The following is a 115,343-nucleotide window of genomic DNA, read 5'->3' on the forward strand; positions in this document are numbered from 1 at the left end:
CGCTTCGAGGTTCTCGGTGATTTCCTTGTACCGCTTGAGGTCGTTGCGGTCGAGCGCGACCTGTCGAATCTCGTCCGGCGCGGCCTGGATCACGGCGAGGAGGTCCGCGAGGACAGGGATGCCCTCGTGGTGCTCGTCCAGGTACTTGAGCGCCCGGTCGATGATCGTCTCCTCCCGGTCCGTGGGTGGCTGAGAGCGGAGGATCGTCAGGAGCGCTGCGATCATCGTGTGCCGGCGGCCGTGCGCGTCCGCGAGGACCTGAGCGGCGAGGCGCTGCGCCTTCACCGCACGCAGGTGCAGCTCCGTGGGGTCGCCGCCGCGAGCGTCGAGCTCCGCGGCTTGCTCGAGCACCTGGTCGGCGTCGTCGCGCAGGCGCTTCGCCGCGCTGGTCGCCTCGCCGGGGTCGAGGATGTTCAGGTAGCCGCGGTCGCGGCCGAGGGTGATGACCTGTCCCTCCATCGCCCGGATCAGGTCCACGTAGTCGGGCTTCAGATCCCCGAGGACCAGCGGAATGGTGCCGTACCCGGCGAGCCCGGTCGCCATGCGGCGGGTCAGCGAGGACTTCCCCAGGCCCGGCTTGCCGAGGACGAACATCGACGGGTTCGAGATGAGCTGCGCCCGCTGGAACCACGAAATCGGGTCCCACAGCACGGAGGCCCCGGTGGTGAGGTTCTTCCCCAGCGGCACACCGATCATGGGCGTGCCCGTTCCAACCGAGAACGGGTACAGCCCGCGCACCTGCACGGTCGTCGCGCGGAACTCATCGGCGGGCTGGATCGAGACGGCCTGTCCGCCGCCGCGGCCGAGCCATCCCGTCGACGTCGGCCGCATCGGCCGCTTCGGCGCCGATCCCTTCTCGGTCTTCTGCCTGCCGCCCTGGTGCGGGATCGCCCGCTTCTTCCGCGACCGCTTGGACGGCTTCTCTCGGGCGAGCGGCGAGGCCGCGGCGCGGGCCGCGGCACTCTCCTCCTGCGCCTTCCGGGTCCGGCGAGACACGCCCCGGCTGTCCGCCGTTGCTGACGCGGCAGCGTCCGCCGACGGGGAGCCGACCGCGCCTGTGGGAACGGCCGAGTCGAGCGCTTCGACGTCGCCGGCTTCCTCGCTCTGGTCGACGGCGCCGGTGGGCAGCTCGTCTCCGTCGACGGCAGCGATCGCGTCGGCGGGCTCGGTGTCGCGGTGGCGGGAGAAGAACTTGGTGGTGATGCTCACTGGGGGCCTCCAAGAAGGGTCGGAACGACGACAAAGTCGGGTGAGGGCTGAGGGTTAACCCGGGACGGCACCGGACGTGTGTCCAGTGCCGTCCTGGTGGTGGCGGGGTGTGTCACAGGATTTCCCGCAGTTCGTTGGGGATGCGCAGGTTCCGGGGCAGGACCAGCCCCAGCGGGAGGGCGGCGGCGAAGGCGGAGTCCTGCGAGCCGAACGCGGGCCGCATCCGCAGGCGGGCGGCTTTGGTGGAGGCCGAGGAGTTGAACTGGGCGGCGTTCAGGCCCGCCTCCACGAGCGCTGCGGCGCGGGCGGGGTCGATGGGCCGGTAGAGCAGGGTGACGCGCTTGCAGGCGATGTCACGGTGCGGTGCCAGAAGGCGAGCGAGGATGTTCGACTGGACCACGCCGCGCGGCGGCGCCGTCATCGTCCACGACGTCGACACCGCACCGTCGTGCCGGTACGAGTCCCACTGCGCTTCGGCGCCCGCCGGGCCGACGTCGGTCCAGGAGAGGTCCGCCATTTCGCCCTCTGCACGCGCCTGATCGATCAAGAGCGCCGCGTCCGGGTCGTACGCGGTACGGACCACCTCGCATAGCTCCTGCGCGCTCAGAGGGCGCGCTGCGCCCGCCCCCGTCGCCGCGAGAGAAGACGTCAAGCCGGGGCTGCGGGCGGAGAGGTCCGCGGCGACCTCCTTGGCGTTGCGGCGCTTCCCGTTGATCCGCGCGGTCGCCGTGAACGTCAGGGCGATGTAGGCGTGGATCGTGGCCGATCCGACCGGGTACGTCTCTACGACCTCTTGGAGCATTGCTCGCGCGAACAGCGGCGCGTCCGGATCCATCGACCCCTCGACCTCACCGCGCAGGCGCGTGCCCGTGTCGGGAGCCGTCTCGACCGTGACCGAGGCGGCCTCGATGCCGGGCTCGTCTCCGAGGTTGGCGAGCCAGATGCCGTATTCCGCGACCTGGTTGTTGATCTGCTCCTGATCCACCAGCGCGGCACCGTCCGGCTCCGTCGCCAGGACGACGGTGAAGTGCTTCGTCATCGGGGCGCTCGATGATGGAGCAGCGGATGATGCGCGTGTCCGAGCGGATGCCTGCCATTCCCGACGCCGCAAAGACCACGCCGGCACCGCAGCGGGGGAGTGCGGCGACGCCCAACCTGTCGGCGGAGGGTCGCCTGCTGATGCAGCGGCGCAACTCGAACCGCGGCTACGGGGAAGGGTCCCCGGTCCCGTCGAAGGTCGAGCGGACGGAGCGTATTCCGGTGGACGATCTGCCGCCGCTGATGCCGGGACGGGGACGCGACGATGACCGCGACCGATGACAGAGCCGATCACAACGAAGGGGAGCAATCATGAGTGACGCAGACGATGGCGGCGTGGAGGAAGACCTCAACGCAACCGCACGCACAGCACTGACCGTAGCGATGCAGATGGGCGAGAAGTTCGCGCGACTGCGCGAGGAGATGGCCCGAGACGCGCAGCGTCGAGACACGGACGCCGCGCGTGAGTTGTCGACACGGTTCGAGGCAGAGCGCTCCGTCGCACGCGCGCAGCTCGACGTCGTGAACCAGCTCGAGTGGTGGAACAACGCCACCATCCCCGACATCGCCCGGGTGGCCGAAACGGCGACCGCGTGGAAGGAATTCGAGCCCGCCGCAGCCGCGGCGTCTGATGTCATCGCGCGGGAGGTCCAGGAGCGGCACGGGGTGGACGTCACCACCCTTGTAGCCGACGAGCGCGCCAGTGCCGGTGAGGAGCGCACAGAAGCCGTGCAGCTCATTGCGGAAGCCGACCGACTCGACCGTGCAGCCACCCCGAACGAAGACCGCGATCGTCCCATGGATGTCGTCGATCAACTCGATCGCGAAGCCCGGACACAAGATCAGGACGCTCAGCGCGGCGGCGACGGAGGAGACGTCCCGAACGAGCTACGCGCCCAGTCGGTCAACGATGGTCAGCCGGTACGCCAGGGTTCCACGGAGTCGACGGCGCTGCGCGCCGACGCCGGTAACGCCTACGACAGCGCCGAGCGCCGCGAGGCGTACGCGGCGAGCCTGGCAGGCCCGGGCATCAGTGCCGAGGACATCACCGTGCGCATGCGCGCCTCCACCAACCAGGGCCGGCCCCCGCAGGACGCCGTGACCTCACTTAGCCGCACCGGCAACCGCACCTCGGCATCACCCCACACACCCACCCGCACACGGGAACGAGGTGACAGGAGCCGCTAAGCGGGCGTTGCGCCATCTAGCTTTGCATCTAGCGACATCGACGCCACCGCCATATTCAATGATCAAACTCGCCGCCGATCAGCTTTGGCTTCCGCCAGGGCCAGTGAAGGGCGACGGTTAGCGTTGAGTTAGCGAGCCGCCTCAGATTAGGCCGAGAGTCGTATCGCCGTAGTGCATCATCACGGTAGACGGTTCCTCGTCAAGTCTCTCGATGAAACCGGACGGGAGCTGCCACGCGCCATCAACGACGAGATTTCGCGTCACGCAAAGAAGCCGCCCATGGTAGGTGGCAAGCCAGAGGGTGTCGCTGACATCGGACAACTGTAGGAAGTAGAGCCACTCGACGCCCTCGATTGAATCAGTCGCGTCGTATGCGGGCTCCAAAGCTTGACCGGGCGAAAGGGCAACCGCGAACTCACCCTTGTTCACAATTCCTTCATCACCATCACCAAGACGAGCGCAGCACACCAGCTCCTCTTGAGCGGTGAACCACCAGAATGTATCCACAAAGCAAAAGGCGACTGACGAGTCGCGCAATGAAACGTCAATACCGCGAATAGCGCTATAAAGTTTATCGGTTGAGCGCAGGCGCCTTGACGCAGCCACAATGTCTGGATTGTTCTTTAGCGCGAAAGACAGTCGCTCCTCCCCGTTCGAATCCAGAACGTGTACTGTCAATTGGCGGTCCATTAGAACAATGTAGTCACGGCGAGCGGTGCTAATCGCACGGATCACGGCATAAGGAAGGTCTTGGTGAACAGGGGCAACCATGCCTGCAATTCGTACATACTCCGTCAGTTCCCCACCCCCTGGAGCCTGCCGAGGTTTACCAAATGCCCATCGAGCTCCTTCTTGATCGACCGTTTGCATCACTGTCCGCCCACTCTTCAGGTGAGCGGCGGGGCGCTGTCTAAAACGATCATGAGCGCCCGTTGCTGGAGCTCGAACTTGGTCTTCTGCGAAGGTTCCAACGGGTACAGCTACGGGGGATACATCTCGACGGAAGGTTCGGCCAGAAACTACAGGCTTCAAAGGCGCTGGACCCCAGCGGACAATTACCGGATTTGCTTCTTTGTGCACACTCAGTTCATTGTTCTTTTCCATCCAGTCGATCATGCGTGCCACGCGGCTACGATCTGGCTGGCTAACCTCGCGTTTAAGCGAATTTTAGTCGCAAATGGGCGATTTTTCTAGGATGTTTCTAAGTGTGGCAACTAGGCGTGCATCAGCTTTGTAGCGAGCAACATCTGGGACCTTCCAGCCGGGCTCCAATAACTGGATCCATTCGACCAATTCAGCCATTTTCTCTATCGCGTCTATTGCGCCAAATAGCGCGACCACGGCTCCGGCCTTTGAATCTATGACCGGAATGCTCGGCGGAAGGCCTACGGAAGGATGGCGCTCTTTGAAATAGACGAGCGCATCAGGGGCGCACTCTAAGCCATCCCGGATTCGGGCGAGTGCGGCGGCGTAACGCCGCTGAGCCATTTGCTCATTCATCTCGCACATCATCGAAAAGTAGCGATCTGACACTTCACGCCCAGCAGGCATCTCGCTCCGCTTCCGCTCGTTGCTTCGTGCGCATCAGCCTAACCCACACCAAACTGACGTTATCTCTATTAACGGAGAAGCTGGCAGGGCTGGGGAGGGGCTGAACCCCTGGCTAGCGACCTTCCAAGCAGGGCAGATCTAGATGCTGTAGTCCGCTCTGTTTCCAACTGTCTGAGCGACGGAGGACCTGAAGGCCGCTGCGAATCATCGATCAATCGCGCCGTCGCCCCCGAAGGAGAAGGATCTGGGCCAGCCAGAAAATGACGATGGCGCCACAGACTGGCCAGAACGAAATCGGTGCCAGGTGCACGAGAACGATCGCGGCAGACATCACCAGCAGCGCGACACTCACACGCAGTGCATGGGCACGACGCTCAGCAACACCCTTCGACGGCCGCCTACCGGTCTGCACCGGGTCAGGCGTTCCGGTGATCGACAAGGGCGGCACAGCCAACGAAAGCGGCTTCGGACTGGGCGGCGGGTCTTCGAACAGGGCAGGGTCAGTGGCGGGCGGCTGCTGTATGCGCACGGACGAACTCGGTTCACGTGAACTGCGCGTACCCATCGCGGGGGGAGAACCTGCTGTCACTCGGGGGGCGAGATGTCGGAGCCTGTCGATCGGACCCGTGCGCGGATCGATTACCACTCTGCTACGGAGGGCCTGAACGGAATCGTCAAAGCCGGACCGGGCGGCGATGCGAGACCAGAACCGTGCTGTCAACTGGTCGGAGTCAGCTCGTCCCGCCTTGAGTAGGCTCTCAATCATCGACGCGGACACGGCCTCAACATCGAGAGCTACGTCCACGACTGCGATCGCCGTTGCGCCATCGAGGCTGTGCAATACATTCGAGAATAGCTGAGCGCCGTCATCTCGACTGAGACAGGTCTGAAGCGCACGAATGGCACGGCCGCGATCAAGACCAATCAAATGGCCAGCGGTAGACCCCAGCGACGCGGCGAAGCCGGGACCGAGGAAGATTTGATCGAGAGCCCAGTCCTGGTATGCCGGGTTGACGTTCGCGAAAACGAGAACAAGTCCTGGAACTGCCGACCAAACTGGAAAATCTGACTGCGTCCCTCGCGACGCGAGGCGATCGAGATACCCCGGAAATACGCTTACGTGTGACGAGTCCAGTCCGCCATTACGCATAAGTACGTTAAGCCGATCCTCCAGCATTGAATCGAATGCTCCAGAATCGGCCGATCGCGCCAGCCCACGAAGCTCATAGTTCCACTGCGCAGGATCCATGAATGCTCGCGAGAGCTCCGAAGTTATCGCAGCAGCCAGCCGGCTACGCTGGTGGGAGGCAAGGCGATCCAAACGCACCCGAGTCGATAGCGCAGGTAGTTTGATCATGGCGCGTGCAAGCGCCAATCCTGCTGATGAGTCGGACATCAGCCAGTCACCAAATTCTGGCGAGTCAAGAATCGAAGCCATATCCTCGGAGCTTGCTTCCATAGGATGTAAAAGCAAAACTTCTCGAGCCCGAATCCAATGCACAAGGGCGTCAAAATCTGCATCCTCCGGCGGCTGCAACTTTAGTCGCCGGAGAGCAATGAGGCGATCGATGGTCTCCCCTTCGTTCAGATCCAGCGGTACCGTCAGGTCAGTCACGATCCATGTACGCCCGGCGGGAATCGTGCCGTACTCGGGATCCACGAATGCAACGTCCCAATTGGTCCGTCCGGGATCCACAGACGCGGTATCTATGTTTAGTTTGCGCGTCAAGCCCGTGGGTAGCAGACTGGCTGCCGCCTGCAGGAGAGGGATCGGATCTTCTCCGGGGACGACGATGCATAACGGCAATTTGCGGCGTGACCGGGTCAGCAATGCGCCTGCGAGGCTGCGTGCTAAGGGGGACGGCTCGACAAACTCGGGGGCGTGTAACGGAGCCGCGAGAACCGACATCGCAGGCTCGGCGGGCGCGTCAAAAGCCCATGTCGTAATCATCTGCGGTGAATTCGCAACAGTTATGGCCCCGGTTAAGTCGATCTGCTTCGAAGCGTCGCAGAGCAGGTGCACAACGTAGCGTCCACCTGGCCCCGAGGCGTCGCGAATGTACGACTTTCGGGCAATGATGCGCCCCCACTCAACTGTTACGATCTGAACAATTGTCGGCGGGTTCATAACACCCGATTCGAGATCGGCCAGATACTGTTGTGGGAGAAATTCTACGAATGGCTCCACGCCGCGAAGTGTCGTTGTTGTTGGTCCGGGCCAAGTAGGTGAAATGCCGACGATACTGAAACCCAGCCCCCCGGTTATGCCGGCGGCGGAGGACGAGTAGACCGCCTGGTCAAGTTGGATCATGGTTGTTATCGAGGCCATCAGGCTATCTCAGATGTCGAGCGCTGGCCGACGGTCGTCAGGTAACCGAGATTGAGCAGACCGATCAGCAGCGGATCACCGCTGTGGTCCGCACTCTCCGAACCTACGGCGGCACGACCCGAAGGCATGGCTCGAGATTCACTTGCCGGCGCGCCAACTCCGTCCTCATCGTGACCAATTCCGCCGATCGCAACAATGTGATACGGGAAACTGTAAACAGAAGCGGCATTGGTGGTTCCGACTGCCTCGATGTTCACCAGATAATCATTCAATTGGTCGTCCTGGTCGCGAATGCCAATTGCGTACTCCGAGAGAGTCGACCTTCGTAACGAACGTGGTTCGAGCACCTCGTTCGGAAAGTCCTTTGCACCACGCAGCCGGTCCGCCTTAGCTAGGGCAAAAATGACAGTCGGATCTTTATCCATCTGCGCCTCTCGCACGTCGGAGAGAGCTTTGGCGACAATATTCTGCGTCTTTACAGGCGTTTGTCCTTCTCGCATCATCCCCGAGCGGAGCGCGGACGGATCCACTTTCTCGCCCAGCGCAGGCGGTGGCACGAAGAACACCAAGATGTTCGCCCCGATGCTGAACTCGGTCGCCTGGTAGTAAGCCTTGTCGTCGCGGCCGTCGAGTTCCTCGCCCGCCGGATCGAAGATGACAAGCTGCAGTTCTCGCTGAACGCCGTCTTCGCTCGTGGTCTTGAGGCGAATGACTACACCCTGACGTCTGTCATCCGTATTCCGTTCGGGATTGCGTTCCGCGGTGCCGTCCGCCGAGACGAATGTTGTGTTAGTCGTAGTCCGCCCCAGACTCAAGGTCGGGGTGATTTTGCCGCCATACACCCGCTCGTAAAGGGCAAGTGAATGTGGATGCACGGAGCCAATAGCATACTCGCCGAACATTTGTGCCGCCAAACCCTGCACCAGGGCACGTACGAAGTGACTCTTGGAGGAGCCGCTTTGCCCCCATAAGGTGATGATGACTTGATCGTAATCGAACATGTCCTCCGGAATTGGGTCTCCGTTCGGGCAAAATGTTCCAATTCCCTTTCCTCGCCATACTGCGAGGGCTCGATTGTAAGCTGACTCGACGTAATCGTACCGCCGGGGTCGTTCTTCTGCGGGTTCACCGTCCATCAGATAGATGGGTTTGGGGAATCGTTCCTGGCATGCCGGACACATCTTATCAACGGGAGCGGACTGCGGTTCCTCGGCGGCCCGAGGCCGGAGCTTGAAAGGGTTGAACATCGAAGTCTCCTGAGGTCTAAATTAGACGGCACCTACGGCCGTAGGAGCCGGGCTAATCACGAGGCTGGATTGGATTTTGTCGATCAGCGCATTGTTTCTGGGGGCGAAGACGCCATCAGGACCAGGGTTAACGCGAACGTCGAGGACGATTCGGTGAGGGCCGACATCCGCGATGGCGAGGCGTTCGACTGATCCATCTTCGCGGTCGAACTCTTGCCAGTCTCTGACGGATCGGAGCACGACACCGGGCGGCACGAAATCTGGGACGTAGGTCAGAAAGCGCACTTCTATCGAGTCGTCCCCTTTGAGGCCTAGACGGGCAGCGGCGATCACCCCGGCGGTGAGCGGAGGTGCGGGCTCGACCGTCGCGCCGTCGGGCTGCGCGATGATGACGTCTTCTACTGTCGCCTGTTCGATGCTAGTCAGCCCCGCTACATCGACTGCGATCAGTGGTGGATCAATCCGTTTGTCGCTCGTGATCTGAATCGTACCGATCAGGATGCGGGCCTTATTTTCGATTGCCTCACTCTGCGCTGCCGGACAATCTCGCTGCTCGGACCAGGCAACGACGTCCGTGCCACCTATCTGCTCGATGAGTAGCCCGCGCGCGACGCTGGCGCGATAGATGGAGATTCTACTCACGCCTGACCCCGTAGATTCGGACGCACTGGCCACTGCGAAGGGTCGTCCTCCCAGGACGAGTCGGCCGGCATTACCGACCGGTGTCGCAGGCTGGAGCGCTGCGCGCATTACGAGAGCGCCGGAGCCGTCATACAGCGGTACGTTCGGGGCCGAAGGCCCAATCTCGCTGTGTGAGCCGTCCGTCGCGGCAACCACGTAGACGGTCGAGCAGGGTGCGGACGTCGAGCGTGCAGCCGCGACGAACATGCCGGTCGACGTAGTTGAGACATCAGTGGGCCAACCGGCCTCGGTCCAGAGAGAACCGCCGACGGTGGCGCCTTCGTCGTTCTCGACCAGGTCTAGCCAAGGGTCGATCGCTGGAATGCAGACTCGCGTGGTTGGTGCAGTGAACCTCAGCACCGTCGCCCCGCACGCCGCCGAGACGTCAGCGGCGCCGGGTTGTGCTTGTCCCATAATGAACTGAACTGCCCAGGTGATGAGCAAGATAAAAATACCGAAGACAGCGAGGCCGCGTGCCCATGAAACTGCGCTTCCACGCTGCGCGGGGTCCGTCGCGATCACGATGAGGACAACGACGAGGAATCCGACTGCAGAAAGGCCGAGCCAAGCGAACCATTGGGGCCAGTCCCAAAGCGGAAACGCAGGGTTTGCAGTCGGAAGGAGACTGAAAGCAGCGACAACGAGCGCCATCGCGAGTACGGGTGCGAGAACGGCCAATCCGGCCAACCCGGTTAGTCGCGCCACACCCGTCCATATCTGTGAGTGACTTGGCTCCTCATAATCACCGGTTGTGCGCGTGCTCACTATGCATACTGTTACGAGGGCGATGGCGACCGCCACGTAGTACAGCGGAAACCACTGCACCAACCATGCTGGCTCAAGCCCGACAATCGAGCCGAACCAGGCCGAGATGCCTGCAGCGATTACTACACCCAGTGTGGGTGCAACAACGCGACTGAGCCACCACTCTGTTCGCGCGCTGATCGGGGGTAGTGGTGCGGGTGGCGTCGGTTCGTTCATAGTCGTCGCACCCGGAACACTGAACTTCGTACTAGTGCGAGTCGGCTTAGGAGCGGCCTCTTGACCCCGCGGAGCTCGTCGTGCGCGTGGCGCCGGCACTGCCGACCATGATTTGAGCACGCCGTAGCGCGGGTCTCCCTCCGCATAGCGGGCTGGGAAGAGAATGTCGTGCAGATCGTGCTTTGCCATGAACTGGACAATCTGAGTTCGCAACTCGTCGACCAAGACGCCCACGTTGTTATCCACTTGGGCGTTCGGCCCCGGCTCGATTAATAGCAGGTCCACGATTTGCCGCAGCGCCGGCACGTCGGGAGTGGCGCGCTGTTCCGGTTCGAGACGGACCTCTCTTGGGTCAATGGTCGGCTGCTCCTTATAGTGCAGGCGCTCCCCTCGAAGAGTGAACGGCGTGCCGAAGTCGTCCGAGAGGAGAATATGGGCCGTCGCGCCGAGCGAGAAGAGATCGTCTGGAAGCCCGTTATGGCTTCGCCACTTTGAGCTGTCCGGTGACCACCGGTCGAGCGGCTGGACGAGAGGATAGCCCGTGCGAATACCGTCGGTTGTTGGGTCCCCGTACTCTTCGCCGTCTACGAAGGCGTGACTGAAGTCACCCATCAGCACAGAATGCGGTAGAACGCTGCCGCGCTCTTTGTCAGCGAACGGTACGAACAAATTGCTCGGGGTGAGGTCCCTGTGGCTGATATCGATGCTGTCGAGGTCTATGAGCGCGCGGTAAGCGGAGACGACGACGATCGCGACGTAGACGTCAACGTACTCATCCGGAACCCGGTCGAGGTAGGTTTTGACCGAAACTCCGGCGCGCTCGAGTACGAAACCGCAGGTCTTATCCTGTTCAATAGCATCCGGGTCACCGATCACATCGAAGCAGTGCATTAGCGTATGGCCTCGTCCGCTTCCATGCAGGCTGCGAGCAATTCGGTAGTAGGCTGCCCGCTCCGCTTTACGCGCTTTTGGGATGTCGGTAGTCCCCATGTAAGCCTCACCGGGGGTCGGAACAAACTTCACCGCAAGTGGTCGCGCGTCGCCCAACCATGCGGCCCCGTCCTCGCTCGTGAGCCGGTATTCGGCCGGGAAGGCTCTGGACGAGCCGCCTACGCCCAGCGGGTTCGAGCGGTTTACCAGGATCTGGGCGCCGGACGAACTCAGATAAAATTCGTCCGCTGACGACGCGCCTCCAGGCGGAATGGGTGCCTCATCGGTCGGGGGGATGATTTCGGTCATCGGCTTGCTCCGTGGGCCTCGATGGTGAGCAACAGAATGGTGGCGTTGTCGTCGATACCGATTTCACCCGCGGCGCGGAGAATTTCGTCGACGCGAGCGAGTTCGGATATTTCGGAGCGCGACGCGATATCCACCAACTTTTGCAAGCCGAGCGGGCCGTAAACACCGTCCGAGACCGCGAGGACGATGTCGCCGTCGCATGGAACGACAACTGAGACGTCCGGGGCAAATACGGCGCGGGCGCTCAACATTCGCGTGAGCGAAGTTGAGGCCGCGGACTCCGGCCGCGCACTCGAATCCAGCGCATACTGCTCATTGGCTCGATTGTGCGGGCGAGAGAGGTGGAGGATGCTGCCACCTCGAAGCAGGGCGATGAGGCTGTCGCCCACCGAGGTGAGCCAGAGTAGTTCGCCCGGGCCGAGAATTGCAGCGACGGCTGTAGTGCCAATGGGATTGCCCTTATTCAGAAGTCGGTCTCGTATCTTTCGCGGGGCATCTAGGAACGCGGCCGGGAATGCTTGCGCCTCGTAGTCGTGAAGGTCTGTGTAGTAGTCGACCGCCGTGTCGGCGGCCGGCCGGGCGCGCTCGTCTTCCCCTGCCCCGTCGGCAACGACCGCCCAGCGTGGTCCCCAGCTGTAAGAGTCGTTCTGCCGGGCGCGGCGGCCAACAACCTGTGCGCCGATGCCGACAAAAACCATCTCGGATTGTTCCGCCGGTTCCTGATCTGTGGCACGCAAACCTTCAAAAGCCATTCTTCATCGCCACCTCTCGACGTTTCACTGCTCGAGCAAATGCATTGACCTCGAAATCTGTGAATACCCCTACCTCATGTAGCTGGTTCGCGAGCCGACGACATCCTGCGAGCCCAGAACCGAGATCACGAGAGGTAAGGATTTCGTCGATCGGCACGAGTGGATCCGCGCCGTCCGACTCAGCGACGACCGCTATAAAGAGCGAGCGCATGTGTGAGCGCAGTCTTTGCGGCGAGTTCAACGAGCTCTTGTCCCGACTGTGGTCGTCCGCTACGACACCCAGGTCGTCCAAAAGATTCGGCACCGAAGCCCCAGTCGGGTCCGCCCCCATTGCGAAGAGGTAGTAGTGAGCGACAGCGGCGGCGCGCCAAGCGTCCCAATGCAGCGGGTTAGTCAGGAACAGTTCAGCACGCAATAATGCTCCGAGCTGTTCGACACGCTCACGCCACGGCTGCGGCTCAGTGCCGGGACTCGAAGCCATCGTCGCATCGGCACCTGCTCCAATCCGTACGGTAAAAGCGTGCTTGAGGGACGACGGCCTCAGACCTTGGCGCTGAAAGCCCTCGAGTTGCTCGCCCTCTCTCAACTCGCGCCAGATGCCTGAGGTCAGCGCCGTTGTAGGTCCCTGGCCAACGTGAACCGGCCAGTCAGCCGGAACTCCGGCTCGAGTCGTCGCTCTGACCGACCGGGCGTGATCCCATTCGGGGGAGGCCTCCAGAACGACCCAGTCCCGCGGTACGTGCATAGCGTGTACGCCCATCCCGTACGGAGCGTCTATCCGGAGTGCCCGCGGCGCTGTCGACCGCCGGTCGTCAGACGGAGCACCGATCACGGCGCATTGGCCCGCTTCGAGCGAGAATGTCACCGGTTCAGGTTCTGCGCCACTCGAGTCAGGACGCACGTTGTCTGCCGCAGGTATGAGCTCGACGGAGATCCGAGGAAAGGACTCCCGTTGCCACGCCGTCCTGTTCAGCATGTGAACTTCTCCTCAGTCTTCGGCAACGCGGAAATGATCTCCGCTGCGGGCTGCACCGCTTGGTTGCTCTCCTCTAGCCCAACGTCATGCACCAACACAGTAACGATCCACCGGTCATCCAGCACGGCGGTGGTCCACGAATCTATCGAGGAGATCACGCCGTCAACCGGGATTTCAGCGCTCCCAGTCTTCGCGACGACGGTTCCCATGTCCCCGACGCTGGCGCCGAGGTATCTGGCAGTGCCGTCCTCAGCGGCCGCCTGCATACCGGCAAGCACCTGCTCCGCGGTTTCTTGCGGGATCAAACCGCCGTAGGTCTTCTCAGCCGGGATGTCGCGAGGACCGGTGCTGTCGCAGATGCCAGCATTGATGTGCGGCGCGGGTGCCACTTTGCCCGCGGCTGATGCGACCAAGACCGACACCATCGCAGTGATTGACAGGGGGTTCGCCCGGACGGATTCCTGTCCGATCGCGGAGAGCGACGCTTCTTGCGTCGTAGGATTCGTCCTAAAGCCGAGAGCCGCGTTCACGACTGATCCTCCGTCGTACCAGGTATCGTCGCCATCCACCCCGAAATACGTCTCCGCAACTTCCTGCAATCGGGCGGCTCCGATCTGCTGAGCGATATACATAGCGGTCGTATTGCACGATTGCCGAAGCATTGTCAAGATCGTGGGGTCGTCGCAGATGAAGCCGCCGCTATTGATGAAGGTCGCGCCATCGATCGTCATTACTTCTAAAGGCGCGCCGCTGGTATCCACGTTGTCCAATAGTGCCGCAGTCGCCGTGACGATTTTGAAGATGGAGCCTGGCGGCGTACCGCCGAGACGCGAAGGACTATCCGGCACCGTTCCGTCGGCCGCCATCTGTTCGAGTGTCGGCTGTTCGCTCGAGTAGAGGGCGACGATGGACCCCGTCGTGGCGTCCTCGACAACTGCCGAACCGCGAACCCCATCGAGCGCCGTTTGCGCCGCCAACTGCACGTCATGGTCGAGCGTCAGTACGATGTCCGCTGGTCGCACTGGCTCCTGGAAAAAGGAATTGATCACGTCCAGCGGCTGCAATCGATCTCCCTCCGTAAGGATGAGAGAGTCCACGTCTTCGACACCATGATCGAAGGATCTAGGGAGGAAGATGCCGATGTCAGAGTAGAGTGCTCCATCCGGATAAACGCGTGCTAAAGCACCGTCGACGTAGGCGTTCTCTGCGAGCACGTGCTTGTCAATAGTGCTGATGGTCCCGCGTTCGGACACCAAAGCGTAGTCCTCTGCCGCGGGGCGAATGGCTCCAGTGCCGACGAGCAAAGAGCCGAGCACGATCAGCGCGCCCGCCAGGTTGGCCCAGCGGCCGACCAGCGGCCCGGGCCAACGCTCCTCGGCCGAGCCGGCCGGAGCCACAAGAGCTGGCGACGCAGCCCCGATCGCGATCCCAATCGCAAGGGCTGACGGAACGACCGCTGAGAATGAAACCACCAAGAAGGGCATACTCAATCCCGTCAGCGGAAGCAGCCCGATGTTGCCCAGCAGCAGATAAGTGGTCTGAAAGACCAACATGGCGCACAGAGCGGTTGCTAGAACCGCGGGAACTCCGTCGGCTCGGGCGGCCCTCCGGGAAATCATCCCGATCGCGAGCACGATAGAGGTCGCGATCATAGCCAGCGTTAGTATGCCGAGGTCGGAACCGACAATGGCAGGGAGATAGTCGGATGCGCCAGCCGGAACCGAACGCGCGTTGGAAACGGACGAGGAGCCAATTCCTTGGCCAACGATCCCACCCGACTGCAGCGCGCTCAGAGCGGTCCCGAGCTGATTGTCAGGGTCGATTAGATTGAGAAACCGATTCCTCGTGTTGGAGCTGAGAAACCCGGCTATAACGACTGCCGCGAGCAGGACCGTACCCGTCACAATCAGCGACATGCGCGCGGATGCCTGTAAATCCCGCCAACGCCACCTGCGCCGACGCGCGAACGCGATCGTCGCTACAAGAACGGCGACGCTCATCACGAGGAAGCCGCCCTTATCGACTCCGAGCAGGAGCAACATGTTGAGCGCGATTACCGTGAACGGGGCAAGTCGGCTCCGAAGCGAACGAGGAACATGGCCACTTCGCGGTGTGACGAACGCCGCAAGCAGGAGCGCAAACGAAATAACAACAGCGATACGAGTGAACTCGCCGACCTGTATTGAGCGCCCGCCAGGCAACCCGAGGGTACCCGCCAAGAGGTCCGAAGCACTTAGCGAAAGCGCTGGGAGACTCCGAAGCACGAGAGCAGCACTAGCTAGTAGCACCCCTGCTCGCCGCAGCCCCACCGAGTCCAGCGCAACTCTTCCCATCGCCGCTCGAGTACACCATGCGCCGAGTGGAATTAGGAGAACGGCGACGACCAGGATGGTCGAGATCTCGGCGTTGTCGGCTCCCAGCCGTACCTGGGCGGCGACGCCAATCGAACCGACTGACGAAAGTGCAACGACGCTGACTAGAGCCAGACCGCGCAGAGCGACCACCGCGATCAGAACAGCGGCGGCGAGCGCGACTGCCGCCGTAAGGTAGTCGCCGGGTAGTTCGATAGTGACCACGAGCAACATGATTGCGGGAACGAGTGCCGAAGCCAGGAAGCTACCGAACTTACGCACCAGCGCCGGCGCCTCTGCTGCTGCTGCGCGACCGAGCGAAGTTGTCGCGCTCGTAACTCGACCGCCGGTCATCGGCCAACAGCCGAATTAATGGCGAGCGTGATCCGTGATTTTGCATTCGCACCCAGCACGATTTCGTCGCCCGGCAGCAAGACGAGAAAATCAGGCGAGTGATCGATCTCTTTTCCCTGGCGCAGTACGCGAGTCACCTGAGTGCTCAAGGTCTCCATGATTGCCTCTGTGCGACCGAAGCGAATCGTTGCGTGCTTTCGAGAGACGTCCGTTCTGTGGGGCGCAATGCGGGCCCAAGATTCGGCATCGCGGCCAATCAGTTTCGAGGATCCGTCACCCCACGCACGCAACATAGCAAAGGAATCGGGGCTCGCTAAGAATGCAATCCACTCGGTAATTGGGTCGCCTTCGGCCTCATTCGCAGCAACACGCCTGAACTGGTCGGGGTCCGGGGTTGGAATCACTTCTGTGGGCGGCTCGACCACGAGCTCTGTCATGACGTCGTCGGCGGACGCTGCTCTTAGGTGCTCCAGCGCTGTAACAGGTGCCGCTAGCTGGGCGCTTCGAGGTTCCTTCACGAAACGCCATGGGCTACCCTCATCATTTGTAATGATGCAAGCCGTAAAACCCGTAGAGGGTCTGATTCTTAAGGATGACACCGGCGCAGCGTCGATGCCGAGCCGTTCTGCGCGATCCTTTATCGCGAAACCGAGCGCGCGAGCTGCATGCGCCTCGTACATCTCGAGATTCGCGTCCAGCTGCGCCCGCTTCGCGACGCTGAGACGTAGATGCACCCAGGTCCGCGCGACCACGCGATTACCGATCACGTCCGTTCCTGAACGCGCAGCGCCCTCGATCACACGGGCGATCCCGTCGGCTGACCGGTTCAGGCGGCGAGCGATGGCGTCAGGCAGACGCGCACTGAGCGTGGACCCTTGAGACTCAACCAGAACCGCGAGGCAGAACGCGGTGAATGCGATCAAAAGCACCCAGGCCGTCACGTGCTGCCACATGAGCTGCCCCCTTCAGTCGACTGCGTGTAGAGTCTGGCCGAGTAAGCGCCTCCGTAGGTTGCGGAGTTCCGCACCGCCTCGGCCTGCTCGCTGGTGGATGGATACAACGGTCTACGAAGGGCCGGTCGAAGTCGCAGGCGCGACATCGACCAGCGGGGCACGGGGAGGGACGATCCGGTTTGAACTCCTCGAACAGGGCCACGACACGAGGTGGACGCGTTCGGTCTGTGATCTGGGCGGCCACGCTCCTAACGCTCGTCGCCGCGGTTGTCAGCTCCTGGGTCTGGGCCTCGGCCGATCCGCGAGGCGTCTCAAACTGGTTAGTACCTGAGGAGGAAGCTGCGGTGCCGACGACGGTACCCACGCTAGGTTCGGCCCGTTTCGCCGTCGGAGACTGCGTGTCAACTGCGGGCGTGTACGAAACGACGATCATCGCTCGCGCTGACTGCGCAGCTACGAACGCGGGCTTCCGGGTGGTTTCTGCTACGCCGTCCGCCGATCCGATGGCGGATTGCAGTCCATACGGATCTGAATCCGTTGTGGAGACAGCAGTGCTGTTCTCGCTTCGCTACTGCCTACAGCGGAACTACGTTGTCGGTCAGTGCGTCTATATCAACGACGATGGCAGTAAATTCTGGCCGAGATCTAACCCGCCCTGCGACGTAGTTCCCTCCGTCCCCTACTCGGGTGTGGCGACGGTAACGGGCGCTCAACCCAACTCAGCCGCGCCTTGCCCTGATGATTCATGGACCTGGAATGATTTTGAGAATCCTGCCGTCGGCTTGTGCGTGGACCCCGGTGAGGATGACTAGCCTCATTTCCGATGAGCGGACCCTGCTCTCTCGCACGCCAGCTGATCGCGGGGGATCCGGCGATTATGGCGATGCACGGTGAGTCGGTGCTTGACTGCGAGGCTGCGCGGGCGATCGCGAAGATGCTGACCCGTAACCGGGACATGTTCGACGTCGATGTGACCCGTCAGGTGAAGGTGTTCGATCCGGAGACGGGCGAGCAGACCGGCACCGAGCGGGTGAAGTCCGATGTGTGGCATTGCTCGCTCTCGCTGCGCGCCGAGGAGGGCCAGCTCACGGACGAGCAGTGGGGTCGGATCGCGACGGATTTCGTTGACCGGATGGGGTTCGCGGGGGACTCGTCGGGCAGGGCTGACTGCCAGTGGATCGCGGTGCGTCACGGGGTCTCGGGGTGGAGGTGACCACGCTCGTAGCCGACGAGCGGGCCAGTGCCGGCGAGGAGCGTACAGAGGCCCTGCAGCTCATCGCGGAACCCGACCGACTCGATGTGCAGCCACCCCGACCGAGGACCGCGATCGTCGCACGGATGTTATCGACCAGCTCGACCGTGCGGCGCGGTCGCCGGATCAGGACGCGCAACGCGGCGACGACGGAGGGGACGACCCGAGCGAGCGGCGTGCCCAGTTGGCCAACGGTGATCAGTGCTGCGATCGCTTTGAACTGACATAATGTGCATTATCGGATGACGGTGGAAGGGCCGGACGGACCGGGACTGAGGCCGCCCGACGGTCCGGAACGTCATCAGCGGATCGGCGAATGCTCCACCCACGCCTCGACGTCCTCGTACCAGCACGTCTCGGTCGGAGTGTCGAAGCGCGTGACCAGCCGCAGCCGCGGATCGACGGTCATCGTGCCGCGGACGCCGTCGTCGGCCTGGTGTCGAAGACGGATCACGGTGAGCGCGCCGTCGATCGACGCGCCGGTCATCCGGTACCCGTCGCTCGGCCGTCCCCAGACCGGCAGGTTCAGCGGGAAGGCCAGGCGGGCCGCCAGCGGCTCCGGCAGCAGCTGCCATCGGTCCAGCGGACGCTCCTCGCCCCCGGAGACGTACCGGCCGGTCGGGGCGTCGTACGCGTCGACCGTCCCGGTGCGCTCGTCGACGCAGGAGAACGACGCCTCGACGGGCCGCACCTCCAGTCGGTAGGTCTCGGTCCTCTCGGGCGTCCGCCGGAAGGCGCGGCACCGGAAGGGCGAGCGCCTCCTCCAGTTCGCCATCACCGCGAAGGCGTCGAGGAGGATGCTCGTCTCGCCGTCCCTGTCGAAGTCGCCACGCCGCCCGGAGGCTGCCGATGTGCGAAACCCGTCGGCGCGGACGGACTCCCCCGATGCCGGTCCGCTGCCGTCCATCGGAGTCATCCGTCGAGGATCGCAGACCCGCGCGCCGGGGTCATTCCGCGAAGGCGATCAGGCGAAGTCGGAGATGTCGCCGACGAGGCGGGTGTTGTCCGCGGGGATCGGCTCGACGGCCGCCAGAGCGACCTCGGCCGCGAACTCCTGCACGTTGTAGAGCTTGCCGGCCGACTCGCGACGCGAGCTGATCGCGCCCGGGTTCGCGCGCTCCAGCAGCGTCGCGGTGATGGTGCCCTCGATCATGTCGCCCGAGACGACGACGAACTCGATCCCGCGCTCGGCGAGCTCACCGATCCGCTCGCGCAGGGCGTCCTCGCCGGCGCGCTTGGAGAGCGCGACGGGCTCGTACTCGGGCATCGTGGGCGTGGTCCGGATGAAGTGCGCCTGGTGGCTCGTGACGAACACGACACGGGAGCCCTCGGAGAGCAGCGGCAGCGCCGCGTCGAGCACGGCGACCTGCGAGTCGCGGTTGAGGACCATCGCGTAGTCCTCCCCCATGTTGCTCTCCATGCCGCCGGAGGCGTTCAGGACGAGCACGTCCAGTCCTCCGTACTCCTTCTCGATGCGGGAGAAGAGCTCGGCGCGCGAGTCGGCGTCGGTGAGATCGGCGCCGACGGCGATGGCGGTGCCGCCGGCCTCGACGATCTGCGCGACGAGCTTGTCGGCGCGCGGCGCCTTCGAGCGGTAGTTGACGACGACGCGGGCTCCGGCCTCGGCCAGGTAGCGGACCGTGTCGGCGCCGATGCCGCGGGACGACCCGGTGACGAGAGCGCGCTTGCCGTCGAAGGAGCCGGGGGCGAGGGGATTGGACACGGGTATTCCTCCAGAACGCCGGCTCGGAGACCGGATCGGGCACGATGACGGGCCACAGCCCGACGGAGGAGTCTACCAAGGGCCTCGAGACCGTCGGCGCACCCCCTCTCCCAGCCCTCGTCCGGGGGGCGTTGATAGCCTGGGAATGCTCGTCGAGGGGAAGGAGCACACAGCATGGACGCTGTCACCCAGTACGCGTGGATCCTCTGGCTCGCGCTGATCCTCATCTTCGTGATCGTCGAGATGATCACTCTCGAGTTCACGTTCCTGATGCTCGCCGTCGGCAGCATCGGCGGACTGCTGACCGGGCTGGTCGGGGCTCCCTTCTGGGTCCAGGTCCCCGTCGCGGCCGTCCTCGCCGCCCTCCTGCTGTTCACCGTCCGTCCGCCGCTGCTGCGGCTGCTGAAGCGGGGCGGCGATCCCACCCCCAGCGGAGCGGACGCTCTCCTCGGGCTCTCCGGCAGCGTCGTCCTCGCCGGCCCCGGAGCCGGCCAGGTCAAGCTCGCCAACGGCGAGACCTGGACCGTCCGCCTGTCCCCGCTCGTCGAGGACCGCACACTCGGAGTCGGCGAGAGAGTCGTCGTCACCGCCATCGAGGGCGCGACCGCGGTCGTCGTCCCCGCCGAAAGGAGCACACCGTGACACCGTCCTCCGTCGTGACGATCGTCGTCGTCGCCGCCGTCGTCCTCTTCGCCCTGGTCGTCCTCTTCCGAGCGGTCCGCATCATCCCCCAGGCCACCGCCGGGGTCGTGGAGCGCCTCGGCAAGTACCACAAGACCCTGCTGCCGGGCCTCAATCTCGTCGTGCCGTTCATCGACCGGGTCCGCCCGCTGATCGACCTGCGCGAGCAGGTCGTCTCGTTCCCGCCCCAGCCCGTGATCACGGAGGACAACCTCGTCGTCTCGATCGACACGGTCGTCTACTTCCAGGTGACGGACGCCCGGGCGGCGACCTACGAGATCGCCAACTACCTCGGCGCGGTCGAGCAGCTGACCACCACCACGCTCCGCAACGTCGTCGGCGGCCTGAACCTCGAGGAGGCGCTGACCTCCCGCGACAACATCAACGGGCAGCTGCGCATCGTCCTCGACGAGGCCACCGGCAAGTGGGGCATCCGCGTCGGACGCGTGGAGCTCAAGGCCATCGACCCGCCCCTCTCCATCCAGGACTCGATGGAGAAGCAGATGCGCGCCGAGCGCGACCGTCGAGCCGTGATCCTCACCGCCGAGGGCACCAAGCAGTCCCAGATCCTGAACGCCGAGGGTCAGCGCCAGGCCGCGATCCTCGCTGCGGAGGGCCAGGCGAAGGCGGCGGTCCTGCGGGCCGAGGGTGAGGCCAAGGCGATCACCACCGTCTTCCACGCCATCCACGAGGGCCGCCCCGACAGCGAGCTCCTCGCGTACCAGTACCTCCAGACACTCCCCAAGATCGCCGAGGGCAGCGCGAACAAGCTCTGGGTCATCCCGAGCGAGCTCACCGAGGCGCTGAAGGGCATCGGAGGCGCGCTCGGCCACCGCGGTCAGGCGGCCCCGGCGGTCCGCCCGCAGGACGCGGCACCCCCGTCGGCGCCTGCGGCTTCCGCGCCTGCCGCATCCGGTTCCGTCGGCTCCGCGCCTGTCGTGCCCGGATCCGACACGTCCGCCCCCGTGGCGCCCGCCACGACCGATGGAACCCTGGACTCCGCGCCCACTCCCCCGCCGCCGGCCGTCTGAGCCGCGGACCCGGTCCGCGATGCGCACCCCTGAGCGACCCCTCGCCCTGAGCGGGCCGACCCCCCGGGTGATCGCGCATCGCGGGTTCGGCCCGCAGGCCGAGGGCAACACGCTCGCCGCCTTCGAATGCGCCCTCGCCGCGGGTGCGGACCTCCTCGAGACGGACGCGCGCGCCTCCCTCGACGGGGTCGCCGTGCTCGTCCACGACGCCGAGGTGATCGACCGCTCCGGCCGCCGCCACGTCGTCGCCGCCACCCGGTGGGAGGAGCTCGCCGACCTCCGACTGGCGGGCGGCGCCCGGCTCGCCTCTCTCGAGCAGGCCCTCGCCGCACTCCCCCGCGCGCGCTTCAACATCGATGTGAAGTCGCGGGACGCGATCGGTCCGGTCGTCGCGGCGGTGTCCGGCGCCGCCGCCGCGGAGCGCGTCCTGATCACTTCGTTCTCCGAGATCCGTCGAGCAGCGGCCCTCCGCCGTCTTCCCGGCGCCGCGACCTCGGCGTCGGCGGTCCGCTTCGTCGTCGCCCTGGTCGCCGCCCACCTCGGCGCCGCCCTCCCCGTGCGTCTCGCTCTCCGCGGCATCGACGCGCTCCAGGTGCCCGAGCGCGCGCTCGGCCTCCGCGTCGCCGAGCCGCGGATCCTCGCCCGGCTGCGGGTGACCGGCTGCGAGATCCACCTCTGGACCATCGACGATCCGGAGCGGATGGAGCAGCTCCTCGCGCTCGGGATCGACGGGCTCGTGACCGACCGCACCGACCTCGCCCGAGCGGCCGGCGACGCCTTCCTCAGCGCCCGTCAGCCACGCCCTCAGGAACCGCGGAATACGCCTCCGACCTGAGGATTCTCTGGCAATGGCAGGGACGGGAAGACCACCTCCAGGTACGACGTTGACACTGGGGAAGCACAGCGAGAGGAGACCACACAATGGCAGATCGAAGCTTGCGAGGAATGCGGCTCGGATCCCAGAGCCTGCAGAGCGAAGAAGGCGTCGTCTTCTCCCCGCGATCGACGTACGAGTACCACTGCGCGAACTGCGGCCACGACACCGACATGGTGTTCTCGGCCGATGCGGAAGCACCGGAGACCTGGGAGTGCCGCTCCTGCGGTCACGAGGCCACTCTGATGGTGGACTCGAAGCCGGTCGTCGTGGACAAGGGCGAGCAGAAGGCTCCGCGCACCCACTGGGACATGCTGCTCGAGCGTCGGACCCGTGCGGAGCTGGAGGAGCTGCTCGAGGAGCGGCTCGCCTATCTGCGCGCCAGGCGCGGCGAGCACAAGATCGGCGCGTAGCGCCGGTCAGCGGGAACGGCGTCGCGGCTCGCGCGTCCTGAGGACGAACGAGACCATGCCGATGAGACCGGCGGCCAGGAAGTACCAGCCGAGGTCTCGCGCCCACACCAGAGCCGGGGTCGTGGTGGAGCTGAGGGGGACCTCGTCCACCATGGCACCCGGCTCGAACCATGTCAGGGAATCAATCGTCGAGCCGTCCGGCCCGATGATCGCACTCGTCCCGACGGTCGAGATGTTGACCACGCTGCGCCCGGTCTCGATGGCCCGCAGGCGAGCGATCGCGAGCTGCTGGACGCTCTCGTCGGTCCGGCCGAAGTCGGCGTTGTTGGTCTGCCCGAGGATGACCTGGGCTCCCCCGTCGACCATCGCGTTCGTCAGCGCGTCGTCCGAGATGTCGAAGCAGATCGCGATGCCTGCGAGCACGCCGTTCACGTCGAAGACGTTGGGACGGGTGCCGATCGAGTAGTCGCGGCTCACCAGGTCGACCAGGTCCGGAGCGAACATCCGCCAGAACGCCCGGTCCGGCATGTACTCGGCGAACGGGACGGGATGCACCTTGTCGTAGACCTGCGTCGCCCCCTCCCCCGCCTTCCAGAGCAGCGAGCTGTTGTAGAAGACGTCGTCCGAGGGGTTCGTGATCGTGCCCACGATGAACGGCGCGTCCATCGTCCGGCTGAGGTAGTCGAGGACGGCGGCCGACTGGGCGTTCCGGGTCGGATCGATGTCGACGCCGTTCTCAGGCCACACCACCATGTCGACGTCCTGGTCGAGGATCGGCAGCGTCGCCGAGGTGTGGTCCTCGAGGATCTGCCCGCGGTAGCTCTGCGAGAACAGGCCCGCATCGGAGTCGCCCTGGACGGCGGCGATCCGGGTCGTGCCCTCCGTCGGTGCCGGCCAGGCGGGGAACACCAGCGCCACGATCGCGAAGCCCGCGAGAGCGCTGACCCGGGCGGAGGCCGGGACGGACATCTCGCGGACGGCCTGCGCGAGCACGGCCGCGAGGAACGCCACCACGAAGCCGAGGCCGGCGAAGCCGATCCACGCCGCGAGACCGGCGAGCGGGCCGAGGGACTGCGAGATCGCGAGGCGGCCCCAGGCGAAGCCGCCGTAGGGCCAGACGCTGGTGATCGACTCGCGCCCGATCCAGAGCGCCGCCAGGAGGGCGGGGAGGCCGACCATCCGGCCGAGCGGTCCCGTCCAGACGCGGTGGCCGCGCGTGGAGACGACCGCCATCAGCCCCGCGGAGACCGCGAAGAAGATCGCCTGCAGGCCGGCGAGGGCCGCCCACGGGACCGGGCCGAGGTAGAGGGTCAGCCACTCGATGTGGACGCCCCAGAAGACCGCTCCGCCGACGAGGCCGACGAGGCTCCCGCTCCAGAAGCCGCGGCCCGCCAGCGCGAACAGGATCGCCGCGGCGCCCACGATCGCCAGCGGCCAGACATCGGAGTCGGGGAAGCCGCGGTCGAGCACGGCGCCGCCGAGGGCGGCGAGGGGCAGCGCCACCCACAGCGGAACGGTCCGCCCGTCGGGCGGAGGAGCGATCGGCATCATGCGACCGTCGAGTAGGCGACGATGCCGCGGCGGACCAGGTCGAGGGCGGTCCGGGCCGCGCGGCCGACCTTGCCCTCGGCGACGACGGAGAGCTGGTCGAGGAGGTCGATGGTCTGCTTCGCCCAGCGCACGAAGTCGCCGGCGGCCATGTCGGACTCGCGGAGCACCATGTCGAGCGGCATGCCCTTGGCCCACATGTTCATCGACAGCGCCAGGCTCGTCGAGATCGGGTTGCTGCCCGGCAGGCGGTGCTCCCGCTCGACGTCGTCGAGCCGAGCCCACAGAAGCTGGGTCCTCTCCAGCGCCTCGGGGAACGCGCCGCGGGGCAGGAACTGCTCGCCGAGCGTCCCCTCCTCGCGTCGCGGCTCGAAGACCAGGCAGCACGCCATCGCCGCGAGGCCGGCCGGATCGAGCTCCGTCCACGCCTGCTTCCGGAGGCACTCGGCGACGAGCAGGTCCCGCTCCCCGTAGATCCGGCGGAGCGTGCGACCGTTGGGCGTCAGCGAGAGCTCGCCGACCTCGTCCCGGCGGAAGTAGCCGAGCTCGAGCAGCACGTCCGTGATGTGGTCGAAGATGCGGGCGACGGCGCCGGTGCGCGAGCGGATCTGGCGCTCGATCTCGTCGGTCTCGCGGCGCAGCTTCCACCAGCGCTCGGCCCAGCGCGCGTGCTGCTCGCGGTCGGAGCAGGCGTGGCACGGGTGCGCCTTCATCCGGCGCCGCAGGCTCGTGAGCTGTCCCTGGCGCTTCTCGCGCTCGGCGTGGGAAGCCGACTCGCCGCGCACCGCGCCCCGGCGCTCGAGGTCGCCGATCTCACGTCGGATCGCCGCGTACTGCTCGAAGTCGCCCAGGTGGCACTGCATCGCCGTGACGTAGCCCGCCATCGACTCCTCCTGCTGGCGGACCCGGCGGGCGAGATCGACGACGGACCGGTCGGCCTGGAACTGCGCGAACGACGACTCGAGGATCTCGCGCGTGCGCACCCGCCCGAACTGCTCGATCAGGTTCGCGGCCATGTTGTAGCTGGGGCGGAAGCTGGAGTTGAGCGGGTAGGTCCGCCGGGAGGCGAGGGACGCGACCGCTTGGGGGTCCATCCCGCCGCGCCACTGGATCACCGAGTGGCCCTCGACGTCGATGCCGCGTCGGCCCGCCCGGCCGGTGAGCTGGGTGTACTCCCCCGGTGTGATCGGGACGCGCGCCTCGCCGTTGAACTTCTCGAGCTTCTCGAGGACGACCGTGCGGGCCGGCATGTTGATGCCGAGCGCGAGCGTCTCGGTCGCGAAGACCACCCGCACGAGCCGGCGCAGGAACAGCTCCTCGACGACCTCCTTGAAGGCGGGGAGCATCCCGGCGTGGTGCGCGGCGACGCCCCGCTGGAGTCCGTCGAGCCACTCCCAGTAGCCGAGCACCGCGAGGTCCTCGTCGCGGATCGTCCGGCACCGCTCCTCGACGATCGCGCGGATCTCGTCGCGCTCGTGGCGCTCGGTGAGGCGCACGCCCGACCGCAGCACCTGGCGCACGGCCTGGTCGCAGCCCGCACGGCTGAAGACGAAGAAGATCGCGGGGAGGAGGTTCTTGCCGCGGAGGATCTCGACGACCTCCGAGCGCAGCACGAGCTCCTCGGTGCGCTGCTCCGGGTAGCGGCCGCGACCGCCTCGGCCGTTGCGGCCGCCCCTGCCGCCGCGCTCGACCCGGGAGCCGCCCTGGGCCATGCGGGCGAGCTCGGGGTTCACCCGGTTCGTCGCCGCCCGACCGGAGGAGTCGAAGAGGTCGACCAGCTTGCCGCCCACCAGGACGTGCTGGTCGAGCGGGACGGGGCGCTCCTCGGAGACGATGACCTCGGTCTCGCCCCGGACGGTCTGGAGCCAGTCGCCGAACTCCTCGGCGTTCGACACGGTCGCGCTGAGCGAGACCAGCCGCACGCGCTGCGGGAGGTGGATGATGACCTCCTCCCAGACGGCGCCGCGGAAGCGGTCGGCGAGGTAGTGCACCTCGTCCATCACGACGTAGGCGAGGTCGCGCAGGAGGTCCGAGTCGGCGTACAGCATGTTGCGCAGCACCTCGGTCGTCATCACGACGATGCGGGCGCGCGCGTTGACGTTGGAGTCGCCGGTCAGCAGGCCGACCTCGGAGGCTCCGTAGTCCTCGACGAACTCCTGGAACTTCTGGTTGCTCAGCGCCTTCATCGGCGTCGTGTAGAAGACCTTGGCCGTCGGGTCCTGCATGGCCAGGTGGATCGCGAACTCGGCCACCGCCGTCTTGCCGGCGCCGGTGGGCGCGGCGACGAGGACGCTGTGGCCGTCGTCGAGAGCGCTGCAGGCCTCGTACTGGAAGGGGTCGAGGTCGAACGCGAGGGTCGAGCGGAACGCCTCGACCCTCGCGTGGCCCTGGCGCGTCCGGAACGCGGCGAACCGCTCGGCGGGAGACGGTCCGGTCACGCGGGCAGGTCGGAGGGGCTGCCGTCGAACACCAGCTGGCGCTTGGCGGCGCGCCGGTCGTGCAGGATCGCGATCCCGCAGGCGAGGAAGAACAGGAAGATGATCGGGATGGCCAGGAGGAACATCGAGATCGGGTCGGCCGCGGGGGTCGCGATAGCCGTGAAGAGCACGATCGCCATGATCGCGATGCGCCACGACTTGAGGATCAGCATGCCGGGGAGGATGCCGAGGAAGTTGAGGAGCACCAGGAAGACGGGCAGCACGAACGCGATGCCGACGACCAGCACGAGCTTGAGAACGAACTCGTAGTAGATCTTGGCGTCGAGGAAGCTCGCCGCGTTGCTGCCGGTGAAGCTCGTCAGGAGCTCCACGATGTGCGGGAACACGAACCAGCCGGCCGCGCAGCCCGCGAAGAACAGCGGGATGGCGGTGAGGATGAAGCCGAGGCCGTACCGCATCTCCTTGCGGGTCAGGCCCGGGACGAGGAACGCCCAGATCTGGTAGAGCCAGACCGGGCTCGCCAGGACGATGCCCACCGTGATGGCGATCTGCAGCCGCAGGTCGAAGGCACCGGCGATCGTCGGGAAGTTGAGGATCGCCTCCTTGCCCTGGGTGGAGGCCACCTCGGAGATCGGAGCCTTGAGGGCCTCGAAGACCCACTCCGAGACGAACCACCCCGCAACGCACGCGATGACGATGGCGATCGCCGACTTGAAGAGCCTGTTGCGAAGCTCGACGAGGTGCGCCCCGAGCGACATGCGCCCGTCGGGGTTCTTCGTCCGCTTCGTCCGTGGCTTCTTCGGTGCCACGGACGTCATTACTTGAGCGGGGACTCGGGCGGCGTGGTGGTGCCGGTGCCGGTGGTCGTGCCGGTGGATCCGGCGACGGTGCCAGTGGTCCCCTCGGTCGACTCACGGCGCTCGGTGCCGTCCTCGTCCTTCATGGTCTTGACCTCGCTCTTGAAGATCCGCATCGACTGCCCGACACTGCGGGCCAGCTGCGGGAGCTTGGGCGCACCGAACAGGAGGAGGATCACGGCGAGGATGATGAGGAGGTGCCACCCCTGGAGGCCAGCGAACATTGCAGACTCACTTCACTTGTCGGTTGCGGTGTACGAGGAGCTTACCCCGTTCGACCCGTCCTGACCGGCGGAGATCGATCCTGTCGCGACGTGCGTCACGTCGGCCCTCGTGCGCACGCCTCACGTCGTCGCGATCGGCGAACAGCGACGAGGGCGGACGGTGCGGCAGGTCGTCCGTCACTCCAGGACTCAGTGTCTCGAGTTTCGCGGTGACCTCGGACAGCTGTCCGAGGAGCACCTTCCCCTTGCGCCAGTAGGAGAGGGCGAAGAGGACCAGCATCGCCAGAGCGCCCAGCGCGAGGCCGAGCCAGATCAGGATCCACGACCACCAGGTCACGACGGCTCCCCCTCGTTCGCGGCGAGCGCGGAGGCCGCCCAGTGCGCGACCGCGGTGCGCGCCTCGGGGGGTGCCACCACGGTGACGAGACCCGCCAACGACGCCACCAGGCGCGTCAGTCCCTCCAGATGGGCGACGCGGAGACGGACGAGGACACCGTGGTCCTCCTCCCCCGGCACGGGATCGGGGAACTCGGCGTCGGCCGCGTAGTCGCCCAGCAGCACGACGGCGCTGGGAGCGACGCGCAGGTCCACGACGAGATCGGAGGCGGAGGCCTCGAAGAGCCGTTCCGAGAGGGTCACCTCGTTGCGGCGCCGGACGATCGGCGTCCCCGTGTCGCGGAGGGAGCGCATCCTGTCGACCCGGAACGTCCTGACGCCCTCGCGGAGGTGGTCCCATCCGCGCAGGTACCAGTCCCGGTCGACCGATTCGAGCACGAAGGGGTCGACGAGCCGGGACTCGGTCTCGCCGCGGGCGCTGCGGTAGTCGAAAGCGACCTGCGTCGCCGAGCCCATCGCTGTCCGCAGGAGCGCTACAGCGCTGTCCGCGCCCGTGCCGCGCGAGACCGCCACCGCGCTCGGGGCCGAGGAGGCGCCGCGTGCGAGCTTCCCCATCAGCGAGGCGATCCTGTCGTTGCCCTGGTTCTCGGGCAGCGCTGCGAGGTACTGCATGCCGGCGATGAGGGCGGCGGCCTCCCGCGCCGAGAACCTCGGCGAGTCGTCGATCGCGACCTGGTGGGTGAGGACGACGTGGTCGTTCTCCTCGAAGTCGTCCCAGCCGATGTCGAAGAGATCGTTCGCCTGGTACTGCGCGGTCTCGCCGGGGATGCCCGAGACGGCGATGAGGCGCACCGCGCGGCGCACCTCCTCCTCCGGGATCTCGAAGTGCGCGGCGACCTCGGCGACGGAGACGCGACCCCGGTCGAGCAGGTAGGGAACGAGGGAGAGGAGGACGGCCAGTCGGTCGCGCGCCTGCAGGGAGCGGGGTCTAGCCACGGGGATCCCCTCCATGGTCGTCCAGGGTGCGGCGGAGGCGGTCGAGGACGCGGCGGCGGAGCTCCTCCGGCTCGAGCACCCGCACCTCGGGACCGTGACCGGCGAGCTCGTCCGCGAGCACGTCCGGGTCGGTGTAGTGCAGGCGCAGCAGGCCCTGGCCCTCGCCCTCGGCCTCGGCACGCCCGCCGAGACGGAGGGCGGCGTCGGAGTCGGGGGCGACGCGCAGGAGCGCGCTGTTGCGCTGCAGGATCTCGTCGAGCTGGGCGAGAGCGGTCGCCGCGTGGTCCCCCTCCGCGGGAGGCGCGGTGCGGCCGGTGGACGCGACCGGCCCGACGATCCGCGACAGGAGGAAGGTCCGCGTGCCCTCGGCGCCCTCGTCCCAGCCGTGGAGGTGCCAGCGCCCCTGGTGGTTCACCAGGGCGCGGGGCTGCACGGTGCGCATGCGCGGCTCCTCGCCGCCGGGCTTCAGATAGGGGAAGCGGACGACCTGGCCGCGGTCGAGCGCGGCGTTGAGCGGCTCGAACGAAGCCTCGCGGACCCGGATCGAGGGGCTGATGCCGATGACGGGGTCGACGGACTCGACCCCGATCGAGCGCAGCTTGATCAGCGCGCGCCGCGACTCCGCCGAGAGCGTCCCCTCGCGCCAGACCGCCCCGGCCAGGCGGAGCAGCGCGAGCTCCTCCGGATCGAAGGTCAGGTCGGCCGGGAGGTCGTAGCTGCGCTTCGCGATGCGGTACCGGACGGTCTGGGTGTTGCCCGGGTCGCCCGGGGCGTCGACCGTCTCGATCGGGATGCCCAGCTCGCGCAGGTCGTCCTTGTCGCGCTCGAACTGGCGCTCGAGCGAGGTCCGGTCGCCCCGGCCCACCCGCTGCCGGTAGCCCTGCACCGTCGAGAGGACGTCGGCCTTCGTCAGTCCGTTCTCGGCCGCGACGAGCGCGAGCACGAGGTTGAACAGACGCTCCTCGGCCGGGACGCGGCTCGAGGACGGGGCGTCGGAAGGCACGCCCTCCAGTCTAGGGCCGGGCCCGGTCAGACCTTTCCGAGGATGTCGGCGACGAAGATCAGCGTCGCGCCGCCGGGGATCCCGCCCTGAGGGGAGCCCTGGTCGCCGTAGCCCTGGTCCGGCGGGATGACCGCGATGACCTGGGATCCGACGGGCTGGCCGATGAGGGCGTCGGCGAATCCGGCGATGACTCCGCCCTGGGTGGTCGAGCCGTCGGCGGCAGTGAACACGGCGGGAGCGCCCTTCTCCCAGCTGGAGTCGAACACCTTCCCGTCGCTCCACTGCCAGCCGGTGTAGGCCACGACGACCTGGTCGCCCTCGGCGACGACGTCGCCGTCGCCCTTCTTGAGCTGGGCGATGCGGAGGTCGGACGGTGCGTCGCCGGAGGGCTTCGCGAGCCCCGGGCGTCCGTCGTCGCCGAGCGTCACCGTCGGGAAGCCGTCGGGCGCGGGCTGGGCGGCGCCGTTCGCGCGGGCCAGCGAGGCCTCGCGGACGTCCGCGACGAGCACGAGTGTGTCGTCCTCCGAGATGCCGAGCTGCGACGAGGACTGGCCGAAGCCGTCCTCGGGGGCGATCGCGATGGCGACGCGCGAGCCGACCTGCGTGCAGAGGAGGCCCTCGTTCAGGCCGACGAGCCCGGCTCCGCCGACGCCGAAGCGGGCGGTGCTCGACCCGTCGTAGGGCGAGGTCTCGAGGACCGTGCCGTCCGCGCCGTTGACCAGGGTGTAGTCGATGGTGACGAGCTGGCCCTTCTCGAGCGGTGCGCCCGAGCCCTCGATGAGGGTGCTGACCTGCGTGCCGTCCGCCTTCAGCGGCGTCGGGACGCTGACGTCCGGCTTCGCTCCGAAGTCGCCCGTGGCGCTGACCGCCGCCGAGGAGTCGCCGGAGGAGAACGGAGCGTCGCAGTCCGCCTGCGAGGAGGACGCGGTGCATCCGGTGAGAGCGGCGACGATGCCGATGCCGGCGATGAGCGCGGTGGTCCTGCGCACGGGTCCTCGATTCGAGAGAAGGGGAGCGGTGACGCCCGGGGTGGAGACGGCCCGGAGGCCGGGAACAGCTTAGAGGATGCCCTCGTCGTCGGGCTCCGCGGTCTCCTCGCCGAACCCGCGGGCCCGGGAGAGCTCGGCGCTGGTGGCGGACTCGCGGACCCGCTTGCGCAGGCTCTTGGGGCTCACGGCGCGCTCGCCGAGCGCGCCGGGGGTCCAGGCCTCCACGTCCTCGTCGCTGAAGTCCGTCTTCGACGGGCGGCGCTTGAGCTCGGGGAGCACGGTGTCCCGAGCGAGCCGACGAGCGGTGATGAGGAAGCCGGTGTGGCCGATCATCCGGTGGTCCGGCCGGACCGCGAGGCCCTCGACGTGCCAGCCGCGAACCATGGTCTCGTTCGACGACGGGTTCGTGAACAGGCCCGAGGCGCGGATCGCCTCCGCCGTCCGCGAGAGCTGCGTGACGGTGGCCACGTAGCAGAGGAGCACTCCCCCGGGCGTGAGAGCCTCGGCGGCGACGTCGAGGCACTCCCACGGCGCGAGCATGTCGAGCACGACGCGGTCGGCCTCGCCGGACGGGACCGTGCCGGGCAGCGCCTCGACGAGGTCGCCGACGGTGACGCTCCAGTTGTCGGGCGTGTAGCCGAGGAAGGTCTCGATGTTCGCCCGTGCGACATCCGCGAACTCCTCGCGCCGCTCGAACGACGACAGCCGGCCGGTCGGACCCACCGCCCGCAGCAGCCAGAGCGAGAGCGCGCCGGAGCCGACACCGGCCTCGACCACGCGGGCGCCGGGGAAGACGTCGGCGAGGGCGAGGATCTGGGCCGCGTCCTTCGGGTACACGATCGCCGCGCCGCGGGGCATCGACATCACGAAGTCGGCGAGGAGGGGGCGCAGCGCGAGGTGCTCGACGCCGACGGTGTTGGTCACCACCGAGCCGTCGGGCAGCCCGATCACCGTGTCGTGCTCGATGCCGCCCCGGTGCGTGTGGAACACCTTGCCGGGAACGAGCGTGATGGTGTTCATCCGCCCCTTGGGTCCCGTCAGCTGGACGCGGTCCCCCGCGCGGAAGGGTCCGGAATGCTGCAGTGCCTCACCGGTCATCGGCGGGCCTCCGTCTCGGTCGTGGCCGGGCCGGAGCCGCGGTGCTCGGAGGACACCGTCGCGAGGTCCGCGACGGTGCGGCCCGCGAGAGTGGGCCAGAGGGCGTAGGGGGCGGCGGGGTCCAGCTCCAGCTGGTGCGGGACGCCGATCGCCGCGGCTCCGGAGGCGACGGCCGCGCCGAGGCCCGTGAGGGAGTCCTCGATCGCGACGCAGGCGGCGATGTCGACACCGAGGGTGCTCGCGGCGAGGAGGTACGCCTCGGGGTGGGGCTTGCTGCGCTCGACCATGTCGCCGCTGACGACGGCGGCGAAGGCGGGGAACGGGATCCGGTCCACGACGGCCGCGGCCATCCGCGAGATCGACATCGTGACCAGCGCCTGCGGCACCCCCGCCTCGGACACCGCGCGCAGCAGCTCGAGCGCGCCCGGTCGCCACGGGATGCTCACGGCCAGCTGGTCGACGACCTCGTCGGTCATCCGGTCGATGATCGCGTCGACGGAGAGGTCGACGCCCTTGCCCTGCAGGATGCGGGCGGCGGCGGGCAGGCCCGAGCCGACGAGTCCCATCGCGTCCTCATGGGTCCACACTCCGCCGAAGGAGGAGACGAGCGCGTGCTCCGACGCCATCCAGTACGGCTCGGTGTCGACGAGGGTCCCGTCCATGTCCCAGAGGACGGCGGCGGGGGCCGACGCTCCTCCGAGCGGCTCGGAGGTCAGCGGCCGGGCGGAGGTCTCGGGAGTCACGAGCGACCATGGTACCGGCAGGGCCGCGCCCTTCCCCGGCCGCGGGCCGAGAGCGAACAGCGCGGCCGATCCCGCCGGACGGGACGGGCGGGGCCGGGGGCGGTCCTATCCTGGACGGAGGGACAGGCGCGGTGTGCGCTCCCCGCACATCGAGCCGAACGCGGAGATCCTGCCTATGAACGTGATCACGGGGAACGTCCTGGTCGTGGCCTTCGAGGGCTGGAACGACGCCGGGGACGCCGCCAGCGGCGCGCTGCGGCTGGTCAAGGACGCCGGGGAGTACGTCCCCCTCTTCGCCGTCGACGCCGAGCAGTACTACGACTTCCAGTACACCCGCCCCATGCTCTCGATCGGCGAGGACGGCCGCCGCAGCCTCGCCTGGCCCGGCACCCAGATCTTCGGCCCGGCCGACACCTCGGTCGACGCCGAGAGCGCGCTGTACCTCATGATCGGCACCGAGCCCTCGCGCAGCTGGAAGAGCTTCGCGGCCGAGGTCGTCGACGCCATGCTCGCGATCGACATCTCCGCCGTCGTCTTCCTCGGCGCGATGCTCGCCGACGTCCCGCACACCCGGCCGATCTCCATCTTCGCCTCGAGCGAGAACGCGGAGCTGCGGAGCTCGTTCGAGCTCGAGCGCTCCAGCTACGAGGGGCCGGTCGGCATCCTCAGCGTGATCGGCGAGGCCGCACAGAAGGTCGGCATCCCCGCCGTCTCGATCTGGGCCTCCGTCCCGCACTACGTGCACAACGCGCCCTCGCCCAAGGCGATGCTGGCGCTGCTCGAGAAGCTCGAGGAGGTCGTCGGCCTGGCGATCCCCCGCGGCGACCTCGTCGAGGAGGCGGAGGAGTGGGAGCGCGGCATCGACGCCCTCGCCGCCGAGGACGAGGAGATGGCGTCGTACATCGCCCAGCTCGAGCAGGCGCGCGACACCGTCGACTCGCCGGAGGCGAGCGGCGAGGCGATCGCCCAGGAGTTCGAGCGCTACCTGCGCCGCCGCGGCGACGGCCGCTCCGGCGAGGAGCCCTGGCGGCCGTAGCCTCCACCGGCGCCCGCTCGTCCGAGACGGTCGTCGATCACTGGACTGTTCCCGACCGATGACCCTCCCGGCCGCCCTGACGGGACTCGCCCCTGACGGGACTCGCCCCTGACGGGACTCGAGCCGTACAGGACTCGAGGCTTACGGGACTCTAGCCGTACGGAACTCGAGCCGTACGGAACTCGAGCCTTAAGGGGTTCAGGCCGGGCGCACCCCGAGCAGGGCGTCGACCGCGTCGCGCAGGAGCGACGGGTCGTCCACGCCCTCGGTCAGTGCGGCGTCGACGACGGCGAGGGCGGCCGGAGTGCCGAGGTCGTCGGCCAGCGCCTCGCGCAGCTGCGCCAGCACCTCGAGCGCCGAGCGCGGTCCCACGGCGGCGAGGGCCGCCTCCCAGCGCACCAGGCGCGCCTCGGCCGACGGCAGGTCCTCGGGCAGCCACTCCCAGTCGGAGCGGTAGTGGTGCGCGAGGAGCGCGAGGCGGATCGCCCGCGGGTCCGCGCCCTCGCTCCGCAGACGGGAGACCAGCACCAGGTTCCCGAGCGACTTGCTCATCTTCTCGCCCTGGTAGGCGACCATCCCGGCGTGCGCGTAGGCGCGGGCCAGAGGACGGCCGGACAGCGAAGCGGCGTGGCCGGCGCTGAACTCGTGGTGCGGGAAGACCAGGTCGCTGCCGCCGCCCTGCAGGGTGAACTCGGGTCCGAGCCGGTCGAGGGCGATCACCGAGCACTCGATGTGCCAGCCCGGACGGCCGCGGCCGACCTCGGCGTCCCAGGCGGGCTCGTCGGCGCGCTCGGCCCGCCAGAGCAGCGGATCTAGGGGGTCGCGCTTGCCGGCGCGCTCCGGGTCGCCCCCGCGCAGCGCCGAGAGGCGGGCCATCGACTCCGCGTCGAGCCGGCTCTCGCTGCCCAGGTGCCAGACGGCGCTCTCGGCCGCGGCGATGTCGTAGTAGAGGTCGCTCGCGCCCTCCTCCGCCGCGTCCGGAGCAGCGACGCGGTAGGCGACGCCGTCGCGCTCCAGGCGGGCGACCGCTTCCGCGATGGGATCCACGGTCTCGGTGACTCCGACGTAGTGCTGCGGAGGCAGGACGCGCAGGGCGGCCATGTCGCCGCGGAACAGCTCGACCTGCTCCTCGGCGAGGTCGCGCCAGTCGACGCCGGTGGCCGTCGCACGCTCGAGCAGCGGGTCGTCGACATCGGTCACGTTCTGGGCGTACTCGACCGTGTAGCCCGCGTCGAGCCAGACGCGCTGGACCGTGTCGAAGGCGAGGTAGGTCGACGCGTGCCCGAGGTGGGTGGCGTCGTAGGGCGTGATGCCGCAGACGTAGAGGCTCGCGACTCCGCTGGGCGCGTCGAGCTCGACGGGGCCGGCGGTCGCGGTGTCGTGCAGGCGCGGTGCGCTCCCCCGGCCGGGCAGGGCGGGGACGTCGGCGGCGGTCCAGGCGCGCATCTAGGCGGCGATCAGGCCGGTGGCGAGCGCGACCATCAGGACGACGCCGAGGACGATGCGGTACACGACGAACGGGAGGAAGCTGCGGCGGGAGATGTAGCTCATGAAGAACGCGATCACGACGAAGCCGACCACGAACGCGACGATGGTCGCCACGAGGGTCTCGAGCCCGCCGACCTGGACCTGGTTCGGGAGCACGACCGGGTCGCTGATGCTCTTGTACAGCTGGTAGAGACCGCTGCCGAACACCGCGGGGATCGCGAGGAGGAAGGAGTAGCGCGCCGCCGCCTTGCGCTCGTAGCCGAGGAAGAGGCCGGCGGTGATGGTGCCTCCCGAGCGCGAGACGCCGGGGATCAGGGCGAGCGCCTGCGCACCTCCGAAGATCAGGCCGTCGCGGACGCCCAGGTCGCGCAGGCGGCGCTTCTTCGCGCCGACCGCGTCGGCGATGCCGAGCAGGATTCCGAAGAGGATGAGGGTGGTGGCCACCACCCACAGGGAGCGGAGGGTCGTCTCGATCGCGTCCTGGAAGACGAGGCCGAGGACGATGATCGGAAGGCTGCCCAGGATGATGAGCCAGCCCATGCGGGCGTCCGGGTCCGAGCGCGGGATCCGGCCGACGAGGGAGCGCGCCCAGTGCGACACGATCCGCACGATGTCGCGCCAGAAGTAGATGATGACGGCGGTCTCGGTGCCCAGCTGCGTGATCGCGGTGAAAGCGGCTCCGGTGTCGCGGCCGCCGAGACCGGGCAGCAGCTCGCTGACGATCCGGAGGTGGGCGCTGGAGGAGATGGGGAGAAATTCGGTCAGACCCTGGACGAGTCCCAGGATCAGCGCGTCGAGCAGGCCCATGCGTCACTTTCGAGGAGGGCTGGGGCGTCGTCGGCCAGCAGTCGGTCGGGATCGGTCGGTGCTGACCCGGTCCGCGGCGCCGTCAGGAGCTCAGCAGGAGATCGGTCAGGACCTTCCTGCCAAACACTAGTGCGTCCAGTGGAACGCGCTCGTCGACCCCGTGGAACAGCGCCGGGAAGTCCAGGGACGACGGCAGCTGGAGCGGCGCGAACCCGTATCCGGTGATGCCGAGCGTCGAGAGCGCCTTGTTGTCGGTGCCTCCGGAGAGCAGGTACGGGAGGACCTCGGCGCCCGGATCGAACCGGCGGATCGAGGCGGCCATGCTCTCGACGAGGGGGCCGGCGAAGGGCACCTCGAGTCCGATGTCGCGGTGCTGGACGAGGATGTCGACGTGCTCGCCCGCGAGGACCTTCAGCCGCTCGAGCACGGAATCCTCCTCGCCGGGGAGGACGCGCACGTCGATGGTGGCCTCCGCGGTGTCCGGGATGACGTTGGCCTTGTAGCCGGCCGACAGCATCGACGGATTGGCGGTGGTGCGCAGCGTCGCGGCGATGAAGCGCGAGGCGGTGCCGGTGGCGAGTGCCAGCTCCTCCGGAGTGCTGCGCTGAGGGTCGTGGCCGAGCAGGCGGGCGACCTCGTCGAGCAGCTCGCGCGTGGTGTCGGTGAGGCGGGTGGGCCACTCCTCGCTTCCGATGCGGGCGATCGCCTGCGCCAGCCGGGTGACGGCGTTCTCGGAGTTGATCTGCGAGCCGTGCCCCGCCGTGCCGTGCGCGCGGAGGGTCAGCCACATCAGCGCCTTCTCGCCCGTCTGCACGAGATAGGCGCGCTTGCCGGCCAGCTCGATCGAGTAGCCGCCGACCTCGCTGATCGCCTCGGTCGCTCCGGCGAACAGCTCGGGCCGCTCACGGGCCAGGAATCCCGATCCCCGCACGCCGCCCGCCTCCTCGTCGGCGAAGAAGGCGATGACGAGGTCGCGGGAGGGGCGCCTCCCCTCGCGGAGGATGTCGCCGAGCGAGGCGAGGATCATCGCGTCCATGTTCTTCATGTCGACCGCGCCGCGGCCCCAGAGCATGCCGTCCTTGATCTCGCCGCCGAACGGGTCGACGCTCCAGTTGTCGGCGATGGCGGGCACCACGTCGAGGTGCCCGTGGACGACGAGGGCGCCGCGCTCGCGGTCCTCCCCCGCGACCCGCGCCACGACGCTCGTGCGCCCCGGGTCGGAGTCGATCAGCTCGGGCTCGAGGCCGAGGTCGCGCAGCTTCGCCGCGACGTACTCCGCTGCCGGGCGCTCCGGCTCCGCCTTCCCGTCGCCGTAGTTGCTGGTGTCGAAGCGGATGAGATCGCGCGCGATGAGCGCCGTCTCGTCGAGGGTGCTGTCGGTCACGGGCGCGCTGTCGATGCTGTCGGACATGCGGGCAACGGTACCGGCGCGGGCTCGACGGCGCGCGGAGGTCGGTGGGCCGGGAGGTGGCGTGAGAGGCTCCGGAACCGTGCTAATGTCTTCTTCGGCCGCGGAAACGCAGGTCGAAGGAAACACTCGTCCGGGTGGCGGAAATGGCAGACGCGCTAGCTTGAGGTGCTAGTGCCCGTATAGGGCGTGGGGGTTCAAGTCCCCCCTCGGACACACTGATCGGAACCCCTCGTCTCTCTTCGGAGAGGCGGGGGGTTCCGTCGTTCCCGGCACCGTCCCCTCCTCGCGCCGGCGGGAGGGATGCTGTGGGCGGAGAGTGCAGACGCCCCGGCTCCTCACGAGGAGACGGGGCGGCTGCTGCATCGGACGGGCGCTTCTGCAGCGGACGGGCGCTCCTGCACCGCAGGGCCCTCCCGCACAGACCGTGCCTCGGCGTCAGACGCCTGCTGTCGTCGGCGACCAGCCGAGAGCCGGAGCGATCGATTCCACGACAGTGCGCAGGAGCCGCGCGTTGTACTCGACCCCGAGCTGGTTGGGAACGGTGAGCAGCAGCGTGTCCGCCTCCTGCACGGCGGCGTCCGCAGCGAGCTCGGCGGCGACGGCGTCCGGCTCGCCCGTGTAGCTGCGGCCGAAGCGGGCGCGGACGCCCTCGAGGGTGGCGACCTGGTCCTGCTCACCGCGGCCGCCGAAGTACAGGCGGTCGAGATCGCTCGTGATCGGGAGGACGCTGCGCGAGACGGAGACGCGCGGGGTGCGCTCCCAGCCCGCCTCGCTCCACGCGGCGCGGTACTCGCGGATCTGGCGGGCCTGCAGCTCGTCGAAGGGCACGCCCTCCTCCTCCAGGAGCAGGGTCGACGACTGCAGGTTCATGCCCTGCTCGGCTGCCCAGCGCGCGGTCGCGAAGCTGCCGGCACCCCACCAGATCCGGTCCTCGAGGCCGGGCGAGCGCGGCTCGATCGAGAGCGGGAGCGACTGGCGCGTCATCGCCGGATCCGACAGCGCGACCGGCGCCCCGGCGAGCGCTTCCCGGAGGATCCGCACCTTCTGCCGGGCGAGGTCGGCGTCGGTCATCCCCTCCGGGGGGACGAAGCCGAACGCCGCGGACCCGCGCAGGGCGGTCTCGGGCGATCCCCGGCTGACCCCGAGCTCGAGCCGGCCGTCGGAGATCAGGTCGGTGGCGGCCGCCTCCTCCGCCATGTAGAGCGGGTTCTCGTAGCGCATGTCGATGACCCCGGTGCCGATCTCGATGCGGCGGGTGCGCGCGGCGATCGCCGCCAGCAGCGGGAACGGCGAGGCGAGCTGCGGCGCGAAGTGGTGCACGCGCACGTAGGCGCCGTCGATGCCGATCTCCTCCGCCGCCTCCGCGAGCTCGATCGTCTGGAGGAGGACGTCGCGAGCCGAGCGGGTCTGAGACCCGGGGACCGACTGGTAGTGGCCGAAGGAGAGGAAGCCGATGCGCGAGACCATGCCTGCCTCAGCGCCCGGGGGTCCCCCGCTATTCCCGGAGGGTGTGCACGGCGGTCGCCGAACCGCGACAGCGCTCCCGAGGAGTCCTCAATACACGTATGGTGGGTCGCGTGCCCGCTGATCGGGGCGGAGAGGGGTCGTCGTGGAGCCGATGGTCGGTCGCCTCGGGGCGACTCTCGGGGTCGCCATGCAGACGATCAGCGGGTCGCAGGTGCAGGCAGGCGCTCTCCGTCCGCAGCGGAACCGGTCGCCCGGTCGCGTCTCCGCGTCAGTGCGCCTCGAAGTCGGCGGAGACCGAGGCGGTGACCTCGATGTCCTCCGGCTTGAGGGCCAACGGCTCCTCAGGAGAGGAGAACGTCTTGGCGCGGCTCATCATCGCCGAGCCGCCCTCGATGCGCGTGTGCGGCCGCAGTCCCGGCTCGAAGAGGGTCAGCACCCGCACCTCGGTCAGGCCGAGAGCCGCCGCATAGGCCTCGGCCCGCTCGCGCGCGTCGCGGACGGCAGCGGTGCGGACCTCGCGCTCGATGCCCGAACGTCGTGCCGCCGTCACGTCCCAATCGACCCCCGAGATCTGGATCCCCGGCACCTCCGAGATCGAGCCGACCCAGCGCCCGAGGGCCGCGAAGTCCCGGTACTTCACCCGGACCCCGGCGGCCGCGACATGGAACAGCTGCGTGACGTCCGAGTCCTTGATGTACCGGCGGATCGAGGAGACCGAGATCTGATCGGAGGACCACCAGGTGGCGGCGCCGGACGCCTGCTCGGCGGCCGCCTCCTCACGGACCCGCGCGTGCAGGGCGGTGACCTCGGCGAGCGCCTGGGGCCGGGATCGCGACTCGCGCCGGATCTCGAGGCGGACGGTGCCCCGCTCGGCGGGGTGGAAGTGCTGGGCGAGACCGGCGACGGTGATGGTGACCATGGCCCCATCGTGCCGTACGCACCCCGTCAGCTCCGAGCGGCGAGCATCTCCCTGATGCGGTCGGCGAGGGCCCGCTCCGTCGTCAGGTTGCTGACCAGCTGGGCTCGGTGCCCCCCGCAGGCGCCCGGGAGGGGAGCTCCGCTGCTCGGGTCGACCCGGCTCAGCAGTGCCCGCTCCCCCTGGGCGATCGAGGCCTCGAGCAGGGCGAGCCGCCGCTCGAGCCTCTCGGTCTCGAAGCTCTCGGGCGTGATGTCGGACTCGCGGAAGTGGCCGGCTGTGGAAGTGGGGACGCTCATCGATGATCCGTTCCGTCGGGGGCGCCCAGGAGCGGCGCCATCACCAGGAAGACACCGGAGAACGGCGATCATGACGCGAAGGCGCGAAATGCACTGAGACGTGGCGCGCCACCGGCGGTCAGGAGCGGAAGACGGCCAGGTTCTCGTTCTCCACGATGGCGAGGGTGCGGACGAGGCGGGTGTAGCGCTCGACGAGCTCGCCCTCCCCCGCGCCCTGTCCCAGCAGGGCCGAGATGCTCTCGGCAGGGAAGAGGGAGACGATCTCCATCGCGACGGCCCGCGCGTGCTCGGAGGAGAGAGTGCGCGCGTACTCCAGAGCGCGGGTCAGCTGCGGCCTCTCCTCCCCCTCCGGACTCGCCGACGGCGCCGTCGTGGCGGCATGCCCGAGGACCGCCACGAAGACGCGAGCGATCTCGTCGACCCGGAGTGCGCGGACCAGGGTCAGCAGGCGCGAGGAGACGCGGGAGACGCCGCGCGCGAGGAGCTCTCCGCTGAGGGCGCGCACCTCGATCACGTCGCCGCCGCCGAACTCGCCGGAGACGCGCTTGATGCCCGAGGCGAACAGACTCGAGCCGGCTCCGATGCTCCGCTCGGCCTCGAGGTTGATCTCGACGCGGCCGCGGCCGGTGGCCACTCCGGAGATCCAGCGCTGCTCCACGGGCGGATGCGCGTGCACGGCGCGGACGAGGGTGCCCGGGCCCGGCCCTCCCAGGGCGCCCAGGATGACCTCGGGGGTGCGCGCCCCAGCGATCCTGGTCGAGACGCCGTTGTGCGCGGCGAGCTCGGCGGCCCGCAGCTTGGATCGGATGCCCCCTCGGCCGGTACCGCCCTTCTGCACGCCGATGCGGCGCAGCTCCGAGATGCCCAGCTCCTCGAGGTGCACCCCCTCGGCGATGCTGCCGGCGAAGACGCCGGGGACGTCGGTGAGCAGCAGCAGCAGGTCCGCGCCGAGGAGCATCGCCAATCCGCCGGCGACGCCGTCGTTGTCCGAGCCGGCGGAGTCGATCGTGTCGTTGCCGTTGACCACGGGCACGACTCCGGCGTCGAGGGCGTGGCGGATCGCCTCGGCGACGTGTGCCATCTGCCGGGGAGAGGCGAGGTCGGACTCGCCGATGAGGATCTGAGCGACCAGGGCGCCCGAGAGCTCGGCCACCGAGCGGTAGAAGCCCATCAGGACGGTCTGGCCCACCGCTGCCGCCAGGCGGGCGCTGATCGGCTCCTCCTGTGAGCGGGCGAAGAGCGCCCGGCCCGAGGAGACGGCGCCGGAGGAGACCAGCACGACGTCCCAGCCCAGCGCGCGGGCGGCGAAGGCGCTCTCGAGCGCGCTGGCCAGGAGAACGGGATCCGGACCCGACTGCTTGGTGACCGAGCTGGACCCCATCTTGACCACGAGGGTCCTTCTGCGCGGCGCGGCCGGGGCGGTGGCGTCGGAGTCGGCGGGGTCGAGCAGGGCGTCGGACATGGCTCCCATGGTAGAGGCGCGGCAGGAGGCCCTCCCTCGCCGAGACCCGGTGGAGAACGCCCCAGGACGGGGATGTCGGAGGCGAATGCGAGACTGCCCGGGACGCCTGGAACCTCCTCCTCAGTGCGCCTCGCCGGGCGGTCGCGGAAGGGTCCGAGCGGCTCGCCGGTGGATGTCGGTGGCGATTGACATACTCGAACACATGTTCGAACATGGGCAGATGAGCCCCCCTTCATCCCTCGTCTCCGCGGAGACGGCCGAGGCCGCAGAGCCCCTTCTGCGGCAGCTCGCGTCGGTGAAGGAGCTGCAGTCCCGAATCCGGGACATGCAGGCGACCACTCTCGAGACCAGGAGCCTCGCCACCCTGCCGGCCTTCTCCTCCGTGCTCCCGGGCGGCTCGCTCAAGCAGGGTGCCGCCTACTCGGTGGAGGGCTCGATGAGTCTGGCGATGGGGCTGCTCGCCGGCCCGTCCGCCGAGGGCTCGTGGTGCGGCGTGGTGGGCGTCCCGGAGTTCGGGGCCGAGGCCGCGGCCGGCATGGGGATCGACCTCGAGCGCCTGGTGCTCGTGCCCGCACCGGCCGAGCACTGGCTCACCGTCACCGCCGCTCTGGTCGATGTGCTGACCGTCGTGCTCACCCGTCCGCCCGCCTCCGTCTCCTCGGCCGACGTCTCGCGTCTGGGAGCACGACTGCGCCAGCGGGGTGCCGCGCTCGTGGTCCTCGGCGAGTGGCCCCAGGCCGAGGCGCGGCTCAGCATCCGCAGCAGCCGCTGGGAGGGGCTCGGCGACGGCCACGGCTACCTGCGCTCCCGGGAGGCGATGGTCGATGTGGTCGGCCGGGCCGGCACCCGGGTGCGCACGGTGCGGATGAGCATGCCCGGCGTCGAGAGCGCCTTCGGCTCCCGGGTCGAGCACGGCCGCCTGCACGAGCGGGCGGTCTGAGATGGCGAGCGCACCCGAGCTGCGGCGGACGATCCTCGTCTGGTGCCCCGACTGGCCCCTCCTCGCGGCCGCCGCCGACGCCGGCCTCGGCGACGAGCACCCCCTGGCCCTCACGGAGAAGAGCCTGGTCTTCGCCTCCTCCCCCGCTGCCCGGGCGGAGGGGGTCCGGCGGGGCATGCGCGTGCGCGAGGCGCAGTCCCGTTGCACGGGTCTCGCCGTCCTCCCGTACGACCCGGTGCTCGACCACCGGGCGTTCGAGCCGCTCATCCAGGCGCTCGAGGAGATCACCCCGGGCGTCCAGCTGATCCGGCCCGGTCTGTGCGCGATCCGTGCCCGCGGTCCGCGCCGCTACTACGGGAGCGAGCAGAGCGCGGCCGAGGCGATCCTGCAGCGGCTGGCCGAGCTGGGTCTTCCCGACGCCCGCATCGGGATCGCCGACGGGCTCTTCGCCTCCGAGCTCGCCGCGAAGCACTCCGGCCGCCCCGTCGCCGTCGTGCCCCCAGGAGCAGCGGCAGACTTCCTCGCCCCGCTCCCGCTCGACGCCCTCGAGACCGAGTCCGTCGCAGCCCCTGCCCGTGCTCCCCGCCGGGGGGACGACCTGGTGGCGCTCCTGCGCAGACTCGGCGTCCGCACCCTCGGCGCCTTCGCCGCCCTCCCTCGCGAGGACGTCGCCGCCCGGTTCGGACCGGAGGGCGCCCACGCGCACCTCCTCGCCGCCGGTGCGGAGTCGGAGACGGTGGTGCCCCGGCTCCCGCCGGAGCGCCTCGACCGGGCGATGGAGTTCGAGCCCCCTCTGGACCGCATCGACCAGGCCGCCTTCGCCTTCCGCGTCCCCGCGGAGGAGTTCGTCGCAGGGCTCACCCGCGCACAGCTGGTCGCGACCGCCATCCGCATCGAGGTCGTCAGCGAGCGCGGTGAGGTCTCCTCCCGGAGCTGGCTGCACCCGAGATGGTTCACCCCGGGCGACGTGCTCGACCGGGTCCGCTGGCAGCTGCAGGGCAGCGGGGAGATCGACACCGGTCTCGGAGCGCCGATCTCGCGGCTGTGCGTCGAGCCCGAGGCGGTCGACGCGATCGGCAACCACGAGCAGGGTCTCTGGGGCACCGCTCCGGAGGAGCGCGTCCACCACGGGCTGAGCCGCGTGCAGAGCATGCTCGGGCACGAGGCCGTGATGACCGCGTCGATCGGAGGGGGTCGATCCCTCCGCGACCGCCAGCACCTGATCCCCTGGGGCGACCGGGAGCCGGGCGACGCACGGCCGAGGACCCTGCCCTGGCCCGGCTCCCTGCCGCCGCCCCTCCCGCCGACGGTCTTCGCGGAGCCCGCGGCCGTGCTCGTCCGCGGACCGAGGGGCGAACCCGTCGCGGTCGACGAGCGCGGCGCCCTCAGCTCCGTGCCCGCCTACTTCACCCCCGGGACCTCTCAGGCACGCCTGGAGCCCCTCGCCGGATGGGCGGGTCCCTGGCCGATCGACGAGCGCTGGTGGGATCCGAGCACCGCCGTCCGCTACGACCGCTTCCAGGTGGTCGACGCCGCCGGTGTCGCCTGGCTGCTGCTCTGCCTCGACGGGGTCTGGGCAGCAGAGGCCCGCTACGACTGAACCGGAGCATCCCTCCACCACCGCGAACGAGCACCGAAGGAGCCCCGATGGGCTGGAACAACCCGCCGATCCCCTGGTCGGAGTTCGAGCGCCGCCTCTCCAGCGGCAAGCGCGCCGACGGCACGGTCGTCCGGGGCGACGGCGGCGACAGTCCGGCCTGGTCGCACAAGCGCCCCGCCTACGTGGCAGGGGACGACGTCCGGCCGCCGGCTCATCCGGTGCCCTACGCCGAGCTGCACGCCCACTCCCACTTCAGCTTCCTCGACGGGGCGAGCAAGCCGGAGCAGCTGGTCGAGGAGGCGGTCCGGCTCGGCATCGACACTCTCGCGCTCACCGACCACGACGGCCTCTACGGCATCGTGAGGATGGCCGAGGCCGCGCAGGGGCACGCCGTCCGCACGGCCTTCGGAGCCGAGCTCTCGATCGGGCTCACCTCGCCTCAGAACGGGGTCGCCGATCCGGAGGGGACCCACCTGCTCGTCCTCGCGCGCCGCGAGGAGGGCTACCACCGCCTCGCACGTGCGATCACCACCGCCCAGCTCGCCGGAGCCAAGAAGGGCAAGCCGAGCTACGACCTCGAGGAGCTCGCGCGCGCCGCCGACGGCCACTGGATCGTGCTGACGGGCTGCCGCAAGGGAGCGGTCCGTCAAGCGCTCGCCGCCGCAGGAGTGGCCGCGGCCGAGCAGGAGGTCCGCGAGCTCGTCCGGCTCTTCGGTCCCGCCAACGTCCTCGTGGAGCTGTACGACCACGGGGATCCCCTCGCCTCGCGCGCCAACGACCAGCTGGCGGCGATCGCCGAGAAGCTCCGGCTGCGGACGGTCGCCACCGGGAACGTGCACTACGCCCGGCCGGAGGAGCGCCCCCTCCAGACGGCCCTCGCCGCGGTCAGAGCACGCCGGAGCCTCGACGAGATGGACGGCTGGCTCCCCGCAGCGGGCGGCGCCCACCTGCGCTCCGGCGCCGAGATGGCCGAGCGCTTCGGCCGCTACCCCGGCTCCGTGGAGAACACGGTGCGCGTCGCCGACGAGATCGCCTTCGAGCTCGGCCGAGTCCGGCCCCGGCTGCCGCGCCAGGAGGTCCCCGAGGGGCACACCTCGATGAGTTGGCTGCGCGAGCTCGTGCGCGAGGCCGTGCCGGCCAAGTACCCCCGCGCCGACGCCGACGTCCTCGCGCGCCTCGAGAAGGAGCTCGCGGTGATCGAGCAGAAGGACTTCCCGGGCTACTTCCTGATCGTCCACGACATCGTCCACTACGCCAAGCGGAACGGCATCCTCTGCCAGGGACGCGGCTCGGCCGCCAACTCGGCGGTCTGCTACGTCCTGGGCATCACGGCGGTCGACTCGATCTTCTACGACCTGCCGTTCGAGCGGTTCCTCTCCAGCATCCGCGACGAGGAGCCCGACATCGACGTCGACTTCGACTCGGAGCGGCGCGAGGAGGTGATCCAGTACGTCTACCGGAAGTACGGACGTCTGAACGCGGCCCAGGTCGCCAACGTCATCACCTACCGGCCCAAGTTCGCCGTGCGCGACATGGCCAAGGCCCTCGGATACAGCGCCGGGCAGCAGGACGGCTGGTCGAAGCAGGTCGAGCGGTGGGGGTCCGTCACCGAGAGCACCGACCACGACATCCCCGAGGACGTGGTCGCCCTGACCACCCGGGTGCTGGGCACGCCCCGGCACCTGGGCATCCACTCCGGCGGCATGGTGCTGACCGACCGGCCCGTGGGCGAGGTCTGCCCGATCGAGCCCGCCCGGATGGAGGACCGCACCGTCCTGCAGTGGGACAAGGACGACTGCGCCTGGATGGGCCTGGTCAAGTTCGACCTCCTCGGGCTCGGGATGCTCGCCGCCCTGCAGTACACGTTCGACCTCGTCGCCGAGCACGTCGGCGAGAAGTGGGACCTCTCCACCCTCCCCCGGGAGGAGAAGGGCGTCTACGACCAGCTCTGCCGCGCCGATTCGATCGGGGTGTTCCAGGTCGAGAGCCGGGCGCAGATGGGCACCCTCCCCCGGCTGCAGCCGCGCCGCTTCTACGATCTGGTGATCGAGGTCGCGCTCATCCGCCCCGGCCCCATCCAGGGCGGTGCGGTCCACCCCTACATCCGCCGCAAGCTCGGCGAGGAGCCGGTGACGTACCAGCACCCCCTCCTCGTGACGCCGCTCAAGCGCACCCTCGGCGTGCCGCTCTTCCAGGAGCAGCTCATGCAGGTGGCCGTGGCCGTCGGCGACTGCAACGCGGAGGACGCCGACCTGCTGCGCCGGGCGATGGGGTCCAAGCGCGGGACCGAGAAGATCGAGACCCTCCGCGAGCGGCTCTACCAGGGGATGGCCCGCAACGGCATCACGGGCGAGGTCGCGGACGACATCTACCTCCGGATCCAGGCCTTCGCGAACTTCGGCTTCGCCGAGAGCCATGCGATCAGCTTCGCCCTGCTGGTCTACGCGAGCGCCTGGCTCCGCCTGCACTACCCCGCCGCGTTCACCGCCGCGCTGCTGAGGGCGCAGCCCATGGGCTTTTACGCCCCGCACACCCTGGTCGCCGATGCCCGGCGTCACGGAGTGGAGGTCGTCTCGCCCGACGTCAACCGCTCCCTGGCGCCTCCCGGGCTCGAGGCGAAGGAGGACGCCCCCGCACGCCGGAGGGGCGGCGCCGCCTACGGGAGCGACGACTGCCTCCGCGCCGATCAGCCGCCCACGGGACTGTTCGACCGCACCGAGCACTTCCACACGGACGACCACAGGCGCGACAGCGGCTTCGTGATCCGGCTCGGGCTGGCAGGTGTGAAGGGCATCGGCACCGCGCTCGCCGAGCACATCGTCGCCGAGCGCGAACGCGGCGGACCCTACGCGAGCATGGCCGACCTCTCGCGTCGGGTCGGCACGACCGCGGCTCAGCTGGAGGCCCTCGGCGCCGCGGGCGCCTTCGACTCGCTCGGTCTGCAGCGTCGGCAGGCGCTCTGGGAGGCCGGCACCGCCGCAGGCGACCGCGAGGAGTTCCTCGCCGGCTCCACGGTCGTCGTGCAGCCCCCGCTCCTGCCGATGCTCTCCCCTCAGGAGCGCGTGGTCTTCGACTTCTGGGCCACCGGCATCTCGCCCGACGACCATCCGCTGCGCCACCTCCGCGAGGGGCTAGCTCGCCGCGGCGCCCGCTCCTCGGCCGATCTCCCCGGCATCCCCTCGGGGACCCGGATGGAGGTCGGTGGGGTCGTGATCCACCGCCAACGTCCCTCCACAGCCGGTGGAGTGACCTTCCTCAACCTCGAGGACGAGCACGGGATCCTCAACGTGATCTGCTCCGTCGGAGTATGGAACCGCTACCGCCGCGTGGCCCGCGAGGCACCCGCCCTGCTGGTCAGGGGGATCCTCGAGCGCTCCGACGAGGGGGTGACGAACCTCCTCGCCGACAGGTTCGAGACCCTCACGGTCGGCGCTCGCACCACCTCCCGCAACTTCCGATGACCCCTCAGCGGCACCGCCCGCTCGCCCCACGAGAAAGCGACACCATGACCACTCTCGACCACGCCGCTCCCGCTCCGCACCTCGATGCGCCGCTCCTGAACGACCGCGAGCTGCGCGAGCGCGTCTCCTCGCTGATCGGACCGGCCTACCGCCGGGCCCTGTGGCCGATCTTCCTCGACCGCGACGGCGTGCAGCTGCCGATCCTCTACCCGGTGGACGGACTCCCCGTGCACCCCGACGAGGAGAAGACCGAGCGGATCGTCGCCACCCTCGCCAAGGCCGTGGCGCACCAGGACGTGGGCTCTCTCGCCTTCGCCCTGGAACGTCCCGGGCGCGCCTTCCTCGGCGAGACCGACCGGGTCCTCGCCCGTCACCTGGCGGCAGCGTGCCACAAGCGGGCCATCCCCCTCCGCGCGCTCCTGCTCGTCCACGACGAGGGAGTGCGGGTCGTGACCGCGACGGAGTACGCCGCGGTCACGCTCTGAGCGCTCGGGCCCGAGGCGGCCGTTCAGGACAGCGGCGGCCGGCCACCTGAACAGCCGGCCGCCACGGAGCTCAGGCGCTCAGCGTCACCAGCAGTGAGGAACCGCCGAGATCCACCTCGGTGTCCCCGGGCTGCACCGCGTACTCCCCGACGCCGAGCAGCGTCTCCGCCACCTCCGGCAGGGCGATGCGGGCGGCGGACTCGCCGACGTTGATCGCCACGGTCACCCGACCGCGGCCGAGAGTCAGCCAGCGGGCATCCTCGTCGAAATCCACGCGGAGCGACCCGAAGCGCGGGTCCGTCAGCTCGGGGTAGCGGCGGCGGATCGCCGCCAGCTCGCGGTACACCTCGAGGGTGCGGTCGTGACGCCCCTCCCCGACCTCGGACCAGTCGAGCCGCGAGCGCAGGAACGTCTCCGGGTCCTGCGGGTCGGGCACGACCTCCGGGTCCCAGCCCATCTTCGCGAACTCCTCGATGCGGCCCTTCGCCGTCGCCTCGCCCAGATCCTTCTCCGGGTGCGAGGTGAAGAACTGCCACGGGGTCGACGCCGCCCACTCCTCCCCCATGAACAGCATGGGAGTGAAAGGGCCCAGCAGCGTCAGAGCCGCGGCGATCGCGAGGCGCCCCTCGTCGAGGGTCGCCGTCAGACGGTCGCCGACCGCCCGGTTGCCGATCTGGTCGTGGTTCTGGCTGCAGACCACCAGGCGCCAGGTCGGCATGTGCTCGGTGTCCACCGGACGGCCGTGGTGACGGCCGCGGAACGTCGAGAGGGTGCCGTCGTGGAAGAAGCCCCGGGTCAGCACCTTCGCGAGGGCGCCGAGCGGCGCGAAGTCCTCGTAGTAGCCCGTGGTCTCCCCGGTCAGCGCGACGTGGACCGCGTGGTGGAAGTCGTCGCTCCACTGCGCGTCGAGCCCGTAGCCGTGCGCCTCCCGCGGAGTGATCAGCGTCGGGTCGTTGAGGTCGGACTCGGCGATCAGCGTCAGAGGGCGCCCGACGTGGGCCGACAGCACGGCCACCTCGCTCGCCATCTCCTCGAGCACGTGCACGGCCCGCTCGTCCGAGAGGGCGTGCACCGCGTCCAGGCGCAGGGCGTCGACGTGGTAGTCGCGCAGCCACATCAGAGCGTTGTCGATGATGTACCCGCGGACGGTGTCCGAACCCTCGCCGTCCAGGTTGATCGAGCTGCCCCAGGTGTTGGCCTTCTCGTTCTTGAGGTAGGGGCCGAACTCCGGCAGGTAGTTGCCGCTCGGGCCGAGGTGGTTGTAGACGACGTCCTGGACCACGCCGAGGCCGGCGCGGTGGGCGGCGTCCACGAAGCGCTGGTACGCCTCGGGTCCGCCGTACGGCTCGTGCACGGCGTACCAGAGGACGCCGTCGTAGCCCCAGTTGTGCGTTCCGTTCACCGCGTTGACCGGCAGCAGCTCGATGAAGTCCACGCCGATAGAGCGCAGGTGCTCGAAGCGCTCCGCCGCCGCGTCCAGGGTGCCCTCGGGTGTGAACGTGCCGAGGTGCAGCTCGTAGATGACGGCGCCGGCGAGCTCGCGCCCGGTCCAGGCGGAGTCGCCCCACTCGTGCGCCGAGGGGTCGAACGTGCGCGAGAGCTCGTGCACGCCCTTCGGCTGGCGACGCGAGCGGGGGTCCGGCAGCGGACCGCTGCCGTCCACCCGGTACCCGTAGTCGACCTCGCTGGTGGCCGGGGCCGACGCGGGCGCCCGCCACCATCCGTCGTCTCCGTGGCGGGTCATCGTCAGCGACGAGTCGTCACCGAGAAGGAGCTCGACCGTCGAGGCCTCGGGGGCCCAGACGTCGAACCGCTCGGGCCCGGTCGTCGGGAGTGCGTAGCGGTAGGGAGTCGTGCTGATCACTGCTGTCTCCAGGAGGGGTCGTATCGGTCTGCGGTGCGGTGGCGGAACCGGTCAGGAGACCGGGGCGAGCAGCGCCACGGGGTAGTCGGCGAGGATCTCGGCGACCGGAGTCACTCCTCCCGCGAAGGTGCGGCCGGTGAGGACGTCCTCCATCGGGTGCCCGGGCAGGACCACGACCGTGCCGTTCCACCCGCCCGAAGCGGCGAGGCCCTCGGGGAGCCGGGTCGCGACGGTCAGCGCGCCGCCGCGGTCGAAGGCGATCGCGTGCTCGGCGGCGGGCCCGATCGCAGGGACGGCGGCGTAGCGGGTGAACAGCTCGGGGCGGTCGCGGCGGAGCCGGAGGGCGCGCGAGGTGACGAGGAGCTTCGCGGCTCCCTCGGCGTCGATCGCGGGCTTCCAGCCGCCGTCGATCCGCTCCAGCAGCGCTCGACGCTGCCCGAAGTCGACCTCGCGGCGGTTGTCCGGGTCGACGAGGGAGGTCTCCCAGAGCTCGCTGCCCTGGTAGACGTCCGGGATGCCCGGGGCGGTGATCTGCACGAGCTTCGCGGCGAGGCCGTTCGACCAGCCGGCGGCCGACACCCGCTCGACGGTCTGCTCGACCAGCCGGCGGACGGCGGGCTCGTCGAACGCCGCGTCGATCGCCGCGTGCATCCGCTTCTCGAACTGCTCGTCAGGAGCGGTCCAGTGCGTCGAATCGTCGGCCTCGCGCGACGCCTTCTCGGCGTAGGCGTGCAGGCGCTCGCGGCTCGCGGGCCAGGTCCCCACGACGGCCTCCCAGAGCAGGTGCTCGATCGGGCCGTCGCCGAAGCCGACGAGGGCGTGGAGCTCGCGGAGCGTCGCCGCCCACGCCTCCGGGTCCTCGGCCAGTGCGGTGATGCGGGCACGGGTGTCCTCGCCGCGCTTCGTGTCGTGGGTCGAGAGCGTGGTGAGCGAGGCGGGGAACGAGGCCTGGCGCACGGCCTGGCGGCGGTGGAACTCGACCAGGTCGATCGCGAACTCGTCCGGGTCCGCTCCGACCTCGTTCAGCGAGGTGAGGCGGCTGAAGCGGTAGAACGCCGTGTCCTCGACGCCCTTCGCCATCACCATGCCGGAGGTCTGCTGGAAGCGCACGGACACCGGCGTGCCGGTCTCGCCGAGCGCCGCGGCGACCTCGTCGATGGTCGCGCGGATCTCGGGACGGCGGCGCACGGCATCGACGCGGGCGTGCTCGAGGTGCTCCGCTCCGTAGGGGAGGTAGCTGCGGTAGACCGGGTAGGTCGCCAGGAGCTCCGCCAGCGCGTCGTCCGCTCCCTCGATGCCGGGGATCAGGCGGGCCAGCCGCAGGACCTCGGAGCGGAGGATGCCGTCGGCGATGCCGCGCTTGGTGTCGTGGATGAGGTCGGCCCACTGCAGCGGGGCGCCCTTTCCCGTGAGCTCGGCGTCGAGGCCCTCCAGCACGGGGCGGGCGTCGGGGTCGACCAGGATGCGGTCGACGTCGGCCAGGGCGTCGTAGCCCGTGGTGCCGACGGTCGCCCAGTGCGGCGGGAGCTCCTCGTCGCCCTCGAGGATCTTCTCGACCCAGACCGGGGCGCCGCCGATCGCGCGGGCCAGGTCGTCGAGGTATCCGCCCGGGTCGGCCAGTCCGTCCGGGTGGTCGACGCGCAGGCCGTCAGCGAGCCCCTCGGTGAACCAGCGGACGATCTCGGCGTGCGAGGCGTCGAACACCTCGGGCCGCTCGACCGTGATGGCGGCGAGGGTGTTCACCGCGAAGAAGCGGCGGTAGTTCAGCTCGGCGTCGGCGCGGCGCCAGTTCACGAGCTCGTAGCTCTGGCGCTCGTGCACCGTGCGGCCGGAGTCGCCGGGCTCGGCGGTGCCGGGCGCGATCGGCAGGCGGTTCTCGTAGTAGTGCAGCTCGTCGCCGACGACCTCGAGCGCGTCGAGCTCGCTGTCGCTGTCTCCCTCGCTCGCACCGTCGCCGAGGATCGGCACGCGCAGCTTCCCGCCCCCCGCCTCCCAGTCGATGTCGAAGGCGGTGGCGTAGCGGGAGGACTTCCCGTTCCTCAGCAGGTCCCACCACCACGAGTTCTCGCTCGGGGTCGCGACGCCCATGTGGTTGGGGACGATGTCGATGAGGACGCCGAGGCCCTCCGCCCGCGCCGCGGCCGAGGCGTTCGCCAGGCCGGCCGCGCCACCGCGGTCGGGATCGACCTCGGTGTGGTCCACCACGTCGTAGCCGTGGTCCGAGCCGGGCTCGGCCTTCAGCAGCGGCGAGAAGTACAGCCAGTCCGCTCCGAGCGCGCGCACGTAGTCGGCGACGCGGGCGGCGTCGTCGAGGTCGAACGCCGACCGGATCTGGAGGCGGTAGGTGGAGGCGGGCAGACGCACGTCAGGCTCCTGTCGAGGGTGCGGTCGCGGAGTCGGTCGACTCGGCGTGGGGGCTGGTGGGTCCGGTCGAGGAGACGATCGGGATGGCCGAGGTGGCGGCCAGGGACGCGAGCGAGGCGGCGACCGAGTGGTCGACCTCGGGCTCGGGGGTGCTGTGCTCCTGGAGGATGACGAGCGACTTCGCCTGGACGGTGAGCATCGCCCCCGCCGGACGCGGGATCGAGTCCGCCTCGGCGCCGGCGGTGTCGACGAGGACGCTCCACTCGAGCGCGTACTCGTCGCTCGGGATCGCGAACTCGACGTCGACGTCGTCGGCGTTGAAGTACAGGAGGAAGCTGTCGTCGGTGACGGGGCGCCCGCGCTGGTCGCGCTCGCGGATCCCGTTGCCGTTGAGGTAGATGCCCACCGATCGGCCGAGACCGGAGTCCCAGTCGGACGGGGACATCTCGGTGCCGGCGGCGGTGAACCAGACGATGTCGGGCAGGGGCTCGCCGTCGCCGCGCAGGACGGGGCGGCCGTCGAAGAAGCGCATGCGGCGGAAGGTCGGGTGCTCGGCGCGCAGGCGGATGAGCGCCGCGGTGAACTCGAGCAGCGGCCGGTCGGCGTGCGCCCAGTCGATCCAGGTCAGCTCGCTGTCCTGGGCGTAGGTGTTGTTGTTGCCGTTCTGGGTCCGGCCCAGCTCGTCGCCGTGGAGGATCATCGGGACGCCCTGGGAGATCAGCATCGTCGCGAGGAAGTTCCGCTGCTGGCGCGCCCGGAGCGCGAGCACCCGCGGGTCGTCCGTGGGCCCCTCCACGCCGTGGTTCCAGGAGCGGTTGTGCGACTCGCCGTCGTTGCCGTCCTCGCCGTTGGCGTCGTTGTGCTTCTCGTTGTACGAGACCAGGTCCCGGAGGGTGAAGCCGTCGTGCGCCGTGACGAAGTTGATCGAGGCGACCGGGTAGCGGCCCGAGTGCGCGTAGAGGTCGGCCGAGCCGGTGAGGCGCGAGGCGAACTCCCCCAGCGTCGACGGCTCGCCGCGCCAGAAGTCGCGGACCGTGTCGCGGTACTTGCCGTTCCACTCCGTCCACTGGGGCGGGAAGTTGCCCACCTGGTAGCCGCCGGGCCCGACGTCCCACGGCTCGGCGATCAGCTTCACCTGCGAGACCACCGGGTCCTGCTGGACGAGCTCGAAGAAGGTGGAGAGCCGGTCGACGTCGTAGAACTCGCGTGCCAGCGCCGAGGCGAGATCGAAGCGGAAGCCGTCGACGCGCATCTCCGTCACCCAGTAGCGCAGCGAGTCCATGATCAGCTGGAGCGAGTGCGGGTGGCGCACGTTCAGGGTGTTCCCGGTGCCGGTGTAGTCCATGTAGTAGCGCTTGTCGTCGTCGACGAGGCGGTAGTAGGCCTCGTTGTCGATGCCGCGGAACGACAGGGTGGGGCCGAGGTGGTTGCCCTCCGCCGTGTGGTTGTAGACCACGTCGAGGATGACCTCGATGCCGGCCGCGTGGAGCGCCTTCACCATGCTCTTGAACTCCTGGACCTGCTGGCCCTGGTCGCCCGTGGAGGAGTAGGTGTTCTGCGGTGCGAAGAAGCCGATCGTGTTGTAGCCCCAGTAGTTCGAGAGGCCCTTGTCCATCAGCGTGGAGTCGTTCACGAACTGGTGCACGGGCATGAGCTCGATCGCCGAGACGCCCAGGTGCTTGAGGTGGTCGATCACCGCGGGGTGGGCGACTCCGGCGTAGGTGCCGCGGAGCTCCTCCGGCACGTCGGGGTGCGTCTTGGTGAGCCCCTTCACGTGCGCCTCGTAGATCACGGTGCTGTCGTAGGAGGTGCGCGGGCGGCGGTCACCGGCCCAGTCGAAGAAGGGGTTGATGACGACGCCCATCATCATGTGCGGCGCCGAGTCCTCGTCGTTCGTCGAGTCCGGGTCGCCGAAGGTGTACGAGAAGAGGGACTGGTCCCAGTCGATCTCCCCCGAGATCGCCTTCGCGTAGGGGTCCAGCAGCAGCTTGTTCGGGTTGCAGCGGTGGCCGGCATCGGGGTCGTACGGTCCGTGGATGCGGAAGCCGTAGCGCTGGCCCGGCTGGACCTGCGGGAGGTAGCAGTGCCAGACGTAGGCGTCCGACTCCTGGATCTCGACGCGCGTCTCGGTGCCGTCCTCCTCGAAGAGGCACAGCTCGACGCGCTCGGCGATCTCGCTGAACAGGGCGAAGTTCGTGCCGCTTCCGTCGAACGTCGCGCCCAACGGGTAGGCGGTTCCGGGCCAGGTCTCCACGAGACTCCTCAGGGGATTGTTCTCGGGCAGTCCGGGAGACGCCGATGTGCGGTCTGCGGATGCCCGACGTCGGGGGTGATGGTCCGTCACTTCCGCGACGGACCGACTGCTCAGCTTAGCGAGCGTGTCTCGAGCATTCCCCTGACGGTCAGCGCTCATCGCGCGGTCCTCCTCCGGTGGTCACGACCGGCGGCCGGAACCGCCGTCCGGTTCGTCCTGCGGGCGCGTGAGCGGGCAGGTCGTTCCGGTGGGTCACGCTCGAACAGTACGGTCGCGCCCGGTCCGCCGGGGAGGGCTGGCGCCGCGCCGGGTGCATCGGCTAGAACGCGCCGGAGGGACTGTCCGGCGCACGCGGAGGGGCCGGCCGGGCTGGGCAGGAGCAGCGATCGGCTCCGTCGTCGAGAGCGCGGCGCCACGTACCGGGGCGCCTCACCGCGATCAGTGCGAGCCGAGCCTTCGCCGCAGGAGATCGATCCGCGCCTGCAGCTGGGTCACGCTCGCCTGCGCCACCGCGGGTCCGCCGCAGAGCCGGCGCAGCTCGGTGTGCACCTGGCCGTGCGACTCGCCCGTCCCCCGTGCCCACAGGCCGACCAGGGAGTTGAGCAGGCTGCGCTGCTCCTTGAGCGTGCGGTAGAGCGGTGCCGGGATCTCGCTCACCGGCTCGGCCGGGGCCGCCGCCCCCGCGCGGCTGCCGGCGCGCTTGGCCTGCCGCTGCTGCCGGTGCTGGAGGAGCTCCCGCACCTGGTCGGGCTCGAGGAGCCCTGGCAGGCCGATGAAGTCGAGCTCCTCCTCGCTCTCGACCTCGACCTCCATCCCGAACTCGGCGCCCTCGTAGACGACGCGGTCGAAGGTGGCGGCCGAGCCGATCGACTCGAAGCGGCCCTCCTCCAGGAGATCCGAGGACGCCTTCTCGCTGCGCTCGGCGTCGGCCATCAGATCGGCCTCGGGGTACTCCTCGTCGTCGGACGTCCTGCGGTCGAGGGCGTGATCGCGCTGCAGCTCCATCGAGCCCGCCAGCGCGAGCAGGCCGGGCACGTTCGGAAGGAACACCGAGGCGGTCTCGCCGCGGCGCCGCGCGCGCACGAAGCGGCCGATCGCCTGGGCGAAGAACAGCGGAGTCGACGCCGATGTCGCGTAGACGCCGACGGCGAGCCTCGGCACGTCGACGCCCTCGGAGACCATGCGGACCGCGACCATCCAGCGACTGGTGTCCTTCGCGAACTCCTCGATCCGGTCGCTCGCCTCCTTCTCGTCGGAGAGCACGACGGTGACGGTCTCGCCGCTGATCTCGCGGAGCATCGCGGCGTAGGCGCGCGCGGTGTAGTGGTCGGTCGCGATGACCAGGCCGCCGGCGTCGGGCACGGCGCGCCGCACCTCGGTGAGGCGGGTGTTCGCGGCGCGGAGGACAGAGGGGATCCAGTCGCCCTTCGGGTCCAGCGCGGTCCGCCAGGCCTGCGAGGTGATGTCCTTGGTGTTGCCCTCGCCGAGCCGCGCCTCCATCTCGTCGCCGGCCTTCGACTTCCAGCGCATCTGCCCGGCGTAGACCATGAACAGCACCGGCCGGACGACGCCGTCCGCGAGCGCGCGGCCGTAACCGTAGGCGTAGTCGGTGAGCGAGGTGCGGATGCCCTCCTCGTCCGGCAGGTAGCTGACGAACGGGATCGCTGCCGTGTCCGAGCGGAACGGCGTCCCGGTCAGCGAGAGCCGGCGGACGGCGGGCTCGAAGGCCTCGCGCACCGCGTCGCCCCAGCTGAGCGCGTCGCCGGCGTGGTGCACCTCGTCGAGGATGACGAGGGTGCGCCCGGACAGGGTGAGCTCGCGGTGGAGCTCGGCGCGGACGGCGACCTGCGCGTAGGTGACGGCGACGCCGTGGTAGTGGCGGGCGTGGCGGCCCATGCGGTTGGTGAAGGTCGGGTCCAGGCGGATGCCGACGCGGTGCGCGGCCTCGGCCCACTGGCGCTTGAGGTGCTCCGTCGGCGCGACCACGGTGATCCGGTCGACCGTGCGGTTGTGCAGCAGCTCGGCGGCCAGCCGCAGCGCGAAGGTGGTCTTGCCCGCGCCCGGGGTCGCGGCGGCCAGGAAGTCCCGCGGCTCGTGCTGGAAGTAGGCCTCGAGCGCCTCCGCCTGCCAGGCGCGGAGCTTGTTCGCGGTACCCCACGGCGCCCTGCCCGGGAACGACGGGGACAGGTGCTCAGCGGCGGAGGTGCCGACCTGATGACCGAAGCTCGAGGGACTGTTCACGTGGACCGAATCTAGCCGACGCCTCCGACAGCGGCTCGGTCTCCGCGGCCCGCCGGGAGGCGCACGGCGTGTCGCGCCGTGCCACCGGCGGCCGGGTGCGGAGCATGATGGAGGGATGGTCGAGCAGCGTCATCCGTGGTCCCGCTACGTCGCCCTGGGCGACTCCTTCACCGAGGGGATCGGCGATCCCGAGCCCGGCAGCCCCGGCGGGCACCGCGGTTGGGCGGACCGCGTGGCGGAGGTCCTGGGCAGCCAGAACGAGGACTTCGCCTACGCCAACCTGGCGGTCCGCGGCCGCCTCCTGCAGCAGATCGTCGACGAGCAGGTCGAGCCCGCCCTGGAGCTGCGCCCCGACCTCATCACCATCTCCGCGGGCGGGAACGACGTCATCCGCCCGGGGACCGACCCCGACGACATCGCGTCCCGCTTCGAGTCGGGCCTCGCCCGGCTCCGCTCCGACGGGGCGACCGTCGTCCTCTTCACCGGAGTGGACGTGGGCTTCTCCCCCGTGTTCGGGCGGATCCGCGGGAAGGTCGCGATCTACAACGAGAACCTGCGGGCGCTGGCCAAGCGGTACGACTGCATCGTCGCCGACCAGTGGTCCCTCCAGGAGATCCAGGACGTGCGGATGTGGGCGCCGGACCGCCTGCACCTCAACCCGCACGGCCACCACGAGGTCGCGCGCATGGTTCTCGAGTCGCTGAACGTCGAGAACGACCTGCGCCCCCTCGCCCCGGAGCCGCTGCACGCCCGCACGTGGCGTGCCGCCCGCACGGAGGACATCCAGTGGGCGCGGGAGTACCTCGTGCCGTGGGTGCTGCGCCGCGTCCGCCACCAGTCCTCCGGCGACTTCATCACCGCCAAGCGGCCCTCCGCCGAGCGCTGGAGCATCGATCCCGCGGCCTCGGAGCCGGGCTCGGTCGTGCCGGGCAACGCGACGCCGGAGGAGGTCGCCGAGGACATCGCGACCGCGGGCGTGCGGATCGTCGGCGACCGGGCCGCGGATCCCCTGGCCTGATCCGCTCCCGGGAGGCGGCGGCTCGCCCCGCACTCAGCCGAACAGCTCGGCCGGGTGGCCGAGGCGCCAGGCGAAGCCCGGGTCCTCTATCGATCCGTCGGCGACGAGGGGAAGCTCGTACGGGGTGCCGTTGACGTCGACGGTCGCGGTCCCCACGCGCTCGCCGTCGGCGACGGTCTCGAGCGGATCGAGGGCGACCGTGGTCGACGTCGAGACCGCGCCCCAGACGAGCACGGACCGCGCCTCCACGGTCTCGGCCGTCGCCGTCTCCCCCCACGCGCTCGTGAGAGTGCCGTAGTCCTGCCCCTCGACGGTCAGCGGGACGGTCCGGAAGCCCGCCTCGACGGTCGGGACGAGGGTCAGCACGTCCGCGGCGAGCTGCGGGTGCGTGCGCGCGCCCACCACCACGCCGACCAGGGTGATCGGCCGGCCCTCGACGGTCGCGTCGAGCGAGAACAGCAGGCACGAGCCCGCCTCGTCGGTCGTCCCCGTCTTGATCCCGTCGACTCCCGCGCGGCCGAGGAGCGAGTTGGTGTTGTCGACCTCGCCGACCCCCGGGATGACCGCGGTCGGCATCGCGACGATCGGAGCGAGCACCGGGTCCGCGATCAGCAGCTCGCCCAGGCGCACCATCTCGGCCGTCGTGCTGACGGTCGCCGGCGAGAGCCCGCTGGTGTCGGCGAGGGAGGTCCGCTCGAGCCCCTGCCCGTCGAGCCAGCCGCGCGCCGCGGCGAGGAAGGCGTCCTCCGAGCCGTACGCCCAGATCGCGAGGGACTTCGCGTAGTTGTTCGCGGACGGGAGCATCATGGCGGTCAGCGCCTCCCGCTCGGTCAGCTCCAGACCCGCGGTGACCGGAGCGTTCGAGCCGTTCTCGGCCAGGGTGTCGTTGTAGTACTGCACGTCCGCGCTCGTGAAGGTGATGGTCTCCCCGTCCGTCCCCTCTGCGATCGGCTTCGCCGCGAGGACGACGAGAGCGGTGACGACCTTGGCGATGCTCCCCGTCGGCACGGTTCCGGTGGAGCCGTAGCGGGCGAGCAGCCCGTCCTCCTCCGTCCCGTCGACGCCCACGGCCGCCACGGCGCCGGAGCCGTAGGCCGGCCAGGCCAGAGCGGGCGGGTCGACGGTGCTCGAGACGGGGTCCACCGCGACGGCGCTCGCCGTCGGCAGCTCCGCGGTCGCCGCGTTGGTGGCGTAGGCACCGCCTCCGCCGACCAGCACGGTCGCGGCGACGAGACCGGCGACGACCGCCCCGCGCCGTCGACGCGGTCGCGGCTCCGGCGCGGCGGGCTCCCCGAACAGGTCGAGGGCGTCGTCGGATCGGGTCGGGGAGGTCACCCCGTCATCGTACGGGCGGGCCTCTCACCCGTCCCGGACGCCGCCCCGTCGTCGGACGCGGCGGGTGACGCGCGGCACCGACCCCGATCCCGCGTCGCGAGCGTCAGCGGCGGGTCACCGCCGGGCCGCCGAGCGCCGGAGCCCGGCGGTCAGCGCCCGCGGGTCAGCGCCCACAGTGCGACGGCGCTCGCCGAGGCCACGTTGAGCGAGTCGACGCCGTGCAGCATCGGGATGGTGACGACGGTGTCCGAGGCGTCCAGCGCCGCGCGACTCAGCCCGTCCCCCTCGGCGCCCAGGATGATCGCGACGCGCTCGGGGCGAGCCGCCGCGTACTCGTCGAGCGGCACCGCGTCCGGAGCGAGCGCCAGCGCGGCGACCGAGAACCCGGCCTCCTCCAGAGCGCGGCGAGCCGGTGCCCACTCGGGGGTGCGCGTCCACGGCACCTGCAGGACCGTGCCCATGCTCACCCGGACGCTGCGCCGGTACAGGGGGTCCGCGCACCGTGGCGTCACGAGCACCGCGTCCGCGCCCATGCCGGCCGCGGCGCGGAAGACGGCGCCGACGTTGGTGTGGTCGACCAGGTCCTCCAGGATCACGACGAGGCGCGCGCCCTCCAGCAGCTCGGCCATCGGCCGCAGCGGCGGACGGTGCATCGAGGCGAGCGCTCCGCGGTGGAGGTGGAACCCGGTCAGCTCCTCGATCAGCGGATCCGGCGCCACGAAGACCGGCACCTCGGGATGACGCTCGAGCACCCCGGCCGCGTCCGGCAGCCGCTTCTCCTGCACCAGGACCGAGCGGGGACGGTGCCCGGCGTCGAGCGCCCGCTCGATCACCTTGGCGGACTCGGCGATGTACAGACCGCCCTCCGGCTCCAGCACCCGCCGCAGCGCCACGTCGGTGAGGCGGTGGTAGTCGGCGAGGAGCGGGTGGTCGAGGTCGGTGATGTGCACGATCGGCATCCCGGCAATCTAGGGCACGGCGCGGACTAAACTCGTCCGGGGGCCGCTCGAACGGCCCTCGAAGGAGGCGCGGATGGAGTCGAGTCCGACACCGGTCGCCGAGGGCCCCGAGGCGCTCGCGGTCGCGCAGGCCGTCGAACTCCTCAGCGGGCGCCGCATCGCCGCCGTCACCGGCGCGGGCATGAGCACCGACTCGGGCATCCCCGACTACCGCGGAGCCGGGGCACCGGTGCGCAGCCCGATGACCTACTCCCAGTTCGTCGCCGATCCCGACTACCGCCGCCGGTACTGGGCCGGCAGCCAGCTCGGCTGGCGCCGCTTCACCAGCACGCTCCCCAACGACGGCCACCGGGCCCTGGCCCGGCTCGAGGAGCGCGGCCTGCTCACGGGCGTCGTCACGCAGAACGTCGACGGCCTGCACGTCCGAGCCGGCTCGCGCCGCGTGGTGGATCTGCACGGCTCGGCGGACCGTGTGCGCTGCATGACCTGCGGCCAGTACTTCGCCCGCGACGCGGTGGCCGAGCGGATCGAGGCGCTCAACCCCTGGCTCGACGACCCCGACGTCTCCTCCCTCAACCCCGACGGCGACGCCGAGGTCCACGACGTCTCGGCGATGACCGTCCCCGAGTGCACGGTCTGCGGCGGGATCCTGAAGCCGGACATCGTCTTCTTCGGCGAGTTCATCCCGACCGAGCGGTTCGAGGAGGCGCGCGCCATCGTCGCGGGCGCCGACGCGCTGCTCGTGGCCGGCTCGTCGCTCGTGGTCAACTCCGGCATCCGCTTCCTCGAGATCGCCCGTCGCGCCCGGATGCCGATCGTGATCGTCAACCGCGGCACCACCAAGGGCGACTCGCGCGCGAGCATCAAGATCGACGGCGGCACCAGCGAGGTGCTCCGCGAGCTCGCCGAGCGCCTGCCCGCGCGCCGCACCGCCGCCCTCTGAGCTCCCGCCCGCTCCGCACCCGACCTCCCGAGAGGCCCTTGTGACCCAGCTCACCCTCGTCCGCCACGGCCAGACCGACTGGAACGCCGCCCGGCGCATCCAGGGCAGAAGCGACATCCCGCTCAATGCGACCGGGCGCGCCCAGGCGCGGGCGGCGGCGCGGCTGCTCGCCGACCGGCGCTTCGACGCGGTGGTCGCCAGTCCGCTGCAGCGCGCCTTCGACACCGGAGCGATCATCGCGCGCGGTCTCGGACTCGACGAGCCGCTGGCGGTGCCGGGCCTGGCCGAGCGCGCCTACGGCGAGGCGGAGGGGATGACCGGTCCCGAGCTCGCCGAGCGCTTCCCCGGAGGCATCGAGCGCGCGCCGATCCCCGGCTGCGAGACCCGCGCCGAGGTCGTCGAGCGGGCGACCGCCGCGCTGCTCGAAGTGGCCGAGCGCTTCCCCGACGCGTCCGTCGTCGTCGCCACGCACGGTGCGGTCATCGGCAGCCTGATCCGCGCGCTCAGCAGCGAGGACCTCCCCGTGCACGGCGTCTCGGTCGGCAACGGCTCCCGGCACGACTTCGCGATCGTCGACGGGGCACTGCGCATCGTCGGCGTCGACGACTCCGGCGACGTGGTCGTGGCGGACGTCGACCTCGACGACGTGCTCAACCCGGCCCCGGGAGCCTGACGGCCCGCCTCCCGGAGGCGGTCCGATCGCCGGACCGCGTCAGCGCCGACCGAGGTTCTTCAGAAGCCCGAAGAGCACCCGGGCGGAGTCGCGCCAGGAGAAGGCCGCGGCCCGCTCCCTCGCCCGGGCCGAGTGCGTCCGCCACACGGCGCCGTCCTCGAGCGACCGCACACCGTCCGCGATGCCCTTCGCGCTCGACGGGTCGACGTACACGGCGGCGTCCTGGGCGATCTCGCGGAAGATCGGGATGTCGCTCACCACGACCGGCGTCCCGAGCGCCATCGCCTCGACCAGCGGGATCCCGAAGCCCTCGTCCCTGCTCGCCGTCACGAGAGCGGTCGCCCGCGCGAGCACCGCACGGTACTCCGCGTCCGGCGCCCCCTGGTGGAACACCAGCTTCGCGGTCGGCGCCAGGGCCCGGAGCGTCTCGACGGTCTCGTCGCTCGCCCGGCTCATCAGGTGCAGCTCGTAGTCGGGCAGCAGCCGCATCGCGCGAGCGAGCGTCTCGACGTTCTTGTAGGGCATGAACGAGCCCATGTAGACGAGCGAGCGCGCGGCCGACCGGTCGGGCAGCGATCCCGCCAGAGCGGCGCTCGCCTCGTCGGGCTCGGTCGCCGCGTTCGGGACGACGACCACCGGCCGGGTGGTGAGGCGGTGGGAGCGGATCAGGTCGCGGGTCGTCTCCGAGACGGTGACCACCGCGTCGGCGCGCTGGAGGAGCCTCCGCTGCGGCCACCAGGCGAGGTGGTAGAGCCACCAGAGCGCGCGCACGGGAGCGGCCAGGTCGCGCGGCGGGGTGCGGTGGCGGTAGTAGATGAGGTCGTGCACGGTCAGGACGAGCCGGTAGCGGCGGCCGAGCGAGCCCATGGTCTGCATCGGCGAGAAGACCACGTCGGGCCGCAGCCGGTTCACCAGCAGCGCGACGAACGGCTCGAACGGGCTGGTCGGCCCGGTCACGCGCTCCCACGGGAGCGACGGGAGCATCGCGAGCTGGCGGCGGTCGCTGATCAGCATGGTCACGTCGTGCAGCTTCGCGAGCTCGCGGACGAGCTCCGCGGTGTAGCGGCTGATCCCGTCGTGCCGCTCGAGCCGGGTGTACCGGCAGTCGACGACGATCCTCATCGGTCGATCCCCTCCTCGAGGGCCGTCCGCAGCACGGCGGCGGCCTCGTCCGGCGTCTCGTAGTGGATCAGGTGGCCGACTCCGTCGATGACGTGCAGGCGGGCGTGCGGCAGCCTCTCGAGCAGGCGGTACTGCGCCGGGAGCGGAGTGATGTCGTCCTGCGCCGCGGCGATCAGCTGCGTCGGCACGGCGATCCGGGAGGCGTACTCGCCGACGTCGTGCGAGACGGAGGCGCGGAACGCCTCGAGGACCGTGTCGCGGGAGGAGAAGGCGCTGAAGTACCGGTCGTGCTGGTCGTGCACGAAGCGTCGCAGCGCAGGCTCCTTCGTCTTCACCATCGCCAGGCTCATCACCCGCACGATCAGCGGGTCGCTGAGCAGGCGGCGTCCGAGGGGCTTCGGCAGGAGCGCGCCGAGCCGGTAGTAGAGGACGGCGAGCCTGGTCAGGACTCCGCGGGGACCCTGCAGGGCGGGCGCGCCGATCGGGTTGACCAGCACCAGGAGCGGAGCGGGCAACCCGTCGGCGACGGCCGCGGCCGCGACGATCGAGCCGAAGGAGTGGCCGAGGACGGCCGCCTCGCCGCGGAGCCCCAGCGCGTCGAGGAAGGAGCCGAGCCAGGCGGCGTAGCCGTCCACGTCGTGCGGCAGGCGCGTCATCGGGGTCGAGGCGCCGAAGCCGGGCAGGTCGGGAGCGACGACCCGCACGTCCGCTCCCCCGGCGAGCAGACGGGCGACGACGGGCTCGAGGCCGTGGTGCTCGCCGCGGAACCCGTGCACCAGCACGAGGACGGTCGAGGCGTCCGGAGCGCCGTAGGTCCAGTAGGCGGTGCGGGATCCGGCGACGTCCACCGCGGCCTCGCGGACGGGGACACGGCCGAGATCGGAGGCGTAGGGGGAGGGAGTGGTCATCGCGTTCCTTATCGTAGGGAAAGCCCGTCGAAGATCTGGCCGCAACGCCTTGCGTGGCCTCGATCCGAGCCGGGAGCATGATCACGCGCTCGCAACACGGCGCACCGCCCACCCGTCTCGCGAGACGGTCATCCGCTCAGGCAGCAGCAGAAGGAGCACCGTGAGCTTCACGTCGCCGATCCAACTCCCCGGACTCGCCCTCGACCCCCAGTGGTACCGCCGGGCGGTGTTCTACGAGGTGATGATCCGGTCGTACTACGACTCCAACGGCGACGGCGCCGGCGACATCAACGGGCTCGCCTCCAAGCTCGACTACCTGCAGTGGCTCGGGATCGACGCCCTCTGGCTCCCGCCGTTCTACATGTCGCCTCTGCGCGACGGCGGCTACGACGTCTCCGACTTCAAGGCGATCCTCCCCGAGTTCGGCACGATGGAGGACTTCCGCGACCTCGTGCGGAAGGCCCACGAGCGCAACATGCGCATCGTGATGGACTTCCCGCTCAACCACACCAGCGACCAGCACGAGTGGTTCCAGCAGTCCCGGTCCGACCCCGAGGGCCCCTACGGCGACTTCTACGTCTGGAACGACACCGACGACAAGTGGCCGGACATCCGCATCATCTTCGTCGACACCGAGGACTCGAACTGGGCCTTCGACGCCGAGCGCCGCCAGTTCTACTTCCACCGCTTCTTCTCGCACCAGCCGGACCTCAACTTCGAGAACCCCGCCGTGCACGAGGCGATCCACGACGTGGTCAAGTTCTGGCTCGACCTCGGCGTCGACGGCATCCGGCTCGACGCGATCCCCTACCTCTACGAGTCCGACGAGGGCAACGGAGAGGGCGAGCCGCCCACCCACGAGTTCATCAAGAACCTCCGCACCATGGTCGACCGCGACTACCCCGGCCGCATCCTGATCGCCGAGGCGAACCAGTGGCCGCGAGAGGTCGCCGCGTTCTTCGGCACGGAGGAGGAGCCCGAGTGCCACATGGCGTTCGACTTCCCGGTCATGCCGCGCATCTTCTACTCCCTCCGCGCGCAGACGGCGAACGAGCTGAAGAAGGTGCTCTCCGAGACGTTCGACATCCCCAGCGGCGCCGCCTGGGGCGTGTTCCTCCGCAACCACGACGAGCTCACGCTCGAGATGGTGTCCGAGGAGTACCGCCAGGCCATGTACGGCTGGTACGCCTACGACCCGCGGATGCGCTCCAACATCGGCATCCGCCGCAGGCTCGCGCCGCTGCTGGACAACTCGCGCGCCGAGCTCGAGCTGATCAACGCCCTGCTCTTCTCCCTCGCCGGCAGCCCGTTCCTGTACTACGGCGACGAGATCGGCATGGGCGACAACATCTGGCTCAACGACCGCGACGCGTCGCGCACGCCGATGCAGTGGACGCCCGACCGCAACGCCGGCTTCTCGGCCGCCGACCCCGGCAAGCTCGTGCAGCCGATCGTCCAGTCGCTCGTCTACCACTACAACCAGGTCAACGTGGAGGCGCAGCTGGCGCAGTCCCGCTCCCTGCTGCACTGGATGCGGAACGTCCTGCACGTGCGCCGCGGCCACCCGGCGTTCGGCCTCGGGTCGATGCGCGTCCTCGAGACGGACCACGAGTCGGTGCTCGCCTTCGTGCGGGACTACGCCGGCTCGGGCTCCGAGATGGGCGACCAGCCCGAGGAGGTGCTCTGCGTCTTCAGCTTCAACCACAACCCGGTCTCGGTCACGATCACGGACCCGGAGAACCCCGGATCGACGCTCAGCGACCTGTTCGGCGGCGGCCGCTTCCCCGGATTCTCGGACGACGGCACGCTGACGATGACGCTCGGCACGCAAGGCTTCTTCTGGCTCCACGTCGCCAAGGCGCACGAGGCCCGCTGACCCGGCAGCACGCCGAGGGGCCTCCGGCCGATGTCGGAGGCCCCCTTTAGGCTGTCGGCGTGAGCACCACCGGAACGACCGAGACGCAGACCGAGCCGATGCTGTTCGACGACGCCGAGCAGGAGCTCGTCCCCTCCGAAGGGGCGCGGTGGTTCGACCTGCTGGCCGTGTTCGACCTCGAGACCACCGGCATCGACGTCCGCACGAGCCGCATCGTCACCGCGCACGTCGGCGTGATCGACGCGGCGGGCGAGCCGATCGAGGGCACGACCTGGCTCGCCGATCCCGGGGTCGAGATCCCGGCCGGCGCCTCCGCCGTCCACGGGATCAGCACCGAGCACGCCCGCGCGCACGGCCGCCCCGCCGGCGAGGTTGTGGCCGAGATCTCCGAGGCGCTGCGCTCGCTCCTCGCCCGCGGCATCCCGGTCGTCGTCTACAACGCCCCCTACGACCTCTCGCTCCTCGCCCACGAGGCGCGCCGCTGGGGCGTGCCCGTGCTGCTCGACCCGAGCCCCGTCGTCGATCCGCTCGTGATCGACAAGGCGGTGGACCGCTACCGCAAGGGCAAGCGCACCCTGACCCTCGCCGCCGAGCACTACGGCGTCGCCCTCACCGAGGCGCACGACGCGGGCGCGGACGCGATCGCGGCGGGCCGCGTCGCCCAGGCGCTGGGCCGCGCCTTCGCGGACGAGCTCGGAGTCGGCGCGGAGGCCCTGCACGCGCTCCAGGTCGACTGGTGCCGCACCCAGGCCGAGTCCTTCCAGGAGTACATGCGCCGCGTCCGCGACGAGTCCTTCGTCGCCGACGGGGGCTGGCCGGTCCGCCACTGACCCCTCAGGTCAGCGTGCGCCCCTCGCGCAGGAGCGCCACGTACTCCGCGATCCGCCGCTCCCGCGTCGCCGCCCGCTTCAGCTGCGAGAGGCGGAAGAGGAACGCGAAGCGCTTCTGCCCGCCGACGGTCGCGAAGAAGGCCAGGGCCTGCGGATCCGCGTCGAGCGCCCGCTGGAAGTCGTCCGGCACCTCCGCATCGCGCTGCCGGTAGGCCGCGTCCCAGCGCCCGTCGGCGCGTGCCCGCTCGACCTCGGCCAGCCCGCCCGGCAGCATCCGGCCCTCCGCCAGCAGCCGTGCGACGTGATCGCGATTGACCTTGGACCACGGGCTCGCGCGACGCCGCGGGGTGAAGGCCTGGAGCTTGAACTGCTCGTCGAAGGCTCCCGCCTGACCGTCGATCCAGCCGTGGCAGAGCGCGATGTCGAGCGCCTCGGCGTAGGTGATCCCCGGATCGACGGCGGCCTTCTTCCGCAGCTTCAGCCGGACTCCGTCCGGGTCGGGCTCGCCGCGGAGGTAGGCGTCCCACTCTTCAGGAGTCGTGAACGGCAGGATCGGCTTGTCGGCGAAGGACACCATGCCGGGACGCTACCGCGCCGGCTCCCCGACGGCCACGGCCCGCCCGTCGGCGCAAGCCCTCGCTCCGCGGACCGCGGCGCTGTGGGATCGGGTGAGCACGTGTTCCCCCTCCCCCCCTCTCGCAAGGAGAAGTCATGCCCACGATCCGCACGGTCACCGTCCTCGGCAGCGGAGTGCTCGGCTCCCAGATCGCCTTCCAGTCGTCCTTCCACGGCTTCGCCGTCACCGTCTACGACCTCTCCGACGACGTCCTCGAGTCGGCGCGCGAGCGGCTCCGCGGTCTCGCGGGCGTCTACGAGTCGGTGCCCGGCGGCGTCGCCGGCGGACCGCAGGAGGCGCTCGACTCCCTCCGCCTCACCTCCGACCTCGCGGAGGCTGTCGCCGACGCCGACCTCGTGATCGAGGCCGTCCCCGAGGACCTGGGCCTGAAGCAGGAGCTGTACGGCCGCCTGGGTGCGCTCGCTCCCGAGCGCACGGTCTTCGCGACCAACTCGTCCACGCTGCTCCCCAGCGACCTGAAGGCCTCGACCGGCCGACCCGACCGGTTCCTCGCGCTGCACTACGCCAACCACGTCTGGGCGCAGAACACGGCCGAGATCATGGGGACGACGGACACGGACCCCGCCGTGGTCGACGCCATCGTGGAGTTCGCCGTCTCCAGCGGCCTCGAGCCCATCAGGCTGCAGAAGGAGAAGGCCGGCTACGTCCTGAACTCGCTGCTGGTGCCGCTCCTCAACGCCGCGTCGGGGCTGCTCATGGGCGGTTACGCCGACCACGAGACCATCGACAAGACCTGGAGGATCGGCACCGGCGCCCCGCTCGGACCCTTCCAGATCTTCGACGTCGTCGGTCTGCGGACCGCCTACAACATCGCCGCCGCGGCCCCGGACGAGGCCTCCCAGGCGTTCGCCGCCCACCTGAAGACGGAGTACCTCGATCGCGGCCGCCTCGGAACGGCCACCGGAGAGGGCTTCTACCGCTACTGAGGACCGCCCCGCACGAACGACGAAGGGCCCCCGACCGTGAGGTCGAGGGCCCTTCGAGGAAGGCTACTTGCCGAAGTTCTTGTAGCGGCTGTTGAACTTCTCGACACGGCCGGCCGAGTCCATGATGCGCTGCTTGCCCGTGTAGAACGGGTGCGAGGCGGAGGAGATCTCGACGTCGATGACGGGGTAGGTCACGCCGTCGAGCTCGATCGTCTTGCTGCTCTTCGCGGTCGAGCGGGTGAGGAAGGTCTCACCGGACGCGAGGTCGCGGAAGACGATCGCGGAGTACTCGGGGTGGATGTCGGTCTTCATGGTCGTGTCCTGTCGTCGATGGTCCTGAACCGCACCTGTCGTCGACGGGAACGGGTGGATGAGGGCGGGCGCACCGCGAACGGGCCCGAACCAGCTACCGAGAATACCAGACCGGCAGCGCGCGCAGAAGTCGCGCCGCGCCCGGACCTCGGAGCCGGGGTCAGCCGCGGGCGCGGGCCGAGAAGCGCCCGTTCTCGCGGGTGAGAGCGATGTCGAGCCCGAAGGTCTCGGCGAGCGTCGCCTCGGTCAGGGACTCGGCCAGCGGGCCCGCCGCCACCACCGCTCCGTCCCGGAGGAGCAGGGCGTGGGTGAAGCCGTCGGGGATCTCCTCGACGTGGTGGGTCACCATCACGATCGCGGGCGACGCCGGGTCCTTCGCGAAGCCGCCCAGCAGCTGGACGAGCTCCTCGCGGGCGCCGAGGTCGAGGCTCGCGGCCGGCTCGTCGAGCAGGAGCAGCTCGGGGTCGGTCATGATCGCGCGGGCGATCTGGACGCGCTTCTGCTCGCCGTCCGAGAGCGTCCCGAAGGTGCGCTCGGCGAGGTGCTCGAGCTTCCACTCGGACAGCACGCGGCGGGCGCGGCGCTCGTCGATCGCGTCGTAGCCCTCGTTCCAGCGGCCGGTGACGGCGTAGGCGGCGGTCATCACGACGTCGAGCACGGTCTCGCCGGCCGGGAGGCGGCGGGCCATCGCGGTCGAGGCGTAGCCGATGCGCGGGCGCAACTCGAACACGTCGACCCGGCCGAGGGTCTCCTCGAGCAGGTGCGCGGCACCGGTCGAGGGGTAGTTCTGCGCGGCGGCGATCTGCAGGATCGAGGTCTTGCCCGCCCCGTTGGGGCCGAGGATCACCCAGCGCTCGTCCTCGGCCACGTCCCACGACACGTGGTCGAGGATCCGCTTGCCGTTCCGGACGAAGGACACATCGACGAACGAGACAACGCTGGGCATGGGAGCCATTCTAAAGGAGGCGGCCGGGAGGCTCAGACGAGCGAGTCGTAGATCGCCCGGGTGTCCCGCGCGATCTGCGTCCAGCTGAAGTGACTCTGCGCGCGCTCGCGGCCCGCGGCGCCCATCCGCTTCGCCGTCTCCGGGTCGGCGACGACCTCGGCGAGGGCGGCGGCCAGGTCGGCGACGTAGCGCTCCGGGTCCACGGGGGTGCCGGTGCCGTCGGTGACCTGCTCGATCGGGACGAGTCGCCCGGTCACGCCGTCGTCGACGACCTCCGGGATGCCGCCGGTCGCCGTCCCGACGACCGCCGCACCGCAGGCCATCGCCTCGAGGTTGACGATGCCGAGGGGCTCGTAGATCGAGGGGCAGACGAACGTGGTCGCGTTCGTCAGGACCGCGGAGAGCTGGTGGCGCGGCAGGTGCCGGTCGATCCAGACGACGCCGGTGCGCTCCTCCTGGAGGCTGCGGACGAGGGAGGTGACCTCGGCCATGATCTCGGGGGTGTCGGGGGCGCCCGCGCAGAGCACGAGCTGCACCTCGGGAGGCAGGGTCGCCGCGGCGCGGAGCAGGTAGGGCAGGCCCTTCTGCCGAGTGATGCGGCCGACGAAGGCCACGGAGGGGCGCGAGGGGTCGATGCCCAGCTCGGCGAGGACGGCCTCGTCCTCGACCGGGTGCCAGGCGTCGAGGTCGATGCCGTTGTAGACCACGTGGACCTTCGCCGGGTCCAGGGCCGGGTAGGAGCGGAGGATGTCCTCGCGCATGCCGCCGGACACCGCGATCACGGCGTCGGCGTTCTCGTACGCCTCCCGCTCGATCCAGCTCGAGACGCGGTAGCCGCCGCCGAGCTGCTCGGCCTTCCACGGACGCAGCGGCTCGAGGCTGTGCGCCGAGACCACGTGCGGGATGCCGTGCAGGAGCTGGGCGAGACGCCCCGCGGCGTTGGCGTACCAGGTGTGGGAGTGGACCAGGTCGGCCCCCGCCGCGTCCTGCGCGATCTGCAGGTCGACCCCGAGGGTCTGCAGCGCGCCGTTCGCCTCGGCGAGCTCCGCGGGGACGGAGTACGCGAACGTGCCCTCCTCCTCGCGCGGCGCGCCGAAGCAGCGCACCACGACCTCCAGGTCGCTGCGCAGCGCCTTGGTGAGCTCGGCCACGTGGACACCGGCTCCCCCGTACACCTCGGGCGGGTATTCCTTGGTCAGCAGATCGACTCGCACCCCCGAACCGTAGTACAGGGCGCTCCCCCGGCGACAGCCGGGGTCCACGGGGAAGCCCGAGCCCCTACTGTGGTGCCATGCAGTCAAAGAAGATCTTCGGCATCGTCCTCGCCGGCGGCGAGGGAAAGCGCCTCATGCCCCTCACGGCGGACCGGGCCAAGCCCGCGGTGCCGTTCGGCGGGCAGTACCGGCTGATCGACTTCGCGCTGTCCAACCTGATCAACTCCGGTCTCACCCAGATCGTCGTGCTGACGCAGTACAAGTCGCACTCGCTCGACCGCCACGTCTCGCAGACCTGGCGCCTCTCCGGGCTCCTGAACTCCTACGTCGCCTCGGTCCCCGCGCAGCAGCGCCTGGGCAAGCGCTGGTTCAGCGGCTCGGCCGACGCGATCCTGCAGAGCCTCAACCTGATCCGCGACGAGAAGCCCGACATCGTCGTCGTGGTCGGCGCCGACCACGTCTACCGCATGGACTTCTCGCAGATGATCGACGCGCACATCACGTCCGGTGCGAAGGCGACCGTCGCGGCCATCCGCCAGCCGATCGAGCTCGCGGACCAGTTCGGCGTCATCCAGCTCGCCGGTGACGAGGCGGGCGACGGCATCGTCCCGACGATGATCTCCGAGTTCCTCGAGAAGCCCAAGGACGCCGTCGGCCTGGCCGACTCCCCGCACGAGGTCCTCGCCTCCATGGGCAACTACGTCTTCGACGCGGACGCCCTGATCGACGCGGTCATCCGCGACGGCGAGTCCTCCACGTCGGACCACGACATGGGCGGCGACATCATCCCGGACTTCGTCGCGCGCGGCGAGGCCGGCGTCTACGACCTCAAGCTCAACGACGTCCCCGGCTCGACCGACCGCGACCGCTACTACTGGCGGGACGTCGGCACCATCGACTCCTTCTTCGAGGCCCACCAGGACCTCATCTCGGCGCTGCCGGTCTTCAACCTCTACAACCAGCAGTGGCCGATCTTCTCGTCGCAGCTGAACTCCCCTCCGGCCAAGATCGTCCGCGACGGCAAGGGCAACATGGGATCGACGGTCGACTCGGTCGTCTCGCTCGGCACCGTGATCTCGGGCGCGCACATCGAGCGCAGCGTCGTCGGGCCCTGGACGGTCATCGAGTCGAACGCGACGGTCACCGACTCGGTGGTCTTCGACAAGGTCCGCATCGGCCCGGACGCGCTGGTCGTCCGCGCTATCCTCGACAAGGACGTCGTCGTCGAGCCCGGTGCTCGAGTCGGCGTGGACCACGACCGCGATCGCGAGCGCGGGTTCACCGTCACCGAGTCGGGCATCACCGTCGTCGGCAAGGGCGTCGTCGTCCACCCGTAGCACCCCCGCGGGTCGAGCTCTGCGCCCCGGCGCGCCCACCCGACCGATCGGACCGGCCCATGAGTGAGCGTCCTGCGACGCCTGCCCGCTTCCTCGTCGTCCTCGACGCGGACTCCACCCTCCTCCAGGACGAGGTGATCGAGCTCCTCGCGGTGCACGCCGGCTCCGAGGAGCGCGTCGCCGCCGTCACGGAGCGGGCGATGCGCGGCGAGCTCGACTTCGGCGAGAGCCTCCGCGAGCGGGTCGCCACTCTCGCCGGGGTCCCGGAGTCGGTGCTCCCCGGTGTGAGCTCGGGCGTCCGCGTCACGCCCGGCGCCGCCGAGCTCGTGGCCGGCGTCCACGCCGCCGGCGGCCGCATCGGTGTGGTGTCCGGAGGGTTCCACGAGGTCCTCGACCCGGTCGCCGGTGCGCTCGGCCTCGACTTCGTCCGGGCCAACCGCCTCTGCTGCGGGGGCGGCCTGCTGACCGGAGCGGTCGACGGGGCGGTCATCGACGCCGCGGCCAAGGCGGAGGCGCTCCGCGAGTGGGCGGCGGTCTCGGGCGTCCCGCCTCAGCGCACGATCGCCGTCGGCGATGGTGCGAACGACCTGGAGATGATGGCGGTCGCCTCCCTCGCGGTCGCCTTCAACGCCAAGCCCCTGGTGCGCGAGCGCGCCGACCTCGTCGTCGGCGGCCTCGACCTGTCGCAGCTGCTGCCTGTCCTCGGCCTCCGCGGCTGAGGCCCGCCTCCCCCGGCCTCAGGAAGGTCAGCGGCCCGCGATCGCGACGAGTCCGGCGCAGCCGAGCGCCAGCGCCCAGCTGACGAGCGAGCCCACCAGGAAGTACTCCGCCTTCTCGCCGCTGCCGCCGTCGCGGGAGATCTCGGGGAAGCGCACGATCCCCTTGGCCGCGAGCACGGCACCGGCGAGGCCGATCGCTCCGGCGAGCGTGAGACCGGCGATCAGCAGCCGCTCCAGCGGTCCGATCGTGCGCCCGCCCTGGAGGTCCGGCAGGCGGGCGTCGGCCGGCTCCCGACGCGCGAACCGCTCGCTCCAGCGCGGACGCGGCGCGGGCTCGGCCTGCGGGAGCTCGCGGAACAGCGCCGCCCGCACGATCACGTTGCCGCTCTCCAGCAGGAAGAGCCCGGCTCCGACCGCCAGAGCGAGCTGCTCGATCGGAGGGAGCGTGCTCGCGACGGTGGTCGGCGCGAGCGGCCCCGTCGGGACGCCGGCGGCGCGGTCGACAGCGGTCAGCACCAGGACCGCCGCGACGAGGGCGACGGCCGGACGCAGACCCCCGGGCGGCCGCGCGTTCTCGACGGTCGTGGTCGTCAGCAGCCAGGCTCCGGCCAGGACGACGACGATCGCCGCACCGAGCGGCGGGACTCCGACGAGGAGCGCTGCGGTCACGGCTGCGGCGGCGAGCACGGGGATCGCGAGGAGGGCCGCACGGCGGCGGAGGTGCGTGCGCGCGAGGTCGCCGAGGCCGATCACGGCGAGCAGCAGCGCCGTCAGCACGTCTCCTCCAGCAGGCGCGCGCCGGCGAGGAGGGCGCCCGCTCCCGCGCGCCGCAGCGCCTGCGAGACGGCGGGCTGCGAGATCGACTCCTGCTCGCCCAGCTCCTTCTGCGACGCTCCGCGCAGGCTCCCCAGCACGAGTCGGCGATCGCGCGCGCTGAGCGCTCCGACCAGGGCGTCGCGGGAGAGGAGGTAGGCGTTGACGGCCGCCTCGCCGGAGTCCCCGTCGGCGTCCCCGGCGACGAACCATCCGCGGGCCGTGGGCACGGCACCGTCCTCGAGCGCGTGGGCGCGATCGATGGCCTCGCGCGCGCGCCACCAGCCGGACCCGTCCTCGAGGTCCCCCGCGATCCCCGACCCGACCACCCGCACCTCGCCCAGGCCGATGCCCGCGCGGCAGTCGACGCCGGCCGGGAGCGAGAGGCGCGCCTGCAGCGTCGCCCGGAGTGCGGCGTGGACGGAGGGGTAGATCGCCTGGAACTCGTCGCCGACCGTCGGGTGCAGGGGCTGGATCGCCGGGACCGCGGCCTCCACCTCGGCGAAGCCCCGCTCGATCTCGCGCTGAGCACCCGCGCGGTCGACGAGGGAGCGGGAGGTCACCAGGTCCAGGAGCACGGCGACGACATCGGAGGAGGTCATCGCATAAGCCTAGAGCTTATATCCGCCGGATATAAGCCCAGAGCTTATCGATCAGTGGCCCATCCCGAGGCCGCCGTCGACCGGGATCACGGCACCCGAGATGTACGCGGCCTCGTCGCCGGCCAGCCAGCGCGTGACCTTCGCGACCTCGGCAGCGGTGCCGTAGCGGGCGAGCGGGATGCTCTTCCGGTACTCCGCCTGCTGCTCCGGGGAGAGCTCCGCGGTCATGTCGGTCTCGATGAAGCCGGGAGCGACGACGTTGGCGGTGATGTTGCGGGCGCCGAGCTCGCGGGTCAGCGAGCGGGCGAAGCCCACGAGGGCGGCCTTCGACGAGGAGTAGTTGATCTGGCCCGGCGACCCGTAGAGGCCGACCACGCTGGAGATGAGGACGACGCGGCCGAAGCGCTGCTTGAGCATCCCCTTCGATGCGCGCTTGACGACGCGGAACGCCCCGGTGAGGTTCGTGTCGACGACGGACGTGAAGTCCTCCTCCGTCATGCGCAGCAGCAGGGTGTCGCGGGTGATGCCCGCGTTCGCCACCAGGATCTCGACCGGGCCCAGCTCGGCCTCGACCTGCGTGAACGCGGCGTCGATGGAGGCGGCGTCGGTCACGTCCGCGACGACGGTGAGGGAGCCCTCCGGACCGGATCCCGAGCGCGCGGTCACGGCGACCCGGTGACCGGCGGCCACGAACTCCTGGGCGATGGCGAAGCCGATCCCCCGGTTGCCCCCGGTGACGAGGACGGTGCGCGGCGTGGTCATGGTGTCCCTCCTGCCGGCGCTCGTGCGGCGCCGGGCGACCCGTACATCCTAGAGGCGCGTCGCGCAACAGATTCCGGGATGAGGCCCTCCCGGCCTGCACCCGCCCGCCGCGACGTAGGCTTGCAGGGCTGTGAAACCACGCGAGACACTCACCTCCCTACCGCCGTCGCCGAGCGCCGAGCGGCGCTCCCGCGCGATCAAGTACTCGATCGCCATGGGCATCAGGATGCTCTGCGTCATCTGCCTGCTCTTCGCCCACGGCTGGTGGCTGCTGTTCTTCGCCATCGGCGCCGTGGTCCTGCCCTACTTCGCCGTCGTGCTGGCCAACGTCGGCAGTGCGGGCGAGCGCGGCAACGTCGAGCGGCCGGGTGCGATCGTCCTCTCCCGGCCGGTCCCGCCGCCCTCGGGGCCGGTCGGCACCTCGGAGTCGGGGGCGGGGGCGGCGACCCGCGGGGAGACCGGCCGTGATCCCGCTCGGCCGGGTCCCCGACGCGCACGCCTGCTCCCGAGCGGGCTGCCCGCGGACGGCGACGTTCGCGATCGAGTGGCGGAACCCGAGGATCCACGCGGAGGACCGTCGGAAGACCTGGCTGGCCTGCGGCGAGCACCTGGAGTTCCTGCGCGAGTTCCTCCTCGCCCGCGACTTCCCGCTCGAGGTGAAGCCGCTCTACACGGTCGATCGCGGAGCGGAACGATGAGCGGCGACGCGCCCCGTCCCTCCTGGCGCTTCGTCTTCTCGCGACGCTGGTTCGGCTACCTCGCTCTCGCGATCGTCTTCGCCGTCGCCTGCGTGCTGCTCTCGCGCTGGCAGGTCGCGCGGCTCGACCAGGCCGCCTCGACCAACCGGCTGGTCACCGCGAACTGGACCGCCGACCCGGTGGCGCTCGACGGGCTGCTCCCCGCCGACTCCACGTGGGACGACGCGCTCGAGTACCGCCCGGTCGAGGTCACCGGCGTCTACGAGACGCAGGGGCAGACCCTCGTCCGCAACCGGCCCTACAACGGCAACCCCGGCTTCGAGATCCTGACGCCGCTGCGGCTCGACGACGGCAGCGTGTTCGTCGTCGACCGCGGCTGGGTCCCCGTCGGCTCGACCCAGGACTCCCCCGACGCGATCCCCGCGCCGCCCGAGGGGGAGGTGACCGTCGTCGCCCGCCTGAAGCCCGCGGAGGGACGGATCGACGGACGCTCCGCACCGGCCGGCCAGATCGCCACGATCCAGCTCGACGACCTGTCGACGCAGCTGGACGAGCCCCTGCGGACCTCGGCGTACGGCCTGCTGGTCGCCGAGGCGCCGGCGCCGGTCGACGCTCCCCCGCTGGCCGCGATCAAGCCGGTCGCCGACGAGGGCCTGCACATCAGCTACGCCATCCAGTGGGTGCTGTTCGCCGTCATGGGCTTCGGCGGGCTCGGCTGGGCGATCCGCCACGAGTACCGCATCCGCAACGCCGACGACCCCGAGGTCGTCGCGGCCGAGGAGCGGCGCGAGGAGCGCCGCCGACGCCGCGGCCGCAGCGACTCCGAGGTCGAGGACGAGCTGCTCGACGCCCGCTAGGCGAGCGTGATCAGGTCGAGGTAGTCGGCCGCCCAGTGGTCCTCGGTGCCCTCCGGCATGATCAGGACGCGCTCGGGGTTCAGCGCCTCGACGGCTCCCTCGTCGTGGCTGACCAGGACGACCGCGCCCTCGTAGTGCGCGAGCGCGTCGAGGATCTCCTCGCGGCTCGCGGGGTCGAGGTTGTTGGTGGGCTCGTCGAGCAGGAGCACGTTCGCGCCCGAGACCACGATCATCGCCAGGGCGAGACGGGTCTTCTCCCCGCCGGAGAGGACCCCGGCCGGCTTGTGCGAGTCATCGCCGGTGAACAGGAACGAGCCCAGGACCCGGCGGGCCTCGGTCTCGGTGAGGTTCGGGCTGGAGGAGACCATGTTCTCGAGCACCGAGCGCTTGACGTCGATCGTCTCGTGCTCCTGCGCGTAGTAGCCGATCCGGAGGCCGTGCCCGGCCTCGATCACTCCGGTGTCGGGCTGGTCGACGCCGCCCAGGATGCGCAGGAGCGTCGTCTTGCCCGCTCCGTTGAGCCCCAGGATGACGACCTTGGAGCCGCGGTCGATCGCGAGGTCGACGGCGGTGAAGATCTCGAGCGAGCCGTAGCTCTTCGACAGGTTCTGAGCCTGCAGAGGGGTGCGACCGCAGGCGGACGGAGTCGGGAACCGGAGCTTCGCGACGCGGTCGACCGCGCGGACCTCCTCGAGCCCGCTGAGCATGCGCTCGGCACGCGCGACCATCTGGTGCGCCGCTGCGGCCTTCGAGGCCTTCGCGCCGAACTTCGCGGCCTGCAGCTGGAGGGCGCCGGCCTTCTTCTCGACGTTGACCCGCTCCTTCTTGCGGCGCTCCTCGTCGGCGGCGCGCTGGCGCTGGTAGTTCTTCCAGTTCATGTTGTAGACGTCGATGACCTGGCGGTTGGCGTCGAGGTAGAAGACGCGGTTCACGGTCTCGCCGACCAGCTCGATGTCGTGGCTGATCACGATGAAGCCGCCGCGGTAGTTCTTGAGGAACTCGCGGAGCCAGACGACGGAGTCGGCGTCGAGGTGGTTCGTCGGCTCGTCGAGGATCAGCGTGCTCGCGTCGGAGAAGAGGATGCGCGCGAGCTCGATGCGGCGCCGCTGGCCACCGGAGAGCGTCTTGAGCGGCTGGTCGAGGATCCGGTCGGGGAGGTTGAGGTTGCTCGCGATCGAGGCGGCCTCCGCCTCAGCCGCGTATCCGCCCAGGGAGAGGAAGCGGTCCGTGAGGTTGCCGTACTTCTTCATGCCGGCCTCGCTCACGGAGGTGTCGCTGCTCGACATCGCGACCGTCGCCTCCTGCATGCCGAGCACCAGCTGCCCCAGCCCGCGGGCGTCGAGGATGCGGGTGCGCGCGAGCTCCTCCGGGTCGCCGGAGCGCGGGTCCTGAGGGAGGTAGCCGATCTCGCCGCCGCGGTCGACCGTGCCCTTCGAGGCGATGAGGTCGCCCGCGAGGACCTTGGTCAGCGTCGTCTTCCCCGCCCCGTTGCGGCCGACGAGGCCGACCTTGTCGCCGTCGCCCACCCGGAAGGAGACGTTCTCCATCAGGAGTCGGGCGCCGACTCGGAGTTCGAGGTCGTGCACGCTGAGCACAGTGCTGTCCGTTCCCGCCAAGAAATGGCGTTCGGTTCGGGAGGAGTGGGGCAAGGGGCCGCGATGCGGCAGCCCCCTAGTATATTTCCTGAGCCGCGGGGCGGATCCACGTCCGCTCACCGCGGACGCGCTCGCTCCTCGCTCTCGGGCGACCAGGACTCTCGGAGATCACCCATGTCCCCTTCCTCTTCCGCCCTCCCGCGCCCGGTCCTCGCCGACCGGCTCGTCACCCGCTCCGTCGCGACCGACGCCCTGCTGGTGCTCGCGGGTGCAGGTCTCACCGCAGCGATGGCGCAGCTGTTCATCCCGATGTGGCCGGTCCCCTTTACGGGCCAGACCTTCGCGGTCCTCCTGGTCGGCACGACGCTCGGCGCACTCCGCGGCGCGCTCTCCATGCTCGTGTACGCGCTCGTCGGCGCTCTCGGCGCCCCGGTCTTCACCGAGGGCTCGCACGGCTGGGCGGTCCTCGCGGGTCCCACCGGCGGCTACATCGTCGGCTTCGTCCTCGCGTCGATCGTCACCGGGTGGCTCGCCCAGCGGCAGTGGGACCGTCGCGTCCTCGGCACGCTGGTGACCTTCCTCGCCGGCACCGCCACCATCTACCTCGTCGGCCTGCCCTGGCTGGCCGCCGCCCTCGCCTCGCTGGGGCTGCCCGCCGACCTCGGCTCCGTCCTCTCCGCGGGACTCGTGCCCTTCCTGGTCGGCGACGCGCTCAAGGCGCTGGTCGCCGCCGCGCTGCTCCCCACCACCTGGGCGATGCTCTCGCGCCGCTCGCGCTGAGCGGTCGCACGGACGCCGAAGGGCCGGGAGGACGATTCCTCCCGGCCCTTCGGGCGTCCGGCAGAGGTCGAGCCGCCCGGTCCTCCTGCTCGACCTCGGTGGGCACCTCCACCGACTCGACCGGCGGGGGCGACGACGGCCCCGGACTCCGGAGCCGTCCCGCCCGGCCGTTCCGACTCCACGATGGACTGCGACAGGCTGAAGACGACAGGAACGCCGAAGGGCCGGGAGGACGACTCCTCCCGGCCCTTCGGCGTCGGTGTGCAGCGGCTAGATCGAGAAGCCGAGTGCGCGCATCATGTCGCGCCCGTCCTCGGTGATCCGGTCGGGACCCCACGGCGGCATCCAGACCCAGTTGATCCGGAACGCCTCGACGATGCCGTCGAGCGACTCGGCGGTCTGCTCCTCGAGCACGTCGGTCAGCGGGCAGCCCGCCGAGGTGAGGGTCATGTGGATGACGAGGGCGTCGTTCTCGTCGTCCCAGCCCAGATCGTAGATGAGTCCCAGGTCGACCACGTTGACCCCGAGCTCGGGGTCCATGACGTCCTTGAGGGCTTCCTCGACCTGGTCGAAGAGCTTCGGCTCGAGAGTGGTGACCGCCATGATCAGACCGTCGCCGAGGTCAGGAAGCGGTCGTAGCCCTCGTCCTCGAGCCGGGTGGCGAGCTCCTTGCCGCCCTGCTCGGCGACGCGGCCGGCGACGAAGACATGGACGAAGTCGGGCTGGATGTAGCGGAGGATCCGCGTGTAGTGCGTGATCAGCAGCACGCCGAGACCGGTGCTCTGGTGGGCGCGGTTGACGCCCTCCGACACGATCTTGAGCGCGTCGACGTCGAGGCCGGAGTCGGTCTCGTCGAGGACGGCGAACTGCGGGGCGAGCAGCTCGAGCTGGAGGATCTCGTTGCGCTTCTTCTCGCCGCCCGAGAAGCCCTCGTTGACGTTGCGCGCCGCGAAGGACGAGTCCATGCGGAGGTTCGCCATCGCCGACTTGACGTCCTTCGTCCACGTGCGGATGGCGGGCGCCTCGCCGGCGATCGCGGTCTTGGCGGTGCGGAGGAAGTTGGTGTTGGTCACACCGGGGATCTCGACCGGGTACTGCATGGCGAGGAAGAGGCCCGCGCGGGCGCGCTCGTCGACGGACATGTCGAGGACCTCGACGCCGTCGAGGGTGATCGAGCCGCCGTCGACGTGGTACTTGGGGTGTCCCGCGATCGTGTACGCGAGGGTGGACTTGCCGGACCCGTTGGGGCCCATGATCGCGTGGATCTCACCCTGGTTGATGGTGAGATCGACACCGCGGAGGATCTGCTTGGTCCCCTGCTCGGTCTCGACACTGACGTGGAGATCACTGATCTGGAGAACGGACATTCAGACTTCCTTCGTGACGGTCGGGTCGATGTAGACGTCGCCGTCGATGATCTCGACGACGAAGACGGGGACCGGCTCGTAGGCCGGGAGGTTCAGGGGGGTGCCGGTGCGGAGGGAGAACTGGGAGCCGTGCGCCCAGCACTCGAGGCTGTCGCCCTCGACGAAGCCCTCGGAGAGCGAGATCTCGCCGTGGGTGCAGGTGTCGCCGATGGCGTGGATCTCGCCGGCGGAGTCCTGCACGACCGCGATCGCGACTCCGTCGACCTCGACCCGCATGGCCTGGTTGGGGATCAGCTCGGAGACCGAGCAGATCATCGCGGCGTTGCTCATGCGCTGACCGCCGCTCCGCGGGAGGAGCCGGTCTGGCCGGCGCTCCCGGCGAGCTCCGCCTCGATCGCGAGCTGCAGGCGGTCCTCGAGCTCGGCGACCTTGATCTGCTGCACGATCTCGCTGAGGAACCCGCGCACGACCAGGCGTCGCGCCTCGTCCTCACGGATGCCGCGGGACTGCAGGTAGAAGAGCTGCTCGTCGTCGAAGCGGCCGGTAGCCGAGGCGTGCCCCGCTCCGGCGATGTCACCGGTCTCGATCTCGAGGTTCGGGATGGAGTCGGCGCGCGTGCCGTCCGAGAGGACCAGGTTGCGGTTCTGCTCATAGCTGTCGGTGCCGGTGGCGCTGTTGCGGATCAGGACGTCGCCGATCCAGACGGTGCGCGCGCCCTCGCCCTGCAGCGCGCCCTTGTAGGTCACGCGGCTGCGGGTGTCGGGGGCGTCGTGGTCGACGTACACCTGCTGCTCGAGGTGCTGGCCGCCGTCGGCGAAGTACAGGCCGAAGAGTTCGCCGTCCGCTCCGCGCTCGACGAGGTGCGCCGAGGGGTTCACCCGGACGATGGAGCCGCCGAGGGTGACCACGATGTGCTTCACCTTCGCGTCGCGTCCGACCCGCACGAAGTGGTTGGCCAGGTGCCGGGCGTCATCCGCCCACTCCTGCACGGTGACGACGGTGAGCTGCGCGCCCTCGCCGACGAGGATCTCCACGTTCTCCGCGAGGGAGGCCTCCCCCTCGTTCTGCAGCACGACGACGGCGCGGGCGTAGGGCGCCGCCTCGATGATCGTGTGCGCGGCGCGGGGTGCGGAGCCGAGGCCCGAGCGGACGAGGGTGGCGACCTTCTCGTCCTCGCCCGTCACGCGGACGGCGAGGGCCTTCTCGAAGCTCGACCAGGCGTTCGCGGCGGCGCGGTCCTCGGGGAGGCCGGCGGTGCCGATCCGCTGGTCGTCGCGGCCGACCCACGAGACGTCCACACCGTCCACCGCCGCGTGCTCGAGCGGGGCGGGCGAGCCGTCGAGCGCGCCGTCGATGAGATCGCCGAGGCGGGCGACGGGCGTCAGCTTCCAGGCGATCTCGCGGCCGGTGACGGCCTCGAAGGCCTCGACGTCGGCCGACGCGAAGCGCTCGGAGCGCGTCTGAACGGGCGTGAACGCCCCGTCGGAGTGGGCGCTGATGCCCAGGCGCTCAGCGGCGGCCGCGCCGTCGATCTCGGGGGTCGCGGCGCTCGTGGGGACCGTCATCTGGCGGTGGTTCCTTTCGATGGGTGCGGGGCGCCCCGTCCGGGCGCCCCTTCGAGGGGGGAGGCGGGCGTCAACCGACGCTGCCCTCCATCCCCATCTCGATGAGCTTGTTCAGCTCGAGGGCGTACTCCATGGGCAGCTCGCGCGCGATCGGCTCGATGAAGCCACGGACGATCATGGCCATCGCCTCGTCCTCCGGCAGGCCGCGCGACATCAGGTAGAAGAGCTGCTCCTCGCTGACCTTCGACACCGTCGCCTCGTGGCCGAGCTGCACGTCGTCGACACGGATGTCGATCGCCGGGTAGGTGTCGGAGCGCGAGATGGTGTCGACCAGGAGGGCGTCGCAGCGCACGGTGTTCGCCGAGTGGTGCGCGTTCGCGTCCACCCGGACCTCGCCGCGGTATCCGGCGCGACCGCCGCCGCGGGCGATCGACTTCGAGACGATCGACGACTGCGTGTACGGCGCCATGTGGACCATCTTCGCGCCGGCGTCCTGGTGCTGGCCGGGGCCCGCGAACGCGACGGAGAGGGTTTCGCCCTTCGCGTGCTCGCCGACCAGGAAGATCGACGGGTACTTCATCGTGACCTTCGAGCCGATGTTGCCGTCGATCCACTCCATTGTCGCGCCCTCGTGCGCGATCGCGCGCTTGGTGACGAGGTTGTAGACGTTGTTCGACCAGTTCTGGATCGTCGTGTAGCGCACGCGGGCGTTCTTCTTCACGATGATCTCGACCACGGCCGAGTGCAGCGAGTCCGACTTGTAGATCGGAGCCGTGCAGCCCTCGATGTAGTGGACGTAGCTGTCCTCGTCCGCGATGATCAGGGTCCGCTCGAACTGGCCCATGTTCTCGGTGTTGATCCGGAAGTAGGCCTGCAGCGGGATGTCGACGTGGACGCCCTTGGGGACGTACACGAAGGAGCCGCCGGACCAGACCGCGGTGTTCAGCGCCGCGAACTTGTTGTCGCCCGCGGGGATGACGGTGCCGAAGTACTCCTCGAAGATCTCGGGGTGCTCGCGCAGCGCCGTGTCGGTGTCCATGAAGATGACGCCCTGCTCCTCCAGGTCCTCGCGGATCTGGTGGTAGACGACCTCGGACTCGTACTGGGCCGCGACACCGCCGACGAGGCGCTGGCGCTCCGCCTCCGGGATGCCGAGCTTCTCGTACGTGTTCTTGATGTCGTCCGGGAGGTCGTCCCAGGTCTGCGCCTGCTTCTCGGTGGAGCGGACGAAGTACTTGATGTTGTCGAAGTCGATGTCCGACAGGTCGGCGCCCCACGTCGGCATGGGCTTGCGCTCGAAGAGCTTCAGGGCCTTCATGCGGCGGTCGCGCATCCAGGCGGGCTCGTTCTTGAGCGCGGAGATGTCGGAGACGACCTCGGGCGAGATGCCGCGTCGTGCGGAGGCTCCGGCGGAGTCCGAGTCGGACCAGCCGAACTCGTAGACGCCCAGGCTCTCGAGCTCGGGGCGGTCGATCAGGATGTCTGACATGTGTACCTCGTTTCCTACCCACTGCTAACCGGTCGGGTCCCGGAGTCATTCCCCCGGGGGTGGCCCGCGGGTGCTCTCCGGCCGGTCGCGCGATCGATCTGATGCGCGGAGCGGATGATGTGCGTCCCTGGATTCCGGAGGTGTGCGTCGGCGCTCCATCGGGCCGTGTGCGGATCACGTGCGCAGGGTGCGTCGAACCGTGACCAGCTTCTCATTCTACCGGCGTCCGCCGTTCAGGGGAACCTCCGCACCTGGGTGTCGGCCGGGCACCGGTGACGCGCATCCAGACGCGCATGGCCATACCGGTGTCGGTGGTCCGTGATTCGGTTCCGCCATGACGAACGACGCATCGACCCCGATCCCCGCACGACTCGTGACCGCACTGGTGGGCGCCGGCCTGCCGACCGGACCCGCGCGGGCGTTCGGCCCTCTCGCCCGCGCGATCGCGGCCGACCTCCCGCTGCGGACGCTCCCCCGCGTGCTCCTGCGCCTCCGGCGGCACCTGCTCTCCGCCGAGCCGGAGCCCGCGGTCAGGCGGCGGGTTGGAGCTCCTGGGCGGCGTCCCGGCGCTGGGCGCGCACGGTGAACAGCCTCGGGTTCACGTCGAGCAGCACGCGGACCGCGCCGACCCAGATGAGCGCCGAGCCGAGGAGGTGCACCGCGACGAGCGTCTCGGGCAGCGCGGTGAGCGACTGCACGACCCCGACCAGCGCCTGCAGCACGACGACCACGAGGAAGGCGATCACGCGCCGCCGGGCGAGCTCCGAGCCCGCCGCCCGCGACAGGCGCAGGAGCAGCGCGGCGCCCACGACGAGCACCGCTGTGCCGAGCACGCCGTGCACGACGGTCACGCTCTCCCAGTGGAACTGCATGCGGGGCACCTCCGCGGAGTCGCCGGCGTGCGGGCCGGTTCCCGTCACGAGGGTCCCCACGAGGATCACGAGGAGCGTCAGGCCGACGAGCCCGATGCTGAGCGCCCGCGTCGCGCGGTCCGGCTCGAAGGCCACGGACTGCGAGCGGTGGGCGCGGTGCCACGTCAGTGCGGTGGTGGTGAGGAGGGCGATGGCGAGAACGAAGTGCCCGGCCACGATGTACGGGTTGAGGCCCGAGTGGACGGTCGCGCCGCCCGCGAGGGCGTTCGCGACGACGAGCCAGAACTGCGACCAGGCGAGCCGGGTCATGGTGCGGTCGCGCGGCTTCTGCAGGCGCGCGGCCGTGATCGCCCAGCCCACCGCGACCACGAGGACGCCGGTGAACGCGCGGTTCGTGAACTCGATGAAGCCGTGGATCCCGAGCTCGGGGGTCGAGGTGAGCGAGCCCGGCTCGCACGCCGGCCAGGTGGGGCAGCCGAGGCCAGAGCCGGTCAGCCGGACGACGCCCCCGAAGAAGATGATCAGGATGCTCGCGACGAGCGCCGCGGTGGTCCCCCAGCGCAGTGCGCGCGGACCCAGGGTCACCCGCTCGGCGAGCAAGGAGAACGGCGTCACCATCAGAAGGGGAGCAGCGGGTCGATGCCGACGGCGAGGAAGAGCAGGGTGAGGTATCCGATGGACCCGTGGAACACCCGCATCGGCGAGACGTGCTCGTGACGGATCGCGAGGCTGTAGAGGCGGTGCGTCTCGGCGATGAACCAGACTCCGCTGCCGAGCGCGACCACCGTGTAGAGCACCCCCATGCCGGCGACGGGGATCAGCAGGAGCGAGCAGGCGACGGTGGCCCAGGCGTAGAGGATGACCTGGAGCCCGACGATCGTGCGTCCGCGCACGACGGCCAGCATCGGCACGCCGGCGGCCTGGTAGTCGTCCCGGTACTTCATCGACAGCGGCCAGTAGTGCGGCGGCGTCCAGAGGAAGATGACGGAGAAGAGGATGACGGGGGCCCAGTCGAGCGAGCCGGTGACCGCCGCCCAGCCGATCAGCACCGGCATGCAGCCCGCGATGCCGCCCCACACGATGTTCTGCGGCGTCCGGCGCTTGAGGAAGAGCGTGTAGAACACGACGTAGATCAGGATCGCGGCGAGCGAGAGGCCCGCGGAGAGCCAGTTGGCCGTGAGGCCGAGCCAGACGATCGACAGGACGCCGATCGTGGTCGCGAAGACGAGCGCGGACCGGTCCGAGATCTCCCCGGTCACGAGCGGCCGGTTCTTCGTCCGGTTCATGATCCGGTCGATGTCGCGGTCGAAGTAGCAGTTGAACGCGCCCGCGGACCCGGCGCTCAGGGCGCCGCCGATCAGGACGTTGAGGACCAGCAGCAGATTGGGGATCCCGCCCTGCGCCAGGATCATCGTCGGAGCGGTCACCACGAGGAGCAGCTCGATCACGCGCGGCTTCGTCAGAGCGACGAAGGCCTTCACCTTGCGCGAGAGGGTCGTCGGCGACGCCCCGTCCCGCTCGACGGCGGTGGTCTCCACGACTGCGTCCATTGCTCCTCTAACGATTCGATGATCCCGAACGAGTGTAATGCGCCCGTCCGGGAGCCGGGCCCGGCGTGCACGCTTGTCCAATCGGACGCAGACATATGCGACCACGCAACCCCCGGTCGGCGGCGCACCCCCCTCCGTATACTCGGGACTGCTCGCCAGAGCGCCCGGCACGCACCCGAGCCCGCCCGACGATCGTCGGCACGGGGCCGAGAGGGTCGTCGCCGGAGCATCGTGTCGAAGTCGTCATGCGGCGTGCTCCACCATGCGAGAGGGCGGACGGTCCCCGTCTGCCCCACGTCTCGAGAAGGGTCAGTACCAAGTGTCAGAACTGCAATGGGAATCCATTGACGAGAAGGCAGTCGACACGGCGAGGGTTCTCGCCGCGGATGCGGTCGAGAAGGTCGGCAACGGCCATCCCGGAACCGCCATGAGCCTCGCGCCCGCCGCCTACCTCCTGTTCCAGAAGGTCATGCGCCGCGATCCGTCCGATGCGACCTGGATCGGCCGCGACCGGTTCATCCTGTCGGTCGGCCACTCCTCGCTGACGCAGTACGTCCAGTTCTACCTGGGCGGCTACGGACTCGAGCTCGACGACCTCAAGGCGCTGCGCACCTGGGGCTCGAAGACCCCGGGCCACCCGGAGTACGGCCACACCGACGGCGTCGAGATCACCACCGGACCGCTCGGCCAGGGCCTCGCCTCCGCCGTGGGCTTCGCCTACGCCTCGCGCTTCGAGCGCGACCTGTTCGACCCGGAGGCCGCCGCGGGCACCTCCCCGTTCGACCACTTCGTCTACGTGATCGCCGGCGACGGCGACCTGCAGGAGGGCGTCACCAGCGAGGCCTCCTCCCTGGCCGGCCACCAGAAGCTCGGCAACCTGGTCGTCATCTACGACTCCAACCAGATCTCGATCGAGGACGACACCAACATCGCCTTCACCGAGGACGTCAAGGCGCGCTACGAGGCCTACGACTGGCAGGTCCAGGTCGTCGACTGGAAGAAGACCGGCGAGTACCACGAGGACGTCGCCGAGCTGCACGCCGCGATCGAGGCCGCGAAGGGCGAGACCGACAAGCCGTCGCTCATCATCCTGCGCACCATCATCGGCTGGCCGTCGCCGAAGAAGCAGAACACCGGCAAGATCCATGGCTCCGCCCTGGGCGCCGACGAGCTCCGCGGACTCAAGGAGGTGCTCGGCTTCGACCCCGAGAAGACCTTCGACGTCGCCGACGAGGTCATCGAGCACACCCGCAAGGCCGTCGAGCGCGGCCAGGCCCAGCACGCCGAGTGGCACGAGCAGCTCGCCGCCTGGGCGTCCGCGAACCCCGAGAAGAAGGAGCTGCTCGACCGGGTCCTCTCGGGCGAGCTGCCCGAGGGCGTCCAGGAGGCGCTCCCCGTCTTCGAGCCCGGCAAGGAGGTCTCGACCCGCGCCGCGTCCGGCAAGGTCATCAACGCCCTCGCCGGCGTGATCCCCGAGCTGTGGGGCGGCTCCGCCGACCTCGCCGAGTCGAACAACACGACGATCGAGGGAGCCGGCTCCTTCGTCCCGACGGAGTTCTCGACCCACGAGTGGACCGGGAAGAAGGGCGGCCGCGTGCTGCACTTCGGCATCCGCGAGCACGCCATGGGCGCGATCCTCAACGGGATCGTCCTGCACGGCAACACCCGCCCCTTCGGCGGCACCTTCCTGATCTTCTCCGACTACATGCGCCCGGCGGTCCGTCTCGCCGCGCTCATGAAGGCGCCGGCCATCTACGTCTGGACCCACGACTCCGTGGCGCTCGGCGAGGACGGCCCGACGCACCAGCCGGTCGAGCAGCTGTCGACCCTCCGCGCGATCCCGGGCCTGGACATCGTCCGCCCCGGCGACGCGAACGAGGTCGCCTACGCCTGGAAGACCATCCTCGAGCGCCGCGAGGGCCCCGCCGGCCTCGCGCTCACCCGTCAGAACATCCCGGTGTTCGAGCGCGGCGAGGGCGACGCGGAGGGCGAGACCTTCGCCTCCGCCGCGAACGTCGCCCGTGGTGCCTACATCCTGGCCGAGGCGCCGGGCGGTACCCCGGACGTGATCTTCATCGCGACCGGCTCCGAGGTCCAGATCGCCGTCGAGGCGCGCGAAGCCCTGAGGAGCGAGGGCGTCAACGCCCGCGTCGTCTCGGCTCCGTCCCTCGAGTGGTTCGAGGAGCAGGACGCCGAGTACCGCGAGAAGGTCCTGCCCTCCTCGGTGAAGGCGCGCGTCTCGATCGAGGCCGGCCTGAGCCTGGGCTGGCAGAAGTACGTCGGCGACGCCGGCCGCTCCGTCTCGATCGAGCACTTCGGCGCCTCGGCCGACTACAAGACCCTGTTCCGCGAGTTCGGGATCACCACCGAGGCGGCACTGTCCGCCGCCAAGGAGTCGCTCGCAGCCTCCTGACCCGAAGGCCGCGTCCACCACGGACGCGGCCTTCGCCGTCGGAGCAGCGGCTCCCCCTCACACCACGCACCACCTACGCAGAAGAAGAAGAGACATGACCGAGAACACCCCCACCGCAGAGCTCTCCGCCGCCGGCGTCAGCATCTGGCTCGACGACCTCTCCCGCTCGCGCATCTCCACCGGAGGGCTGCAGAAGCTCATCGAGGAGAAGAACGTCGTCGGAGTCACCACGAACCCCACGATCTTCGCCGCGGCCCTGACCAACGGCGAGTCCTACGACGCCCAGGTGCGCGAGCTCGCCTCCGCCGGCACCTCGGTGACCGACGCCGTCTTCGAGATCACCACCGACGACGTCGCCGCGGCGTCCGACATCTTCCGCCCGATCTACGACGCGACCAACGGCTACGACGGCCGCGTGTCGATCGAGGTCGAGCCCGGCCTGGCGCACGACGCCCAGGGCACCATCGAGCAGGCCAAGGCCCTCTGGGCCAAGGTCGACCGCCCCAACGCGATGATCAAGATCCCCGCGACCGTCGAGGGCCTCGAGGCCATCACCGAGGTCATCGGCTCCGGCATCTCGGTGAACGTCACCCTGATCTTCTCGCTCGCCCGCTACCGCGCCGTCATCAACGCGTACCTGGCCGGCCTCGAGAAGGCCAAGGACGCCGGCATCGACCTGTCGACCATCCACTCCGTCGCCTCGTTCTTCGTCTCGCGCGTCGACACCGAGATCGACAAGCGCCTCGAGGCCGTCGGCACCGACGAGGCCCGCGCCCTCAAGAGCAAGTCCGGCGTCGCCAACGCGCAGCTGGCCTACGAGGTCTTCGTCGAGGCGTTCGCCACCGAGCGCGCCCTGCTGCTCCAGGAGTCCGGCGCCAACCGCCAGCGCCCCCTCTGGGCCTCGACCGGCGTCAAGTCGACCGACCTCCCCGACACCCTCTACGTGACCGAGCTCGTCGCGGCCGGCGTGGTCAACACGATGCCCGAGAAGACCCTCGAGGCGACCTTCGACCACGGCGTCATCACCGGCGACACCGTCACGGGCTCGTACGCCGACGCGAACGCCGTCCTCGACGCCGTCGCGGCGCAGGGCGTCTCGTACGCCGACGTCACCGAGCTGCTCGAGAAGGAGGGCGTGGAGAAGTTCATCGTCTCCTGGAACGAGCTGCTCGACACCGTCACCGCGGCGCTCGAGGGCGCGAAGGCGCAGGCCTGATCATGGCCATCCAGATCCACGTCAGCGGAGACGCCGAGAAGGCCGTCGACCGCGTCGTCCCGGAGCTCGTCGCCGACGAGGTCGCGTCCGGCATCACCGCCCAGGTTCCCACCCTGTGGGGCGCCGCGGCGGAGGAGGAGGCGGCCAAGCGCCTCGGGTGGACCGAGTCGACCACCGTCTCCCGCCCCCTGATCCCCCAGATCCTCGCCCTGCGCGAGGAGTTCCAGGCCAAGGGCGTCGACCACATCGTCCTCGGCGGCATGGGCGGCTCCTCCCTCGCGCCCGAGGTCATCACCCGCACCGCCGGCGTCGAGCTCACCGTGCTCGACTCGACGGCGCCCGGCCAGGTGCTCGCCGCCCTGAACGACCGGCTCGCGTCGACCGCGGTCGTCATCTCCTCGAAGTCCGGCTCGACCGTCGAGACCGCGAGCCAGAAGAAGGCCTACGAGAAGGCGTTCACGGAGGCGGGCATCGATCCGCTCGACCGCATCGTCATCGTGACCGACCCGGGCTCGCCCCTCGACACCTCCTCCCGCGAGGCCGGCTACCGCGTGTTCAACGCCGACCCGAACATCGGCGGGCGCTTCTCGGCGCTCTCCGCGTTCGGCCTCGTGCCGTCCGGGCTCGCCGGCGCCGACATCGAGGCCCTCCTCGACGAGGCGGCCGAGGCCTCCCTCGGGCTCGCCGTGGACTCCCCCGAGAACCCGGGCCTGATCCTCGGAGCGGCGATCGCCGCGACCAGCCCGCGCCGCGACAAGCTCGCGATCGTCGCCGACGGGACCGACATCGTCGGCTTCGCCGACTGGGCGGAGCAGCTCATCGCCGAGTCCACCGGCAAGGACGGCACGGGCATCCTCCCCGTCGTCCTCGGCACGCTGGCCCCCGAGCTCTCGGAGGACCTGCCCGACGTGCAGGTCGTCCGCCTGGTCGAGGACGCCACGGCGCTGCACCTGTTCCCGCGCGACCGCCACGAGGGCGAGATCCTCCTCTCCGGCTCGCTCGGCGCTCAGATGCTGACGTGGGAGTACGCCGTCGCCGTCGCGGGTCGCCTCCTGGGCATCAACCCGTTCGACCAGCCCGACGTCGAGTCGGCGAAGGTCGCGACCCGGGCCCTGCTCGAGAAGCGCCCCGAGCCCGAGGCGCCCGCGTTCACCGACGCGGGCATCGAGGTCACCGGCAGCAGCAGCGTCACCGAGGGCGTCTCGACCGTCGCCGCCGCTGTCGACCGCCTCCTCGCCCAGCTGGGCGACGGCGGCTACGTCTCGATCCAGGCGTACGTCGACCGCCTCGCGCTCCCGCAGCTCGAGGGCGTGCGCGACCTCCTCGCCGCGCAGGCCCAGCGCCCCGTCACCTTCGGGTGGGGCCCGCGCTTCCTGCACTCGACCGGGCAGTACCACAAGGGCGGGGCCCCGACCGGCGTGTTCCTCCAGATCACCGAGCGCTCCGACGTGGACCTCGAGATCCCGGACAGCCCGTTCACCTTCGGCCAGCTCATCCTGGCGCAGGCCGCCGGCGACGCGAGCGTGCTCGCCGAGCACGGCCGGCCGGTGCTGACCCTCACGCTGACCGACCCCGAGGCCGACCTCGAGGCGCTCTTCGAGGCCCTCAACACCTGATCCGACGGGCACGCCGCCGTTGCGCTCTCGAGCGCGCGGCGGCGTGCCCGCGGTCGTCCCGCGACCACTTCCCGGGGCAGCAGCCGGGCCCGCCCGCTCCTCCCCCTCCCTCACCGATAGCAGTGCGCCGGTCCCACCGGCACACAGAAGGACACTGCACATGTCTGTGGACATCACCCCCGAGTTCAACCCGCTGAGGTTGAGCTTCGACCGCCGGTTGAACCGGATCGCCGGGCCCAGCGGCCTCGTCATCTTCGGCGTGACCGGCGACCTCTCCCGCAAGAAGCTCATGCCCGCGGTCTACGATCTCGCCAACCGCGGCCTCCTGCCCCCCGGCTTCGCCCTCGTCGGATTCGCCCGGCGCGACTGGGACGACCAGGACTTCGAGCAGGTCGTCCACGACTCCGTGAAGAAGCACGCCCGCACCGAGTTCCACGAGGAGGTCTGGGCGCAGCTCGCGCAGGGCATCCGGTTCGTGCAGGGCGAGTTCGACGACCCCGAGGCGTTCGCCCGCCTGAAGACGACCGTCGACGACCTCGACCGCGAGCGCGGCACGAACGGCAACTTCGCCTTCTACCTCTCGATCCCCCCGAAGTCCTTCCCGCAGGTCACCGAGCAGCTGCGCAGCTCCGGCCTCGCCGAGCAGAAGGACGGCCAGTGGCGCCGCGTCGTCATCGAGAAGCCGTTCGGCAGCGACCTGAAGACGGCCCGCGAGCTGAACGACGTCGTCGAGTCGGTCTTCCCGCCCGACTCCGTCTTCCGGATCGACCACTACCTCGGCAAGGAGACGGTCCAGAACATCCTGGCCCTCCGCTTCGCCAACATGATGTACGAGCCGCTCTGGAACTCGAACTACGTCGACCACGTGCAGATCACCATGGCCGAGGACATCGGCGTGGGCGGGCGCGCGGGCTACTACGACGGCATCGGAGCGGCGCGCGACGTCATCCAGAACCACCTGCTGCAGCTGCTCGCCCTGACCGCCATGGAGGAGCCGATCTCGTTCGACGCGGCCGACCTCCGTGCGGAGAAGGAGAAGGTCCTCGCGGCCGTCCGCCTCCCCGCCGACCTCTCCACCGCGACCGCCCGCGGGCAGTACGCCGGCGGCTGGCAGGGCGGCGAGAAGGTGCTCGGCTTCCTCGAGGAGGACGGCATGAGCCCCACCTCGACCACCGAGACCTACGCCGCCATGCGCCTGGACATCGGCACCCGACGCTGGGCCGGCGTGCCGTTCTACCTGCGGGCCGGCAAGCGCCTCGGCCGCCGCGTCACCGAGATCGCGGTCGTGTTCAAGCGGGCACCGCAGCAGCTCTTCGCCGAGAGCCAGACCACGTCGCTGGGCCAGAACGCGCTCGTCATCCGCGTCCAGCCCGACGAGGGCGTCACCATGCGATTCGGCTCGAAGGTGCCCGGCGCCGGCATGCAGGTGCGCGACGTGACGATGGACTTCGGCTACGGCCACGCGTTCACCGAGGCGAGTCCCGAGGCCTACGAGCGCCTCATCCTCGACGTCCTCCTGGGCGAGCCGCCGCTCTTCCCCCGGCACGAGGAGGTCGAGCTGTCCTGGAAGATCCTCGACCCGATCGAGGAGTTCTGGGCCACGCAGGGCCAGCCCGAGCAGTACCGCCCCGGAACATGGGGCCCCGATTCCGCCGACGAGCTCCTCGCCCGCGACGGCCGCACCTGGAGGCGTCCATGATCGTCGATCTGCCCGACACCACGACGAGCGAGGTCTCGAAGACCCTCGTCAAGATCCGCGAGGAGGGCGGCGCCGTCGCCCTCGGCCGCGTCCTCACCCTCATCATCGCGACCTCCCGGGGTCACGAGGAGGAGGCCATCGAAGCCGCGAACGACGCGTCCCGCGAGCACCCGATGCGCGTCATCGTGGTCTCGAAGGACGACGGCACCACCACGGTCCCGGTCGACGCGACGGCGCGGGTCGACGCGCAGATCCGGGTCGGAGGCGACGCCGGCGCGAGCGAGGTCGTCGTGCTCCGTCCCTACGGGGACGCGGCCGAGGACGAGGAGAGCCTGGTCACGGGCCTCCTCCTCCCCGACGCCCCCGTCGTGGCCTGGTGGCCGAACAGCGCTCCGGACAACGCCTCCGCGTCCCCGATCGGCCGGATCGCCACCCGGCGGATCACCGACGCGTCGGCCCAGTCGAACCCGGCGGAGGCGCTGCACCACCTCGCCTCCACCTACGCCCCCGGCGACACCGACTTCGCCTGGACCCGCCTCACCCTCTGGCGCGCGCAGCTCGCCGCCGTGCTCGACCAGCCGCCCTACGAGCCGATCACGGCCGTCGAGGTCTCAGGCGCGGCCGACTCGCCCTCGACGATCCTGCTCGCCGCCTGGCTGCAGCTCGAGCTCGACATCCCCGTCGACCACGAGCTCACGATCAGCGCCACCGGGTCCAGCGGGATCCACGGCGTGCGGCTCATCCGCGACTCCGGAGTGATCGAGCTCGAGCGCTCGGTGCCCAACGTCGCGACGCTCACTCAGCCCGATCAGCCGGTCCACGACATCTCGCTCCCCCGCCGCAGCCTCCGGGACTGCCTGGCGGAGGAGCTGCGCCGACTCGACCCGGATGACCTGTACGGTGAAGTGATCTCGCGCGGGGTCGACATGCTCACTGAGAAGGCCGAGGCCCGCAGCGCCTCCTGAGGTGTGGGCGCCCGTCCAGGGCGCCCGCACCTCAGAGCTTCCCGACACGGAGCCGAACCCCGCCGATCGGCACCCGAACCCGAAGGAGTCCCCTGAGATGACCACCGAACGCCGCGTGCTGGTCCACCGCGACAAGCAGACCCTCGCCGGCTCGGTCGCCGCCCGGTTCCTCACCAAGACGATCGACGTCCTCGACGACCTGGGTTCGGCGAACGTCGTGCTCACCGGAGGGACGATGGGAGCCGCCACGCTCAAGGAGATCGGCTCCTCCTCCGCCGCCGGCAACGTGGACTGGTCGCGCGTGCACTTCTGGTGGGGCGACGAGCGCTGGGTGCCCCGCGGCCACGAGGACCGCAACGACGTCCAGGCCGGGGACCTCTTCAGCGTCCTCGATGTGCCGGCGGCGAACGTGCACTCCTACCCGGCCTCGGACGAGGGCCTGGACCTCGACGGCGCCGCCGCTGCCTACGACGCGGAGCTGCGCGAGCACGCCTCCGAGGGGCGCGACTACCCGCGCTTCGACATCACCTTCCTCGGCGTCGGGCCGGACGGGCACATCGCGTCGCTGTTCCCCGAGCGCTCCGCGATCCGCTCCACGACGCCCGGCGTCCTCGTCGTCCGCAACTCTCCGAAGCCGCCGCCCGAGCGCCTCACCCTCACGCTGCCGCTGATCAACCAGTCGGACCGCATCTGGATGGTGCTCGCCGGCGCCGACAAGGCCTCGGCCCTGGGCCTCGCGCTCGCGGGTGCCAGCACGAACGAGGTGCCCGCGTCGGGCGCGTTCGGTCGCAAGCGCACGGTGTTCTTCGTCGACCAGGAGGCAGCGGCCGAGGTCCCCGAGTCGCTCATCGCTCCGAGCTACTGAGCACGGTCCGGAAACGACGGAAGGCCCGTCCCCCGAGGGGGCGGGCCTTCCGTCGTTCGTCGTCCGGTGAGGATCAGGACGGGGTCGCGGTGCCTCGTCGGGCGCGCAGCTGCTGCAGCGCCTCCTCGAGAAGCTGAGCCGCCTCGGCCTCGGTGCGGCGCTCCTTCACGTAGGCGAGGTGCGTCTTGTAGGGCTCGGTCTTCGCGACCTGCGGCGGGTTCGCCCGGTCGCGGCCAGCGGGGAGACCGGACTGCGGCGAGTCGATCACCTCGGGGATCTCGTCCTCGGGGAGGGCCGCCGAGAAGTGGCGCACCGTCTCGTTGCCGAGAGCGTCCCAGTAGGAGACCGCGACGCGCTCCGCGTGGAAGCCCCGGTCCTGCTCGCCCATGGGTCCTGCGCCGACGCGCGAACCGCGGATTGCACTGCCGCCTGATGCCATTGCGAGTACCCCTATGCTCCGGTGGTGAACTTGGTGATGAGTCCGAGCACCACGATGCAGGCCAGCCAGACGACGCCCAGGATCACGGTGATGCGGTTCAGGTTGCGCTCGGCGACGCCCGACGCGCCGAGGTTGGAGGTGACTCCGCCCCCGAACATGTCGGACAGTCCGCCGCCGCGCCCCTTGTGGAGCAGGATCAGCATGGTGAGCAGGAGGCTCGTGATGCCCAGGATGACCTGGAGCACGACCTGGAGGATGTCCACGCGGTACCTTTCGAAGTTCTGGCGCGTTGCGCGCCCCGACGAGTATAACGGCGCCTGCGAATCCGCGAGGAATGCGTCGTCCCGTGTTCGGGGCGATGTATACGAGTGTCCGTCGATGGGCGGAGCGGGTGGCCTCGTCGCGGTGCCCTCGACAACCTCTCCAGTCACCGGACCGCGAGCCTGTGATCCACGTACCAGCGGACCGATCGAGCCGAACGCGCCACGCTTTCGGAGGGCACCCCGCGACGAGCCGACAGCACCGGACCGGCCAACGCGCGAAGCCGGTGTGGGATCTTCCGAGGCGAACCGGTGATCCGCGTTCCAGCGGATCGACGTAGCCGGACGCATCCCGCTCCCGGAACCGCGCCCCGTCGCGAAGCCGACCGCGCCACGCCGCGCAGGGAGCGGCGTGGACGACAGCGAGGCGAACCGGCGATCCGCGTCCCAGCGGATCGCCGTAGCCGAACGCACCCCGCTCTCGGAACCGCGCCCCGTCGCGAGGCCGACCGCGCCACGCCGCGCAGGGAGCGGCGTGGACGACGAAAGGGCGGGCCCGATGGGCCCGCCCTCTCGTCGCAGCAGCTCAGACCCCGACGTGGTTCCGGAATCGCGCGATCGCCGCGAACTCGTCGACCTGGAGGCTGGCGCCTCCGACGAGTGCTCCGTCGACGTCGGGCTCGCGCATGAAGCCGGCGATGTTGCCGGACTTCACGGAGCCGCCGTAGAGGATGCGGGTCTTCGCGGCGGTGTCGGCGCCGAGGACGTCGGCGACGACTCCGCGGAGCGCCTTGCAGACCTGCTGGGCCTGCTCGGGCGTCGCGGCCTGTCCGGAGCCGATGGCCCAGACCGGCTCGTAGGCGACGACGAGGTCGGCGTCCGCGGGCAGGCCGGTGAGGGCCTCCTTCAACTGGGCGACCGGCACGGCCGACGGGCCGTGCTTCTCGAGGTCCTCCGCGGTCTCGCCGACGCAGATGATCGGAGCGACGCCGTGATTGACGGCCGCAGCCGACTTGGCCGCGATGTCCGCGTCCGTCTCGCCGTGGAGCGTGCGACGCTCCGAGTGGCCGACGATCACGTAGTCGCAGTCGAGCTGCTTCAGGAACTGACCCGAGATCTCACCGGTGTAGGCGCCGCTGTCGAACTTCGAGACGTCCTGCGCGCCGTACTTGAGCGGCAGCTTGTCCGAGTCGACGAGGATCTGCACGGGCCGGAGGTCCGTGAAGGGCGGGAACACCGCGACCTCGACGCCGTCGAAGTCGTGATCGGCGTCCTTGAGGCTCCACGCCAGCTTCTGCACGAAGGCGATGGCCTGGAGGTGGTCCAGGTTCATCTTCCAGTTGCCGGCGATGAGCGGGGTGCGGGCGGTGGTGTCTACCATCCGAGGACCTCCAGTCCGGGGAGGCGCTTGCCCTCGAGGAATTCGAGGCTCGCTCCGCCTCCCGTCGAGATGTGGCCGAACTGGTCGTCGCGGAACCCGAGGGCGCGGACGGCCGCGGCGGAGTCGCCTCCGCCGACGACGCTGAGACCGTCGACCTCGGTGAGCGCCTGCGCGACGGTCTTGGTGCCCGCCGCGAACGGCTCGAGCTCGAAGACGCCCATGGGGCCGTTCCAGAACACCGTCCTGGACGCCGCGATGATCTCGGCGAAGTGCGCGGCGGTGTCCGGTCCGATGTCCAGGCCGAGGCCCTTCTCACCGAAGGGCGTGCCCTCGATCGCGTCGGCCGAGGCGACCTGGTGCTCGGCGTCGGGGCCGAACTCCGACGCCACAACGACGTCCGTCGGCAGGACGATCTCCACACCCAGCTCCTTCGCCTTCGCGAGGTAGCCGAGCACGGTGTCGACCTGGTCGGCCTCCAGCAGGCTGGCGCCGACCTCGTGGCCCTGGGCCTTGAGGAAGGTGAAGAGCATTCCGCCGCCGATGAGGATCGAGTCGACCTTCGGCAGCAGGTGCTCGATCACGCCGAGCTTGTCCGAGACCTTCGAGCCGCCGAGGACGACCGCGTAGGGGCGCTCGGGCTTCTCGGTGAGCCGCTCCAGCACCTCGAGCTCGGCCGCGATCAGCGTGCCGGCGGCGCTGGGGAGAAGCTCGGCGAGCTCGTAGACGCTCGCCTGCTTGCGGTGCACGACGCCGAACCCGTCGGAGACGAAGGCGTCACCGTAGGCGGCCAGCTTCTCGGCGAAGGTGCGGCGCTCGGCCTCGTCCTTGCTCGTCTCGCCGGCGTTGAACCGGAGGTTCTCGAGGACGACGACCTGGCCGTCCTCGAGGGCGTCGACGGCGGCCGAGGCCGCCTCCCCGACGGTGTCCTCGGCGAAGGCCACCGGAGCGTCGAGCAGCTCGCCGAGGCGGGCGGCGACGGGAGCGAGGCTGTACTTCGCCTCGGGCTTCCCCTCGGGGCGCCCGAGGTGGCTCACGACCACGACTCGGGCGCCCTCGGAGACCAGACGCTGGAGCGTGGGCACCGACGCGCGCACGCGGCCGTCGTCCGTGATCGTTCCGTCCTTCAGGGGGACGTTCAGATCGCAGCGGACGACGACGCGCTTGCCTGCGAGGGAGCCCAGTGAGTCCAGAGTGCGGAGCGTCACTGCGCGCAGCCCTTAGAGCTTGCCGGCGACGAACTCGGTGACGTCGACGAGGCGGTTGGAGTAGCCCCACTCGTTGTCGTACCAGGAGGCGACCTTGACCTGGCTGCCGATGACCTTCGTGAGGCCCGCGTCGAAGATCGACGAGTGCGGGTCGGTCACGATGTCACTCGAGACGATCGGGTCCTCGGTGTACTTGAGGATGCCCTTGAGGTCTCCCTCGGAGGCCGCCTTGTACGCCGCGTTGATCTCCTCGACGGTGGCGGGCTTGGTCAGCTCGACGGTGAGGTCGGTGATCGAGCCGGTCGGGACCGGGACGCGGAGGGCGTAGCCGTCGAGCTTGCCGACGAGCTCCGGGATGACCAGGCCGAGCGCCTTGGCGGCACCGGTCGAGGTCGGGATGATGTTGACGGCGGCGGCGCGGGCGCGACGCAGGTCGCTGTGCGGGCCGTCCTGGAGGTTCTGGTCGGCGGTGTACGCGTGGACCGTGGTCATCAGGCCGCGCTCGATGCCGAAGTTGTCGAGCAGCACCTTGGCGAGCGGCGCGAGGCAGTTCGTGGTGCAGGACGCGTTCGAGATGATGTCGTGCGTCGCGGGGTCGTAGGTGTTCTCGTTCACGCCGAGGACCAGGGTCGCGACGTCGCTGCCGGTGGCGGGAGCGGAGACGATGACCTTCTTGGCACCCGCGGTGATGTGCTTGCGCGCGTCCTCCGACTTGGTGAAGCGGCCGGTCGACTCGATGACGACGTCGACTCCCAGCTCGCCCCAGGGGAGGTTCGCGGGGTCGCGCTCCTCGAGGACGATGATCGGCTTGCCGTTGACGACGATGCGGTCGCCGTCGAGCTCGACGGTCGCGTCGAGGCGGCCCGTGATGGAGTCGTACTTCAGGAGGTGCGCGAGGGCCTTGTTGTCGGTGAGGTCGTTGACCGCGACGATCTCGAGGTCGCTGCCCTTGGCGAGGGCTGCACGGAAGAAGTTACGGCCGATACGGCCGAAGCCGTTGATGCCGATCTTGACGGACACAGATATCTCCTGGTGAGGAAAGGCACCTCGACGGTGCAGTGGAGGGGTGGAAGCCGACGACAGGGCGTCCCGGACACGGGGCCCGGGACGCCGAGATCGCTACGACAGTAGCAGCAGGCCCGAAGTCTTCTCGCGGGCCTTCTCGAAGCGCGCGGAGACGTCGGCCCAGTTCACGATGTTCCAGAACGCCTTGACGTAGTCGGCCTTCACGTTGACGTAGTCGAGGTAGAAGGCGTGCTCCCACATGTCGAGGAGGAGGACCGGGACGGTCGCCGCGGCGAGGTTGCCCTGGTGGTCGTAGAGCTGCTCGATGATGAGCTTCTCGCCGAGCGAGTCCCAGGCGAGGATCGACCAGCCGGAGCCCTGGATGCCGAGGGCCGAGGCGGTGAAGTGGGCGCGGAACTTGTCGAACGACCCGAAGTTGTCGTCGATGGCCGCGGCGAGCTCGCCGACGGGCTTGTCGCCGCCGTCCGGCGAGAGGTTGTTCCAGAACACGGTGTGGTTCACGTGACCGGCGAGGTTGAAGGCGAGGTCCTTCTGGAGCTTGTTCACGTTCGCGAGGTTCTCGCTGTCGCGAGCCTCCTGCAGCGAGGCGAGGGCGGTGTTCGCCCCGGCCACGTACGTCGCGTGGTGCTTGTCGTGGTGGAGCTCCATGATCCGCCCACTGATGTTCGGCTCGAGGGCCGAGTAGTCGTAGGGCAGTTCGGCGAGCGTGTAGTCAGCCATTTGCGATCTCCTGTTCGTGGTCGTCGCTCCCGTGCGACCCGCCGGCGTCTCGGCGTCCTCCGCGAGGCGGCGGAGGAGGGCCGGGAGTGTCCTGAGCGACCCGATCAGTCTAGCGAGGGGGCCCCTCCGCGTTCGGAGGGCTTGCGTTGTTCGACCAGGAGACACTCAGCGTTCGCCGGGCGGGGCGCGCCGTGCGGCCGGGCCTAGAGGTCCTGCAACTCGGCCGGGAGGTTCGCGTCGGTGCCCGGGATATCGAGGTCGGACGCGCGCTTGTCGGCCATCGCGAGGAGGCGGCGGATGCGGCCGGCGACGGCGTCCTTCGTCATCGGCGGATCGGCGTGGTGGCCGAGCTCGTCGAGGCTCGCGTCGCGGTGCGCGAGTCGCAGGCGCCCGGCGTAGCGGAGGTGCTCGGGGATGTCGTCGCCCAGGATCTCCATCGCGCGCTCGACACGGGCGCACGCCGCGACGGCGGCCTGGGCGGAGCGGCGGAGGTTCGCGTCGTCGAAGTTGACGAGGCGGTTCGCGGTCGCCCGCACCTCGCGGCGCTGGCGCAGCTCCTCCCAGCTCGCGACGGTCGCGGTCGCGCCCATCAGGGTGAGCATCGCGCTGATGCTCTCGCCGTCGCGGATGACGACCCGGTGGACGCCGCGCACCTCGCGGGACTTGGCCTGGACTCCCAGGCGTCCGGCGGCTCCGACGATCGCCATGGCCGCCTCGTTGCCGGGGCAGATGATCTCGAGCGCCGCGGAGCGGCCCGGGTCGGTCAGCGAGCCCTGGGCGAGGAAGGCGCCGCGCCACAGGGCGGCGAGCTCCTCGCGGGAGCCGGTCGTGAGGCGGTTGGGCAGGCCGCGGACGGGCCGGCCCCGCTGGTCGAGGAGGCCGGTCTGCCGGGCGAGGGTGTCCCCGCCCTCGACGACGCGCACCAGCCAGCTCGTGGTCCTCCGGGATCCGCCGGCCGAGACGATGCTGCCCTCGCTGCGGACGCCGTACAGCTCGGCGAGGTCGCGGCGCACGCGGGTCGCGAGCGGGGCGGAGTCCAGCTCGACCTCGACCGCGAGGCGGTTGGAGATGATGTGCAGTCCTCCGGAGAAGCGGAGGATGGTCGCCAGTTCGGCGGCGCGGACGGTGTTCTTGCGCGAGACGATCGCGACCAGTTCGCCCTTGACGTCTGCGGTGAGGGCCACGGAGTCTTCCTTACGTCGGGTGCGCGGCTGAGCGCGCGGGGATCATTCTCGGCCGAGGTCGCGGTGCGCCACGTTGACGGCGACGCCCGGCAGCTCGGCCAGACGGGCCGCGACACGGCCCGCGACCGCGACGGAGCGGTGCTTGCCTCCCGTGCAGCCGATCGCGATGGTCGCGTGGCGCTTGTTCTCGCGCTGGTAGCCGTCGAGCACGGGGCGCAGGGCCCGGGAGTAGGAGTCGATGAACTCCTCGGCGCCCTGCTGGGCCAGCACGTAGTCTCTCACCTCTTCGTCGAGACCCGTGTGCGGACGCAGCTCCGGGATCCAGTACGGGTTCGGCAGGAACCGCGCGTCGGCCACCATGTCGGCGTCCGTCGGCAGCCCGTACTTGAAGCCGAAGCTCATCACCGTGACCTGGAGGCCCGCGCGGCCGGCCTCGGCGAAGCGCTCGGTGATGCTGGTGGCCAGCTGGTGGATGTTGAGGTCCGAGGTGTCGATGACGATGTCGGCCGACTCCCGCAGCTGAGCGAGTCGCGTCCGCTCGGCGGAGATGCCGTCGAGGAGGGTCCCCCGGCCCTGCAGCGGGTGCGGACGGCGCACCTGCTCGAAGCGGCGGACGAGCGCGGCGTCGGTGGCCTCGAGGAACACCACTCGGAGGTCGACCCCGGCGCGCAGCTCGCGGACGATGTCGCCGAGGTCCTCGAAGAAGTCGCGTCCGCGGACGTCGACGACCGCCGCGATCTTCGGCAGCGTGTCCCCCGCACGCTGCGCCAGGTCGACCAGCGGGCGCAGCATCTGCGGCGGCAGGTTGTCGACGACGTACCAGCCGAGGTCCTCCAGCGCGTTCGCGGCCGTGGACCGGCCCGCTCCGGACATCCCCGTGACGATCAGCACGTCCTGCTGCTCGCTCTCCGTGCTCATGCGCTCTCCGTGCTCGTGTCTGCTCGTGTCCTCGGTGCCGGGCACCGGCCGCTCTCCCCCGGAGCGCGGGCCTCCAGCCTAGGGCGTGCCCCCGACGGCGGACCCGTCCGGATGCAGGTGCGCGTGGATCGCGCCCGCCAGCGTCGGGCCGATGCCCTTGACCTCGGCGATCTCGGCCTCGCCCGCCTCGCGGAGCCGGGCGACGGATCCGAAGTGCTTCAGCAGGTCGCGGACTCGCGTGCCTCCGAGCCCGGGCACCTCGGCCAGCTGCGACGAGATGTCGCGCTTGCGACGCGTCCTCTGGTGGGTGATCGCGAAGCGGTGCGCCTCGTCGCGGATGCGCTGGAAGAGGAAGAGCGCATCGCTGTTGCGCGGCAGGATGACGGGGAAGTCGGAGTCCGGCAGCCAGATCTCCTCGAGGCGCTTGGCGATCCCGCAGAGGGTGATGCCGGTCACCCCGGACTCGTCGAGCGCGCGCTGCGCGGCTGCGACCTGCGGCTGGCCGCCGTCGACGATCAGCAGCTGCGGGGGGTACGAGAACTTGCGCCGCTTGGCCTCGCCGGTCTCGGGGTCGACCGCCGCGGGCTCGACCGGCTCGCGGAGGTACGCGAGGCGGCGGGTGAGCACCTGGTGCAGCGACTCGGTGTCGTCCGTCGACTCCGCGATGGAGAACCGCCGGTACTGGTCCTTCCGCGCGAGCCCGTCCTCGAAGACCACCATCGAGGCGACGATGTTGGTGCCGCTGAGGTGGGAGACGTCGTAGCACTCCATCCGGAGCGGCGCCTCGCTCATGCCGAGGGCGTCGCGGATGTCCTCCAGGGCCTGCGTCCGAGCGGTGAAGTCGGCGGAGCGGCGGGTCTTGTAGAGCATCAGCGAGTGCTTCGCGTTCTGCGTCGCCGTCTCGAGGAGGGCGGCCTTGTCTCCGCGCTGGGCCGCTCGGAGGCGCACGTTCGTGCCGCGCAGTCCGCTCAGCCACTCCTCGAGCGCCTCGGTGTCCTCGGGCAGCTCCGGCACGACGACCTCCCGGGGCGGGACGTCGCCGGTCTCGTAGGCGGCCTGGAGTGCCGTGTCGACGAGCTCCGCCGTGCTCATGTCGAGCTCCTTGTCGACGACCCAGCCCCGCTCGCCGCGGATGCGCCCGCCGCGGACCCGGAACTGCTGCACGGAGGCGGCGAGCTCGTCGTGGACGATCGCGTAGAGGTCGACGTCCACGTTGTCCTTGAGCACGACCGCGCTCTTGGCGAGGACCGCGTCGAGGGCGGCGGCCTGATCGCGCAGCTTCCCCGCGCGCTCGTACTCCATCGCCGCCGCGGCCTCGCGCATCTCCTTCTCGAGCTCGCCGATCATCCGGCGGTCGTGGCTGCCCATGAAGGCGACGAAGCGGTCGACCATCTCGCGGTGCTCGGCGAAGGTGACGCGGTGGGAGCAGGGCCCGCCGCAGCGGCCGATCTGCGACGCGAAGCAGGGCTTGCCGCTCTGCATGGCGCGCTTGTAGTTGGAGTCGTTGCAGGTCCTGATCGGGAACGCCTTGATCATCAGGTCGATCGTCTCGTGGATCGCCCAGATCTTGGGGTAGGGCCCGAAGTAGCGGGCCTTCCTGATCTTGGCGTTCCGCGTGACCATCACCCGCGGGGCCTCGTCGCCGAGCGTCACCGCCATGTAGGGGTAGGACTTGTCGTCGCGGAACTTGACGTTGAAGGGTGGATCGAACTCGTTGATCCAGGTGAACTCGAGCTGCAGGGCCTCGACGTCGGTGCCGACGACGGTCCATTCGACGCCGGAGGCCGAGGTGACCATCCGCCGGGTGCGCTCGTGCAGGCTCGGCAGCGGGGCGAAGTAGTTGCTCAGCCGCGCGCGGAGGTTCTTGGCCTTGCCCACGTAGAGCACCCGCCCCCGGGCGTCCGTGAAGCGGTACACGCCCGGGAGGGTCGGGATCTCACCCGGCTTCGGCCGGAAGTCGACTGTCTGCGCCATGCCTCTCGCTCGCGTCAGCCGAGGATCTCGGCGAGGAACATGCCGGTGTGGCTGCCCTCGACCTTCGCCACGTGCTCGGGGGTGCCCACCGCGACCACCTGTCCGCCGCCGGCGCCGCCCTCGGGACCCATGTCGATCAGCCAGTCGGCCGACTTGATGACGTCGAGGTTGTGCTCGATGGTGATCACCGTGTTGCCCTTGTCGACCAGGCCGTTGAGGACGAGGAGGAGCTTGCGGACGTCCTCGAAGTGCAGGCCCGTCGTCGGCTCGTCGAGCACGTAGACGCTGCGGCCGTTGGAGCGGCGCTGGAGCTCGGTCGCCAGCTTGACGCGCTGCGCCTCGCCGCCGGAGAGCGTGGTCGCGCTCTGCCCGAGGCGGACGTAGCCGAGGCCCACCTCCACCAGCGTGCGGAGGAAGCGGTGGATCGCCGTGATGGGCTCGAAGAAGTCGGCCGCCTCGGCGATCGGCATGTCGAGCACCTCGGCGATGTTCTTGCCCTTGTAGTGCACGGTCAGGGTGTCGCGGTTGTAGCGCGCTCCCCCGCAGACCTCGCACGCGACGTAGACGTCGGGCAGGAAGTTCATCTCGATCTTTATGGTGCCGTCGCCCGAGCAGGCCTCGCAGCGGCCGCCCTTGACGTTGAAGCTGAAGCGGCCGGGCAGGTACCCCCGCGCCTTCGCCTCGGTGGTCTCGGCGAAGAGGTTGCGGATGCGGTCGAACACGCCCGTGTAGGTGGCGGGGTTCGAGCGCGGCGTGCGGCCGATCGGATTCTGGTCGACGTGCACGACCTTGTCGAGGTTCTCGAGGCCGGTGACGCGCGTGTGCTTGCCCGGCACCTTGCGGGCGCCGTTGAGCTGGTTGGCGAGCACGCGGTAGAGGATGTCGTTCACGAGGGTGCTCTTGCCGGAGCCGGAGACCCCGGTGACCGCGACGAACGTGCCGAGCGGGAACTCCGCGTCGACCTTGCGGAGGTTGTTGGCGTTCGCCCCGACGACCTTGATCATCCGCTTGCGGTCGATCTTCCGCCGCTTCTTCGGGACCTCGATCGCCTTGCGGCCCGAGACGTAGTCGCCGGTGAGCGAGTGGGTGTTCTCGAGCAGCGACTCGTAGGAGCCGGAGTGCACGACCTTGCCGCCGTTGACCCCGGCGCCCGGGCCGATGTCGACGATCCAGTCGGCGGTGCGGATGGTGTCCTCGTCGTGCTCGACCACGATCAGCGTGTTGCCCAGGTCGCGCAGCTTGATGAGGGTGTCGATCAGGCGGCGGTTGTCGCGCTGGTGCAGGCCGATGCTCGGCTCGTCGAGCACGTAGAGCACGCCGGTCAGCCCGGAGCCGATCTGGGTCGCCAGGCGGATGCGCTGCGCCTCGCCGCCCGACAGGGAGGCGGCGGCGCGCGAGAGGTTGAGGTAGTTGAGCCCGACCTCGATGAGGAAGTCGATGCGCGCGCGGATCTCGCGCAGCACCTGCGCGGCGATGTGCGCCTCGCGGTCGGTCAGCTCGAGCCGGCTCATGAAGTCCTGGGCGTCGCCGAGGCTGAGGTCGGCCACGTCCGCGATGCTCGCCCCGTGCACGAGCACGGCGAGCACCTCGGGCTTGAGGCGGGAGCCCTTGCACACGGGGCAGGGCACCTCGCGGAGGAACTCGGACCAGCGGGTGCGCTGGACGTCGGTCTCGGCCTGGACGAACTGGCGCTCGATGTAGGGCACGACGCCCTCGAAGCCCGAGGTGTAGCTCATCTCGCGGCCGTAGCGGTTCTTCCACTTGACCTTGACCTCGAAGTTGTCGCCGTGGAGGACGGCCTGCTGCACCTCGGTGCTGAGGCGCTTCCACGGGGTGGTGAGCGTGAAGCCGAGGTCGCGGGAGAGGCCGTCGAGCAGCTTCTCGTAGTACTGGAACAAGCCCTTGCCCTGGGTGGTCCAGGGGATGATGACGCCCTCGGCGATGCTCAGGTCGGGGTCGCCGAGCAGCAGCTCGTCGTCGACCGACATGCGCGTGCCGAGGCCCGAGCACTCCGGGCAGGCGCCGAAGGGCGCGTTGAAAGAGAAGGTCCGCGGCTCGATCTCGGTCAGCGAGATCGGGTGGTTGTTGGGGCAGGACAGCTTCTCGGAGTAGGTGGTCCAGGCGCCGTCGCCCTCGCCGTCGACGTAGTTGATCTGCACGATGCCGTCAGTGAGCCGCAGGGCCGTCTCGAGCGAGTCGGTGAGGCGCCCGAGGATGTCGGGGCCGGCCACGAGCCGGTCGACCACGACGGAGATGTCGTGCTTGTACTGCTTCTTGAGCACCGGCGGCTCGCTCAGCTGGACGAGCTTCCCGTCCACCATGGCGCGGGAGTAGCCGCCCGCGGTCAGCTCCTTGAAGAGGTCGACGAACTCGCCCTTCTTCTGCGAGACGACGGGGCTGAGGATCTGGTAGCGGGTGCCGGTCTCGAGCTCCATCAGCTGGTCGGCGATCTGCTGCACGGTCTGCGCGGAGATCCGCTCGCTGCAGATGGGGCAGTGCGGGACGCCGATGCGCGCCCAGAGCAGACGCATGTAGTCGAAGATCTCGGTGATCGTGCCGACGGTGGAGCGCGGGTTGCGGTTCGTCGACTTCTGGTCGATCGAGACCGCGGGGCTGAGGCCCTCGATGAAGTCGACGTCCGGCCGGTCCACCTGCCCGAGGAACTGGCGGGCGTACGCGGAGAGGGACTCGACGTAGCGCCGCTGGCCCTCCGCGAAGATCGTGTCGAAGGCCAGGGAGGACTTGCCCGAGCCCGAGAGACCGGTGAACACCACCATCGAGTCGCGCGGGATCTCGAGGTCGACGTTCTGCAGGTTGTGCACCCGCGCGCCGCTCACCACCAGCTTCGAGGACGACTCGTCGAGCGAGGAGACGAAGCGGTGGAAGGAGGGAGAGGGGGTGGAGGAGGGGTCCGTAACGGCGTTCAGGATCGACACTCCGAAAGTGTATGCGGAGCCACCGACATCGCCCGTGGCGTTCGCTGGGCGCTGATCCGCGGGCCCCTCCCCTTGCGGATCAGCGCCCCCGATCAGGACAGGTGCCCGGCCTTCTCCATCTGGCGGAGCTCGCGCTTGAGCTCCTGGACCTCGTCCCGCAGCCGGGCCGCGAGCTCGAACTTGAGCTCGCCCGCCGCCTGGAGCATCTGCCCGTTGAGGTCGGAGATGATCGCCTCGAGGTCGTTGCCGCCGTTCGCGGCGAGACCCTGTCGGCGCAGGTTCGGCGTCGGGCTCTTCTTCTTGGCGTCGCGCCCGGCGAGCAGCTTGGCGGTGTCGGCCCCCTCGCGGGCGAGGGCGTCGGTGATGTCGGCGATCTTCTTCCGCAGCGGCGTCGGGTCGATACCGTGGTCGAGGTTGTAGGCGACCTGCTTCTCGCGTCGGCGGTCGGTCTCGTCGATCGCGAGCCGCATCGAGTCCGTCACCTTGTCGGCGTACATGTGGACCTCGCCCGAGACGTTGCGCGCCGCACGGCCGATCGTCTGGATGAGCGACGTGGACGAGCGGAGGAAGCCCTCCTTGTCGGCGTCGAGGATCGCCACGAGCGAGACCTCGGGCAGGTCGAGCCCCTCGCGCAGCAGGTTGATGCCGACCAGGACGTCGTACACGCCCGCTCGCAGCTCCGAGAGGAGCTCGACGCGCCTCAGGGTGTCGACGTCGGAGTGCAGGTAGCGGACCCGGACGCCGGCCTCCGTGAGGAAGTCGGTGAGCTCCTCGGCCATGCGCTTCGTCAGCGTCGTGACGAGCACGCGCTCGTCGCGCTCGGTGCGGCGCTTGATCTCCTCGAGCAGGTCGTCGATCTGGCCCTTCGTCGGCTTGACGACGATCTCGGGATCGATCAGGCCGGTCGGGCGGATGATCTGCTCGACGATGCCGTCGGCGATGCCCATCTCGTAGCGGCCCGGAGTCGCCGAGAGGTAGACGGTCTGGCCGACGCGAGACTTGAACTCCTCCCACTTCAGGGGCCGGTTGTCCATCGCCGAGGGCAGGCGGAAGCCGTGCTCGACCAGCGTGCGCTTGCGGGAGGCGTCGCCCTCGTACATCGCACCGATCTGCGGCACCGTCACGTGCGACTCGTCGATCACGACGAGGAAGTCGTCCGGGAAGTAGTCGAGCAGGCAGTGCGGGGCCTCGCCCGACTCGCGGCCGTCGATGTGGCGGGAGTAGTTCTCGATGCCGGAGCAGAATCCGATCTGCTGCATCATCTCGAGATCGAAGGTCGTGCGCATCCGCAGGCGCTGCGCCTCGAGGAGCTTGTTCTGCTTCTCGAGGTCGGCCAGGCGCACCTCGAGCTCCTGCTGGATGGTGTCGATCGCACGGTGCATGACGTCCTGGCTGGCGACGTAGTGCGAGCCGGGGAAGACCGACACGGAGTCGAGCTTCCGGACGATGTCGCCGGTGAGCGGGTGGAGCGTGTAGAGCGCCTCGATCTCGTCGCCGAACATCTCGATCCGGATCGCGAGCTCCTCGTACATCGGGATGATCTCGATCGTGTCGCCCCGCACCCGGAAGGTGCCGCGGGCGAAGTCGACGTCGTTGCGCGCGTACTGCATTGACACGAACTTGCGGATGAGGCGGTCCCGGTCGACCCGCTGGCCGACCTGGAGCGCCACCATCGCCTCGAGGTACTGCTCGGGCTGGCCGAGGCCGTAGATGCAGGAGACGGTCGACACCACGATCACGTCGCGGCGGCTCAGGAGCGAGTTCGTGGTGGAGTGGCGCAGCCGCTCGACCTCGGCGTTGACCGAGCTGTCCTTCTCGATGAAGGTGTCGGTCTGCGGGACGTAGGCCTCGGGCTGGTAGTAGTCGTAGTACGAGACGAAGTACTCGACGGCGTTGTTGGGGAACAGCTCGCGGAACTCGTTGGCGAGCTGCGCGGCGAGGGTCTTGTTGTGCGCGAGCACGAGCGTGGGGCGCTGCACGGCCTCGACGAGCCAGGCCGTGGTCGCGGACTTGCCGGTCCCGGTGGCGCCCAGCAGGACGACATCGGTCTCGCCGGCGTTGATGCGGGCGCTCAGATCGGCGATCGCGCCGGGCTGGTCCCCGCTCGGCTTGTACTCGCTGATGACCTCGAACGGGTGCACGGCACGGGTTGGCTCCATGGTTCGAAGCGTAGCCGCGACCACCGACACCGGACGGCGCGTGCGCTGGCGGCGAACGGGGGTGCGCTCTCCGGCCGGGCCGCTCGGCCACGAGGGCGGGTGTCCGGGACGGACCGTCAGCGGGCGAGACGCTCCCACAGCGCGTCGGTCCGAGCGAGCGTCTCCTCCAGCGTGCCGGAGGAGTCGATCACGACGTCGGCGAGGGCGAGGCGCTCCTCGTCGCTCGCCTGCGACGAGACCCGCGCACGAGCCTCCTCCTCGGTCAGTCCCCGGAGGGCGACGAGACGCTCGATGCGGAGGTGCTGCGGCGCGTGCACGACGACCACCTCGTCGAACTCCCCCGCTCCACGGCCCTCGGCGAGGAGGGGGACGTCGTAGACGACCACCGCGGCCGGGTCCGCCTCGGCGGCCTCCGCGAACAGCCGCTGCGAGCGGAGCGTCACCGCCGGATGGGTGATCGCATTGAGGTCGGCGCGGGCCGCCGCGTCCGAGAAGACGATCGCGCCGAGCGCCGGGCGGTCGAGCGCGCCGTCCGCGCGGATCACGGACGGGCCGAAGCGCTCAGCGATCGCCGCCAGCGCCGGCTCCCCCGGCTCGACGACCTCGCGCGCGAGGACGTCGGCGTCGACCACCACCGCTCCGTGCTCGGCGAGACGGCGGGCGACGGTGGACTTGCCCGAGGCGATGCCTCCGGTGAGGGCGACGAGATGCACCCGGCCACCCTACCCAGCGCCGTCGCCCGGAACGCCGAACGGCCGGCCCCCGAGGGGACCGGCCGTTCGATGCGATGTGCTCGCGATCAGTTGTTCGAGGACAGCTTCTCGCGGAGCGCGGCGAGCGACTCGTCGTCGGCGAGGGTGCCGCCGGTGGTCGACTCGCTGGTGAAGCCGGCGCCGACCGAGACGCCCTCGGAGACGGTGGCCGCCTCCTCCTGCGACTTGGCCACCTGGGCCTTGTGGGCCTCCCAGCGCGCCTGAGCAGCGGCGTACTCCTGCTCCCAGGCCTCGCGCTGCGACTCGAAGCCCTCGCGCCACTCGTTGGTCTCGGGGTCGAAGCCCTCGGGGTACTTGTAGTTCCCCTGGTCGTCGTACTCCGTGGCCATGCCGTAGAGCGCCGGGTCGAACTCGGTGCCCTCGGGGTCGACGTTCTCGTTCGCCTGCTTGAGCGAGAGGGAGATGCGGCGACGGTCGAGGTCGATGTCGATGACCTTGACGAACACCTCTTCGCCGACCGACACGACCTGCTCGGCGAGCTCGACGTGCTTGCCCGACAGCTCGGAGATGTGGACGAGGCCCTCGATGCCGTCCGCGACGCGGACGAAGGCACCGAACGGGACCAGCTTCGTGACCTTGCCCGGCGCGACCTGTCCGATCGCGTGGGTGCGGGCGAAGACCTGCCACGGGTCCTCCTGGGTCGCCTTGAGCGAGAGCGACACGCGCTCGCGGTCGAGGTCGACCTCGAGGATCTCGACGGTGACCTCCTGGCCCACCTCGACGACCTCGGAGGCGTGCTCGATGTGCTTCCAGGAGAGCTCGGAGACGTGGACGAGACCGTCGACCCCGCCGAGGTCGACGAACGCGCCGAAGTTGACGATCGACGACACGACGCCCTTGCGGACCTGACCCTTGTGCAGGTTGTTCAGGAACGTGGTGCGGCTCTCGGACTGGGTCTGCTCGAGGAGCGCGCGACGCGACAGGACCACGTTGTTGCGGTTCTTGTCGAGCTCGAGGATCTTCGCCTCGATCTCTTGGCCGAGGTACGGCGTGAGGTCGCGGACGCGGCGCAGCTCGATGAGCGAGGCCGGGAGGAAGCCGCGGAGGCCGATGTCGACGATGAGACCGCCCTTGACGACCTCGATGACCGAGCCGGTGACGACGCCGTCCGACTCCTTGATCTTCTCGACGTCGCCCCACGCGCGCTCGTACTGCGCACGCTTCTTGGACAGGATCAGGCGACCCTCCTTGTCCTCCTTCTGGAGGACGAGGGCCTCGACGCTGTCGCCCACGTTGACGACCTCGGAGGGGTCGACGTCGTGCTTGATGGAGAGCTCGCGCGAGGGGATGACGCCCTCGGTCTTGTAGCCGACGTCGAGGAGGACCTCGTCGCGGTCGATCTTCACGACGGTGCCTTCGATGAGGTCTCCGTCGTTGAAGAACTTCAGAGTCTTTTCGACCGCGGCAAGAAAGTCTTCAGCAGACCCGATGTCGTTGATCGCGACCTGCTTGGTTGCCTTGTCGGTCGTTGCGGTTGTCATTAAGGGATGCTCCAGGATGGATGGGTCTCGGGCGGCGGCCGCCCGCGGGCCTCGCGGCTCGGCGGAGTGGTGACCACTGCGGTGGTGAGGGATGTGCCTCCGGCCCGGGAGCCGCGCTCGGCCGGCCGGAGGACCGGCCTTCCTCGCGCGCCGCGGGCACAGCGGCGCCACAGATGTGACACCCCAGCTTAGACGCCCCGGGAGGCGCACGGCAATCTCGCCGCGCCCGTCCAGGCGCGGGTTCCGGAGTCAGCCGGCGAGGGAGGAGCGGAGGGTGTCGAGACCGACGCCGCCGAGGTCGAGCGCCCTCCGGTGGAAGGCCGCGAGCGAGAACGCGGCGCCCTCGCGCGCCTCCGCCTCGTCGCGCAGCTGCTCCCAGATCCGCTGCCCGATCTTGTAGGACGGAGCCTGCCCCGGCCAGCCGAGGTACCGGTTCACCTCGAAGCGCACGAACGCGTCGTCCATGTTCACGTTGGCCCGCATGAAGTCGAGGGCCGACTCGGCGGTCCAGACGGTGCCGGAGCCCGGCATCGGCTTCTGGAGGTGCACGCCGATGTCCAGCACGACGCGCGCCGCGCGCATCCGCTGGCCGTCGAGCATGCCCAGGCGGTCGGCCGGGTCGTCGAGGTAGCCGAAGCGCTCCATCAACCGCTCCGCGTAGAGCGCCCAGCCCTCGGCGTGGCCGGAGGTCCCGGCGAGCTGACGGCGCCAGGTGTTGAGGCGGGCGCGGTTATGGACGGCCTGGCCGATCTGCAGGTGATGGCCCGGGACGCCCTCGTGGTAGACCGTGGTCAGCTCCCGCCAGGTGGCGAACTCGGTGACTCCGGCCGGGACCGACCACCACATCCGCCCCGGGCGCGAGAAGTCGTCGCTCGGACCGGTGTAGTAGATGCCGCCCTCCTGGGTCGGCGCGATCCTGCACTCGAGGCGGCGCACCTCCTCCGGGATGTCGAAGGCGGTGCCGGCGAGCTCGCGGACGGAGCGGTCGCTCGTCTCCTGCATCCAGGCCTGCAGAGCGTCGACGCCGTGCAGAGTGCGGGCCGGGTCCGCCTCGAGGTGGGCGATCGCCTCGGCGACGGAGGCGCCGGGCAGGATCTCGCGCGCGATCGCCTCCTGCTCGGACGTCATGCGGGCCAGCTCCTCGATCCCCCACTCGTAGGTCTCGTCGAGGTCGACGACAGCGCCGAGGAAGCGGCGGGAGTGCAGCGCGTACAGCTCCCGGCCGACGGCGTCCTGCTCGGTCGCGGCGGGGGCGAGCTCGCCCCGGAGGAACTGCGCGAGCGACCCGTAGGCGGCCGAGGCGCGGCGGGCGCCGTCCTCCAGTCGCTGAGCGAGCGACGCGGGCAGGGATCCGGCGGCGGGAGCGGCCTCCGCGGCCAGCTCGGCGAAGAACCCGCGGGGAGCGGCGATCTTCCGCGCCTGCTCGGCGACGAGCTCGACCTGGCGGCGGGCGGGGACCACGCCGGTGCGGATCCCCTCGCGCAGGGTCTCCGCGTAGCCCTCGAGGGCGGCCGGCACGGCCAGCAGCCGCTCGGCGACCGCCTCCCAGTCGGCGACCTCGTCCGTCGGCATCAGGTCGAAGACGTCGCGCAGCTCCTGCGCCGGGGACGCGATCACGTTGAGGTCCCGCAGCGGCAGACCGGCGTCGTGCCCCTCCAGGGAGAGCCGGAGCTCGGCGCCGAGGTCGGCGGCCGTGACGCGGTCGACGTCGTCCACGGGGTCGGCGGCCTCGAGCTCGGCGAGGGCCGAGGCGGTCGCCGCCCGGGCCTGCTCGAGACCGGCCGGCGAGTAGTCGCCCAGACGGCCGTTCGCGCCGCTGCGTCCGATCGCGGTGCCGAGGGTGGGGTCGAGGTCGACGAGCGTGTCGACCCAGCGCTCGGCGACGGCGTCGACGGCGGTGGGCTCGCGGGGGGTGTCGGTGCTCATGCCTCCGAGCCTAGCCAGGCGCTGCGGCCGGCTCAGTGCGCGGCGACGTCCCAGTCGGACCCGTGGCCCACCTGCACCTCGAGCGGGACGCTCAGGTCGGCGGCACCCGCCATCCGGCCGCGTACGACCGCCTCGAGCGGCTCCTCCTCGCCGGGGGCGACGTCGAAGATCAGCTCGTCGTGCACCTGGAGGAGCATCCGCGAGCCGAGCCCCTGCTCGTCGAGGTCGGCCTGCACGCCGATCATCGCGCGCTTCATGATGTCGGCGGCCGAGCCCTGGATCGGCGAGTTGAGTGCCGCCCTCTCGGCGTTGTCGCGGAGGACGCGGTTCGCGCTCTGCAGGTCGGGGAACGGACGCCGGCGTCCGAAGATCGTCTCGGTGTAGCCGGTCTCGCGAGCCTGCTCGACGACGCTGCGGAGGTAGTCGCGCACCGCGCCGAAGCGGACGAAGTAGTCGGTCATCAGCTGCTTCGCCTCGGCGCTCGAGATGCGCAGCTGCTTCGACAGGCCGAAGGCGCTCAGGCCGTAGGCGAGGCCGTACGACATCGCCTTGACCTTGTTGCGCATGGCCGAGGTGACGTCGCCCGGATCGACGCCGAAGATCCGCGATCCGACGAAGCGGTGCAGGTCCTCGCCGGAGTGGAAGGCCTCGATCAGCCCGGCGTCGCCGGAGAGGTGCGCCATGATCCGCATCTCGATCTGCGAGTAGTCGGCGGTGAGGAGGGTGCTCGCCTCCGCTCCGTGGACGAAGGCGGTGCGGATGCGGCGGCCCACCTCGCTGCGGACGGGGATGTTCTGCAGGTTCGGGTCGTTGGAGGAGATGCGGCCGGTGGCCGTGCCGGTCTGGTCGTAGCTGGTGTGGATCCGGCCGTCGGCGGTGACCGACTTCTCGAGCGTCTCGATGATCTGCTTGAGCTTGGTCGCGTCGCGGTGCTCGAGGAGCAGCCCGAGGAACGGGTGCGGGTGCGACTCCTGCAGGTCTGCGAGGGCGGAGGCGTCGGTGGTGTAGCCCGTCTTCGTGGCCCGGGTGCGCGGCATGTCGAGCTCCTCGAAGAGGACCTGCTGCAGCTGCTTGGGCGAGCCGAGGTTCATCTCGTGGCCGATCTCGGCGAACGCGCGGCTCGCGAGGTCGGCGGCCGAGACGGTCAGCTCGGCGCGGAGGCGCGCCAGCACGTCGGCGTCGATCGCGACGCCGGTGAGCTCCATCGTCGCGAGGACCTGGACGATCGGCAGCTCGATGTCGACGAGCACCGAGAGCATCCCCTCGCCCAGCCGCTCGCGCAGCGGAGCGACGAGCCGGTACGCGTACCAGGCCTCGGTGGCGGGCCCCATCGGCTCGACGGTGGGGACCAGCTGGTTCGGGTCGCCCTGCGCCATGGTCTCGTCGAGGTGCTGCGCGACCTGCGCCGCGAGCGTGGCCGGATGCCCGGTGGGCTGCACCAGCCAGGAGGCGACGCGGGTGTCGAACGCGAGCCCCGCGACGGGGAGTCCGGCCCTCTGCAGCGCCTTGATCTGGGGCTTCGCGTCGGCGAAGTACTTGGGGGCGGGCCCGGCCAGCCACTGCTCGAGCGCGGTGTAGTCGGGCCGCTCGGCGGCCCACGGGACGAACGCCGTCTCCTTCTCGACCGCGAGGCCGACGCCCTCGAGCCCGCCGGCTCCGAGCAGGACCTGCACGGCGACGGGCGCGGTGCCCTTCGCCGACACGCGGTCGAGCCAGTGCGCGAGCTCCTCGTCGACCAGGGTGCGGACGGCGGGTGCGGAGGTCGTGACCACGTCGCCCGCCAGGGCCGCGGCAGCGCCGTCGACGCCCTCCTCCGCGGCGATCGTGAGGACCCGCTCCTGCAGGGTCTTGAACTCGAGGCGGCTGAAGATCTCGCGGACCGCGTCGGGATCGATCGGACGGCGCGTCAGATCGTGCGGCCCGAGGGGGAGCTCGACGTCCGTCACCAGCCGGTTGAGGCGGCGGTTGCGGAGCGCGTTCTCCTTCTGCTCGCGCAGCTTCTCGCCGACCACGCCCTTGATCTCGTCGGCGTGGGCGATGATGTCGGCGACCGTGCCGTACTGGTTGACCCACTTCGCGGCCGTCTTGGGGCCGACCTTGTCGACGCCGGGCAGGTTGTCGCTGGTCTCGCCGACGAGCGCGGCGATCTCGGGGTACTGGTGCGGCTCGACGCCGTACTTCTCGAAGACCTTGTCGCGGTCGTAGCGGGTGAGCTGCGAGACGCCCTGGGTGGAGGGGTAGAGCAGGGTGACGTCCGGGGTCACCAGCTGGATGGTGTCGCGATCGCCCGAGACGACCAGCACGCGGAAGCCGGCCTCGGCCCCCTGGCGCG

The 115,343-nt window shown here is 69.9% G+C and carries 96 protein-coding genes, 1 tRNA gene and 2 pseudogenes (1 of these 99 running past the window's edge); 31 read left to right on the top strand and 68 right to left on the bottom strand.

Annotated elements, in window-relative coordinates; translation table 11 throughout:
- Both C5D36_RS04675 and C5D36_RS04680 read right to left on the bottom strand, forming a co-directional pair.
- Positions 1-1,209: pseudogene (locus tag C5D36_RS04675) on the bottom strand (hypothetical protein); the annotation flags it as partial.
- 112 nt (positions 1,210-1,321) lie between these two features.
- Positions 1,322-2,248: an SCO6880 family protein gene (locus tag C5D36_RS04680; RefSeq protein ID WP_104295304.1), complete on the bottom strand. Its 927-nt coding sequence runs from the start codon at positions 2,246-2,248 to the stop codon at positions 1,322-1,324.
- A gap of 11 nt (positions 2,249-2,259) precedes the next feature.
- Between C5D36_RS04680 and C5D36_RS04685 the strand changes: the two genes are divergently transcribed.
- Positions 2,260-2,529 carry a hypothetical protein gene (locus tag C5D36_RS04685; protein WP_104295305.1) on the top strand — a complete coding sequence of 90 codons (270 nt, stop codon included), beginning with the start codon at positions 2,260-2,262 and terminating at the stop codon, positions 2,527-2,529.
- 30 nt (positions 2,530-2,559) lie between these two features.
- Positions 2,560-3,435 carry a hypothetical protein gene (locus C5D36_RS04690; RefSeq protein WP_146083695.1) on the top strand — a complete coding sequence of 292 codons (876 nt, stop codon included), beginning with the start codon at positions 2,560-2,562 and terminating at the stop codon, positions 3,433-3,435.
- 141 nt (positions 3,436-3,576) lie between these two features.
- On the opposite strand, the gene C5D36_RS16515 is transcribed toward C5D36_RS04690, so the two are convergent.
- The 9 genes from C5D36_RS16515 to C5D36_RS16545 all read right to left on the bottom strand — a co-directional run bounded on the left by C5D36_RS16515 (position 3,577) and on the right by C5D36_RS16545 (position 16,849).
- Positions 3,577-4,560, bottom strand: coding sequence for a hypothetical protein (locus C5D36_RS16515; protein ID WP_146083696.1), 984 nt, complete (start codon positions 4,558-4,560; stop codon positions 3,577-3,579).
- A 42-nt stretch (positions 4,561-4,602) separates the two neighbouring features.
- Entirely contained in the window at positions 4,603-4,935 is a 333-nt protein-coding gene (locus C5D36_RS16520; protein WP_146083697.1) for a hypothetical protein, read from the bottom strand.
- A 262-nt stretch (positions 4,936-5,197) separates the two neighbouring features.
- Positions 5,198-7,297 (bottom strand): hypothetical protein, encoded by a 2,100-nt coding sequence (locus C5D36_RS16525; RefSeq protein ID WP_146083698.1) that lies wholly within the window; start codon positions 7,295-7,297, stop codon positions 5,198-5,200.
- A gap of 17 nt (positions 7,298-7,314) precedes the next feature.
- Positions 7,315-8,316 (bottom strand): hypothetical protein, encoded by a 1,002-nt coding sequence (locus tag C5D36_RS16530; protein ID WP_146083699.1) that lies wholly within the window; start codon positions 8,314-8,316, stop codon positions 7,315-7,317.
- A 267-nt stretch (positions 8,317-8,583) separates the two neighbouring features.
- Positions 8,584-11,463: a hypothetical protein gene (locus C5D36_RS16535; protein ID WP_146083700.1), complete on the bottom strand. Its 2,880-nt coding sequence runs from the start codon at positions 11,461-11,463 to the stop codon at positions 8,584-8,586.
- Entirely contained in the window at positions 11,460-12,215 is a 756-nt protein-coding gene (locus C5D36_RS04705; protein ID WP_104295309.1) for a PP2C family serine/threonine-protein phosphatase, read from the bottom strand. Before C5D36_RS04705 ends, C5D36_RS16535 begins: the two co-directional genes overlap by 4 nt.
- Entirely contained in the window at positions 12,205-12,696 is a 492-nt protein-coding gene (locus C5D36_RS16540; protein WP_146083701.1) for a hypothetical protein, read from the bottom strand. The genes C5D36_RS04705 and C5D36_RS16540 overlap by 11 nt, the downstream gene beginning before the upstream one ends.
- Before the next feature lie 488 nt (positions 12,697-13,184).
- Entirely contained in the window at positions 13,185-15,767 is a 2,583-nt protein-coding gene (locus tag C5D36_RS04710) for an FtsW/RodA/SpoVE family cell cycle protein (RefSeq protein WP_181072772.1), read from the bottom strand.
- Between the two features lie 125 nt (positions 15,768-15,892).
- Entirely contained in the window at positions 15,893-16,849 is a 957-nt protein-coding gene (locus tag C5D36_RS16545) for an FHA domain-containing protein (protein ID WP_146083702.1), read from the bottom strand.
- Positions 16,850-17,672: 823 nt separating this feature from the next.
- Here C5D36_RS16545 and C5D36_RS04715 point away from each other — a divergent pair.
- Positions 17,673-18,062: a relaxase/mobilization nuclease domain-containing protein gene (locus C5D36_RS04715; RefSeq protein WP_104295311.1), complete on the top strand. Its 390-nt coding sequence runs from the start codon at positions 17,673-17,675 to the stop codon at positions 18,060-18,062.
- 340 nt (positions 18,063-18,402) lie between these two features.
- On the opposite strand, the gene C5D36_RS04725 is transcribed toward C5D36_RS04715, so the two are convergent.
- Complete coding sequence (locus C5D36_RS04725) at positions 18,403-19,017, bottom strand: hypothetical protein (RefSeq protein WP_146083703.1); 615 nt, start codon at positions 19,015-19,017, stop codon at positions 18,403-18,405.
- 48 nt (positions 19,018-19,065) lie between these two features.
- The gene (locus C5D36_RS04730; RefSeq protein ID WP_104222036.1) at positions 19,066-19,824 is read right to left on the bottom strand and encodes an SDR family oxidoreductase; all 759 of its coding nucleotides are present in this window, start codon (positions 19,822-19,824) and stop codon (positions 19,066-19,068) included.
- Between the two features lie 174 nt (positions 19,825-19,998).
- Here C5D36_RS04730 and C5D36_RS04735 point away from each other — a divergent pair, with 174 nt between their 5' ends.
- The 4 genes from C5D36_RS04735 (at position 19,999) to C5D36_RS04750 (ending at position 22,823) form a co-directional block, all read left to right on the top strand.
- Entirely contained in the window at positions 19,999-20,466 is a 468-nt protein-coding gene (locus C5D36_RS04735) for an NfeD family protein (protein WP_104222034.1), read from the top strand.
- Between the two features lie 14 nt (positions 20,467-20,480).
- A complete protein-coding gene (locus C5D36_RS04740; protein WP_374953768.1) occupies positions 20,481-21,536 on the top strand; it encodes an SPFH domain-containing protein in 1,056 nt (351 codons plus the stop codon).
- A 19-nt stretch (positions 21,537-21,555) separates the two neighbouring features.
- Positions 21,556-22,371, top strand: a complete 816-nt coding sequence (locus tag C5D36_RS04745) for a glycerophosphodiester phosphodiesterase family protein (protein ID WP_104295315.1) — start codon at positions 21,556-21,558, stop codon at positions 22,369-22,371.
- A gap of 86 nt (positions 22,372-22,457) precedes the next feature.
- Positions 22,458-22,823, top strand: coding sequence for an RNA polymerase-binding protein RbpA (locus tag C5D36_RS04750; protein ID WP_068207052.1), 366 nt, complete (start codon positions 22,458-22,460; stop codon positions 22,821-22,823).
- 6 nt (positions 22,824-22,829) lie between these two features.
- On the opposite strand, the gene lnt is transcribed toward C5D36_RS04750, so the two are convergent.
- From lnt to C5D36_RS04800, 10 genes are all read right to left on the bottom strand, one after another.
- Entirely contained in the window at positions 22,830-24,371 is a 1,542-nt protein-coding gene (gene lnt / locus C5D36_RS04755) for an apolipoprotein N-acyltransferase (RefSeq protein ID WP_104295341.1), read from the bottom strand.
- Entirely contained in the window at positions 24,371-26,809 is a 2,439-nt protein-coding gene (locus C5D36_RS04760) for an RNA helicase (RefSeq protein WP_104222026.1), read from the bottom strand. Before C5D36_RS04760 ends, lnt begins: the two co-directional genes overlap by 1 nt.
- Positions 26,806-27,627, bottom strand: coding sequence for a twin-arginine translocase subunit TatC (gene tatC / locus C5D36_RS04765; protein ID WP_374952911.1), 822 nt, complete (start codon positions 27,625-27,627; stop codon positions 26,806-26,808). Before tatC ends, C5D36_RS04760 begins: the two co-directional genes overlap by 4 nt.
- Complete coding sequence (gene tatA, locus C5D36_RS04770) at positions 27,627-27,890, bottom strand: Sec-independent protein translocase subunit TatA (RefSeq protein WP_104222022.1); 264 nt, start codon at positions 27,888-27,890, stop codon at positions 27,627-27,629. The genes tatC and tatA overlap by 1 nt, the downstream gene beginning before the upstream one ends.
- Before the next feature lie 7 nt (positions 27,891-27,897).
- Positions 27,898-28,227: a hypothetical protein gene (locus tag C5D36_RS04775; protein ID WP_104255003.1), complete on the bottom strand. Its 330-nt coding sequence runs from the start codon at positions 28,225-28,227 to the stop codon at positions 27,898-27,900.
- A complete protein-coding gene (locus C5D36_RS04780; RefSeq protein WP_104283651.1) occupies positions 28,224-29,222 on the bottom strand; it encodes a YafY family protein in 999 nt (332 codons plus the stop codon). Before C5D36_RS04780 ends, C5D36_RS04775 begins: the two co-directional genes overlap by 4 nt.
- Positions 29,215-30,225 (bottom strand): YafY family protein, encoded by a 1,011-nt coding sequence (locus C5D36_RS04785; protein ID WP_104262925.1) that lies wholly within the window; start codon positions 30,223-30,225, stop codon positions 29,215-29,217. Before C5D36_RS04785 ends, C5D36_RS04780 begins: the two co-directional genes overlap by 8 nt.
- A gap of 26 nt (positions 30,226-30,251) precedes the next feature.
- Positions 30,252-31,214 carry an FKBP-type peptidyl-prolyl cis-trans isomerase gene (locus C5D36_RS04790; protein ID WP_104237455.1) on the bottom strand — a complete coding sequence of 321 codons (963 nt, stop codon included), beginning with the start codon at positions 31,212-31,214 and terminating at the stop codon, positions 30,252-30,254.
- A 69-nt stretch (positions 31,215-31,283) separates the two neighbouring features.
- Positions 31,284-32,312, bottom strand: coding sequence for a tRNA (adenine-N1)-methyltransferase (locus C5D36_RS04795; RefSeq protein ID WP_104295316.1), 1,029 nt, complete (start codon positions 32,310-32,312; stop codon positions 31,284-31,286).
- Positions 32,309-33,055 (bottom strand): HAD family phosphatase, encoded by a 747-nt coding sequence (locus tag C5D36_RS04800; RefSeq protein WP_258062867.1) that lies wholly within the window; start codon positions 33,053-33,055, stop codon positions 32,309-32,311. Before C5D36_RS04800 ends, C5D36_RS04795 begins: the two co-directional genes overlap by 4 nt.
- 175 nt (positions 33,056-33,230) lie before the next feature.
- Here C5D36_RS04800 and C5D36_RS04805 point away from each other — a divergent pair, with 175 nt between their 5' ends.
- The gene (locus tag C5D36_RS04805) at positions 33,231-34,091 is read left to right on the top strand and encodes a proteasome assembly chaperone family protein (protein ID WP_104222142.1); all 861 of its coding nucleotides are present in this window, start codon (positions 33,231-33,233) and stop codon (positions 34,089-34,091) included.
- 198 nt (positions 34,092-34,289) lie between these two features.
- On the opposite strand, the gene mshC is transcribed toward C5D36_RS04805, so the two are convergent.
- The 3 genes from mshC to C5D36_RS04820 all read right to left on the bottom strand — a co-directional run bounded on the left by mshC (position 34,290) and on the right by C5D36_RS04820 (position 37,797).
- Entirely contained in the window at positions 34,290-35,537 is a 1,248-nt protein-coding gene (mshC, locus tag C5D36_RS04810; RefSeq protein WP_104295317.1) for a cysteine--1-D-myo-inosityl 2-amino-2-deoxy-alpha-D-glucopyranoside ligase, read from the bottom strand.
- Positions 35,538-36,386, bottom strand: a complete 849-nt coding sequence (locus C5D36_RS04815) for an undecaprenyl-diphosphate phosphatase (RefSeq protein ID WP_104222008.1) — start codon at positions 36,384-36,386, stop codon at positions 35,538-35,540.
- An 82-nt stretch (positions 36,387-36,468) separates the two neighbouring features.
- Positions 36,469-37,797 carry a M20/M25/M40 family metallo-hydrolase gene (locus tag C5D36_RS04820; protein ID WP_181072774.1) on the bottom strand — a complete coding sequence of 443 codons (1,329 nt, stop codon included), beginning with the start codon at positions 37,795-37,797 and terminating at the stop codon, positions 36,469-36,471.
- A 128-nt stretch (positions 37,798-37,925) separates the two neighbouring features.
- On the opposite strand from C5D36_RS04820, the gene C5D36_RS04825 reads away from it, so the two are divergent.
- Positions 37,926-38,010: transfer RNA gene (locus C5D36_RS04825), tRNA-Leu, on the top strand.
- Positions 38,011-38,232: 222 nt separating this feature from the next.
- On the opposite strand, the gene C5D36_RS04830 is transcribed toward C5D36_RS04825, so the two are convergent.
- The 4 genes from C5D36_RS04830 to proB all read right to left on the bottom strand — a co-directional run bounded on the left by C5D36_RS04830 (position 38,233) and on the right by proB (position 41,941).
- The gene (locus tag C5D36_RS04830) at positions 38,233-39,264 is read right to left on the bottom strand and encodes an LLM class flavin-dependent oxidoreductase (RefSeq protein ID WP_104295318.1); all 1,032 of its coding nucleotides are present in this window, start codon (positions 39,262-39,264) and stop codon (positions 38,233-38,235) included.
- Between the two features lie 268 nt (positions 39,265-39,532).
- Complete coding sequence (locus C5D36_RS04835; protein WP_104295319.1) at positions 39,533-40,183, bottom strand: SIMPL domain-containing protein; 651 nt, start codon at positions 40,181-40,183, stop codon at positions 39,533-39,535.
- A gap of 26 nt (positions 40,184-40,209) precedes the next feature.
- Complete coding sequence (locus C5D36_RS04840) at positions 40,210-40,479, bottom strand: hypothetical protein (protein ID WP_104250347.1); 270 nt, start codon at positions 40,477-40,479, stop codon at positions 40,210-40,212.
- 118 nt (positions 40,480-40,597) lie between these two features.
- Positions 40,598-41,941, bottom strand: a complete 1,344-nt coding sequence (gene proB, locus C5D36_RS04845; protein WP_181065651.1) for a glutamate 5-kinase — start codon at positions 41,939-41,941, stop codon at positions 40,598-40,600.
- Between the two features lie 220 nt (positions 41,942-42,161).
- Between proB and C5D36_RS04850 the strand changes: the two genes are divergently transcribed.
- The 4 genes from C5D36_RS04850 to C5D36_RS04865 are packed head-to-tail and all read left to right on the top strand — an operon-like array spanning position 42,162 to position 48,427.
- The gene (locus C5D36_RS04850) at positions 42,162-42,881 is read left to right on the top strand and encodes a hypothetical protein (protein WP_104292098.1); all 720 of its coding nucleotides are present in this window, start codon (positions 42,162-42,164) and stop codon (positions 42,879-42,881) included.
- 1 nt (position 42,882) lies between these two features.
- Entirely contained in the window at positions 42,883-44,481 is a 1,599-nt protein-coding gene (locus C5D36_RS04855; RefSeq protein ID WP_104262932.1) for a DNA polymerase Y family protein, read from the top strand.
- A 47-nt stretch (positions 44,482-44,528) separates the two neighbouring features.
- Positions 44,529-47,942 carry an error-prone DNA polymerase gene (locus C5D36_RS04860; RefSeq protein WP_104295320.1) on the top strand — a complete coding sequence of 1,138 codons (3,414 nt, stop codon included), beginning with the start codon at positions 44,529-44,531 and terminating at the stop codon, positions 47,940-47,942.
- A 44-nt stretch (positions 47,943-47,986) separates the two neighbouring features.
- Positions 47,987-48,427 carry a hypothetical protein gene (locus tag C5D36_RS04865; RefSeq protein ID WP_104221992.1) on the top strand — a complete coding sequence of 147 codons (441 nt, stop codon included), beginning with the start codon at positions 47,987-47,989 and terminating at the stop codon, positions 48,425-48,427.
- Positions 48,428-48,497: 70 nt separating this feature from the next.
- Here the strand turns inward: C5D36_RS04865 and treZ are convergent, their stop codons facing one another.
- The 4 genes from treZ to C5D36_RS04885 form a co-directional block, all read right to left on the bottom strand.
- Positions 48,498-50,291 (bottom strand): malto-oligosyltrehalose trehalohydrolase, encoded by a 1,794-nt coding sequence (treZ, locus tag C5D36_RS04870; RefSeq protein WP_258062868.1) that lies wholly within the window; start codon positions 50,289-50,291, stop codon positions 48,498-48,500.
- A 51-nt stretch (positions 50,292-50,342) separates the two neighbouring features.
- The gene (treY, locus tag C5D36_RS04875) at positions 50,343-52,655 is read right to left on the bottom strand and encodes a malto-oligosyltrehalose synthase (protein ID WP_104237464.1); all 2,313 of its coding nucleotides are present in this window, start codon (positions 52,653-52,655) and stop codon (positions 50,343-50,345) included.
- A 1-nt stretch (position 52,656) separates the two neighbouring features.
- Positions 52,657-54,909, bottom strand: a complete 2,253-nt coding sequence (gene glgX, locus C5D36_RS04880; RefSeq protein ID WP_104237465.1) for a glycogen debranching protein GlgX — start codon at positions 54,907-54,909, stop codon at positions 52,657-52,659.
- 438 nt (positions 54,910-55,347) lie between these two features.
- Positions 55,348-57,150 carry a DEAD/DEAH box helicase gene (locus C5D36_RS04885; protein WP_104292102.1) on the bottom strand — a complete coding sequence of 601 codons (1,803 nt, stop codon included), beginning with the start codon at positions 57,148-57,150 and terminating at the stop codon, positions 55,348-55,350.
- A 115-nt stretch (positions 57,151-57,265) separates the two neighbouring features.
- Here C5D36_RS04885 and C5D36_RS04890 point away from each other — a divergent pair, with 115 nt between their 5' ends.
- The gene (locus C5D36_RS04890) at positions 57,266-58,168 is read left to right on the top strand and encodes an SGNH/GDSL hydrolase family protein (RefSeq protein WP_104287900.1); all 903 of its coding nucleotides are present in this window, start codon (positions 57,266-57,268) and stop codon (positions 58,166-58,168) included.
- A 33-nt stretch (positions 58,169-58,201) separates the two neighbouring features.
- Here C5D36_RS04890 and C5D36_RS04895 read toward each other — a convergent pair whose 3' ends face one another.
- Together C5D36_RS04895 and C5D36_RS04900 are read right to left on the bottom strand one after the other, a co-directional pair.
- Positions 58,202-59,503: a D-alanyl-D-alanine carboxypeptidase family protein gene (locus tag C5D36_RS04895; RefSeq protein WP_104295321.1), complete on the bottom strand. Its 1,302-nt coding sequence runs from the start codon at positions 59,501-59,503 to the stop codon at positions 58,202-58,204.
- Positions 59,504-59,652: 149 nt separating this feature from the next.
- Positions 59,653-60,462 (bottom strand): RNA methyltransferase, encoded by an 810-nt coding sequence (locus C5D36_RS04900; protein WP_104295322.1) that lies wholly within the window; start codon positions 60,460-60,462, stop codon positions 59,653-59,655.
- A gap of 73 nt (positions 60,463-60,535) precedes the next feature.
- Here C5D36_RS04900 and C5D36_RS04905 point away from each other — a divergent pair, with 73 nt between their 5' ends.
- Positions 60,536-61,405 carry a Sir2 family NAD-dependent protein deacetylase gene (locus C5D36_RS04905; RefSeq protein ID WP_104295323.1) on the top strand — a complete coding sequence of 290 codons (870 nt, stop codon included), beginning with the start codon at positions 60,536-60,538 and terminating at the stop codon, positions 61,403-61,405.
- 40 nt (positions 61,406-61,445) lie between these two features.
- Positions 61,446-62,078 (top strand): histidine phosphatase family protein, encoded by a 633-nt coding sequence (locus tag C5D36_RS04910; RefSeq protein WP_104295324.1) that lies wholly within the window; start codon positions 61,446-61,448, stop codon positions 62,076-62,078.
- Positions 62,079-62,117: 39 nt separating this feature from the next.
- Here the strand turns inward: C5D36_RS04910 and C5D36_RS04915 are convergent, their stop codons facing one another.
- A complete protein-coding gene (locus tag C5D36_RS04915) occupies positions 62,118-63,200 on the bottom strand; it encodes a glycosyltransferase family 1 protein (protein ID WP_104295325.1) in 1,083 nt (360 codons plus the stop codon).
- Entirely contained in the window at positions 63,197-64,108 is a 912-nt protein-coding gene (locus C5D36_RS04920; protein ID WP_104295326.1) for an alpha/beta fold hydrolase, read from the bottom strand. The genes C5D36_RS04915 and C5D36_RS04920 overlap by 4 nt, the downstream gene beginning before the upstream one ends.
- 160 nt (positions 64,109-64,268) lie before the next feature.
- Here C5D36_RS04920 and treS point away from each other — a divergent pair, with 160 nt between their 5' ends.
- Both treS and C5D36_RS04930 read left to right on the top strand, forming a co-directional pair.
- The gene (treS, locus tag C5D36_RS04925) at positions 64,269-65,984 is read left to right on the top strand and encodes a maltose alpha-D-glucosyltransferase (protein WP_104221970.1); all 1,716 of its coding nucleotides are present in this window, start codon (positions 64,269-64,271) and stop codon (positions 65,982-65,984) included.
- Between the two features lie 98 nt (positions 65,985-66,082).
- Positions 66,083-66,814: a 3'-5' exonuclease gene (locus tag C5D36_RS04930; protein WP_104222136.1), complete on the top strand. Its 732-nt coding sequence runs from the start codon at positions 66,083-66,085 to the stop codon at positions 66,812-66,814.
- A gap of 4 nt (positions 66,815-66,818) precedes the next feature.
- Here the strand turns inward: C5D36_RS04930 and C5D36_RS04935 are convergent, their stop codons facing one another.
- Positions 66,819-67,391 carry a YdeI family protein gene (locus tag C5D36_RS04935; RefSeq protein WP_104232624.1) on the bottom strand — a complete coding sequence of 191 codons (573 nt, stop codon included), beginning with the start codon at positions 67,389-67,391 and terminating at the stop codon, positions 66,819-66,821.
- Between the two features lie 134 nt (positions 67,392-67,525).
- On the opposite strand from C5D36_RS04935, the gene C5D36_RS04940 reads away from it, so the two are divergent.
- On the top strand, positions 67,526-68,377 hold the full coding sequence (locus C5D36_RS04940) for a 3-hydroxyacyl-CoA dehydrogenase (RefSeq protein WP_104257557.1): 852 nt from the start codon (positions 67,526-67,528) through the stop codon (positions 68,375-68,377).
- Between the two features lie 63 nt (positions 68,378-68,440).
- Here C5D36_RS04940 and C5D36_RS04945 read toward each other — a convergent pair whose 3' ends face one another.
- The 3 genes from C5D36_RS04945 to glgA all read right to left on the bottom strand — a co-directional run bounded on the left by C5D36_RS04945 (position 68,441) and on the right by glgA (position 70,849).
- On the bottom strand, positions 68,441-68,689 hold the full coding sequence (locus C5D36_RS04945) for a type B 50S ribosomal protein L31 (RefSeq protein WP_068253003.1): 249 nt from the start codon (positions 68,687-68,689) through the stop codon (positions 68,441-68,443).
- 160 nt (positions 68,690-68,849) lie between these two features.
- Positions 68,850-69,635, bottom strand: a complete 786-nt coding sequence (locus C5D36_RS04950; protein ID WP_104232626.1) for an ABC transporter ATP-binding protein — start codon at positions 69,633-69,635, stop codon at positions 68,850-68,852.
- Positions 69,636-69,667: 32 nt separating this feature from the next.
- On the bottom strand, positions 69,668-70,849 hold the full coding sequence (gene glgA / locus C5D36_RS04955) for a glycogen synthase (protein ID WP_104295327.1): 1,182 nt from the start codon (positions 70,847-70,849) through the stop codon (positions 69,668-69,670).
- Between the two features lie 77 nt (positions 70,850-70,926).
- On the opposite strand from glgA, the gene C5D36_RS04960 reads away from it, so the two are divergent.
- Together C5D36_RS04960 and serB are read left to right on the top strand one after the other, a co-directional pair.
- On the top strand, positions 70,927-72,186 hold the full coding sequence (locus C5D36_RS04960) for a glucose-1-phosphate adenylyltransferase (protein WP_104221960.1): 1,260 nt from the start codon (positions 70,927-70,929) through the stop codon (positions 72,184-72,186).
- Positions 72,187-72,245: 59 nt separating this feature from the next.
- Entirely contained in the window at positions 72,246-72,905 is a 660-nt protein-coding gene (gene serB, locus C5D36_RS04965; protein WP_104225283.1) for a phosphoserine phosphatase SerB, read from the top strand.
- Positions 72,906-72,932: 27 nt separating this feature from the next.
- Here the strand turns inward: serB and C5D36_RS04970 are convergent, their stop codons facing one another.
- Genes C5D36_RS04970 through C5D36_RS04980 form a run of 3 tightly spaced genes read right to left on the bottom strand, consistent with a single transcriptional unit; the run spans position 72,933 to position 75,082 of the window.
- On the bottom strand, positions 72,933-73,682 hold the full coding sequence (locus C5D36_RS04970; RefSeq protein WP_104295328.1) for a hypothetical protein: 750 nt from the start codon (positions 73,680-73,682) through the stop codon (positions 72,933-72,935).
- Positions 73,676-74,320 (bottom strand): SatD family protein, encoded by a 645-nt coding sequence (locus tag C5D36_RS04975; protein WP_104221954.1) that lies wholly within the window; start codon positions 74,318-74,320, stop codon positions 73,676-73,678. The genes C5D36_RS04970 and C5D36_RS04975 overlap by 7 nt, the downstream gene beginning before the upstream one ends.
- Before the next feature lie 51 nt (positions 74,321-74,371).
- The gene (locus C5D36_RS04980) at positions 74,372-75,082 is read right to left on the bottom strand and encodes a beta-ketoacyl-ACP reductase (protein ID WP_104225284.1); all 711 of its coding nucleotides are present in this window, start codon (positions 75,080-75,082) and stop codon (positions 74,372-74,374) included.
- A gap of 130 nt (positions 75,083-75,212) precedes the next feature.
- Between C5D36_RS04980 and C5D36_RS17315 the strand changes: the two are divergent.
- The 3 genes and pseudogenes from C5D36_RS17315 to C5D36_RS04995 all read left to right on the top strand — a co-directional run.
- Positions 75,213-75,407: pseudogene (locus C5D36_RS17315) on the top strand (DUF3099 domain-containing protein); the annotation flags it as partial.
- A 139-nt stretch (positions 75,408-75,546) separates the two neighbouring features.
- On the top strand, positions 75,547-75,780 hold the full coding sequence (locus C5D36_RS04990) for a hypothetical protein (RefSeq protein ID WP_104225286.1): 234 nt from the start codon (positions 75,547-75,549) through the stop codon (positions 75,778-75,780).
- A complete protein-coding gene (locus C5D36_RS04995; protein ID WP_104232631.1) occupies positions 75,777-76,637 on the top strand; it encodes an SURF1 family protein in 861 nt (286 codons plus the stop codon). The genes C5D36_RS04990 and C5D36_RS04995 overlap by 4 nt, the downstream gene beginning before the upstream one ends.
- Here the strand turns inward: C5D36_RS04995 and C5D36_RS05000 are convergent.
- Positions 76,634-78,232, bottom strand: a complete 1,599-nt coding sequence (locus C5D36_RS05000; protein WP_104221943.1) for an ABC-F family ATP-binding cassette domain-containing protein — start codon at positions 78,230-78,232, stop codon at positions 76,634-76,636. The genes C5D36_RS04995 and C5D36_RS05000 overlap by 4 nt on opposite strands.
- Positions 78,233-78,406: 174 nt before the next feature.
- Here C5D36_RS05000 and C5D36_RS05005 point away from each other — a divergent pair, with 174 nt between their 5' ends.
- Entirely contained in the window at positions 78,407-79,012 is a 606-nt protein-coding gene (locus C5D36_RS05005; RefSeq protein WP_104232632.1) for a biotin transporter BioY, read from the top strand.
- A gap of 270 nt (positions 79,013-79,282) precedes the next feature.
- Here the strand turns inward: C5D36_RS05005 and C5D36_RS05010 are convergent, their stop codons facing one another.
- The 7 genes from C5D36_RS05010 to C5D36_RS05040 form a co-directional block, all read right to left on the bottom strand.
- On the bottom strand, positions 79,283-79,615 hold the full coding sequence (locus tag C5D36_RS05010; RefSeq protein ID WP_104221939.1) for a metal-sulfur cluster assembly factor: 333 nt from the start codon (positions 79,613-79,615) through the stop codon (positions 79,283-79,285).
- Positions 79,616-79,617: 2 nt separating this feature from the next.
- The gene (gene sufC, locus C5D36_RS05015; protein ID WP_104221937.1) at positions 79,618-80,379 is read right to left on the bottom strand and encodes a Fe-S cluster assembly ATPase SufC; all 762 of its coding nucleotides are present in this window, start codon (positions 80,377-80,379) and stop codon (positions 79,618-79,620) included.
- Positions 80,380-80,709, bottom strand: a complete 330-nt coding sequence (locus C5D36_RS05020; RefSeq protein WP_077222834.1) for a non-heme iron oxygenase ferredoxin subunit — start codon at positions 80,707-80,709, stop codon at positions 80,380-80,382. It lies immediately after the preceding gene.
- Complete coding sequence (gene sufD / locus C5D36_RS05025; RefSeq protein WP_104260743.1) at positions 80,706-81,944, bottom strand: Fe-S cluster assembly protein SufD; 1,239 nt, start codon at positions 81,942-81,944, stop codon at positions 80,706-80,708. The genes C5D36_RS05020 and sufD overlap by 4 nt, the downstream gene beginning before the upstream one ends.
- A gap of 70 nt (positions 81,945-82,014) precedes the next feature.
- Entirely contained in the window at positions 82,015-83,433 is a 1,419-nt protein-coding gene (gene sufB / locus C5D36_RS05030) for a Fe-S cluster assembly protein SufB (protein WP_104221933.1), read from the bottom strand.
- Positions 83,434-83,963: 530 nt separating this feature from the next.
- Positions 83,964-84,923 (bottom strand): heme A synthase, encoded by a 960-nt coding sequence (locus C5D36_RS05035; RefSeq protein ID WP_104232634.1) that lies wholly within the window; start codon positions 84,921-84,923, stop codon positions 83,964-83,966.
- Positions 84,923-85,855, bottom strand: a complete 933-nt coding sequence (locus tag C5D36_RS05040; RefSeq protein WP_104232635.1) for a heme o synthase — start codon at positions 85,853-85,855, stop codon at positions 84,923-84,925. The genes C5D36_RS05035 and C5D36_RS05040 overlap by 1 nt, the downstream gene beginning before the upstream one ends.
- 319 nt (positions 85,856-86,174) lie before the next feature.
- Here C5D36_RS05040 and tkt point away from each other — a divergent pair, with 319 nt between their 5' ends.
- The 6 genes from tkt (at position 86,175) to pgl (ending at position 94,629) form a co-directional block, all read left to right on the top strand.
- On the top strand, positions 86,175-88,268 hold the full coding sequence (gene tkt / locus C5D36_RS05045; RefSeq protein WP_104295329.1) for a transketolase: 2,094 nt from the start codon (positions 86,175-86,177) through the stop codon (positions 88,266-88,268).
- Positions 88,269-88,362: 94 nt separating this feature from the next.
- Positions 88,363-89,484 (top strand): transaldolase, encoded by a 1,122-nt coding sequence (tal, locus tag C5D36_RS05050; RefSeq protein WP_104221924.1) that lies wholly within the window; start codon positions 88,363-88,365, stop codon positions 89,482-89,484.
- A 2-nt stretch (positions 89,485-89,486) separates the two neighbouring features.
- On the top strand, positions 89,487-91,100 hold the full coding sequence (locus tag C5D36_RS05055) for a glucose-6-phosphate isomerase (RefSeq protein ID WP_104221922.1): 1,614 nt from the start codon (positions 89,487-89,489) through the stop codon (positions 91,098-91,100).
- Between the two features lie 160 nt (positions 91,101-91,260).
- A complete protein-coding gene (gene zwf, locus C5D36_RS05060) occupies positions 91,261-92,799 on the top strand; it encodes a glucose-6-phosphate dehydrogenase (RefSeq protein ID WP_104221920.1) in 1,539 nt (512 codons plus the stop codon).
- Entirely contained in the window at positions 92,796-93,764 is a 969-nt protein-coding gene (locus C5D36_RS05065) for a glucose-6-phosphate dehydrogenase assembly protein OpcA (protein WP_104221919.1), read from the top strand. The genes zwf and C5D36_RS05065 overlap by 4 nt, the downstream gene beginning before the upstream one ends.
- 97 nt (positions 93,765-93,861) lie before the next feature.
- A complete protein-coding gene (pgl, locus tag C5D36_RS05070; protein WP_104295330.1) occupies positions 93,862-94,629 on the top strand; it encodes a 6-phosphogluconolactonase in 768 nt (255 codons plus the stop codon).
- Between the two features lie 73 nt (positions 94,630-94,702).
- Here pgl and C5D36_RS05075 read toward each other — a convergent pair whose 3' ends face one another.
- The 15 genes from C5D36_RS05075 to polA form a co-directional block, all read right to left on the bottom strand.
- The gene (locus C5D36_RS05075) at positions 94,703-95,068 is read right to left on the bottom strand and encodes an RNA polymerase-binding protein RbpA (protein WP_055791968.1); all 366 of its coding nucleotides are present in this window, start codon (positions 95,066-95,068) and stop codon (positions 94,703-94,705) included.
- An 11-nt stretch (positions 95,069-95,079) separates the two neighbouring features.
- Positions 95,080-95,331, bottom strand: a complete 252-nt coding sequence (gene secG, locus C5D36_RS05080; RefSeq protein WP_104221915.1) for a preprotein translocase subunit SecG — start codon at positions 95,329-95,331, stop codon at positions 95,080-95,082.
- A 583-nt stretch (positions 95,332-95,914) separates the two neighbouring features.
- Positions 95,915-96,709 carry a triose-phosphate isomerase gene (gene tpiA, locus C5D36_RS05085; RefSeq protein ID WP_104267318.1) on the bottom strand — a complete coding sequence of 265 codons (795 nt, stop codon included), beginning with the start codon at positions 96,707-96,709 and terminating at the stop codon, positions 95,915-95,917.
- The gene (locus tag C5D36_RS05090; protein ID WP_104257823.1) at positions 96,703-97,914 is read right to left on the bottom strand and encodes a phosphoglycerate kinase; all 1,212 of its coding nucleotides are present in this window, start codon (positions 97,912-97,914) and stop codon (positions 96,703-96,705) included. Before C5D36_RS05090 ends, tpiA begins: the two co-directional genes overlap by 7 nt.
- 12 nt (positions 97,915-97,926) lie before the next feature.
- Positions 97,927-98,934 (bottom strand): type I glyceraldehyde-3-phosphate dehydrogenase, encoded by a 1,008-nt coding sequence (gene gap, locus C5D36_RS05095; RefSeq protein ID WP_104221909.1) that lies wholly within the window; start codon positions 98,932-98,934, stop codon positions 97,927-97,929.
- A gap of 99 nt (positions 98,935-99,033) precedes the next feature.
- Positions 99,034-99,660, bottom strand: a complete 627-nt coding sequence (locus C5D36_RS05100) for a superoxide dismutase (protein ID WP_104221907.1) — start codon at positions 99,658-99,660, stop codon at positions 99,034-99,036.
- A 203-nt stretch (positions 99,661-99,863) separates the two neighbouring features.
- The gene (whiA, locus tag C5D36_RS05105) at positions 99,864-100,844 is read right to left on the bottom strand and encodes a DNA-binding protein WhiA (RefSeq protein ID WP_104221905.1); all 981 of its coding nucleotides are present in this window, start codon (positions 100,842-100,844) and stop codon (positions 99,864-99,866) included.
- A gap of 42 nt (positions 100,845-100,886) precedes the next feature.
- Positions 100,887-101,762 carry an RNase adapter RapZ gene (gene rapZ, locus C5D36_RS05110; RefSeq protein WP_097166020.1) on the bottom strand — a complete coding sequence of 292 codons (876 nt, stop codon included), beginning with the start codon at positions 101,760-101,762 and terminating at the stop codon, positions 100,887-100,889.
- 78 nt (positions 101,763-101,840) lie between these two features.
- Positions 101,841-103,736 (bottom strand): excinuclease ABC subunit UvrC, encoded by a 1,896-nt coding sequence (gene uvrC / locus C5D36_RS05115; RefSeq protein ID WP_104268633.1) that lies wholly within the window; start codon positions 103,734-103,736, stop codon positions 101,841-101,843.
- Positions 103,737-103,750: 14 nt separating this feature from the next.
- Positions 103,751-106,576 (bottom strand): excinuclease ABC subunit UvrA, encoded by a 2,826-nt coding sequence (uvrA, locus tag C5D36_RS05120; RefSeq protein WP_244229661.1) that lies wholly within the window; start codon positions 106,574-106,576, stop codon positions 103,751-103,753.
- Positions 106,577-106,764: 188 nt separating this feature from the next.
- Complete coding sequence (gene uvrB / locus C5D36_RS05125; protein WP_104221901.1) at positions 106,765-108,831, bottom strand: excinuclease ABC subunit UvrB; 2,067 nt, start codon at positions 108,829-108,831, stop codon at positions 106,765-106,767.
- A 116-nt stretch (positions 108,832-108,947) separates the two neighbouring features.
- Positions 108,948-109,544, bottom strand: a complete 597-nt coding sequence (gene coaE, locus C5D36_RS05130) for a dephospho-CoA kinase (RefSeq protein ID WP_104221899.1) — start codon at positions 109,542-109,544, stop codon at positions 108,948-108,950.
- Between the two features lie 86 nt (positions 109,545-109,630).
- Positions 109,631-111,085 carry a 30S ribosomal protein S1 gene (gene rpsA, locus C5D36_RS05135; protein ID WP_104221897.1) on the bottom strand — a complete coding sequence of 485 codons (1,455 nt, stop codon included), beginning with the start codon at positions 111,083-111,085 and terminating at the stop codon, positions 109,631-109,633.
- Positions 111,086-111,334: 249 nt separating this feature from the next.
- On the bottom strand, positions 111,335-113,011 hold the full coding sequence (locus tag C5D36_RS05140) for a DUF885 domain-containing protein (RefSeq protein WP_104232643.1): 1,677 nt from the start codon (positions 113,009-113,011) through the stop codon (positions 111,335-111,337).
- A 32-nt stretch (positions 113,012-113,043) separates the two neighbouring features.
- Positions 113,044-115,343 carry the 3' portion of a DNA polymerase I gene (polA, locus tag C5D36_RS05145; RefSeq protein WP_104295331.1) on the bottom strand. The gene runs 370 nt beyond the window's last position, so the window shows 2,300 of its 2,670 coding nt (coding positions 371-2,670); its start codon lies off the right edge, out of view; its stop codon occupies positions 113,044-113,046.

The sequence above is a fragment of the Rathayibacter sp. AY1C6 genome (assembly GCF_002931535.1).
Classification (GTDB): domain Bacteria; phylum Actinomycetota; class Actinomycetes; order Actinomycetales; family Microbacteriaceae; genus Rathayibacter.

Excerpts from the sequence above, each read along its gene's own strand:
- C5D36_RS04920 (WP_104295326.1), bottom strand. The coding sequence starts at position 64,108 with ATGACCACTCCCTCCCCCTACGCCTCCGATCTCGGCCGTGTCCCCGTC.
- C5D36_RS16535 (WP_146083700.1), bottom strand. The coding sequence starts at position 11,463 with ATGACCGAAATCATCCCCCCGACCGATGAGGCACCCATTCCGCCTGGA.
- C5D36_RS04930 (WP_104222136.1), top strand. The coding sequence starts at position 66,083 with ATGCTGTTCGACGACGCCGAGCAGGAGCTCGTCCCCTCCGAAGGGGCG.
- C5D36_RS16545 (WP_146083702.1), bottom strand. The coding sequence starts at position 16,849 with ATGTGGCAGCACGTGACGGCCTGGGTGCTTTTGATCGCATTCACCGCG.
- C5D36_RS04750 (WP_068207052.1), top strand. The coding sequence starts at position 22,458 with ATGGCAGATCGAAGCTTGCGAGGAATGCGGCTCGGATCCCAGAGCCTG.
- C5D36_RS04820 (WP_181072774.1), bottom strand. The coding sequence starts at position 37,797 with ATGTCCGACAGCATCGACAGCGCGCCCGTGACCGACAGCACCCTCGAC.
- C5D36_RS05010 (WP_104221939.1), bottom strand. The coding sequence starts at position 79,615 with ATGGCGGTCACCACTCTCGAGCCGAAGCTCTTCGACCAGGTCGAGGAA.
- C5D36_RS05040 (WP_104232635.1), bottom strand. The coding sequence starts at position 85,855 with ATGGACGCAGTCGTGGAGACCACCGCCGTCGAGCGGGACGGGGCGTCG.
- C5D36_RS05140 (WP_104232643.1), bottom strand. The coding sequence starts at position 113,011 with ATGAGCACCGACACCCCCCGCGAGCCCACCGCCGTCGACGCCGTCGCC.
- proB (WP_181065651.1), bottom strand. The coding sequence starts at position 41,941 with ATGTCCGACGCCCTGCTCGACCCCGCCGACTCCGACGCCACCGCCCCG.
- C5D36_RS16530 (WP_146083699.1), bottom strand. The coding sequence starts at position 8,316 with ATGTTCGATTACGATCAAGTCATCATCACCTTATGGGGGCAAAGCGGC.
- C5D36_RS04725 (WP_146083703.1), bottom strand. The coding sequence starts at position 19,017 with ATGACTCCGATGGACGGCAGCGGACCGGCATCGGGGGAGTCCGTCCGC.
- C5D36_RS04905 (WP_104295323.1), top strand. The coding sequence starts at position 60,536 with ATGGAGTCGAGTCCGACACCGGTCGCCGAGGGCCCCGAGGCGCTCGCG.
- sufC (WP_104221937.1), bottom strand. The coding sequence starts at position 80,379 with ATGTCCGTTCTCCAGATCAGTGATCTCCACGTCAGTGTCGAGACCGAG.
- rapZ (WP_097166020.1), bottom strand. The coding sequence starts at position 101,762 with ATGAGCACGGAGAGCGAGCAGCAGGACGTGCTGATCGTCACGGGGATG.
- C5D36_RS04690 (WP_146083695.1), top strand. The coding sequence starts at position 2,560 with ATGAGTGACGCAGACGATGGCGGCGTGGAGGAAGACCTCAACGCAACC.
- tpiA (WP_104267318.1), bottom strand. The coding sequence starts at position 96,709 with ATGGTAGACACCACCGCCCGCACCCCGCTCATCGCCGGCAACTGGAAG.
- C5D36_RS04815 (WP_104222008.1), bottom strand. The coding sequence starts at position 36,386 with ATGGGCCTGCTCGACGCGCTGATCCTGGGACTCGTCCAGGGTCTGACC.
- C5D36_RS05035 (WP_104232634.1), bottom strand. The coding sequence starts at position 84,923 with ATGGTGACGCCGTTCTCCTTGCTCGCCGAGCGGGTGACCCTGGGTCCG.
- zwf (WP_104221920.1), top strand. The coding sequence starts at position 91,261 with ATGTCTGTGGACATCACCCCCGAGTTCAACCCGCTGAGGTTGAGCTTC.
- C5D36_RS04950 (WP_104232626.1), bottom strand. The coding sequence starts at position 69,635 with ATGCCCAGCGTTGTCTCGTTCGTCGATGTGTCCTTCGTCCGGAACGGC.
- C5D36_RS04995 (WP_104232631.1), top strand. The coding sequence starts at position 75,777 with ATGAGCGGCGACGCGCCCCGTCCCTCCTGGCGCTTCGTCTTCTCGCGA.
- C5D36_RS04960 (WP_104221960.1), top strand. The coding sequence starts at position 70,927 with ATGCAGTCAAAGAAGATCTTCGGCATCGTCCTCGCCGGCGGCGAGGGA.
- pgl (WP_104295330.1), top strand. The coding sequence starts at position 93,862 with ATGACCACCGAACGCCGCGTGCTGGTCCACCGCGACAAGCAGACCCTC.
- C5D36_RS05055 (WP_104221922.1), top strand. The coding sequence starts at position 89,487 with ATGGCCATCCAGATCCACGTCAGCGGAGACGCCGAGAAGGCCGTCGAC.
- C5D36_RS16525 (WP_146083698.1), bottom strand. The coding sequence starts at position 7,297 with ATGATCCAACTTGACCAGGCGGTCTACTCGTCCTCCGCCGCCGGCATA.
- C5D36_RS04935 (WP_104232624.1), bottom strand. The coding sequence starts at position 67,391 with ATGGTGTCCTTCGCCGACAAGCCGATCCTGCCGTTCACGACTCCTGAA.
- lnt (WP_104295341.1), bottom strand. The coding sequence starts at position 24,371 with ATGCCGATCGCTCCTCCGCCCGACGGGCGGACCGTTCCGCTGTGGGTG.
- C5D36_RS05075 (WP_055791968.1), bottom strand. The coding sequence starts at position 95,068 with ATGGCATCAGGCGGCAGTGCAATCCGCGGTTCGCGCGTCGGCGCAGGA.
- sufD (WP_104260743.1), bottom strand. The coding sequence starts at position 81,944 with ATGACGGTCCCCACGAGCGCCGCGACCCCCGAGATCGACGGCGCGGCC.
- C5D36_RS04980 (WP_104225284.1), bottom strand. The coding sequence starts at position 75,082 with ATGACCACGCCGCGCACCGTCCTCGTCACCGGGGGCAACCGGGGGATC.
- C5D36_RS04975 (WP_104221954.1), bottom strand. The coding sequence starts at position 74,320 with ATGACCTCCTCCGATGTCGTCGCCGTGCTCCTGGACCTGGTGACCTCC.
- C5D36_RS04945 (WP_068253003.1), bottom strand. The coding sequence starts at position 68,689 with ATGAAGACCGACATCCACCCCGAGTACTCCGCGATCGTCTTCCGCGAC.
- C5D36_RS04830 (WP_104295318.1), bottom strand. The coding sequence starts at position 39,264 with ATGGTCTCGCGCATCGGCTTCCTCTCCTTCGGCCACTACCAGTCGGTC.
- C5D36_RS04805 (WP_104222142.1), top strand. The coding sequence starts at position 33,231 with ATGAACGTGATCACGGGGAACGTCCTGGTCGTGGCCTTCGAGGGCTGG.
- uvrB (WP_104221901.1), bottom strand. The coding sequence starts at position 108,831 with ATGGAGCCAACCCGTGCCGTGCACCCGTTCGAGGTCATCAGCGAGTAC.
- serB (WP_104225283.1), top strand. The coding sequence starts at position 72,246 with ATGAGTGAGCGTCCTGCGACGCCTGCCCGCTTCCTCGTCGTCCTCGAC.
- C5D36_RS04680 (WP_104295304.1), bottom strand. The coding sequence starts at position 2,248 with ATGACGAAGCACTTCACCGTCGTCCTGGCGACGGAGCCGGACGGTGCC.
- C5D36_RS04715 (WP_104295311.1), top strand. The coding sequence starts at position 17,673 with ATGAGCGGACCCTGCTCTCTCGCACGCCAGCTGATCGCGGGGGATCCG.
- tatC (WP_374952911.1), bottom strand. The coding sequence starts at position 27,627 with ATGACGTCCGTGGCACCGAAGAAGCCACGGACGAAGCGGACGAAGAAC.
- C5D36_RS05065 (WP_104221919.1), top strand. The coding sequence starts at position 92,796 with ATGATCGTCGATCTGCCCGACACCACGACGAGCGAGGTCTCGAAGACC.
- C5D36_RS04855 (WP_104262932.1), top strand. The coding sequence starts at position 42,883 with ATGGCGAGCGCACCCGAGCTGCGGCGGACGATCCTCGTCTGGTGCCCC.
- C5D36_RS04915 (WP_104295325.1), bottom strand. The coding sequence starts at position 63,200 with ATGAGGATCGTCGTCGACTGCCGGTACACCCGGCTCGAGCGGCACGAC.
- tal (WP_104221924.1), top strand. The coding sequence starts at position 88,363 with ATGACCGAGAACACCCCCACCGCAGAGCTCTCCGCCGCCGGCGTCAGC.
- C5D36_RS04735 (WP_104222034.1), top strand. The coding sequence starts at position 19,999 with ATGGACGCTGTCACCCAGTACGCGTGGATCCTCTGGCTCGCGCTGATC.
- mshC (WP_104295317.1), bottom strand. The coding sequence starts at position 35,537 with ATGCGCGCCTGGACCGCCGCCGACGTCCCCGCCCTGCCCGGCCGGGGG.
- C5D36_RS04745 (WP_104295315.1), top strand. The coding sequence starts at position 21,556 with ATGCGCACCCCTGAGCGACCCCTCGCCCTGAGCGGGCCGACCCCCCGG.
- C5D36_RS04890 (WP_104287900.1), top strand. The coding sequence starts at position 57,266 with ATGGTCGAGCAGCGTCATCCGTGGTCCCGCTACGTCGCCCTGGGCGAC.
- C5D36_RS04900 (WP_104295322.1), bottom strand. The coding sequence starts at position 60,462 with ATGCCGATCGTGCACATCACCGACCTCGACCACCCGCTCCTCGCCGAC.
- tatA (WP_104222022.1), bottom strand. The coding sequence starts at position 27,890 with ATGTTCGCTGGCCTCCAGGGGTGGCACCTCCTCATCATCCTCGCCGTG.
- C5D36_RS04795 (WP_104295316.1), bottom strand. The coding sequence starts at position 32,312 with ATGACCGGTGAGGCACTGCAGCATTCCGGACCCTTCCGCGCGGGGGAC.
- C5D36_RS05100 (WP_104221907.1), bottom strand. The coding sequence starts at position 99,660 with ATGGCTGACTACACGCTCGCCGAACTGCCCTACGACTACTCGGCCCTC.
- C5D36_RS04705 (WP_104295309.1), bottom strand. The coding sequence starts at position 12,215 with ATGGCTTTTGAAGGTTTGCGTGCCACAGATCAGGAACCGGCGGAACAA.
- C5D36_RS04835 (WP_104295319.1), bottom strand. The coding sequence starts at position 40,183 with ATGGTCACCATCACCGTCGCCGGTCTCGCCCAGCACTTCCACCCCGCC.
- C5D36_RS04840 (WP_104250347.1), bottom strand. The coding sequence starts at position 40,479 with ATGAGCGTCCCCACTTCCACAGCCGGCCACTTCCGCGAGTCCGACATC.
- C5D36_RS05020 (WP_077222834.1), bottom strand. The coding sequence starts at position 80,709 with ATGAGCAACGCCGCGATGATCTGCTCGGTCTCCGAGCTGATCCCCAAC.
- uvrC (WP_104268633.1), bottom strand. The coding sequence starts at position 103,736 with ATGGCGCAGACAGTCGACTTCCGGCCGAAGCCGGGTGAGATCCCGACC.
- C5D36_RS04860 (WP_104295320.1), top strand. The coding sequence starts at position 44,529 with ATGGGCTGGAACAACCCGCCGATCCCCTGGTCGGAGTTCGAGCGCCGC.
- C5D36_RS16520 (WP_146083697.1), bottom strand. The coding sequence starts at position 4,935 with ATGAATGAGCAAATGGCTCAGCGGCGTTACGCCGCCGCACTCGCCCGA.
- C5D36_RS04940 (WP_104257557.1), top strand. The coding sequence starts at position 67,526 with ATGCCCACGATCCGCACGGTCACCGTCCTCGGCAGCGGAGTGCTCGGC.
- C5D36_RS04865 (WP_104221992.1), top strand. The coding sequence starts at position 47,987 with ATGACCACTCTCGACCACGCCGCTCCCGCTCCGCACCTCGATGCGCCG.
- C5D36_RS04685 (WP_104295305.1), top strand. The coding sequence starts at position 2,260 with ATGATGGAGCAGCGGATGATGCGCGTGTCCGAGCGGATGCCTGCCATT.
- rpsA (WP_104221897.1), bottom strand. The coding sequence starts at position 111,085 with ATGACAACCGCAACGACCGACAAGGCAACCAAGCAGGTCGCGATCAAC.
- sufB (WP_104221933.1), bottom strand. The coding sequence starts at position 83,433 with ATGTCAGACATCCTGATCGACCGCCCCGAGCTCGAGAGCCTGGGCGTC.
- C5D36_RS04850 (WP_104292098.1), top strand. The coding sequence starts at position 42,162 with ATGAGCCCCCCTTCATCCCTCGTCTCCGCGGAGACGGCCGAGGCCGCA.
- C5D36_RS05005 (WP_104232632.1), top strand. The coding sequence starts at position 78,407 with ATGTCCCCTTCCTCTTCCGCCCTCCCGCGCCCGGTCCTCGCCGACCGG.
- C5D36_RS16540 (WP_146083701.1), bottom strand. The coding sequence starts at position 12,696 with ATGGCTTCGAGTCCCGGCACTGAGCCGCAGCCGTGGCGTGAGCGTGTC.